This window comes from Luteirhabdus pelagi, from assembly GCF_016827595.1.
Lineage (GTDB): Bacteria > Bacteroidota > Bacteroidia > Flavobacteriales > Flavobacteriaceae > Luteirhabdus > Luteirhabdus pelagi.
Genome location: NZ_JAECMS010000005.1, coordinates 68,948 through 184,290, shown reverse-complemented (window position 1 = coordinate 184,290; position 115,343 = coordinate 68,948). Strand labels below are relative to the sequence as shown.

Here is a 115,343-nt window from a genome sequence, read left to right as displayed (position 1 = left end):
TAGAATAATTTCTGTTTGATGCCTGATAATTCAGCACCTTTCCCGTAAATTTTATCATATACTTTTTCCAACAGACGTGGAACTGCGGTCATTACCTCAGGCTTCACCTCTTTTAGGTTATCGCTGATGGTATCCAAACTTTCCGCAAAATGGATCTCCACACCGCAATATTGGTACATGTACAGAAGCATTCGTTCGTAAATATGACAAACAGGAAGGAAGCTGAGGGAAGTCGATTTCCCAGGATTAATAGGTAGTCGCTCCGCACTATGCTTCGCATTGCTGGCAATGTTCTTATGACTAAGCATCACGCCTTTCGGCTTACCGGTAGTTCCAGAGGTATAGATAATGGTTGCGAGATCGTCTTCAGAAATCGCCTCCATTCGCTTTTCAACCTCCTCCTGATTGCTATCATCTTTTCCTTGTTCAAGGACTTCCGACCAGTTTTTGGCACCTTCGACCTTGTCGAACGTGTACACCTCTTTTAGTGAAGGAACGTTCGTTTGAATCGCTTTCACTTTGTCGTATACCTCTTTACACGAAGCGAAACAATATTTAGATTCGCTATGGTTCAATACATATTCATATTCATCCTCAGAAATCGTAGGATAGATTGGAACATCCTGGGCGCCCGTCTGCATAATTCCGATATCGCAAATATTCCATTCGGTTCTATTGGTCATTGAAATAATAGCAATCTTATCATTCGGCTCGATTCCCATACGAAGTAGAGCACGGCTAATCATATTCGCCTTTTCGATATATTCTTCGGTAGAGGTAGCTTTCCATTCTCCGTCATACTTCGTAACAAGCGCTCTTTTTTGAGGATATTGTTGCAATTGATAATATGGAAAATCGAAAAGTCGCTTCGGATCGTTCATAATCTTTAGAGGATTGGTGTGTCTATGCAAAATAGAAAAAATAATTCAGTTTTCCCCTTAAAAAAAAGCAGCCATTACTGACTGCTTTTACCTTTTTATAGAAATTAAGGATTATTGCTTTAGCACCTTAAAGGTTTGCGAATTGGTTTCACCCGTAAGGCGAACCAAATATAACCCTGAGGCTAAGTTCGATACGTCTATGGAATTGCTGCCCGATAGACTTTTTTCCTCTTGAACCAATTGCCCTTGCACGTTGAAAATCGTCATCGAGTATTCCGACGTTTGTGTATTTATGTTTAGTATTCCTTTCGTAGGATTTGGATAAAGACTGAAGCTGTTTTCAGCTACTTCAGAAGCATCTAGCGTGCTTTCTTCCACTACATTGATCTTCAAATCGTCGAAATAAAAACCATCCTCACGTTCAAAATTATCGGAACGAAGTTGAAAGCGTACCAAAATCGTTTCACCCAAATAATCGCTCAAATCGATTTCTTCCAACACCCAATCGGTCTGAAAACCATCATATAATGGCTCACCAGTGGGCTGACCGTTATTCGTGCTTCCTTCATTGGTGTAGTTGCCACACTGAGGAATCCAATTAGCACCGTTATCGATAGATACTTCAAACTGTACATAATCCCAATTGTTTTCGATTTCCCATTTTGCGAAAAAGGAAGCGTTTGCTCCGATGGCCTCGGTTAAATCGACTGCATCGCTTAGCGTAATAGTTTCATTTGCATTGTTCGGATAATTACCGCTTGGCGAATCGGTAATAGAACTTGAAGGTGAAACGAATGTGCTCGTCGTCGTTCCCCATCCATTATTGTTGAAGTTGTCTGAAGTGCTATCGCCAGCATCTTCGAAAATAGCTGTTAATGCTCCAAATTTCTTGTTCACACGAGTACGACTTTCAAAACTTCCGTTATCCACTACCAAATCAAATACGATGTCGTCGCCCGCTTGGGTTCCACCGGCCAAGGTATATTGAATAATACCGTCGCCTTCCTCAAGAACGGCTAACGAGTTATAATTTACTGGACTACCTACCGAAGCGATGTTCGATGAAACCGGATCGAGACGTACGGTAAAGGAACCACTTCCCGAAACACCCAATCGCTGTACGTCGAAGGTTGTGTTTATAGCAGCCTCATCACCTACAAAAGTAGGAGCGGTGTCTTCCACTTTTAAATAGTTGTTCACCATCTTCGCTGCCGTAAGGTTGAAGTACATCATGCTTTTGGACAATGGAATAATTTGACTGGAAGGAGGCCAAAATTCTGGACCAATCTCAGGTGTCATCGCATAAATCTTATCGTGCGTATTCACCGTCCCATACATAAAATCGTCGCTATCTCCGGCTGCTGGATATAATTCTGAAGACAGAATGTTGTTCAGGCTATTTCTAGAAACTAATTCGGAAGAAATTCCGACAAATAAATCATTTTCTGCAGTGGTTTCATTTTCAGCATAGCCATACGGATACAGCAATAAATCGCCAAAGGTGTGATTGTTTAACGCTATTACGAAGTTATGGTTTTCAACAAACCACTTGATAGCTTGGTTCTCCACTTCCGAAAAGGGAGCAGGACCATGATAGGTTTCATCGTTTGGATTTCCAGAAGCACCGAGGCCACCCCATGTATTGTTGGAAGGATCACCATTTATGTAATAATCATAATTTCGGTTGTTATCGACCCCGTTTCCGTTCTTGCGATTCTTTCTCCAGAAACCGCCACCATTCGGATCGGTCTTTTCATTATATAAATACCCATCCGGGTTTACGACGGGCACAAAGTACAATTCGGTATTATCGACTATCCCTTGGATTTCAGGATTGCTATCATAATTCTCCAAAAGGTACCACATATAAAACACCAGTTGAGAAAGGGAAATCGGTTCTCGGGCATGGTGAATTGCCGTATATAGAATTTGCTGTTCGTCCTCCGAATCGCTATCGGGGTTATCGCTAATCTTCACCCATTGAATACCATTTCCACCAATGGACGGTGTAACGCTATTATCGGGCTGTCCTTCCGTTAAAAAATCATGAATATTAGCTCGTGTCGTAATAAGATTGGGATATGCTGCCTTCATCTCATCCAGTTCATCCAGCACTTCTTGATAGGTTAAATAGCCACCCATCGAGCCTAGTTCAAAATTCTCTGGGGTTGCATAGGTTTCTTCTGAAGTATCGCAGCTAGGATTTCTGAAAGGTGTTGGGTTTCTGTTTTGCTGAAGAAAATGAGCTTTGCTGTCCGCTATGAGAACTTCCACCTGAAAACCGGCTTGCCGTGCGATTTCCAATTCTGAAACAGAGAAGTCTGAAATCAGAAAATGGCCGTGTTTGTGCATGCCGTGTTCAACGGGAACACCGAGCGATTCCAGGGTAGCTAAATCTGCTGTTGAAGTATAGGAGATTTTCGCACGTTGATATTTTTGTTGAACATTTTGTGCCAATAGGGAAGTGGTTGCTATCAATAGCAACAGGCATACTAGTCTTTTCATAGAATGGTTTTGGGTATATAGTCTATTTGAATGCTATAAACTTACACATTCTAGGCCCTTTCCTCCAACCATTTGCGTGCATTTACGAAGGCTTCAAGCCATGGCGATACTTCATCTGTCCCACGGTCCTTCGGATAATGCGCCCAATTCCAAGGGAAGGTAGAACGCTCCAAGTGTGGCATCATCACCAAATGACGGCCCGTACTATCGGTCATAATCGCAGTGTTGAAGTCACTTCCATTCGGATTTGCAGGGAAAGTTTGGTAGCCGTATTTACCGACGATATGGTAATTATCTTCCGATTTTGGGAAACTAAATTTACCTTCACCATGCGCTGCCCAAATTCCAAGTGTACTTCCAGCCATACTTTTTAACATCACCGAATTGTTTTCCTGAATTTTCACCGAAGTGAAATTACATTCAAATTTTCCGGTATCGTTATGAAGCATTTTTGGTTTTTCGTCATGTTCTGGCGTCATAAGACCTAGTTCAATGAACAATTGGCACCCATTGCAAACACCTAATGATAAAGTGTCTTCACGGTTGAAAAAGTCCTTAATAGCCTTATTGGCCTTATCATTATATAAAATGGCACCGGCCCAACCTTTTGCACTGCCAAGCACGTCACTGTTACTGAAACCACCAACGGCGGCAATCATTTGGATGTCTTCCAAGGTTTCACGTCCCGTGATAAGGTCTGTCATGTGTACATCCTTCACATCAAAACCAGCCAGATATAAGGCATTCGCCATTTCGCGTTCGCTATTGCTTCCCTTTTCACGTAAGATGGCCGCTTTAGGTTTCGGTTTGTGGGTATCTAAGGAAGGTTTTTTTCCATTGAAGGTTGAAGGGAATGTATACTGAAGCGGTTGTTTTTTATAGTTGTGAAAACGCTCTTCAGCTTTTATTTTTCCGCTTTGTTTTTGGTCTAACAAATATGAAGTTTTGTACCAAATATCACGATACTTTGGAATGTTGAAGGATACCCCTTCTTTCTGAAGTCGAACTTCTAGCGTTTCTTCCGAAGTTACCGTCCCGATGTTGAAGAATTCCACACCGTTTTCGGTCAACGTTTTTTCAAGGGCAGTATCGTCCTTCGCTTGAAGCACAACGCCACAGTTTTCGGCAAATATGGTTTTGGCTAAATCGTTTCCTACCTCCGATAGGTCGATTTTTGCACCCAGTTCGGTATCGGCAAAGCACATCTCCAATAAAGTCGTGATAAGTCCACCAGAAGCGACATCATGACCAGCGGCTATCTCATTGTTTCGAATGGCGTGTTGCAATGCATTAAAAGCTTTTTCAACAAAAGCAGCATCGGTAACATTTGGAGCTTCAGTTCCCACTCGATTCAGGATTTGTGCAAAACTGGAACCACCGAGTTTAAAGTCATCTTGCGAAAAGTTGATATAATAAATACTACCACCATTCTTCTGAAGAACGGGTTCCACTACTTTTGAAATAGCATTGCAATGTCCAGCAGCTGAAATAATGACGGTGCCGGGAGAAATAACCTCTTCATTTTTATATTTCTGCTTCATGGAAAGCGAGTCCTTTCCGGTAGGAACGTTTATTCCCAAATCGATCGCAAAATCGGAAACGCCTTGAACGGCTTCATACAGTCGCGCGTCTTCACCTTCATTATTACAAGGCCACATCCAGTTGGCAGAAAGGGAAACACTTTTTAGTCCTTTTTCCAATGGAGCCCAAACGATGTTTGTCAATGCTTCGGTGATGGAATTTCGGGAACCAGCAAGGGGATCGATCAGGCCTGAAATAGGGGAGTGACCAATACTAGTGGAGATTCCGTTATTTCCTTGATAATCCAAGGCCATTACGCCACAGTTGTTTAACGGTAATTGTAACGGTCCTGCACATTGTTGTTTTGCAACACGTCCCGAAACACAACGGTCTACTTTGTTGGTAAGCCAATCTTTGCAGGCCACTGCTTCCAATTGTAAAAGTTGTTCCACGTATCCCTCGATGTCTACGGAAACGTAATCGGTTTCTTTGTAGTCACGTTTAATTTTTGTGTCATTCATCACCATTTTCGGTGAACTTCCGAACATATCGGCAAGGTCGAAATCCATCGGTGTGGCGCCTGTCGACTTACTCTTGAAGATAAAACGATTGTCGCCGGTTACGTCACCTACTTCATACATTGGGGAACGTTCACGATCTGCAATTCTATGTAGCGTTTCAATATCTTTTTTACCGATTACGAGTCCCATCCGCTCTTGCGATTCATTTCCAATCAGTTCCTTTGCTGAAAGTGTAGGATCGCCGACAGGTAGTTTGTCAAGGTCGATGTTTCCACCGGTCTCCTCGACCAATTCACTTAAACAGTTTAAATGCCCACCGGCACCATGATCATGGATGGAAACGATTGGGTTTTGCTCGCTTTCCACCATCCCACGAATGGCATTGGCAGCCCGTTTTTGCATTTCTGGGTTCGAGCGCTGTACTGCGTTCAATTCGATTCCGCTTTCAAATTCGCCGGTATCGGCAGAGGAAACGGCAGCGCCGCCCATTCCAATTCGGTAGTTTTCACCACCAAGGATTACAATTTTGTCACCTTTATTCGGAGTGTCTTTTAAGGCTTGTTCTTTTTTGCCGTAGCCTATACCTCCAGCTAGCATTATCACTTTGTCGAACCCTAGTTTTCGGGCATGCTCCTCATGTTCGAAAGTTAGGACGGATCCAGCGATAAGTGGCTGACCAAATTTATTGCCAAAGTCGGACGCACCGTTACTCGCTTTAATAAGAATATCCATCGGCGTTTGATAGAGCCAATCGCGTTCGTCCATGGCTTTTTCCCAAGGTCGGTTTTTTTCCAGTCGAGAATAAGAGGTCATGTATACCGCAGTTCCTGCCAACGGCAAAGAACCTTTTCCGCCCGCCAATCGATCGCGAATTTCACCACCGCTTCCCGTTGCGGCACCGTTGAATGGTTCTACGGTGGTAGGGAAGTTATGCGTTTCGGCTTTTAGGGAAATAACACTATTAAAGTCGGATTCCTGATACCAATCGGGCTTATCGGCTGTTTTTGGTGCAAATTGAACGGCTTTCGGTCCATTAATAAACGCTACGTTGTCTTTATAGGCCGAAACGATTTCATTTGGATGTTCCTGTGAGGTCTTTTTGATTAATTTGAAAAGAGAAGAAGGTTTTTCTTCGCCATCAATCACAAACGTTCCGTTAAAAATTTTATGGCGACAGTGTTCGCTGTTCACCTGACTAAAACCGAACACTTCACTATCGGTCAGTTTACGTTTAAGTTTTTCGGAGAGGTTGTTTAGATAGTCGATTTCATCATCGCTAAGCGCTAAACCTTCTTTCATATTATAGGCTGCGATATCATCAATTTCCTTAATGCCTTCTGGTTCGATATTTATATCAAAAATATGTTGGTCTAAGCCCTTGTATTTTTGCGAAAGCATGGGGTCATGGTCGTGGCTATCGCTTTCCACCTCCGTAAACATTTCGATGCGCTGGATCCCTTCGATTCCCATGTTTTGGGTGATTTCCACCGCATTGGTACTCCATGGGGTAATCATCGTTGCCCGTGGTCCGATGAACGTTCCACTTAGTGAGTCTGTTGGATTGCTTTTTGTTTCATCGGCAAAGAGCCATTGCAATTTTGAAAGATCTTCAGGGGAAAATTCGGTATTCGATTTTACTGCGTAAATAGTGGATGAAGGACCGGAAAAATAGCGAATCATTAGGCGTTTTTTGAGGTGTTTTTTAAAAACTACAAATTTACATCATTTCTATGGAACAATTTTGCTTGAATGCTTGTTTCGAAATGAAAATCATATTATAGTAAGTTAGGTTTCTTTCCATAGTTAAATAATAGTTATGAATGCGGGCCACCTTATTGGTAGACCTTATAGAAATCGTACCTTTGGCTTTCAATTTAAATCTCCCCTTATGAGGAAGCTTTTTACGCTTTTAGTACTGTTAAGCAGTAGTTTTTTTCTTCACGCACAAATCGTAATTAATGAGTTGGACACCGATACCGATGGTCAAGACTTTGAAGAGTTTGTAGAATTGAAATCGGATACGCCGAATGCAGCATTAGATGGTTATGTGCTGGTCTTTTTCAACGGATCGGAAAGTGGTGGCGATAGCAGCTATATGGCGTTCGACTTAGATGGTGCTAGCACAGATATTAATGGTATTCTAACTATTGGAAGTAGCAACGTTTCTCCCGTTCCTGAGTTTTTGATCGAACCCGCTATTATCCAAAATGGTGCGGATGGAATTGGTTTGTATTTGGGTGATGCGAGCGATTTTCCCGAAGGAACCTTGGCCACCACGATCAACTTGATCGATGCTTTGGTATACGATACCAACGATGCTGATGACACGGAGTTGATGGCTTTATTGGGTGTTTCAGAACAGATAAATGAAGGACAGGGCGGCGATCAGACCGTAAACTCCATTCAACGTAATAACGACGGAACCTATTTTGTCGGTTTGCCTACTCCAGGTGCTTTGAATGACGGAAGTGGTGTCGACTTAAACGGTGTTTCGTTTACGACCGATCAGCCTGACTATCAGGAAGGGGAAGAGATGGTCATCACGTTTACCACACAGCAACCTGTAACTGGCGATTTAATTTTTGATATTACCTTATCTAATGAAACGTTTGATACAGACGATTTTTCAGGTGATTTACAAGTGGTGATTTTGGATGGCACTTCGGAAACAGCAATAACGATTCAGCTTTTGGAAGATGGTATAAACGATGGCGATGAATTTGCTGAAATCGATATTCAAACCTTACCGGCAGAATACAATCGATTGGTAGATAATGTTGAAGTATTGGTTTTGGACATAGACGGTACCACGGCTATTTGGGGAAGCCCCTTAAATCCTACCTTTGGTTTGGTGGAAAGCACAGCTCCGGCTGGTTATTATAATAGTTTGGATGGATTGGCGGATGAAGCATTGCGCCAAGCCATTCAGGATATTATCGCCGATGAGGAAACCGTAGTAGCACATACATACGCTGATGTCGAGTTAATGTTGAAGCAGGCCGATCAGAGTCCCTCAAACAGTAACGATGTATGGTTATTATATACCGAACAGCCTAGAAAGAAAATCCTTTTTCAAGATCTTGGTGGAAGTAATGAAGGCTTATGGAACCGAGAGCATACCTATCCTCGATCGCGAGGTGGCTTCTTTGAAATTGAAGAAGACCAAATTCAAGACGGAATCAACATATTTGTGGAGTCCAGTGCAGACTCACTTCGGCATGGGATTAGCGATGGTCACGGACTTCGGGCGACCGACGGACCTGAAAACAGTTCCCGGGGCAACCAGGATTATGGTGAATACGACGGTCCGGTAGGAAACCAGGGAAGTTGGAAGGGAGATGCTGCCAGAGCGGTTCTCTTTATGGCGGTTCGCTATAATGGTTTGGATGTGGTTGAAGGTAATCCTCCAAATACGACGGTGGGTGAATTAGGCGACTTGTCCATATTATTGGATTGGCACGAGATGGACCCAGCAGACGATTTCGAAATGAATCGAAACAATGTGATATATACCTGGCAAAACAATCGAAATCCATTTATCGACCGTCCGATTTTGGTCGAACACCTTTGGGGCGACCTACAAGGCGTTCCCTATCAAGAACCTTTAGGTGTCGCTTCAGTTGATGAAGAAGAGGTTGTGCTGTACCCGAATCCAAATAAAGGAATCTTGAATATTCGAGGTATTCAAAATGAGGCTACTTTAACGGTCTTCACCTTATCGGGACAAGAAGTCTTAAAACAAGAGATTTTAGAGAACCAATCAATACAACTTTCCCTTAGCAGTGGCGTATATGTTGCGGTTTTAGTAAGTGATACCCATTCAATTGTAAAGCGATTGATCATGGAGTAAGAAAGATTTAAAACAAAAAAAAGGCGTTCGCAATGAACGCCTTTTTTATACCATATAGTTGTAAACTATTGAATAATTATTTGTTTCGTAAGGGTTTGCTGTTGTTCCGACAAAGTCAGGAAGTAAACGCCAGACTTCACTGTAGAAACATCGATGTTTTGTTTTTCTGAGGCTTCCAGCTTTCCATTTAAAATAACCCTACCAGCGACATCAATCAGTGAATATTCACTAGGCATCCACGCTGAAACCGTTTCCACCCAAATTGTAGTATCGCTTGGGTTTGGATAAATCGATACTACTGTAGTATCAAATTCGTCAGTATCGAAGAAATTCCATCGATCTTCTGCCGCTGGTCCGCCCCAAATTACTGTAGCTAGATAAGGATTGTCGATAAAAGGATTTCGGTTCCCATAAGCAGTTTCCAAATACGGATTACGCTGGTCTTCTAAAGCACTCACGGGATCTTCCACATTCCACTGAATAAAAAGCTGTAGCATATCCGTGCTGCCTTGTGTTCCACCAGTTCCCATTAACGAAGGCAAACAGCGATCGCCATAGCGTGTATACATATACATCATCATTCGTGCAACATCACCCTTCCATTCGTCGCCAGGATACCATTCGTCGCCGCCAATCTGTCCAGCATTTCCGCTCCCAGAGGTAAAAATACGGTTTCCTTTATCGTTATTCATTTGCTGGTCGCTCGGACGGAGGTTATGAGGGTCTGCCGTAATTCCTGTAGAGCCGCTACTAGCATCACCCATCTCCGGATTCGCCCGAGAGCGGGCAAAAACATGTTCCCGATTGTATTCGCAACCGCCGCCGCCGAAGTCACCTTTGTCTCGCGAACGATCTGTAGTACAGTTTCCATCCGAATCATTATGTCCGTATACCAACAAAACTTCCGTAGGGTTTGAAGGATTTTCGTCCATTAAAAAGAAGGCATCTTTCACATCATCGTACGTAAAGACATTGTTATCGATATCGATCTTGTTCTGTAATTCGAAGTAAAGATCCTGTCCTGTCAGCGTAAGGTTTACATCATCGTAATAGGCCTGTTGTGCCGTTGCGACAAGGGTTATTAAAGTGAAGGAGAGGTAAAGTACTTGTTTAAGCATTATTTGGATTCTTTTTGAAGCAATGCCATATAGAATCCGTCGAAGCCAGATTCACTTGGCAATACAATTTTTTGTTTTTTAAGTTGAAATTTTTTGCCGCTTTCATCTTCCAGGAAGGCTGCAACTTGCTGTTGGTTTTCCGATGGAAGGATGGAACAGGTGGCATAGACCATTTGGCCGCCCGGTTTCACCATACGTGAATAGGAGCGAAGCAATTCCTGTTGTGTCTTTTTGATCTCCTCCAAAAATTCCGGCTGCAGTTTCCATTTTGCATCGGGATTTCTTCGCAATACGCCCAAGCCGGTACAAGGCGCATCGATTAGAACCCTATCGGCACTATTGATCAGTTTTTTAACGACTTTAGTAGTATCGATTTCCCGGGTTTCAATATTGTGGGCACCGTTTCGCTTAGCACGGCGCTTTAGTTCTTTTAGCTTATTTCCGTAGATATCCAAGGCAATAATCTGACCCTTATTTTCCATTAAGGCAGCCATATGAAGGCTTTTACCACCTGCTCCAGCACAAGCGTCCACTACACGATCTCCAGGTTCTGGGGCCAGTAAGGCACCAACCAATTGAGAGGATGCATCCTGTACCTCGAACCAACCTTTCTGAAACGCTTCTGTAGTAAACACATTTGCACGTTCCTTCAAACGAAGTGCATGCGGATAGCCGTCGATGGTTTCGGTAACAATGTCTTCATCGAAAAGACTATTTTTTACTTGAGAAACCGTTGCTTGCAAGGTGTTTACGCGAAGAATAACATCGGCGAGTTCGTTCAGAGCACCGATTTCGGTTTCCCATTGGTTACCCAATTCCGATTGTCCTAGAACATCCAGCCAATCGGGAATAGATTCGCGGTATTTACGGATCTTGCTGAGTTCGTCGAAGCGTCCCTTAATACGTCGTACAGGGGTGTGCTCGAATTGAGGCCAATCGGGTATTTGAATGCCACGAAGCGTGGCCCAAACGGCAAAAAGTCGAAATAAATCCTTGCGTTGGAAAGGCTGTTTTACTTCGGCGATTTCAGCATAAAGTCGCTTCCATCGAACGATATCGTAGGTCGTTTCGGCAATAAAGCTTCTGTCGCGGGAGCCCCAGCGTTTATCACGCTTTAATGTATTTTTTAAGACCTTGTCTGCTTGCTTATTTTCATTGAATATAAGGTCGAGTGAATCGACAGTAGCAAACACTAAATTTCTGTGCAGGCGCATAGGTTTCAATTGGAGTGCAAAAGTACCATAATAAAAGCGTTTTGGTTACATTTGGCTCAAAATTTTCCGCTATGCGAAGTATTCCAATGTTACTATTTTTCTTGTTATTATTCTCCTGTGGAAAGGAGGATAACGAATTTACCGCTGTCCAGATCGATCGAATTTTTACAGATAGTTTGAGCATACGTGCAATTCACCCGGTTGATGAAAACCAAGTGTGGTTTGCTGCTAACAATGGAAAGGTTGGTTTGGTCTCTAAGGAGGCCCCAAAATTGGCTACGATTCAATATGAAGATACCTTACTTCATTTTAGAAGTATTGCCGCTACGAAGGAATCGGTGTTCGTATTGAGTGTTGCGAATCCGGCGGTTTTGTATAAAATCGATTTCGACGGTGAAAAGGCCACGAATATGCATGAGGTGTATACCGAAGTAGGAGAGAAGGTGTTTTATGATGCCATGGCTTTTTGGAATGAAGAAGAAGGTATTGCAATGGGCGATCCAACAGCCGATTGTTTAAGCATACTTATTACGAGAGATGGAGGAAATACATGGGAAAAATTAAGTTGTAACGTTTTACCGAAGACAGTTGCAGGGGAAGCGGCATTTGCGGCTAGCAACTCGAATATCGCTATTTATGGGGATCATGCGTGGGTTGTTTCTGGTGGAAAAAAGGCTAGGGTGTTCCACAGTGCCGATAAGGGTGAGACTTGGGAAGTATACGACACTCCAATGCTTCAGGGAAAAGCCATGACCGGAATTTATAGTGTCGACTTCTACAATGATAAGGTTGGGGTAATTATTGGCGGTAATTGGGAAGATAAGGATTTTAATGAAGGCAATAAGGCTATAACGACCGATGGAGGTAAAACGTGGAATTTAATGAGCAACGGGAAGGGACCAGGATATCGATCTTCCATCCGGTTTGTACCGGGCACGAAGGGACAAGGATTGGTAGCTGTTGGCTCCCCTGGGATATCCTACAGTCCCGATCAAGGCGAAAGCTGGGTAGAACTTTCATCGGCAGGATTCTATGCGATTGAATTTCTGAACGATTCCCTTGCGTACGCGAGCGGCCGAAATAAGATTGCCAAACTAACCTTTAAAAAAGGGAAAAGGGAATAGTTTTACAACCACTCCCTTTTTCACCAATAAACCAACACTAGATCAATTATTTTTTCTTCTTGCCTTTCCGTTCGCGATATCGCTTCAGCAACATCCGCTTGAAGTCTTCCTCGGCTTTGCGCAGTTTGATGATTTTCTGAGCTGGGATAACCCCTCGAAGGTCTTTTATCAACTTTTGGCGCAGTTCGAGTTCCTGACGTTGATACTTCAAGGATTCTTCAATAAAAGTGTTTGCTTCCGCATCGCTTAGATTTTCGGCACTATCCTTCATATTATGATAGGCCTCTTTCATCGATTTTCGCAGCTTCCAATTGTTTTTATCATATTCGTGATAAATAGGCCAGAATTTTTCAGCTTCTGATGCGGTTAGGTCAAGTTCACTTGTAATATGGGCTGTTTTCATAGCCTTAATTTTTTCATGCTTGGAATCTTGAGCGTAACCCAACATTCCCACGAAAAAGGCGATAAGAATTGCTATTTTTTTCATTGTTTTCAACGTTTAATTATTCTAGACTGAAATCTACTTCCTCTACATGTATGAGCAAATATTGCTGTAATTGGTCGGCTGGTAGGCTGGTTTCACTGAACGTGGTCGAAATTTCAGCTTCGGTAAGTTCGGTGGCAATTTCTGATATGTCGTAATCGATTAGTTCTTCTTCAAGATAGGATTCGATACTCGCTAACGGAACAGTATCCAAGCTTGTAGCATCTTCAGATGAATTCAACCAAAAGACAAGAGCAATAGCGGCAGCGGCGGAGGCTACGGTACTCCATACTGCAAAGTGGGAGAGTCTTCGAACCTTGGGAGATTTGGAGGGCACCTTTATACGATCTTCGACCGAATCGAAATAGCCGTCGGGAACCTCGAAACCATGAGCGGTCGGTAGCGCTGACTCGGTCAGCCTTTCCTGTAATCGTTCATCAAAGGATTCAAAATAATCCTTTGGAACTGAAAAGCCGTGAGTATGTTTTTTAGGTTTCATCTGTTTCTTTGACTTCAATTTTTGAAAAAGGTTTCATGCTCTTTAATAAATGCCGTAACTTTTTTTACCGCAATATGATAGCTGCTTTTAAGTCCGCCCACCGAGGTGTCCAGAATTTCGGAAAGTTCTTCATAGGTATGGTCCCCAAAATACTTCATGTTGAACACCAATTGCTGCTTTTCTGGTAACTGCGCTATCGCTTTCTGAAGCTGTATTTGAATCGCCTCACCTTCAAAATAGGGATCGGTGGTTAGGCCTTCAATGAGTTTTTCTTTCAATTCCTCTGAAGTGATATGATTCCGCTTTGCCTTTCTTTTAAGGAAGGTAAGCGCCTCGTTCGTAGCAATGCGATACATCCAGGTATACAATGCGCTATTTCCCTGAAATGAATCGATATTTCGGTATACCTTCACAAATGTATTCTGCAGCACATCATCGGCATCATCATGGTTTAGGACCATCTTCCGAATATGCCAATACAAGCGCTCCTTATAGGTATTGACAAGCTCCCGGAAGGCGGCATCGCTATCCGATCCATTTTGCAACCTAACCACTAAAGCCTGTTCTTTCTCCATTGTGGCATTTGTATTTTGACTACTCTTTTGACGTAAGGTTTAATTTAAATCAATAAGGCGACAACTTAAACGATGAAATGTTAAAAACATCGATGAAATACAAATTTTATTTTTTTGTAGGAAAATATTTACTAAATTTGACCTCATACTTCTTATGTATAGTTTCTGTTATCAAACCTAACTTTAGATTGGAATGGAAACAATTTTAAAACGGGTCGAAGCGGGGGCTGACCCGTTTTTTTATGATGTTGACATTCAGTTGTTTAGTTTATTTAAGAAAGAAAAATACTACAACTAATATTTTAAAACATCGATGAAATACACATAAAACTAGATAAAATGCATAAAAATTTGGCTAGTTTGAAAAAAGCATTTATATTTGAATCAGAATAACCTATTTATGAAACGCTGTCGTGTGCCCCAAATACGATAGCAACAGTCTAAGAGCGGAGCCCCAACCGCTCTTTTTCTTTTTATCCCAACGATTGCATTTCGACCAAGCCTTTATAAACACCACCTTTGGAGAGTAACTCATGGTGCTTCCCTTGTTCTACGATTTGTCCTTTTGAAAGTACAATTATTTGATCGGCATTCTGGATAGTACTCAATCTATGGGCAATTACAACCGAAGTACGATGTTTCATCATATTCTCCAATGCTTCCTGAACCAATCGCTCACTTTCTGTATCCAAAGCAGAAGTGGCTTCATCCAAGATCATAATGGGAGGATTTTTCAATACAGCGCGGGCAATGCTCAGACGTTGTTTTTGTCCACCACTCAGTTTATTTCCACTATCGCCAATATTGGTATGCAATCCTTGCGGTAAGTCTTTTACAAACTCCCAAGCATTGGCAACTTTAAGGGCATCTATAAGTTCTTTTTCCGTAGCATTTTCCTTAGCAACCCTCAGGTTACCTTCAACGGTATCGTTAAAAAGAATGGAATCCTGCGTTACCAAACCTAGAAGGCCACGTAACGATTTTTGGCTGATTTTTCGAATATCGGTGCCGTCTATCGCGATTTCACCTTTATCGACATCATAAAAGCGCGTAATCAAATTCGCCACCGTGCTTTTTCCGCTTCCGCTTTGTCCGACCAACGCAACGGTTTGTCCTTTAGGAACCGTTATCGAGAAATCCTTCAATACATATTCATCTTCATACTTGAAGAAAATATTCTTAATTGCAATTTCACGCTTAAATTCGTTCTTTTCAACCGCATCGGGAGCATCCTTGATAGTGGATGGCGTTTCCAGAATTTCAAGAACCCGTTCTGCAGCGGCATTTCCTTTCTTCACTCCATAACTGGCCTTGCTAATCGCTTTGGCAGGGGTAAGAATATTGTAAGCTAATCCCATATAGACGATAAATTCCTCAGGAGCCAATGTATTTTCAACCAACACCATGGAGCCACCATACCATAAAAGAATGGCAATAACTACAATACCAAGGAATTCACTTGCCGGTGAAGCTAAATTCTGACGATTCTTTAGGGAATTTGAATAGTGATAAAACCGACTGGTAGAATCCTCAAATTTTCTATTAAAGATAGGCTCAGCGTTAAAACCTTTTATGATTTTTAGTCCGCCCAGTGTTTCCTCCAGCAACGATAAAAAGTGACCTTGTTCTTCCTGAACGCGTGTTGACCGTTTCTTTAGGCTTTTTCCGATCCGTGAAATAATAAGGCCCGAAACGGGGATGAAAATGAACACGAAGATTGTCAGTTCGACGCTAATAGCCAGCATGGCAATTATGGTGAACAATATCATTAACGGTTCACGAACAATCAGTTCCAAAATGGATAAAAAGCTATGTTGAATTTCTAGCACATCGCTGGTAATTCGAGCAATGGTATCGCCTTTTCGTTTTTCTGAATAATGTGATACAGGCAAGTCGACCGATTTCTTATATAGGTCATTTCGCAAATCCTTCAACACGCCATTCCTAAGATAGGTGATGAAGTACATGGCCAAATACCCGAAGAAATTCTTCAACAGAAAGGTGGCGATAACCAAGGAAATCATGATAAGAAGGGTGTTCAGCTCACCATTGGCCTCAATCTGTCGGTTGATGTAGTAATTAGAATATTTTTCGAAATAATCGCCCAATTCGGTGATACCACCATATTCCGGCAATTGGGTTACCCGTTCCGAATTTCCGAACAATACCTTCAGCATTGGCATTAACGATACAAATGCCAAGGTGCCGAAAAGCGCATAGAAGACGTTCGATATGATGTTTCCGTAGGCATATCCTTTATAGGGATTGGCATATCGGAGTATTTTTTTGAAGTATTTCATTTAGCCTACGTTTAGATGCTTACGAATAGCGCTGAGTTTTTGGGCCAATATCTCGCTAGCCTCAGGACCGCTTCCCTTTGCATTTACGCTCATATAAAATTTTATTTTTGGCTCTGTTCCACTAGGTCGCGCCGCTACCTTACTACCATCTTCAGTATAATAGATTAATACGTTCGATTTTGGGATATCGATTTTCTCGGTTTTGTTCGAATGAAAATCGACAGCTTCCCGCTTTTGAAAATCCTCGATTCGTATCACTTTACTACCGGCAATTTCCATGAAAGGTTCGTCGCGAAGCTGTTTCATCATGGCCGCGATTTCCTCTGCACCTTTTTTGCCTTTTTTCACCAATGAGACCAATTCTTCTTGATAGGAACCGAATTCAGCATAAATTTTTTGAAGATATTCAAACATGCTGCTTCCATCTTGCTTTTCTTGGGCAGCGATTTCACAAGCGAGTAGAGTAGCGGTAACAGCATCCTTATCACGCACGAAATCACCTACCATATACCCGAAGCTTTCTTCACCACCACCAATAAATTCGAGTTCAGGAAAGTCTTTCACCATCTTTGCGATCCACTTAAAACCGGTAAGTCCTTCTTTATAGATAACGTTGAAGTCTTCAGCAATCTTGCGTACCATTGGAGTGGATACCACTGTTGAGGCCACAAATTGTTTTCCGTTCAATCGATTATCGGCTTCCCATTTCTTTAACAGAAAATGTGTCATAAGCACCATCGCTTGATTCCCATTAAGCAACACCATTTTACCGTTAGCATCTCGCACTGCAATTCCCAAGCGGTCACAGTCGGGATCGGTACCAATAACAATATCAGCGCCGATGGTTTCGGCTTTTTCAAGGGCCATTTTCAACGCTTCTGGTTCCTCTGGATTTGGCGATTTCACAGTAGGGAAGTCACCGTCTGGCTCTGATTGCTCTTCAACAATTGCAACATTGGTATATCCAGCTTGTTTCAATACTCTAGGAATCATGGTAACCGATGTTCCATGAAGTGGGGTAAAGACAATTTTAAGGTTTTCACGGGCCGTTTGGGAAACACCAAAGGTCCCATTTTTAACGGAAGCTTCAGCAAAGGCATCATCTACCTCGGTATCGATATACGTCAATAGTGATTTTTTTCCTTCAATTTGAATGTCTTGGTATTCCAGCTTATTTATTTCGGCGATAATCTCACCATCCTGGGGTGGTACTAATTGACCGCCATCCTTCCAGTACACTTTGTAACCATTGTATTCTGGTGGATTGTGTGAAGCGGTAAGAACGATGCCGCAATGGCAATTTAAATGGCGCACTGCGAACGATAATTCAGGTGTCGGACGAAGGTCCGAGAACAGGAACACTTCAATCCCATTGGCGGTAAAGACATCGGCGACCACTTTAGCCAATTCCTTACTATTATGCCGACAGTCATAGGCAATGGCTACTTTAAGGTCTTCACCTTGAAATTGTTGTTTTAGATAGTTTGAAATTCCCTGAGTATTTTTTCCCAAGGTATATTTATTGATACGATTGTCGCCAACGCCCATTATGCCACGCATTCCTCCCGTTCCAAAAGCTAAGTTTTTGTAGAAGCTATCTTCCAATCCCTCCGGATCGTGGGCAATCATTTCCTTGATAGTATGTTGGGTTTCGGTATCGAAGAATGGCGTTAGCCATTTGTTTACACGTTCCAATATCTCGGGCGCTACGTAAATCATAATTAGGTCGTATTTAGGAGCAAAAATAAAGAAAGTAGCCCGTTATTCGCGGATGTTTCGTTGTTCTTTAACGATGTAGTTGGGTGTTACTTTACGTGAACGACTGTTTCGTAAGAGGAGCTCGCCAATAAAACCTGCGAGGAAAAGTTGTGTTCCTAGAATCATGGCGGTCAGGGTAATATAAAACTCAGGTCGTTGGGTGATGAGTCTACCGGTAGGATTTAAGAACAGCTTGTCGATTCCTAAATAAATAGCCACCCCAAAACCAATCAAAAACATAAGTGCTCCCCAAGCGCCAAATAAATGCATCGGACGTTTTCCAAAGCTTGAGAGAAACCAAATGGTTATAAGGTCTAAAAATCCTCGAATAAAGCGTTCCGCTCCAAATTTGGTAGTACCGTACTTGCGTTTTTGATGTTGAACTTCTTTTTCGCCTATTTTTCCAAAGCCTGCATTTTTCGCTAATACTGGAATATAGCGGTGCATTTCGCCGGTGACCTCAATAGTTTTGATTACTTCGTTCTTATAGGCTTTCAATCCACAGTTGAAGTCGTGTAAGGAAACACCGGAGGTTTTGCGCGCAGCAAAATTAAAAAGCTTTGAGGGTAAGTTTTTGGCTATTACCGAATCGTAGCGCTTTCGCTTCCACCCCGACACCAGGTCATAGCCTTCATTCTTTACCATGGCATACAATTCAGGGATTTCCTCGGGATTATCCTGAAGATCGGCGTCCATCGTAATAACCACTTCGCCCAAAGCCACGGCAAAGCCAGCGTGAAGCGCTTGCGATTTCCCAAAATTCTTCAGGAAACGAATCGCTTTTACTTCATTGTGTTTTTCAGAAAGGTCGGAAATAATATCCCAAGAGCTGTCGGTACTTCCGTCGTCTATAAAAATGATTTCGTACAAAAAGCCATTGGATTGCAGGGTATCTGCAATCCAATGGTACAATTCGTGTAATGATTCCTCTTCGTTGAGGAGTGGGATGACGACGGATATATTCATTCAGTTATTCGTAGGTTGGTCGGTTTTGCTTCATAATGAGGCCAGCCACCAAAGATACGATGAAACCAAAGAATAGTGAAGCAATCAAGCCCATTGCAAACATAATCCATGGACTCATAAACTTGCCTGTCATATCCATAGCCATGTCCATTTGTTCCTGTGTCATATTTGGATTATCCTCGACCATCTTTTCTCTTGTGACCTCCAACATTTGTGACACAAATTCTGGCTCGATTACGGTTACGAAAATATAGGTGAAGATAGATCCTATGAGACCAGCGATAAGCGAAATAGCAAGTCCTGTCTTCAGCGCGTCGCCAAGGCTAAGAAATCCATCGCCTTCACGTTTAAATGCTTTTAGTCCCATTACGATACACGCAATCATAATAAGAAGATTGAGGACCGATTGCCACCAAGGCTGTTCCAAATGCATGCCTACGGCATAGACGATTACGGATACTGCAATAGTTCCGAGAGCTAAGATAAGCCCGTAATTCAGGGCAATTTTCTTAACAGATGCTTTTTGATTTTCCATGAGTTGAAGTTTAAGGTTGGTTATGATCCGTTAGTAAGCAAAAGTAAGAAATTGTTACATCCCTCAGATTTTAATTTAAATTTTTGAAGAAGTTATTGTAGAATTGCATTTAATGCTTACATTTGCACTCGCAAAATAAAGACCGAAGCAATGAAAAAAGGTATCCACCCAGAGAATTATAGAATTGTTGCCTTTAAGGACATGAGTAACGAAGATGTTTTTTTGGCAAAGTCAACTGCAGAGACCAGAGAAACCATTGAAGTGGATGGTACTGAGTACCCATTAGTGAAGTTGGAAATTTCCCGTACTTCGCATCCATACTATACAGGTAAGCAGAAGTTGGTAGATACGGCTGGACGTATCGACAAGTTTAAGAACAAGTACGCCAAGTTCAAGAAGCCTGCTAAGAAACAAGAAGAGAGCAAGGATAGCGAATAAGCCTATTCCTTCAAAATATATGAGCCTCCAATATCTTTTGGGGGCTTTTTTTATTTGTAACTTTGAATAGATGGTGGCTTCGATGCTTCGACTATGCTCAACACAGGCAGGCTCAGGGTGACATATGAGAATGAGAACCCAATTCACAGCTAATATCATTATAACCTATGAACTACATCCTATTCGACGGAACCGTTAGAAACCAATTATTACCGTTTACCTATACGCGTCCTGTGGCAGATATCCGTATCGGAATCCTGACCATACGTGAGAAATGGGAAAAATATCTTGGCTTCACTACTTCAACCGTAACAGAAGATTATTTAAGTGAAAAATACCCGATGGTGGAATTGGAAGTGAATATCATGATCAATGCTTCCTTTATTCCCACAGAAAATTTGGTCAATATTGTGAAAGGGTTGGAGGAAAACCAAGCGGTTTTTTATGACGATGAACCCATTGCCTTCTTTACCAAGGAAGATCAAGAGGTCGATTTCGATAGTTTCGATATCATTCAGTATACGCATGATGATGTCTTTAGAGTAGCACATACCTGGGATATCTTTTCCAAAAATCATAAGGCAATTGAACAGGATTTCGAACTGCTAACAAAGGATCGTACCTCACAGCCGATTCCAGAAACAACCGTTGCTTTCAACAAATCGCAAATCTTTATCGAGGAAGGGGCAACACTTCCATTGTGTTCTTTGAACGCTAACGATGGACCCATTTATATCGGTAAGGATGCTGAAATTATGGAGGGTGTCATGATTCGCGGTCCGTTCGCCCTTTGCGACCATGCTACGGTAAAAATGGGTGCTAAGATCTATACAGGTTGCACGATCGGTCCACATAGTAAAGTGGGTGGCGAAGTGAATAATAGTGTAATCTTTGGCTATTCTAATAAAGGACACGACGGTTTCTTAGGAAACTCAGTTTTGGGAGAATGGTGCAATATTGGCGCTGATAGCAATAATAGTAATTTGAAGAACAACTATGCCGAAGTTCGCTTATGGGATTATGAAACGGAGCGCTTTGCCAAAACAGGGCTTCAGTTTTGTGGATTGATGATGGGCGACCATAGTAAATGTGGCATTAATACCATGTTCAATACGGGAACGGTTGTGGGGGTAAGTGCGAATATCTTCGGAAGTGGCTTCCCTCGAAATTTCATTCCTAGCTTTAGCTGGGGTGGAAGTGGTGGCACCACTACTTATAAAACCGACAAAGCTTTCGAGGTGGCTAAAATTGTAATGGCTAGGCGACATATAGACTTTACAGATGAAGACGCCAAGATTTTAGAGTATGTTTTTGAAGAATCCTCAAAATTTCGACGTAGTTAATCAGGTTTAGTTAAAACCTTCTAAATAAATATCGATTTCATTCTTAAAAATTTTGCAATGCCTTTTGAAAGCCGTAGACTTCACCTTTCACAATAAACTATAAAAGCGAAACAATGAGTACAGTAAAGAAAATCAAGGTGTTATTCCTTTTGTTTGGGATCTTTGGAATGACTTCCATGTTTGCACAAACTGAAAACATGAAAGTGACCGATGCGGAATTGGAAAAGTTTGCAACAGCCTTCCAAAGCGTTCAGATGGAAAGTCAGAAAGCCCAACAACAAATGATGGGTGTCATTCAAGAAGAAGGTATGGACGTAGCACGCTTCAGTGAGATTCAGAAAGCGGAAGCAAATCCAAACCAAGAAGTTGAAGCTACAGAGGCTGAAATGAAGTCATACAAAACAATCATGGCGGACATTGAAAAAATGCAACCAATGATTGAGCAAAAAATGGAGGCGCATGTAACCGATGCAGGATTGGAAGTTGAGCGCTACCAAGCTATTGCCTCTAGATTGCAGTCGGACCAAGATCTGCAAAATCGATTGCGATCGTTGGTAACCCAGTAATTTGATAGCATATTAAAGTTGAAAGGAAGCGGTTTTTACCGCTTCTTTTTTTTGACCTTTTTTAATACTAAAAAGTTCTGCGGATTAATGCCCAGGCCGCTTACATCCTTATTTACAAATCGGATGGCCATATCGTAATACAACGGAACGATGGGAGCGTCTGCCATCACAATCGAATCCATTTTTTCATATAGGTGCTTGCGGTCTTCAATTCTGGAAAGTGATAAAGATGTCTCATAGAGACTATCAAAAACTTCACTTTTGTAGTGTGTATAATTGGGTCCGTTTGGGGTGAAGTTTTCACTATAGAATAGTGATAAATAATTTTCCGCATCGGGATAATCGGCAATCCAACTGGCTCGGAACAGGTCCAATTCACCAGTACTTTTCATCTGTCGTAGGGTTGAAGGCGGCATCACATCTATTTCAACATTCAACCCTAATTTTTCAAGTTCGCGTTGGATGTATTCACAAATATCCAGATACTGACTGTTCGTGCCAATCGTAATGGAAGGCTGCGTATCGCCGGTTTCTCTTATATACTGCTGAATAAGCTGCTTTGCCTTTTCAGGTTGGTAATCGTACCCTTCAATTTCAGCAAAACCCGGTAACCCTTTAGGAATAACACCATTTACGGCCGGAATGCCCATTCCATTTCGAAGATAGGTAACCATCTTTTCTCGATCGAAGCCATAGTTTACCGCCTTTCGAATTTCTTCACTTTCTATTTCAGAAGTGGTACTTCCCATGAAAAAACCAAGGTATTCGGTATTTAGATAGGGAGTCGTTATGAGTTTGATCTCTTCTTTATATTTGGGTTGAAGTTTTCCCGTAGTGGTAATGATTTCATCTTTATACGAATTATCCAATCCTGAAATGAAATCGAGCTTACCCTGCACAAATTGTAAAAACTCACTTTGTTTGTCCGGCAAAAATGTGATGGCAACAGCCTCTAAATAGGGAAGGGGAGTGCCATTTTCGTCGGTTTCGAAATATAGGTCGTTTTTGCGAAGCACCAATTTGACGTTCTCTTCCCATAATTTAAAATGAAATGGACCTGTGCCGATGGGATTACTGCGAAAATCGTTTCCATAATGGTCTACTGCTTCCATAGGAACCACCGAACAATAACGCATGCTCAACAAGCCCAAAAATGCTGGGAACGGTTGTTGTAATTGAATATGAAAGGTGGAATCATTTTCCGCCCAATACCTTTCTACATTGCTCATGACCCAACTTCCGGGAGAAGCGAGTTTCTCGTCGGTCAACCGATCGAAGCTATACACAAAATCATCTGCCGTAACCGTCCGAGTTGAATCCTGACCGAATAGTTCACTTTTGTGAAAATACACATCATCTCGTAGCTTGAAGGTATAGGTAAGGGTGCTGTCATTAATGGTCCAAGACTTTGCAATATCCGGTTTTACGTTTAGGTTATCATCCAATTGCACCAACCCGTTGAACAATTGATTGGTCGGCCAAATATTCTGCGGATTCCTGGCAAATGCAGGATCTAAGGAACTGATATTGCTGTGTTCGTTGTAGCGAAAGACAAGATGGTCGCGATCATTAGATGAAGTATCGTTACAGGATGTTAATGAAAAAAATAATACTACTATAAGTCCCAGGAAGGTGTATGACCGATACTGAAGAATATAAAATGGTGTAAGGCGCAACGTATTGTCTTTTTTCCAAAGATACAATTTCGATATTTCTGAGAACGGAATAATCAATAATCAAAATTCGTTGACTGAGCTTGCCTGTCCTGTCTGCCGACAGGCAGGCGGTAGGCAGGGCTCTCGAAGTCAACTTAGAGAAATAAGATAACTTACGTTTTATAACTTCTCACTTCTCACTTCTCACTTCTCACTTCTCACTTCTCACCACTCACCACTCACCATTCACCGTTCACCGTTCACCATTCACCGTTCACCGTTCACCGTTCACTAAAGAAAGACTAAAAATAATAGTATCTTTGCACCCCTTTTTAAATGAAACGCAAAAAAACATGTCTGCGACTCAAAAAGTAGCTTTTTATACTCTTGGATGTAAGCTGAACTTCAGTGAAACCTCGACCATCGCCCGTAATTTTGAGGATGAGGGCTTCCAGCGTGTCGATTTTTCGGAAGAGGCGGATATCTACGTTATTAATACTTGTAGTGTGACCGAAAATGCCGATAAGCGATTTAAGACCATCGTGAAGAAGGCGCAAAAGGTGAATGAAGATGCTTTCGTGGCAGCCGTAGGTTGCTATGCACAGTTGAAACCAGAGGAATTGGCAGATGTTGAAGGTGTCGATTTGGTGTTAGGGGCGACGGAAAAGTTCAAGTTAACCGATTACTTAAACGACTTAAGTAAGAATGATCAAGGGGAAGTTCATTCCTGCGAAATTGATGAAGCCGATTTTTATGTGGGTTCTTATTCCATCGGTGATCGCACCCGAGCTTTTTTAAAGGTGCAGGACGGTTGCGACTATAAATGTACGTATTGTACCATTCCATTGGCACGTGGAATTTCGCGTAGCGATACCTTAGAAAATGTGTTGAAGAATGCAGCCGAAATTGCCGCCCAAGATATCAAGGAAATCGTATTGACCGGTGTGAATATTGGCGACTACGGAAAAGGGGAGTTCGGAAACAAAAGGCACGAGCATACCTTTTTTGAGTTGTGTGAAGCCTTGGACGAAGTACCAGGAATTGATCGCCTTCGTATATCCTCAATCGAGCCAAACTTATTGAAGAATGAAACCATCGATTTTGTGGCACGGTCCAGAACGTTTGTACCGCATTTTCATATTCCACTACAAAGCGGTAGCAACGATTTGTTGAAATTGATGCGCCGTCGGTATATGCGGGAATTATATGAAGACCGTGTTGCGCGTATTCGTGAAGTCATGGCGCATGCCTGTATCGGAGTGGACGTTATCGTTGGTTTTCCTGGTGAAACAGAAGAGCGGTTTTTGGAAACCTATCATTTCCTAAACGAACTGGATATCTCGTATTTACATGTCTTCACCTATTCTGAACGAGACAATACACCGGCCGCAACCATGGAAGGTCGTGTGCCGAAACGTACTAGAAAAAAACGCAGCAAAATGCTACGCGGACTTTCAGCCAAAAAACGTCGCGCTTTCTACGAGCAGCAATTGGGAACCACACGGACTGTTTTGTTTGAAGGTGAAAATAAAAAAGGCTATATCCATGGTTTCACCGAAAACTACGTAAAGGTAAAAGCACCTTGGAATCCAAGCTTGGTCAATACGCTCCACAAAGTGAAACTCACCGAAATCGCAAAAGACGGCTTAGTCCGATTCGATTTTGTAGAAACACCAGTGTTGGCGTAGTGAAAGGTGATTGAGGCTCTCGAAATCACCTTGAGTATAGAATTTTAGCTAAGAACTTACAGACAAAAAATTTACGATTTAAAGCTTTTCGATTTCTTTTCTAATTCATTTAAAAAACCTTTTATCAATTAACTTTCCAGCCTACAGCCTACAGCCTACAGCCTACAGCCTACAGCCTACAGCCTACAGCCTACAGCCTACAGCCTACAGCCAACAGCCAACAGCCAACAGCCAGAAAATTCAAAAATCATTAGTAGAAAATAATTGCTTTGGGGCGTTCAGTTGAATACTTATAAATTCACCATTCACCATTCAGCGCTTATAGCTTATAGCATAAAGCCTACAGCTATTTAACTTTTCTGCTCCTTATTAAAATACACCAAATAATAATACATCTGTCGCTCTTCGTCCCAACCTTTTTCTACAAACTTTTCAGCGCTGTCGGGATTTATAAAGTCCATCTTAATCTGAATGTTCGTGTCTAAGTTGATCACGTTCTTGATCTTCTTCCGCGCAGCGGAAACCGCCGTATTCGAAATCGGAAAGTTGCTCAAATCTTCAATCTTGTACTTTGGTGCCTTTTCGGTTTTGTAGTGTTGAAACTCGGGGATAAGGGAAGGATTGTCGATCACTTCATTCATAAAGTTCGTTTCCTCAAAATTGTCATTTTTGGCGAAGTGGTTCACCGCACGATTCATAAACATCACCTCCTGTTGCTTGTCTTCCGCAGGTAACACCACATCTTTGGCGAAATCCTGACAGAATTTTAAGTATTTTTTGGTGAAGAAGTTTTCATCTTCAAAAGCATCAACCCCTAGAAATTGCTCTAACCAATAACGTGTGTCGTAACGATTGCTATCGACCGAAAGAATTTTGTATCCTTCTTCTTTTTTAGTGTTGAAAATCAAGCACCCCTTATCGAGTTTGTTCAGGTTTACCCCTTGTTGAAGTACGGCGTCCAGTTGGTTTTCCTTTTCTGAAAACTGAAGGAAATCCTGTTTTATTTCCGACTTGAAAATACCGACACCATCCACTTTTTCATTGTCAATTTGAAGGTTTTCCAAATAGGCTACATAGACCTCACCGCTTTTGATATGTGGATGCATACTCTGGTCGAAGAGGTATTTGGAGATCTTCTGACTTACCGCATGCACCTGTTCGGGTTGGTCAAAAATGGCAGTGACTAAATTGAACATTTCATGGAACTCCAAATCGGTGTCGTGACGAAACTGAAAGTAGTTTTCCTCCTTATCGCGAAACGGTTTAAAGAAATATTCCTTCAACAATGGCGTAAGCTCATCATCCAATTTATAGGGTTGGGCCGAAAGGAACATACCTTCATTTCTACTTTTGTTCCCCACCCGATGAATGGACAGGGAAGCGATATGGGTACCATATAGGTTTATCATGCTTAGGTTGTTTTTATAGGGGTATTTTTATCTTCTTAATATCGTTCACTGCTTGCCCGCCGAAGGAGGGTTCACCGTTCACAGCCTACTGCATACAGCATAAAGCTTACTGCGCGTAGCACTAATTCCAATTCTCGTCAAAATCCAAGGAGTCGTAATCGTCAGGATCTAAATCCATTACGTCTTCAGATTCGGAATCTTCATCCATATCCTCGATAATGAATTCGCGATCGGGTGCTTCAGCAGGAATCTGGCCATGCGCAAACATCAGGTTAGGGTAGCTCATACCGTCATCTGGTTCTACGATTTGGGCTAACTCCACCATAAACGTCCACATTTTCAGAAAATCATAAATATAAAGCAAGCGTGGCTGTTTTTCCCAAACGGTATCTTCTAATCGGGTATCACTCATGATGCGAATATCGCCCGGTTTGTCATCCATATCGAACAAGGCAATCTCCTCGCCCTGTTCCCATTTTTCATTACTGACGTAAAAGGAAGCCATTTCCTGTCCTTCGAATCCAAACGACTGAACGATAACGTTGTGCAGGTCTTCCAACGAATCGGAAGCCTCTATTTCGATATCGCGAAACACATCTTCATGGGTATCCAACAACACTCTAAATCGATAGATCATGACGTACAAATTTTAGGATGGCAAAGGTAGCGATTTCTTCACTATTTAGAAGCCATGAACAGTATTTTAGGAAGTGTGATTTTTCTTTTTTAGGCAACCCCTCCTTCGCTTATAATAAGCTCAGGAGGGCCGGGCTTCCTGCCTGCCGCCTGCCTGTCGGCAGACAGGGTAGGCAGGTTCGCTGTATCCCCGATATAACATCGGGGGATGCCGCTGCAATCCCTGTTGCGGGTTTGGGTAGACTCTGAGAAACATAGAAGGAATTCAGAATTCAGAATTAAGAATGTAGAATTCAGAGAAAATGGAGAATAGAAAAGAGGCTAGAATGCAAAATTTTTCATGTAAATGCTACGAGAAATGGCTAAAGGCTCACCGCTCACCGCCTGCCTGCCGGCTAGGCAGGCTCACCGCTCACTGCTAAAGACTAAAGACTAAAGACTTAAGTCTACTTACTAAACCGATGCAGCGTAAACGTCATTCCCGCTAACAGGAAGAATGCCACAACCTGATGAAGTACGCCCAGCCATACCGGAACTTGCAGTAATAATGTGAAAACACCTAGCGCAAATTGTACGAAAACCAATACTACTAATACCTGAACGGCTTTTTTCTGCAAGGCTGTTCTTACCAGCTTCCGAGAGCGATACCAGATAATTCCGATTAAGGCAACCACCACATAGGCTAAATATCGATGCACAAACTGTACACCGCTTTTCCCTTCCACAAAATTTTTCCACGTAGGTTCCTGTTCGATAAATACGGTTTCGTGCACCCATTCGCCATCGCTCATCTTAGGCCAATGGTTATGCAGCCAACCTGCATCCAATCCCGCTACAAAGGCTCCCCAAATAATCTGAATGATTAGAACCGCCATTCCAACTCTGACCAAATTTCGGAATTGGGTATCGATTTCCTTTTTTGTAGGGTACATGAGGTCTAATGCCACCCAAAGACAGTAGGCAAAGGTGATAAAGGCTGTGGTGAGGTGCATGGCCAATCGATAATGACTAACATCCGGTCGGTCTACCAAGCCACTTTTTACCATATACCACCCTAAAAACCCTTGGAAACCACCTAAAATCAGTAGTATGATACTTTTTTTGATAGTAGGTTTGCTCAGTTGTTTGGTGAATAGGAAATATAAAAATGGAATGATGAACACCACCCCGATAAAGCGACCGATAACACGGTGTAGCCATTCCCAAAAATAAATATCCTTGAACTCCTCCAATCCGAAATGGGAATTTAGCTTTTGATATTCCGGATACTGCTTATATAGGTCAAAGGCTTCCTGCCACTCCACGTCATTCATTGGAGGAATGGTTCCAGAAATCAATTTATAGTTAGAAATCGATAGCCCCGAATGGGTCAATCGTGTAATGCCGCCTACAATCACCATAATGAAAATAAGCGTACAGCCGGTTAACAGCCAGTAAATGACCTTTCTGTTGTCTTTCTTTTTCATTTTTTGCCTATTGCCTATTGCCTATTGCTACTCTGCCACCTTCTCCAACCCCAAACCTTCACCTTTCTCTAGCATAAACTTTCGGGCGGCGTCATAATCATTCGGAATGTCGCCCTCCAAAATCGCTTCCTTAATCGCATCCTTTATGATGCCGACTTCGCGGGAGGGTTTCAACCCAAAGGTTTTCATAATTTCTTCCCCACTTACCGGTGGCTGGAAGTTTCGAACATGGTCGCGCTCTTCAACTTCTTCAATCTTATCGCGTACTTTCTGAAAGTTGCGAAGGTATTTTTTAAACTTCTTTGGATTTTTAGTGGTGATATCCGCTTCACATAAAGTCATCAAATCCTCAATATCATCACCCGCATCGAAAATCAATCTACGGACAGCACTATCGGTAACGTCGCCTACTACTGCTATCGGACGAGAACTCATACGGACCAGCTTCTGCACATACTTCATCTTATCGTTCAACGGCATCTTCAACCGCTTGAACAATTTATACACCATCTTCGAGCCTTTAAATTCGTGCCCGTGAAAGGTCCAACCAATTTTTTTATCAAATCGCTTTGTAGGAGCTTTTCCAATATCATGTAACAACGCGGCCCAACGGAGCCATAGGTCGTTGGTGACCTCCGAAATGTTATCGACTACTTCGAGGGTATGCCAGAAATTATCCTTGTGACGTTGCCCTTCAATCTCTTCGATTCCCTTTAGCGCTACCAATTCTGGGAAGATAAATTTCAACAAACCAGTTTTGTTTAATAAAGCAAAGCCTTGTGAGGGTTGAAGTGTCAACATAATTTTGTTCACCTCATCCACAATCCGCTCATTCGAAATAATCTTGATGCGCGCTGCATTTCGACGAATGGCGTCTAATGATTCTTTTTCAATGGTGAAGTTCAATTGCGTTGCAAAGCGAATGGCGCGAAGCATCCGTAAGGGATCGTCGCTGTAGGTAATATCGGGATCCAAGGGTGTTCGAATTATTTTTTTCTCCAAGTCCTGAATACCATCAAACGGATCCAAAAGCTCTCCAAAAGATTTTTCATTCAGACTTAATGCTAGGGCATTGATGGTAAAATCGCGACGATTTTGGTCATCCTCCAATGTACCATCTTCAACGATGGGCTTGCGACTATCACTTCGATACGATTCCTTTCGAGCGCCTACGAATTCCAATTCTATCAAACCGCTCTTCAACATAGCGGTACCGAAATTCTTAAAGACAGAAACCTTCGGTTTTCCAGGAAGTAAACGAGCCACTTCATTTGCTAGCTCGATACCACTTCCAATAGTAACAATATCGATGTCCTTGGGTTCGCCGCGTTTCAACAGATAATCGCGAACAAATCCACCAATGACATAACTCTCCAATCCTAAATTAGAACTGGCTTTTGCAATGGTCTTGAAGATAGGTTGTGATAGGGCGTTCGTATAACTGGGCATCGTTTTCTGAAAATTTCAAAAGAAGGGTAAAAGCCCGCTTAGCTGCGAATTACCTGAACGGTACCATCATTTTTTAGCTTGATGATCGCCGAGGGTTTTCCTCCCTTTTTTTGCTGCTGCAAAGGTACGACATAGTCGACGCCCTCCAAAATGGAAGATGATATTTCAGCAAAGGAATTTGGCGTAGGTTCCCCACTGATATTGGCCGAAGTAGAAACGATCGGTTTTCTGAATTTCCGAACCAATTGCTTACAAAACGGATGTTTGGTCACTCGAATTCCCAACGAATTATCGGAAGCGATCAAATTTTCCGCTACGCGAATAGGATCGTCATAGATTACCGTGGTAGGTCGTTCGGCGTACTTTAAAATATCATAGGCAACCTCGGGTACATCTTCAACAAACTGATTCAGCATCTTAAAATCGGAAACCAAGCAGATAAGCGATTTACTGTCGGATCGTTTTTTGAGCTCAAATATCTTTTGAATGGCTTGTGGATTTGTAGCATCGCAGCCAATACCCCAAACCGTATCGGTAGGGTACAGGATAAGACCTCCTTTTTTTAGTAGATCTATTGCAATTTTTAATTCGTTCTCCATCGTTTACAAAACTACCTTAAATCTTCTAAATGAATATATGTATTTTTGATTCTGTAAATATTCCTATGAAAGTACTACATATCTCTTATGCCACAACGTGGGGAGGAGGGGAACAACAGATGATTGACTTGGTTCATGCTCTGAACGACTTGGGCATTGTCAACCCTTTACTTTGTTGTAAAGGGTCTGAACTGGCTTCCTACGCCGAGAAAAAAGGTTTGTTATATTTTCCAATAGATAAAAAATCGTTAAAAATAATTTCTGGAATCATTAAAAAGGAAGCGCCGGAATTGCTGCACATTCATACTGGTAGTTCTATAAAAGACTTTATCCTCTTTTACTTTATCCATGGAATTCGTATACCAACCGTTTATACTATCAACGGTATTATGCGAAAAAAAAGTTTCTTCAGTAGGTTAAAGTATAATTTCAAGGGTATTAAGGCAATTCATTTTGTTTCGCAAGCGGCACAGCAACATTTTGAAGAGGAAATTGCCTTTCGGTCTTCGTACGATAAACTATATACCATATATGATGGGATTCGGGAAGAAATGATTGTTTCGGAGGAATCGCTCAAATCTAAATTGGACCTCCCTTCTGAAGCCTTTTTGGTAGGAAATATTGCAAATCATACCCGAGCAAAGAACTTAAGTTCTCTGGTTAAGGTAGCTGAACTTATGGTGAAAAGGAACGGAAATTCAAACATTCATTTCATACAATTGGGAAGAAAAACCAAATCAACACCAGAACTGGAGGCTGAAGTGATTGAAAAAAACCTCGAAAAGAATATTCACTTTTTAGGGTTTACGGAAAATGCTGAAACATATTTGCCTCAGTTTGACTGTTTGTTAATGACTTCCAACCGCGAGGGTTTGCCACTGACCATTATGGAAGCATTTAAATATAAGGTTCCAGTGGTTACCACTAATGCTGGAGGTATACCAGAGGCTATTCAACATGGGGAAACTGGGCTGATGACTGAAATCGATAACAATGAAGAACTGGCACGATATGTTGAGTCGCTTTATAACGATTCCAAGATTTCCGAACGACTTGTTGCCAATGCGCATTCTTTCTTTGAAGAGCAATTTACTGCGCAACGTATGGGAACTGAAACCTTAAAACTCTATCAAAAAGTATTGGATGAAACCTAAAGTTGCATTATTGGTATCGACCTATAATTGGCCAGAAGCCTTGAACCTATTGTTTAAGAGTTTAGTGCGACAATCGGAACTCCCAGACGAGTTTTTGATTGCTGACGATGGTTCCAAGCCCGAAACAACAGAACTTATAAATGGCTTCAGAAAACAGACCGACATGGAAATCGTTCATGTCTGGCACGAAGATGAAGGTTTCAAAAGATCCGAAATTTTAAACAAAACCATCGCAAAATCGAAGGCCGACTATATCATTCAAACCGATGGCGATTGTATTCTTCATGAACACTTCATTAAGGATCATAAAGCCTTTGCGAAAAGAGGTCTGTATCTATTTGGCAGTCGCGTGAATATTCTTGAGGAATACAGGGATGAATTGTTCGAAACCGAAAACATCACCTTCAATATATTTTCAAAAGGAATTAAAAATCGAACCCGAACGCTTCATATTCCGCTGTTAAGCAATTTTTATGCACCGCAAACCGAACTATCGAAGAAACTACGAGGCTGTAATGTTTCCTTTTGGCGTGATGATTTTAAAAATGTGAATGGGTATAATGAAGCGATGACCGGCTGGGGACGTGAAGATTCAGAATTGATTACCCGTATGATGAATAACGGAGTAGTGGGAAGACGACTTCGTTACCGCGGAATTGTATACCATATTTGGCATAAAACCAGTTCGAAGAGCAATTTGAATATAAATGATGCTATTCAGGAAAAAGCTAAGAATGACAATTTAAGGTGGTGTCCTAACGGTATTGACAAATACCTTTAGCTTTCCGAAGAAAAGCAATTCTTTAAATAACTCGTTATGGCGTCTGCGGCTCTTTTTGAAGGTGTGGTTCCCTTTTCGGTATAATAGTTAACGGCGTTCAACTTTTTTTGTATTTTCTTATATTGATCAAATTCAGAGACGCTTTTCTTAAGAGCATTTGGTAGCTCTGTGACAGATTGAATTACTGGCCCACATTGCCAAAACCTGAAATGAAGGTCTTCGGAATAATCTACATTCTTGGCATTTACAAATACACAAGGTCTTGGTGAAGTTATGAACTCATACACCTGACTTGAAATATCACCCAAATAAATGTCAGCTAAACGCAAATACGACATGTCCACACTTTTTTGGCTTCCTAAATCGATATGAATATTTGGCGTGTTGAAAAAGTCTTTTGGAATTTCAGATGCCTCAGCACTTTTTTTAATTTTCTTAAAAAGGTTGATGTGCGGAGCAAATAGTAAGTTATACGTATCTTGGCTAGAGAAATACTCTAAGATTTTAACACCATGATCGTGCCATGAAGAAAGGGGATAGGCAAAATGAGGCGTATACAATACGATAGGCTTTTTATCCTTAAAGGGTGTATTTGGTTTATCCGAAGGGATTGCATCCAATTTAGGCAGCCCCATAATTGCATAATGATCTGCCAGAAGGTTTTTTTCAGCCAATTTCCGCTCGTGAAAAGAACCGTATATAAGCTGAAAATCAAAATCCTTTTGGTCTTCACGATAGCTATAGCTTCTACCTGGCAAGCCATGGGGGAGTTTTATAAACTTTGGTCTTTTAAGGCTTCCCCTTGCTTTTAATAGATAATGGTGATAATAGTCCGTAAAAATAACGGCGTCGAAGTTAGATAATATATAATTTTGGTTTTTCTTTATCCAAAAGCCTCTTCTAGGTTTTTCTCTTCCTTTTAAGGAATCTGTAATTGCTCGGAATAACATCGTCGGGCGTTCGATGATGTTTACATTTCCACCATCCAAACTATTTAACAAACTTCGTAGTAAGGTATGCTTGCCTGGATATGTGAGTATAGACACCTCATGATTTTTCGATAAAGCTAAAGCGATTGTTACAAAATGGTAAACCTGATGAATGGCTTCCAAATGAATTATCGCAATTGAAAAATTTCTCATTAACTAAGTTTGCTCCAAATATACCGTAAATGAATAATACTCCCTTGTTGCCTTAATATTTACGTGTTCAACTCTTATTTGATGGTGTATTATACCTATTTTTGGGAAATATTAGAAAGCCTATTATTTTGAAGAAATTTATTCCGGAAATCGAAACCCTTATTACATCGGAACAATTGCGGGAGAAAGGGAAAACACTTCAAGACCGACGAAACCTGATTACCCGCCACATACTTTTCGATGGGACTGAAATAGTGATAAAGTCGTTTAAAATTCCGAATCTCATCAATAAGATCGCGTATCGCTATTTTCGGAAAAGCAAGGCACGACGTTCGTACGAACATGCTCAAAAACTTCAAGAAGTTGGCATCGGGACGCCAAAGCCCATCTATTATAAGGAAGAATTTGATGTTGTCGGACTCGCCCATAGTTATTATGTCTGTAAGTTTATCAAGGCCGATTATACTTATCGCGATTTGGTGGAAGAGCAAGAGCTCCCAGATCATGAAAAGATATTGCGACAATTTGTTCATTTTACCCATAGCCTTCACGAAAACAATATTCTTTTTAAAGATCATTCCCCGGGAAATACATTGATAGAAAAGCAAGGTGACAACTACCATTTTTACTTGGTCGATATTAACCGCATGGAGTTTAAGACACTTTCCTTTGAAGAACGCATCAAGAATTTTAGTCGATTAACACCCCATGAAGATATGGTCGCCACCATGAGTGATGAGTATGCCAAGATTACCGGTGAACCGTATGAAAAGGTATTCGAATTGATGTGGAAACTGACTTCAAAATTTCAGGAGAAATACTACCGCAAGATTCGTTGGAAGAAGAAGTTGGGGTTGAAGAAATAATTACGATTTTCTATCGAAAAGCTTGTTGATTTTATACTTCCGAAATAGCGACAATCTTCTTTTTTCGGGAACGCCATGGTCTGAAATATACTGCTTAATGGTTGCTACCATGCGTTCGGCCGATTTTCCGTCGGAATACGGATGATATTCTGCAATTACCTCCGCGCGTTGCTCTGCAAAGGGATCCTTCGAAAGATTTTGCTGGACGGCTTCCACTAATTTTCCTTTTTCAGTGAGGTTCTGCCAGCGAATGTTCCCTGAAATATTGCCAAAGGTTATAACAGGTATATCGAGCAATAGAAATTCATAAATAACCGAAGAAGTATCGCTAATCAATAGATCGGCCATTACAAATTGCTTTATGATTCCACGTTCTTCCTTGAAGTACACATTTTGGTAGATTTCAGCTAGGTTTTTGTATTTTTTGATGAAGGCAGCATCCATCAAATCGTGAAATTTGATGTGGATCACATAATCGTTATTCTTTGCCAAAGCTTCAATTTCTGGAAATAATACTTCCGCCGATGTAAGTGAAGGAGAGAAGGTCGGTGCGTACAACAGTAACTGCTTCGCGCTATGTTTCGCTAAGAGTTGTTTTTTTTCTGAAAGAATAGCTTCTTCATTTTCAGTATAGGCGTCCAGTTTCGACCAACCCGTTTCAATGACCTCAAAATTCTTGAAACGTTCTTTCAGTTTGTTGAAGCCACGCGTAAAATACGGTCCCTGCGTAAGGTATAAGTCGAAATAATGCCGAATATGAAAATGTCCCTTTTTCTCACCTGCCAAGCCATGAAAGATCTGAACCTTCAATCCACGTAGGTAGTGGGGCACTTCATTTCCCGGACAGATGATCGCATCGGGTTTGTAGGCCTCAATCTCAGCGATGCTTTGCGTGACAGGGAAGCCTTCAAAAGGGAATAATTCCTGAAGTTTTGGTCGGATATACCACAAAAAATCATCACCTTCTTCTTTCAACACTTTCATAATGGGCTTCATAATCTCGAAGGCATAGGCATTTTGACAGAAGAGGACCGCTTTCATTTTCTATAAAAATTTATTCACGTTTTCTAGGTCTTCACGAAAATCGATTTCCATGCAATTGAAGTTGGAAATATCGACTGCCTTCACTTTTGCATTATCTTTTTCAATCATCAGTTCGATACCGCGCTCGAAATAATCCTGTTCTTCACATTCATCCAAACGAGCGATAAAGGCATCCAGGTCGTTCTTCGAAACAAAGTTAACACCAACTGCTTCACCCAAACCGTTTTCAACCGTTTTTGAAAGTTGATCGATGACACCTTCCTTCAAGGTATACTTTACTTCTTCTTCACCTACCTGATTGGTATTCACGGCAACAAAAGAGGTGTCTTCTTCTAGATGAGGCATAAGGTCTTCCAATAGTTTTCCATCGAAAACCACATCGCCATTAAACCATAGCACGCTTTCCCCTTTGCATTTCCGAAGGGCACGTACCAAGCTTTTGGAGGTATTGGTGGTGTCGAAATAGGGATTGTAGATATACGCCAATTGTGGAAAGCTTTCCATGATGCTATTTTTCTTAAAACCGACTACAACATAAATGTCATGTTCTGAAAAATAGGTGTCGATATTTTCCACCATCATCTGCATGATGCTCTTTCCGTTTTTAAGCGGAGTAAGGGGTTTAGGAAAGGGATTGCCGAGCCGAGACCCGATGCCTGCGGCGAGGATTACTATTTTCATGAAGCGTTTTTTCGTTGGTTTTTAATGTGTTCGCGTAACTTCAAATATTTTAGATACGTGGTATGGGCGCTAAAGGTACAAATTACCAAACCGTTTAGGCCGTCCAAAAAGCCCATTCGTAAAATATATGATTTAAAAAAGGTCCATGACGGTTTCACCAAAATATCGAAAATTGTGGAACGTCTCCCTAGCTTAAAATATTCTTTGGCGGCAATGGTCGAGAACTTCTGTACTTTTTGGGCATGCTCGCTATAATTCTGGTGTACCCAATGTAGGATGCTACCATCCAGTCGACCGGTTTTGCTGCCGGTTTCCATTTGTATGGTATCGTGTGGATTTATGCCACCCCAACGCGCCTTTCTTCTATCGAAGATGCGTAGTTTACGATCGGGATGCCAATCGGAATGGTAAATCCATTGCCCACAGTAATTATTGAAGCGTTTCGCATAATACCCATCTTTTTCCCAATGTTGTCGCAGTCTCGAAATAGAGGCCTGTAATTCCTTGCTCAGCGCTTCATCGGCATCTAAGGAAATGATACGATCATATTTTGCAGCGTCTACTGCTGCGTTTTTTTGTTGGATGTGACCCTCAAATTTCTGTTGCATAAACCGTACGGGATACCGTTTGCAGATTTCTTCGGTGGTGTCGGTGCTGAAAGAGTCCAGCACTACGATATCCTCTGCCACGGGTAATAAGGACTCGATACAACGCGCTATGTTTTTCTCCTCGTTGAAGGTGATGATCGTTGCTGAAAAACGCTCAGCTTCGGGAATTGAAATGGTTTCTGTTAAAAACTCATCCAGTGCTGGGTAAATCAATGTTGGCGTAAACTGCTCGTAATATTTTGCCGCTCTTTTTCGAACCGGTTTCTTATTTGAAAAGACGGGCTTGTAATCGATAAAGTCATATAAATGAACCGATGTATTCTTTTTGCGGTCTTCAAAAACGCTCCAAGCTTCCTTCTTTATCCATGGCGTGAAAATGGCAAATGTTTTTACATCTAATGCTTTTGCCATATTTACCGCGCCGCCTTCGTTCCCGATTAACGCATCGCAATGATGCGTTAGCGCCATAAACTCACGCAAGCTTTTGCCGTACAGTTCGAGATTGATATGTGATTGGGTTTCAGCGGAGCAGAGTTGATAGAGTTTTTCGACCTGTTCGCGTTGCGAGGGAATATAGTTGAAGAGCAATTGCCCATTGGTTTTCTTCACAATAAAATCCAATAAACCCGCCATGTAGGGAAGGGGATAGGTCTTGAATTCATTGCTGCCTAACACCGAAATCATGTACAGTGGTTTAGAAAGGTCGATGTTGGCATTCTTAATCTGGGTTGCCGCCAAGTCCTTTTCTGCGTCGGTAAGATATATTTTCGGTTTATGGTTGAAGTCGATGTCCGGCAAGAACGGCTGTAAGAGCATCAACCGATTTTCGATGGCCAATCCGGCGTTGGTTAAGGAAATAGTCCTTCTTGAAAAGGTATGTGTATAGGCAAATTGCGTATACCATTTTTTATAGGAAATTCGATACTTTGCCCCTGAACTTTTCGCAATCCATGCACTGCTTATTTTAGCGTAGACATCAATAACCACATCATAGCCTTCATTTTTGATGGTTTCCCGCAATGCTTTGAATTGGGCTTTCGATTGTTCGATGGCCTCGGTAAAGGGAATTATCTTATCGATTACAGGATTGTGTTCGATAACCGGGATGGTATGCGAATTGACCAAGTAATGCAATTCGGCTTTTGGGTAGTGCTTGCGAAGTACTTCAAATAGCACGGTAGACGTAAGTACGTCTCCAATCATTTTCTGCTGTATGATAAGTACCTTCATACCAAATTACACCGCTACATCGTATTCGCGAAGGGCATCGTTAAGCGATGTTTTTTTGTTGGTGCTTTCCTTTCGCTTCCCAATAATGAGGGCACAGGGCACTTGATATTCCCCTGCTGGGAACTTTTTGGTATAACTTCCGGGAATAACGACCGATCGCGCTGGTACCAATCCTTTGCTCTCTTTTGGTTCATCGCCCGTAACATCAATGATTTTTGTGGAGGCTGTAAGTACTACATTAGCTCCAAGCACTGCTTCTTTTTCAACCCGAACGCCTTCGACCACGATACAGCGTGAGCCGATAAAACAATTGTCTTCAATAATAACGGGTGCTGCCTGTAACGGTTCCAAAACGCCACCGATGCCTACACCACCACTGAGGTGAACATTCTTACCGATTTGGGCACAACTCCCGACGGTTGCCCAGGTGTCGACCATAGTTCCTTCGTCAACATAGGCACCAATATTTACATAGCTTGGCATCATGATAACGCCTTTCGAAATGTAGGCACCGTGACGCGCAACAGCGTGTGGTACCACGCGGATTCCTTTTTCTTGGTAGCCTTTTTTGAGTGGAATTTTATCATGGTATTCAAAAATTCCGGCTTCCATGGTTTCCATTTGTTGAATGGGGAAATACAGTACTACCGCTTTTTTCACCCATTCGTTTACCTGCCAACCGTTAGTAGTAGGTTCAGCACAGCGAAGCTCACCGCTATCGCATAATGAAACCACTTTTCGAATGGCAGCTATGGTATCTTGGTTTGAAAGTAGGGAACGGTCGTCCCATGCTTTTTCTATCGTTGTACGTAATTCGGTCATAAAGTAATTTTTGGTCGGTAACGATGCTTTTTAGAAGCACTCTCGCAAAGATAGTCACCAATTTGAAAACAGCCCACTAATTCGAATATTGTTCGGTAATGTGGTATTTTTGCTATATGGGAAGAATATTGGCCATCGATTTTGGGTTGAAGCGTACTGGATTAGCGGTTACCGATGAACTTCAGATGATCGCTTCGGGCCTGACAACAGTTGCGACAGTCGATTTGATGCAATATTTGAAGGATTATTTCGAGGAAGAAAAGGTAGACCTCACCTTAGTGGGTTATCCGACTCAAAAAGACGGCACGCCTAGCGATATAGAAGGAAACATTCAAGAGTTCTTAAAGGTGTTTGCTGAGGAATTTCCTCATATGCCTGTGCAACGGGAAGACGAGCGATACACGAGTAAAATGGCCTTCCAAACGATGATTGATAGTGGGTTAAAGAAAAAGAAGCGCCGAAACAAGGAGTTGTTAGATGAAATCAGTGCGACGATTATTTTACAGCAGTATCTCTATCGGCAGTGAGTAGTGAGCCTGCCTGTCGGCAGACAGGTAGTGAGTAGTGAGTAGTGGATATATTTAAGTTTCCAACACCCAACACCCAACACCCAACACCCAACACCCAACACCCAACACCCAACACCCAACACCCAACACCCAACACCCAACACCCAACATCCAGCATCCAAATTCCAAATCTCAAAATAGTCCTTGGTCATTAGTTTATAGTTTCGACATATTTCCAAGCTAATTGTTATATGTATTAAAAATTCTACATTCATAATTCTGAATTCTAGAAACATCAACAAATCTTCAGTTTCAACTTCAATTTCAATTTCAATTTCAATTTCATTTTCTCATTACCTACTTCCCTCACAATTCGCTACCTTTGCCGAAAATTGTTGAAAACCTATGATTTTACCCATCAGAGCCTATGGCGATACCGTTTTGCGGAAAAAGGGCAAAGAGATTTCAAAAGAGTATCCAAAATTGGATGTGTTAATTGAAAACATGTATGAAACAATGTATGCCGCTAAAGGCGTAGGATTAGCGGCACCGCAGATTGGCTTGCCTATCCGTTTGTTCTTGGTCGATGCTACGCCCTTTGCCGATGATGAGGATTTGAGTGAAGAGGAACGAAAGCAGCTCACCGATTTTCGCCAAACGTTTATCAATGCCGAGATCTTGGAAGAGGAAGGCGACGAATGGGCGTTTAATGAAGGTTGTTTAAGTATTCCTGAGGTTCGGGAGGATGTATTTCGGCAGCCAGACATAACCATCAAATTCCAGGATGAAGACTTCAACACGCACACGAAAAAGTATAGCGGCATTGCAGCACGTATCATTCAACATGAATACGATCATATCGAGGGAGTTTTGTTCACCGACAAACTGTCTCCGTTGAAAAAGCGATTGATTAAAAGCAAGTTGAAAAAGATTTCAACCGGTAAAATCAATATCGACTACAAAATGCGGTTTCCACTAGCCAAAAAGAAACGTTAAACCGTTGCACAACTGAGACAAACCCCGCATATTTGCACTCCGCGTAAAAAAAAATTGAAATAGCATAAGAAGTATCGTTTATGAGCTTAGAAAAAATCTTATCGATTTCCGGAAAACCCGGACTGTATAAATTAAAAGGTCAAACCCGTACTGGATTCTTAGCCGAATCGCTTCAGGACGGAAGAAAAGTAAACGTTAGCGGTCGTCATAACGTAAGTTTGCTGAGCGAGATCGCTATCTACACTTTAACGGAAGAAGTGCCGTTGCGCGAGGTATTTCAAAAAATGTCGGAAAAGGAAAATGGCGAAAAGGCGATTAGTCATAAGGAGCCAAAAATCAAATTAGAGGAATACTTTTTTGAAGTACTTCCTGAATATGACGAAGACCGCGTATATGCTAGTGATATTAAGAAAGTGATTCAGTGGTATAACCTTTTGGTTGAAAACGACCTAGCCGATTTCTCTGAAGGCAACGCTACCTCGGAAGAGGAGTAATAACTTTTAAGATAGTAAAAAAAAGTCGCCCTAAGCTTGTCGAAGGGTGGCTTTTTTATTTTAAGGAGCAAAGGAGCAAAGGAGCAAAGGAGCAAAGGAGCAAAGGAGCAAAGGAGCAAAGGAGCAAAGGAGCAAAGGTTTAGTTATTAGTCAATGGTCTGTAGTCGTTAGAAAACTAGAGAATGGCGGAGTGACATTCATATAGCCTCTATTCAAATTTTATTCGTCCGTTGCTATTAGCTCCTTCTAACTATCAACTTTCGACTTTCGACTACCGCCTACCGCCTACCGCCTACCGACTACCGACCACCAGCTACCAACTATCAACTATCAACTATCGACCACCGACTACCAACTATCGACTATAGACTAAAGACTAAAGACCAAAGACAGCAATAGGGATTGAGCGGCCTGTATAAGCTCTTCCCGCTTTTGCGGGAAAGCGAGTAGCGCCTGCCTGCCGGCAGGCAGGAAAGCCCGGCCCGAACGAGCCGATGGCGAGGAGGGATTGCCCAGAAAAATTACAAATCGCATACACCAAATTTAAGAATAGAGTAAGGCTTCGATACTAGAATGTTGATTGTTACTACTATTGGTTGAGGCATTTGAACTACATACCCTTTATTTAGAGCCTAAAGCCTAAAGCCTAAAGCTTACAGCATACAGCTGAAATCAGTACTTTTGAAACCATGAATTCACGAGCAGCACAACTTAAGGCGTACGATCGATTATTAACCATCATGGATGAGCTTCGGGAACAGTGTCCGTGGGACCGAAAGCAAACGATGCAGTCGCTTCGTCATTTAACCATCGAAGAAACCTACGAACTTGGCGATGCCATTTTGGATAACGATTTGGAAGAGGTGAAGAAAGAGTTAGGCGATTTACTATTGCATATTGTTTTCTATGGAAAAATCGGGAGTGAAACGAACGACTTCGATATGGCAGATGTAGCCAACGGCATCTGCGAAAAATTGATTGCGCGTCACCCGCACATTTACGGCGACATCGATGTAGAAGATGAAGAAGAAGTAAAGCGAAACTGGGAAAACCTAAAGTTGAAGGAGGGTAAGAAAAGCGTGTTGGAGGGCGTGCCGAATTCGCTACCGTCCTTGGTGAAGGCGAATCGCATTCAGGATAAGGTGGCCGGGGTTGGTTTTGATTGGGAAAAGCCCGAACAGGTGTTTGAAAAGTTGAAGGAAGAATTGGAGGAACTACAGCATGAGGTTACGGAGGGCAATTCCGATAAAATTGAAGCCGAGTTTGGCGATGTGCTGTTTTCGATGGTAAACTATGCACGTTTTTTAAAGGTAAATCCTGAAAACGCCCTGGAACGCACTAATAAAAAATTTATCAAGCGCTTTCAATATTTGGAGCAAAAGGCCAAGGAGCATGGTAAGACCTTAAAGGAAATGACCCTTGCTGAAATGGATGTTTATTGGGAAGAGGCGAAGTTGAAGCCATAAAACAGCATCCAGAAAAATTATATTTTATAACGGTTATACGTATAATTTTATCATTTTTGTGTGGTAAAACGAGATGGATGTCATTTTCTAGATATTTTCTATTATTCTTTTTTCTTCCAATATTCTTTCTTTCGAGTTGTTCAAAGGATTCAATTGAAGATGACTCGGCCGATGATGGCGAGAACCCAGAATTAGTAGAGTTTGTACTTACAATTCCAAAAGATGAGAGGAATATTCTGGAAAATACCTCAATCATTTACTTAAGTAATCACAGTGGGGAAATCCTTGATAGTGCTGAAATCGATTATAGTCAGGAGAACATTATTACGTTTATGGTCGAAGAATCTAATGGTTACGACATAACAATCCGCCAAATTGATGAACTTGTGCCACCATTTCCAGATATGTATACGTGGATAACATACACCAATATTGTACCTGGTGCGCACACTATTGGAGAGTTTTTTGAATATCCCGATCCTGTTGATGTTTCTGTGATAGTTAATAATGCTGCCGATTCATTAGGGAATATTCCATTTTCCTTTTTTTATTCTAATTCTAACGGAATTATTAATATAGGTTCTGATAGTGTGGAAATATCATGGACAGTAGCATTAAACGATGGTTTTTATTCTGCATTTAAGAAGGTTGGAGAACCGTATCCCCGCTTCTTTTGGCACGAAAACGTTACAGAGCCACTAGAAACAACAGTTGATTTTCAAGCGTTACCATTTGCAGACGATTTAATTACTTTTGAAGTTCCCTCTAACGACTATTTTTCAGTAAGAATACTAGGATCAAAAACAAATTCTTATTTTTCCTCAGATTTGATCCAGACGTATTCCGCTAGTGATGGAAGTACCTATTTTGAAGCATATACCAAAACTAGTTTATTTGATTATTTCACAACAACTATCAGTTATAGTAGAGGAGATAAGAATTACGCTATATCTAAGAAATCTGAGATAGCCTCAATGACTGTAGATGAAATTATTATGGACTTTGAAATAATTAATCCGACACCCTCTTCATTTGATGTGTCCACAAGTGGTAATTACGATGGTTATACATTATTATATAAAAATGAATTAGAGGGCGCTGATATTAATGTTAGCCACAATATTTTGGGAAATGCAGATGATCTAAATACTCTTGATTATCTAGACACATTGCAAAATGAGCTTATGGAAGAGTTTTCAATATCGTCATCTGATCTTAATTTTAAAGCCTTTAAAATGATTGACCTTGACTTAAACTCCTCTTCGGAAAATTATGTTCAATTTTATTTAGATGGCTCAGGTATAGGTGTAGGGGAAGCCGTAAGAGTCGTTAGTGAGTTCTATTAAAACCTTATTATTTATTGCAATTTAAAATGAGATTACATTTATTTATAATAGTGCTTTTGGGATGTGTTTTGTTTTTTCAAGGCTGTTCAAAAGATAGCACCATACATCAAGAAGACGGTGAACAGGTGGAACAAGTTCTCTTAACCTACGAATTTATAGTGCCTTATATAGAGTCTACTATCGTATCAACTTCCGGTGTTTTCGTAATTGATGATACAGGAAGTATATTGGGAGGTCAAGAATACGACCATACGGCGGAACAAACAATTAGTGTTACTTTCATGGGTGACCCCGATGCCAGATATCACGTCAATAAATATGATAGGATTGAAGATTATGATGAATATCACTTTGGTACATACTTAGACATCTCACCAGGGCAATATTATCTTGGGGAACACTCTGAATTTGCGGAATCCCACAACGTTGTTTTAAACATTGAAAACGCTGCTGTTGGTAACGACCCAATTCCGAATGATATAGTTTATACAAATTTTCATGGGGGATATTCGGTTCAAAATGGACTTATCGTGAATGGTATAGTTTCGAACGAGGAAGCTTTCTATATATCGTTTAAGAAAGCAAATGAAGAGTATCCGAGATATCATTTTATCGAATCAGTCACAAGCGATATTGAAGAAAATATTGACTACAATGAACTTCCTTTCGCTTATGATGTAATGAATATTACAATCCCAGAGAATAATCACGCTGATTTTCGTTTCGTGGGTACTATTGGTACAAATACAAGTATGATCCGAAGAGAATATTTTACAGAAGGAGCCTCTAGTTATTCTTGGGGCCTTTCGGGATCCGTTTTCGACCGCATGAGAACAGATGTTTCTTACAGAAATGGGAGTAGGGGATATACATATGTATATAACGGTAGCACGTTAAATCATGATATTACTATTCCCGATTTCGATTTTAATATTGATGAATATTCTGTAACTAATACTAAAATAAGTACTTCCGGAAACTATAGTGGCTATCTTTCGCATTATTATAACTTGAATTATGAAACGACAATAGACTTCGATTACTGGATTGTTGGTAAAGCCTCGGAAATAATTGAAATCGATGTTTCGCCCTATTTGGCTAATTTCATTGAACCATTACCATTTTCTATTAATGATATGGTCTTAAACATAGTTACACTTTATAAGGATAGTGATATTCAATCGAACCAATCTCTTCCTGAAGATTTGATTAATGGGCCGGAATATGAGAACGAAAGCTTAGTTGAAACTACTAGTTGGTATCGTGCTTACGAGTAATTTCGAATTACAACGCAGACAACCCAACCCCGCCATCTACAATAACATTCTGACCGGTTACATACGAAGATTTGTCCATTGCGAGAAAGGCAATCACATTGGCCATTTCTGATGCTTCCGCGACTCGAGCCAATGGTGTATGATCCAGTACGGGTTCCATGCGCTCTTTCTGTTGAAGCAATCCGTCGGTGAGAGGTGTTTTGGTGAACCAAGGCGAAACCGCATTTACGCGTATACCATCCTTCGCCCATTCTACCGCTAAGTTTTTGGTTTGCATGACCAAAGCAGCTTTACTCATAGCATAGGGCGAACCAGTGCCGACATCCAAAGTAGCGGCTACCGAAGCTACATTTATAATGGACGCATTTTCTGAAGCCTTTAAAAAGGAAAACAAATCGCGACTTAATAAAAAAGGAGCCGTTTGATTGATTGAAATGATTTTTTGATACTCCTCTTCGGAATAATCATGTGCCTTTTTTCGAATGTTGATACCAGCATTATTAACGAGAATATCCAGTTGGGTGAAACGTTTTTGTACTTCGGAAACAATTGCCTCCCTACCTTTTCGTGTTGAAACGTCACTTACTATTCCAAAGGCTTGGTGACCGTTCTTCTTGAGTTCACTTTCAAATTTTGCAACTTCTGAAGCATTTCGCGCCGAAAATATAATTTTTGCGCCCAACGCAAGTAATTCCAATACTGTTGCGCGACCGATTCCTTTTGTGCCTCCCGTGACGACAGCTGTTTTGTTCTCTAAGTTCCACATGGTATAAAAATACGAAATCCTGCTGCCAAAGCTTCCGGCAGCAGGATTTCTACGCTATATATTTTTAGACTACGGTTTCAGTACTACCCGAAAACGCGCTTCATTATTCATCATTTTGTTGAAGGCTTCTTCTACATCATCGAGAGAAAAAGTTTCAATCATCGGAGCAGTATTGGTCAAGGCGCTGAAATTCAATGTATCTTCACTATCAATTGCTGTTCCGCTAGGCCAGCCACTAATGGCTTTTCGTCCCATAATCAATTGCATGGGCGACACCTCAAGATTATCGGGTGTGGCTCCAATACAGACGATTTCACCATCAACACCTAATCCATCTATTACAGAAGATATCGCATCGGCATGGGGAGCAGTGGCAACAATCAGTTTGGCACCTCCGAGTTTTTGAAGCTTTTCAACAGCATCCTCTTCTTTGGTATTGATAAAATGATGCGCGCCAAGTTCTTCCGCTAACTTTTTCTTTTCACTGGAATGAGAAAGTGCTACGGTTTTCATGCCCATTCTGCAGGCATATTGTACGGCCAAGTGGCCTAACCCGCCAATTCCTTGTACGGCTACGACATCGCCAGCTTTAATGTTGCTATTCCGCATGGCGTTATACACGGTAATTCCAGCACATAAAAGTGGTGCTGCCTCTTCCGAGGTAAGTTCATCGGGAATACTTGCAATTGCTTCTTCTGGTGCTACCATATATTCTGAATAGCCTCCATCGTACGAAATACCACAAATTTTGGCATTTTCACAATTGATGAACTGTCCGCGTCTGCATGGATCGCAAGTAAAACAATGGCCACCGTGCCAGCCTACGCCAACGCGTTGGCCTTCCATCCATCGGGAAACTTCGGAACCTAATTTTTCGATAGTTCCCACTACCTCATGTCCGGGTACCCTTGGATATTCCAGACCGGGAAATGTTCCTTCCTTCACGAAATTGTCGCTGTGGCAAATTCCGCAGGCTTCCACCTTGATTAATACTTCGTGTTCGCTTGGCGAGGGAATGTCAAGATCAACTACTTTGAAGTCGCCCCCTGCCTCTTGTACTTGAACTGCTTTCATAAGAAATGTTTTGATTTCGAAAAAGTTACGAATAGTCAGAATGTAATTGTTTTAAGGGAACGTTAATTTAGTGGACGGCTATAAGCGATACGCAATATGCTTCAGGCTTTGAATATCTTTTATTTTCTCAAGGAGCAAAGGAGCAAAAGAGCAAAGAAGAGAAGAATCAATGATTATCGTCTCCCTACAATTCTCAGACTCTCGATACATTTTCAAATCTTCAAAATCTTTAAGTTTTTAAATGGAGAACACTGCCTAACCATAAACTCCATGTTGTACATCTAAAATCTAACATCTAAAAATGGAGCCTGGGTTTGTTTGCCAATATTCAAAAAACAACATGAGTCCAATGGCTACAGCATTGTTTAAAAAGTGAAGAAGAATCGGCCAGACCAAAACTCCCGTTCGAAGTTTTAAATAGCCGGCCGCGAAACCAATAAGTATTCTTGGTATGATGGCCACAACCAATGCGGCATTGAGAAGGAAGGAATCAACATAGTTATAAATATGTACCAATCCGAAAACTAGAGATGAGATCACCCACAGCATACCTGCATAACGGTGAAACCATTTTCGAAGGGATTCAGATGATTTTTTCGAAAACCAAAGCTGAAACAGATAATAGGAACTTACGAAGACCACCGCTAATCCTACCATTTTTAAATAGGGATAATCGAGTCCACCGGTCAACAGCATAAAGAAAAATCCCATCCAAGCGCTCATAAATAGCAATAACTCCGAATGGCTGGGACACAATAATCCCCTAAACATAATTTCTTCAAAAATAGGAGCGATGATTATCGCTGAGATGATAAGACGAAGAGGATCTTTTTTCAATAATTCTAAGATACCGTCTTGTTGGAATTCATTCGAAACCAATTCAGGAAACCAAGTGGAGAGTATTCCAATAAGGATAAAAAACACAAAATAACTTGCCCAAACGATAGCGTAGGTAATAAAAGTAGTTCGCGTGTTTTGTACTGCAGAAGCTGGTTGGAAAGCTGGAACAATCATGTAGTGCAAAAATAGCAAATAAGGGATTACGAGTTGAGAATTCAGAATTCAGAATTAAGAATAGTCTGATTAAATTCACTACTCACTACCTGTCTGCCGACAGGCAGGCTCACTACTCACTACTCACTACTCACTGCCTGCCCGCCGAAGGAGGGTTCACTGCCTGCCCGCCGAAGGAGGGTTCACTGCTTGCCCGCCGGAGGAGGGTTCACCGCCTGCGCGTCAAAGGAGGGTTCACCATCTATATCGTGCGGCATACTGCTTACAGCTAATCAAACTGACACCCTGTCAGCCAACTTCCGATGGCACGAACCTTGACTTATAGAGAGCGAAAACAATTTGAAAACACTAAATACACAATTATAACACTATGAGTAAGATTATTGGAATCGACTTAGGTACAACCAACTCCTGCGTTGCTGTAATGGAAGGTAGCGAGCCAACGGTAATACCTAATGCCGAAGGAAAACGTACGACTCCATCGGTAATCGCATTCGTAGAAGGTGGTGAAATTAAGGTAGGAGATCCTGCAAAGCGTCAGGCCGTAACCAACCCAAAGAAAACCATTTCTTCGATCAAGCGGTTTATGGGGAATAAGTTTTCCGAATCGAACAAAGAAGTTGATAACGTTGCCTATGATGTCGTAAAAGGTGATAACGATACACCTCGCGTAGTTGTAGACGACAGAAAATATACCCCTCAGGAATTGAGTGCGATGATTCTTCAGAAAATGAAGAAAACTGCCGAAGATTACCTAGGGCAAGATGTAGACCGTGCGGTTATTACCGTACCTGCCTATTTTAACGATAGTCAGCGTCAAGCAACAAAAGAAGCAGGTGAAATCGCTGGATTGAAAGTCGAGCGAATCATCAATGAGCCTACCGCTGCTGCCTTGGCCTACGGATTGGATAAAAAAGATACCGATCAGAAGATTGTGGTATTCGACTTTGGTGGCGGTACGCACGATGTTAGTATCCTAGAATTGGGTGATGGCGTATTTGAAGTATTGTCTACCGATGGTGATACGCATCTCGGTGGTGATGATGTGGATAGCAAAATCATCAACTGGTTGGCCGACGAGTTCCAGAAAGAAGAAGATATGGATCTTCGAAAGGACCCAATGGCGTTACAGCGGTTGAAGGAGGCTGCAGAGAAAGCAAAGATTGAATTATCTTCTTCATCTCAAACCGAAATCAATTTACCTTATGTTACGGCTACTTCCAGTGGACCAAAACACTTGGTGAAAACATTGACGCGCTCTAAGTTCGAGCAGTTAATCGACGATTTGGTGAAGCGAACTATCACGCCATGTGAAAAAGCATTGAAAGCTGCTGGACTTTCCAAAAGTGATATCGATGAAATCATCCTAGTAGGTGGTAGTACGCGTATCCCGGCAGTTCAGGAAGCCGTAAAGGATTTCTTCGGAAAAGCTGCCTCTAAAGGGGTAAATCCTGATGAAGTAGTAGCAATTGGTGCTGCCATTCAGGGTGGTGTATTGACCGGAGATGTAAAAGATGTATTGTTATTGGATGTTACGCCACTTTCACTTGGTATTGAAACCATGGGAGGTGTAAACACAAAGTTGATCGAAGCAAATACGACGATTCCTACGAAGAAAAGTCAGACCTTCTCAACAGCAGCCGACAATCAGCCTAGTGTAGAGATACACGTATTACAGGGTGAGCGTCCGATGGCCTCCGATAATAAGACGATTGGTCGTTTCCACTTAGAGGGAATTCCACCAGCACCTCGAGGAACGCCTCAAATTGAAGTTACCTTCGATATTGATGCCAATGGTATCATCAAGGTGAGCGCAGAGGATAAGGCAACCGGTAAGAAGCAGGATATTAGAATTGAGGCTTCTTCTGGATTGACAGAAGATGAAATCGAAAAAATGAAGCAAGAAGCAGAGGCGAATGCCGAGGCCGATAAGAAGGCTAAGGAAACTGTTGATAAAGTGAATGAAGCCGATGCGATGATTTTCCAGACCGAAAAGCAGTTGAAGGAATTTGGCGATAAATTATCTGACGATAAGAAAAAGCCAATCGAAGACGCGCTTGAGGAACTGAAGAAGGCATACGAGACCAAGGATGTAGATAAAATTCAACCAGCATTGGATAAGATCAATGAAGCTTGGAAGACTGCCTCTGAGGAAATGTATAAAGCCCAAGCCGAGCAGCAAGGTGGTGCCCCAGGTGGCGATGCCGGTGCACAGCAAGGCGCAACAGGCGGATCTTCAGAAGAAGGAAGCGACGTAGAAGACGTGGATTTCGAAGAAGTAAAGTAAATGAACCTGCAAATCTCCGATTTGTGTAGGTGAATTTATGCCGAACTGGTCCGTGCCTGCGGCAGGCAGGTTCGGCATCAGATAAGGTAAGGCCCGTATCTTTTGATATGGGCTTTTGTTTTCAATGTTACCACAGAACCTGCAAATCTCTGATTTGCGTAGGTGAATTTATGCCGAACTGGTTTCGGCATCAGATAAGGTAAGGCCCGTATCTTTTGATGCGGGCTTTTTTTGTGCTACTGGTTTTGGCCTCTAGGAGAGAGGAAGCCGTATCCGTTTGGATAGGACTTCTATATTATAATAAAGGTTGAAAGATATACTTGAAGTGCACCAAAGTTCTTTTGATTCTAAATGTCGTTTTGTAGAATTATTAAAACCTCAGGAGGGTGAACAATTCTTCAAGGAATTTGTAGTATATTCCAACTTCGTAAATAACTAGGTTTCGTGCGATTATGCCTTTGAATCAATACGACTATGGATAAAAGAAATATTTGGTTTTGGTTATTCTTGCTTGTGGCTTTCTCGCTTTCAGCTCAAGTTGAGGTTTTTATGGAAGCGATTACGCCAAGGGGATTACTGCTTAACGAAACCACATTGTACTATATCGAGACGACAGAAGACCGTATTGTTAAAGTGGATATAAATGACCCAGACCCTACTCCTGAAATCGTTATATCAGGTTTGGTAACCCCATTGGATTTGGTATTGAAGGATGATTATATCTACGTTTCCAATCGCTTGGAAGATAGAATTACACGTTTCAACATTAATGATCCAAATCCAGAATTGGAAGAAGTGGTTTCTGGAATTAATGAGCCACATGGCATGGCGTTTCGAGGGAATGAGCTTTTTATCGCGCTATATGCGGAAAATAAGGTAGTGAAAGTAGACATCACCGATTCTCCTATTGTCGTTTCCGATGTCGTTACTGATATTAGTTTGCCATGGTCCCTCGCGATTAGGGACGATGATTTGTATATCTCGGACCCGATAGGTTTTTATGATACATGGTATGTCGATCTATCGGAACCCATTCTAAACCCTGTTATTATATCGCCGGCCACTTACGGCGTTGCTGATCTAGTGTTGGATGGAACTTATTTATACTCAGGAAGCGCTCCTAGTGGCACGTTCTTTCATAGCAGTATGATTCGTATCGATTTGTCCACTTCACCACCTACTACCCAAGATATATATTCGAATATAATACCCTATAGTCAATTGCTCCATGAGGGAATTATGTACGTTGCAGATTTTTTCAATGATACCATTTACAAAGTAACGTTGGATGAACTTCCCATAACTCCCATTGATTTTCACTATATAGAGAATAGTAACATCCGTGGAATGACCATTAAGGAAAATGAACTCTATTTTGTGAAAGATTCCGAAATAGCCAAAGTTGATCTGACAGCAGGTGTTCCGGTGGAAGAAGTTGTAATTTCTAATCTCACGGATGGCAATGCAGTCGCTATCCGGGAAAATGAGATTTACTATTCAAGAGCGAACGGCATCAATCGTAAAAACCTTGATGATCCTGGCACAGTAGGAACATCATTCAAAAGTGTTCAAACCCCATACGGATTGGCCTTCAAGGATAATTATCTTTATATAAGCGACCTGAGCAATGGCAGAATTAAAAAGGTAGATGTTACACTTGCCGATCCGCCCTTGATAAATATAGTAGAAGGTTTGGAAAGCCCATGGGGCTTAAGTTTTCATGGGGATGACTTATACATAGCGGAATTTTCTGGGAATAGAATTTCAAAAATAGACGTTAGCCAAACCGCTCCTGTCGTGGAAGAAGTACTGTCAGGAGTATTGGATCCTGTGGCCGTTGAAGTACGGGAAGATATTTTATACTTCAATAAATACAACAACAACAAAACCTTTGCGATTAATTTGTCACAAAGCAACCCAGTAATCGAGGAGTATATTTCGGAAACTAGAATGGCGTATGATTATGCGTTTTATGAGGATGCCTTGTTTATTTCGGAGATGAATTCTGCTAAGATAACGATGTATGACCCAACACCATTATCCACATCCGACACTTCGGGGCAACAGATTTGGGGCATAGTATATCCAAATCCTACAACTGATTATATCCAAATTTCGGGAGTAAGGGAACCGCAGGAGTATACGATAACCTCTATGTTGGGAATACGTGTGGTGGAAAGTCGTATGAATCCCGATGAAAAAATTTCAATTAAGGGTTTGGCAAAAGGTATTTATTTCCTTAGGCTAGAAAACAAGCGTGTATTTAAGTTTGTAATTAAGTGATATAGCTTACTACGGTCGCGCTAAAGTATGCCCTTCGAAGCTAAAAACATTCTCATCGATCTCAGTACTGAGGTTTAGTATTCTGAGTCGTACATTTCCCTTTTCCTCTTTCGATTTCAAATAGATTTCTAATGGCAACGTTTCGACACCAAAAGTATCGAATAATTTTACTTCACCATCCTGTTCCCCTGCGCCAACCGTTTGATAAGCTATGACTTTGATAAACGATAAAGAAATATCGGATGCCCATATCTCGACATTATATTCTTCACTTTCTGCTAATATTTCTCGACATTGATACCCTAAAATTTCTTTTTGCATTCCCGAATAGTTAAGTTCGGTTCTAGGTCCCGTTCCATACGGTCGATGCGCAAAGGGCATTCCCGGCCAATAATCATTATTCATTGGTAAGATATAGCCTGACTTTCTACCATTCATTTCAAATAAACCTGTTATCGTAGTATCGGAAGGATTGAAGATCAAACGTAATTCATCTGGTTTTCCCCTAGCATAGATATGAAGTGCTACTTTTTCTTTTCCAAAGTGATAATCAGCACTATCGATTCGGGTATTTCCATTGGCATATACCTGCTCTGTAATAAGTCGGAAGCTTCCTATAAATTCCTGTGATACGCTTGTAGAAATGGAGAGGAGAAAGACGGAAAATGTAGCTAAATATTTCATATACAAAAGGTTATCGGAAATACTAAGATATGAAATAGTTAGCTGTGGGCATTTTACTACAGCTGCAAATAACGAACGGCTCCAAGCGGAGCCGTTCTAACCAAATAAATCAATTAGCAACTAAACTAATTTAACTTTGCAATAGTAGACAAATTTTCCTACGTAATAAATGATTTTAACGGTTAATTGGTGCTCTTTACCGATAAATACTAAAATTTTCTTAAATATTCGCAATCATAATTTGTCAGACTCTCTATTCGAGAGAGTTATGAAGTTTTTTAATTTCCTTCGTCTTCTGGACCTTCAATAGCCAGTACGGTATTATCTGCCGGAATAAAGTCTGGAGTTTCATTTAAATCGATCGTAGCACCCGAGTTTGCCAAGATAACTACTGAGAATCGTTGGGTATTACTGAAATTATTTTCGGCTACCATCAATTCCTGTAATTTAAAGTTTTGGGCCAATCCCTGTGGAAGCTCTCCATAAAGTTCATTATCGAAAACGTTGAACACTTCAAGATTTTGTAGTTCACTCACGCTGTTGGGTACTTGTCCAGTTAAGGTGTTGCTGCTTAAATGTAACTGACGTAAAGAGGTAAGGTTGCCGATTGTGGTCGGAATAATTCCCGTCAAATTATTACCGTTTAAAGCCAATACTTCCAACTTTGATAAATTGCCTAGCGCCGAAGGTAACGTCCCCTCAATCTTGTTGAAAGAAAGTTCAAGAATTTGAAGTTGCTCCAAATTTTCAAGCGAGGAAGGTAGGCTTCCTGTTAAATTGTTAAACATTAAACTTACCGCGGTAACATGACCATCGGTTATGGTTACACCATTCCATTCTGTAATCGGTTGATTTAATTCCCAGGCTTGTGTCCATTGCTCACCATTGGTAGCAGCATATAAATCTTCCAAGGCCTGCTTTTCTTTTGTTGGAATTTGTGCAAATAGCACTGCGCTTACGAATAGCGCAAATGAGGTTAGTAGTACTTTTTTCATAAGTATAGGGGCTTAAGGGTTTTCTTACAAAACAATGTAAACTAACGATTTAATTCCCTGAATAGCAAATAAAATCGATGAACTGCATAAAATCTTATAAGTTTTTAGCAATATGCTGTAAGAATTCGATGTCTACCTCATGTCTTCCCCTAAATGTTGAAACCGTTAAGCGATTACCGAAAAGGGCTGAACCCTTCAGTTTTTCTTCCGTTTTCCGTGCTTCGGTTATGTATTCATCTTCAAGCCCATAGTGATACAGAACGTCTGTTTCATCTTTTTGAAAACTAAAATCTTCAGGTACTAGTTCCTTAGGAATAGCCCCAGAATGAAGTAGCAGTACATCGCATTGCAACTTGCGGCTAGCAAGCCAACGTGTAGCAATCGATACGCCTTGTGAATAGCCCATTACGATAAAACGAAATTTTTGTTCTGGTTTCTCTACATTCCAAACGGCATCTATATAGCGCAGAACGTTTTCGGTTTCTGCCTCTGTGTTTTCCCTTGTTAACCAAGAGGCTCCTACGTGTTTAAATTCGTCTGTTTGATAATACTTGGAAGGTGCTTGGGGTGCGATAATATAATTTTCCTCAGCATTCAACTCCTTGAAATAGCGTATGAAATAGCGACTTAAATAGCCCATACCGTGGAAGACCAACCATATATTCTTCGTTTTCGGTGAAAGAGAGTGTAACGTATTATAGGTATTGGTTGCAGAATACGACACTTGATGTTCGTCGGCCATAGGGATTTTGTATTTTTACAAATGTAACCAGAAGCTATGAAGTATTCCAAAGAAGAAATCCTTGAAGGCTGCCGCAAAATGTGCCAGAACACCTTAATGGAAACCCTCGAAATCGAGTTTATAGATGTCGATGAACACACCTTAACCGCTAGGATGCCAATCACTCCAAAGGTTCATCAACCCGATGGAGTATTACACGGTGGTGCCTCGGTGGCACTTGCAGAAAGCGTTGGTAGTGCTGCTGCTTTCCTTTTTCTGGAAGATACCGATATCAGCATTCGAGGGATCGAGATAGCTGCCAACCATGTAAAGAGTATGAAGGAAGGATTTGTTTATGCTAAGGCTTCTATCCTTCATAAAGGACGAACCACGCAACTTTGGCAAATTCGAATTGTGAATGAAGTCGATGAATTGGTTTCTATGGTGAAACTGACAACCTTAACCCTTCGGAAGTCGTAATGAAGATGTCATCCTTCATTTCTGCATTAGAAAAACAGCATTACGCAAAGATTCCATTTGTTGTATATTCCTATCCCAATGCTGATGAATGTCATGCCTGGCTTCAACAGAAAGACTACAAACTCTCAAAGGAGCAGCGGAATGGATTTTTATTTGCACCTTTTGATAAAGAGGGAAAACGTTATTTCCAGTCTTTCAACAATGCTACTCAGCATAGGATTCAATTCCCACGACATTCATTTTCTGAAGAATATAGCTTAACTCCTAGTAATACTTCGGAAAAAGAAAACTATAGAGCCTTGGTAGAAAAGGCTAAAAGAACAATTCAACAGTCGGAAACACTTCAGAAAATTGTGGTTTCAAGGAAAAAAGGAATTGCTATTTCACAATTCGACTTAAAAGAAATCATGCCGCTTCTCTTCGGAGGATACCCATCTGCCTTTCGTTATCTTTGGTATCATCCCGACACCGGATTTTGGGCGGGCGCAACACCTGAAACCTTAGTCAACATTGAAAATGATCAGTACAAGACAATGGCCTTGGCAGGAACCAAGCCTAACAGGAATGGTAAAATACAATGGACTGAGAAGGAACGGGAAGAGCAGGCAATCGTGACTCGGACTATTATTTCGGAATTAAAATCTATCGGACTTTCACCTAGGGTTTCTGATGTTTACAATCAACAAGCAGGTTCGGTGGTGCACTTGAGAACCGATATTACAGGCGAAATAGGAGCTGTTGTTTCGTATCAGGATATAGCCGATGTATTACATCCAACACCAGCGGTTTGTGGGGAGCCTCGGAAGGAAGCCTTGCGGTTTTTAGGGGAAGAAGAAAGCTATAATCGTGAGTTTTATACCGGTTATTTGGGAATAATAGATTCTAAACTGAAACAAACGCAACTTTTTGTAAACCTTCGTTGTATGAAGTTGGAAGAAACTCAAATTTCCATCTACGTCGGAGGAGGCATTACCGCAGATTCTGATGCTAATGATGAATGGGAAGAAACCGAAAATAAATTACAAACCATGGCTCGGGTAATCGCTCCGCTTCTTTAACATTCGAAGCCTTGTTTGTATCTTTGTAAGAATGAATTTTTCCTCCAAAGCCCTATCCCAAACGGTGGTGCAACTTTGTCTTGCTAAGGGCATCGACCATATCGTTTTATCGCCTGGATCGCGAAACGCTCCGCTTACCATCGGATTTACGGAACATCCAAACAGCCATAATTTTAGCATCGTCGATGAACGCTGCGCTGCCTTTTTTGCAATGGGAATGGCACAACAACTCAAAAAACCAGTTGCCGTAGTTTGTACTTCGGGTTCTGCGCTGCTAAATTATTTTCCAGCCGTTGCGGAAGCCTTCTATAGCGATATTCCGTTAGTGGTGCTTTCGGCCGATCGTCCGCCGGAATTGTTGGAAATAGGCGATGGACAAACCATACAGCAAGTAAATGTGTACGGAAAGCATATTTTGTATAGCGCAAATTGTCAGGAAGGGGAAGAACATCAAACCGAAAATGAAATCAAAATCAATGCTGCTTTAAATACGGCCTTTGAAATGCAAGGGCCGGTGCATATTAACGTGCCTTTTTCGGAACCTTTGTATGAAAAAGTTTCAGAGGCTTCAGTAGTACCTCAAAATGTACCTCCAAGAACTCCAAACTATGAAATACCGGAGGACTGGTCACCCTTCCTCAGAAAATGGAATAGTAGTCCTAAAAAATTGGTACTCATCGGAACACTTCAGCCAAACACAATCGAAAAAAAATGGTTGGATATGTTGGCTGAAGATCCGTCGGTATTGGTGTTGACGGAAACAACGAGCAATCTTCACCATGAAAACTTCATTCCTGCCATCGACCAATTAATCTCTTCACTAGATGATGAAGGTAAGAAACGATTGCAACCTGAAATCCTTTTAACCTTCGGTGGAATGGTAGTGTCGAAACGGATCAAGAAATTGCTACGGACCTTTTCACCCAAAGAACATTGGCATGTGGATCGTAAAAAAGCCTACGACACCTATTTTTCACTGACGCAACATTTTAAAATTCCTATTCAAGAGTTTTGTAAGGAGTTTCTTTCCAAAACCACGGAAGCGGATAGCGATTATCAGACATACTGGCTTCAACAAAAAGCAGCTCGCCTCGGTCAGCACGAGACGTTCCTACAAAATATGCCTTTTTCAGATTTTAGTGTGTTTGAAAAAGTGTTCGAAACCATTCCTAATGGATGGCACGTGCAAATGGCCAATAGTGCTACCGTTCGGTATGCACAGTTATTCCCCATGAAACCAGATTGGGAAATCTATTGCAATCGTGGTACCAGTGGCATTGACGGTAGCACGAGTACTGCTGTTGGCGCAGCCTTTGCTTCACCAAAGCCAACGGTGTTATTAACGGGCGATCTGAGCTTCTTGTATGATAGTAATGCCTTGTGGAACGCGAATATTCCGAAAACGTTCAGAGTAATCGTAATCAATAATAGTGGTGGCGGAATCTTCAGAATATTACCGAAGGCGAAATCGGCCCAACATTTTGAGCACTATTTCGAAACCCAACATTCATTAACGGCAGAACATTTAGCGAAGATGTATGGTTTTGATTATACAACTGCTTCTGATAAGAAGTCTTTAGTAGAAGCCTTGCACGATTTCTTTTCACCGGAAAGTGAAGCGCCTGCGATTTTGGAGGTTTTCACCCCTAATACCGTGAACGATGACGTCTTACAGCAATACTTTAATCACTTAGTTTGAAGTGGTTTTGGAGAAAGAATCTCCTCAGCCCAAACGATAGCGTCATGAAGGGAGTTTGCCACTAAAAATGGTTTCTCGACAAATGCTTCTTCCAATTTTGCATTTTGTGCTTGGGTATCGGTGTGAACCGCTAGGCAAATTCCTTTAAGATTAGGAATTTTGTTCAAGTATTTATAATCGGTGGGTTTCACGGAATAGGAAGACACACGATGCGAGACATACACCCAGGGTTTGGTGCCAAGGTATTGCAGTCCCTTCAACAATAACGAAAAACCGTTTTTATAAGACAGGGTAATGCCTTCATTGATTTCAACAACCACGATTCGATCATAAAAATAAATAGTGCCGATTTCGGAAATTACTTTTTCCGTCAGCTTGAGGGAAGCAGGAATAGGATACCGTTCGTTGTGAAGGTTCATAGACTTCGTAAAATGCAGTGAAGATAGTAATAAAACCGCTACGATACTACTACTTTTTTCGTACGAATACATTGCTAAATAGTACCTTTGCAGCATGCTACATTTAGGACAATATCAAGACTTGATAATATTACGCGAAACCGATCCAGGGCTATACTTAGGAGATGGAGAAGAAAATGAGGTGTTACTACCTCATAAGTATAAACCGGAGGAATTTGAAATCGGCGATTCTATTCGTGTGTTTATATACCTCGACCATGAGGAGCGGCCTATTGCCACAACGTTGGAACCTTATATAACGCTAAACGATTTTGGTTTTTTAAGCTGTGTGGATGTGAATAAATTCGGCGCCTTTTTGGATTGGGGCTTAGAGAAGCAGCTTTTTGTGCCTTTTAAGGAGCAAGCTTGGCCGATGAAGGAGGGAAATTGGTATGTGGTGTATTTGTATCTGGATGAAGTGACCAACCGATTGGTGGCCAGTAGCCGAACGAATAAATTTACCGACAATAAGAGTCTGACCGTAGATAAATTTGATGAAGTTGAAATTATGGTAACCCATCTTTCAGACAAGGGTGCTAATGTAATCGTGAATGGCAAGCACTTAGGGCTTATCTACATCGATGATATTTTCGAAGATATTCGAGCTGGTGATCGAATGAAAGCTTTTGTGAAGAAAATTCGTGAGGATAATAAAATTGATATCGTATTACATTCACCAGGCTACAGAAGTATCGAGCCGAATGCTAACTACATTCTCGATGAGTTGAAAGCTGCGGGCGGATTTCTACCCCTTCACGATAAGAGCGACCCTGAAACCATTAAAAATGAGCTAGGGCTTAGCAAGAAAAGTTTTAAGAAAGCAATCGGAAGTCTGTATAAGGATCGGCAGATCGATATAAAGCCTGATGGAATCGAGCTTAAAAAAGATGCCTAAGCAAAGGCGATAGGGTATTTTTTTATTGATTCGGGTCTACTTGTACCGAAAAGTGAAACGGACTTCTTCTGTAGGGTCTAAAAGAGGAGCGCGTGCGCCAAGGATCGTATGGATTGTACAGAAATGGACTGCGCTGTTCTTCATATACCTTATTCCGAACTTTTGTCAGTTTATCGTCATTATACCCACTAAACCCTATAAATCCGTAGGTACGTGCGTTTAGAGGCGTAATTTCTATTTCCGAATCATTAACAAAGTCACTTTCCTCACCGGCAGCCATCATATTTACCGGCTGCCAATAATTGTCTTGGGTAATGCCGAATGACGCCAGTTTTTTCTTGAATGAAAATTCTTTTTCTAGCGATAAGAAGTCGGGATCTATTTCTTCCAATTCGGGAAGAGATTCTGCTGAAATGGTAAAGTAGCGCGTCTCAAAATCGCTTTGGGCGATTCCGATGAAGCTCACAAGCGTAATTGCTATTGTACTAAAAATTTTCATCCCAATTTTTTCAAAAGATAATCAAAAATTGCACCACTTTACAAATTCAGTTTTTTCGAAATTGTTTTCGGAAGTGCATCTTTATGAACCATCACACTAATGGTTTTTAATCGCATATACGGCTCACTGAAGTACACATACCCATCGTTGGTGGTTCTACTTTCATCGGTACCCCAACTGTTTTTCACCTTGTAGTAGGTGTTCCCGTTTTGGTCGCGTAGCAGTCCTGTAATGTGCATTAAATGATCGTCGGTCGTAGCATAGTTTTCAAACTGCTCTTGGCGATATTGTTGGGTAATATTCTTTTCTGGATAAACACCTTGCAGCGACTTCACCTTATTATCGTCGTCTTCAGGAATTACGGCAACGCCATCTTTAGAAGAAAAGGTCCGTTCGCTAACATCGCAGTCCAACTCTACCGTGTATCCATTCTGAAGCGCATGATCTACCGTCTGCATCATTTCGTCCAATGGCAGGTTGAAAAAGCTTCCATTGCTCCAGTTATCTGGAATATTCAAAATAAAGGTTGAATAAAACGGCTCGTGGGTGAAGGAAGTTAGCGTTATATAATCATCCGGATTCAATTTCGTCATTTTCAGAAAGGATTCAGGAGTGTACTGCCTTCCTTGATAGGTGAAGGCTTCAGGCTTTTCACCTAAATATACGTCCAACACAGCATTGACGGCTTCTTTCCACTTCGGACTTAAACTTCCGCCCGGTTTTTCGGTATAGGTATTCAGCATGGCACTCATAGTAGCGATAAGTTCTGAATGATTGTGATAGTCGCTTCCTTCCGTATAACCGCTATACACTTGCTGTGGAACCAATCCGTATTGTTTAACCGAAGTCATCACGTCATGTGCCAACCCGCCTTCGCTAAACTGTGCCTTTCCTTGTCGCATCACAAAATTTTCCGCTTTCTTCGGATAGATATTCCGAACTGTATACATTTCAGAAAGATCGATTTCGTTACCGGTCAACCGGATGATTTCAGATTCTAAAAATGAAGAAGTCGAAAAACTCCAACACGTACCGGTGCGTCCCTGACTGATAACTGGCGTAGCATCCAAGTCGATGATGGTTTCAAACTGATAAGGCTCCTGAGAGAATGCTACAATCCCGCAAAACAGAAAGACGAAGCAAAGGAAAAAGTTGCGCATGGCTGTCATGGTTTACTATCTTTACGGTAAAAATATAAAATATGAGCACACCCGATTGGAAAACCGCAAAGGAATATACCGATATCACCTATAAAAAGTCGAATGGCGTGGCCCGGATTGCCTTTAACCGACCGGAAGTCCGTAATGCATTTCGCCCAAAAACCACCAGTGAATTGCTCGATGCCTTTCACGATGCGCAGGAAGATACAAGTATCGGCGTGGTGTTGCTCTCGGCTGAAGGACCTTCACCTAAGGATGGCGTGTATAGTTTTTGTAGTGGTGGTGACCAAAAAGCTCGGGGACATCAAGGCTATGTAGGGGAAGATGGGTATCACCGCTTAAATATTCTTGAAGTACAGCGATTGATACGTTTTATGCCAAAGGCTGTTATTTGTGTAGTTCCCGGTTGGGCCGTGGGTGGCGGACATAGCTTGCATGTGGTGTGCGATATGACCTTAGCGAGCAAGGAACATGCTATCTTTAAACAAACCGATGCCGATGTTACCAGTTTTGATGGTGGCTATGGAAGTGCGTACTTGGCAAAGATGGTCGGACAAAAGAAAGCACGTGAGATTTTCTTTTTGGGAAGAAATTACAGCGCTCAGGAAGCCTTCGAAATGGGAATGGTGAATGCCGTTATTCCACATGCCGAATTGGAACAGACGGCGTATGAGTGGGCGCAGGAGGTGTTGGCGAAATCGCCTACCTCTATCAAGATGTTGAAGTTTGCTATGAACCTCACCGACGATGGTATGGTAGGGCAGCAGGTATTTGCTGGTGAAGCAACTCGATTAGCTTACATGACCGATGAGGCCAAGGAAGGACGCGATGCATTTTTGGAAAAGCGGAAACCTAATTTCGATAAGAAGTGGTTGCCGTAGGGAAGCTGTAGGCTGTAAGCTGTAAGCTTTAGGCTATATGCGGTAGGCTGTGAGCTTTGGCGGCGAACTTTTTTGCTCTTAGCTATTGGCCAATAGTAGTTGGTCTCTAGTCTTTTTTCTATTCTCTATTCTCTATTCTCTATATTCTTTACCTCTTCGAGTCTTTGAAACTTTGCCACTCTGCTTCTTTGCTTCTTTGAAACTAGTCGTTGCGTTGGTCGATAGTCTATAATCTTTCTTCCAAATAAAAAATCGGGAACAACCATTGCCATTCCCGATCTCGTTTTTAAAATGTTGGACAGTTTATTGCTTTACAACTTTATAGGTATGGGTTGCTTTTTCTGACTGCACCCTTAAAAAGTAGAGCGCAGCGGGCAGTTCTGACAAATCCAATCGAGTTTCTGTTCCTGAAAGTTGCTGTTCCGCAACCAAGCGGCCGTTTAAATCAAATAATTGGTAATTCAGTAACCCACTTTGTGCCTTTACAAACGAAAAATCCGTTGTGGGATTGGGATATAGTTGTAATGGCAGTGCTGTAAACGCTTCTGAGTTTAATAACTGATCACCATAAATAGCTAAATCGCCATCTGCATTGCTAACGGTAAGCGTTTTGTGCGAACCGTCATCTTCGATGGTGTAAGAGAAAGGATTTTTGGCAATTTCGCCTTCCAAATAAACCTGATAATGAAGTTGCATAAAAGCATTTACATCAGGATCACCACAGATTCCGATTAAGGCAACCCCACCATCGTCGATGGTAAAGATATCTTCACCCTCATATTCTATTAATGACTCGAAACCCTCTTCACAATATGGGTGAAAAACAACTAATGTTTCTGAACTGGCGTTAAAAAGAGCCTCAAAATCCGAATACGGCCTTTCATACTCCTCGGAAGCCATAATGATTTTTTCTAAGTACCATTCATTTTCCAGAAGGGTAGGATCTTGACCAAAAAGTCTTGGGCAGAAAAGGCCAATGGCTATCAGTAGTACTAAAGTTTTTTTCATCGTATTAGTTTTAAAAGTTATCCATGATTTTGGATAATTCTGTATCACAAGAATGATATTAAAATAACTTACGAATGTTAATAGGGAGTTGCCATTAAAGATATTAAAAAGTTTTAAACTATATCGTTATCGTATAAAAAAGTCGGTGAACGATTGGCGGCAAGGTAGAGGCTTAAGAAGCAGAATGTCTAAATCATAAATCTAAAATCTCATATCTAATATCTCGGCTCTTGACTCTTGACTCTTGACTCTTGGGTTTGGGATGTATGGTGTAAGATGTCGGATATAGGATGAAGGATATAATCTTTAGTCTCTTCTCTCTTCTCAATTTTCTGTAAGCTAAAGACTAAAGACTACCGACTCACCTCATCCACCACAAAAAAGCCATCATTTCCTTGGGGTTGGTATAATGGCATAAAGATGTAGGCATCCCATTCGCTTATTACCTCTTCTCCATTCTGGGTCGCTAAAACTTCGCCCTTTTTTATCGGTTGAAAGTTTTCATAGCCAGGTTCCATTTTGAAGTCGTCGGAATTCTTCAATCCGTGGCGATGGACGATTTCAAAGGTTTTTCTGTTTTCTTTCTTTTGAAGTGTTTTGGTCACCGCTTTGGGTGTTTCACTTAAATCATCGAAATCGAGTCCACACGCCTGTTGCAACGCTATCCAAATGGTTCCCTCGTGATAATCGACCGAATCCTTATCGGTATGCTGACCGGCTTCCAACACAAATCCGGTTATGTTATTTCTGCTGAAATAATGGTCGATGGTACCGGAAACAATATCTGAAAACCCACGTATAATATGGGTTGGGAAGTTATGTGCCCATTCATCGTTATCATTCACCACCTGAACCGAACTGTAGGGTTCACTGGCGGAAGAAGTGGTATGGCAATCTAAAAAGTAACAATCGTTAAATGTTTCCTTTGGATAATGCTTTAGCGCATCGATAATGTGAAACATCTCTCGCTTTTCAGAAGAATCGGTAATTACTTCTGTAATATTTTTGTCGGTCCAAACCCTGTTCAAGTCCTCGTCGATAAAGCGAACATTACGGTTATACGCCTTGGTATTGCATAAAAGACCCATAAAAGTTCCCTTTATGGAAGGTTGATCCTCCTTCAGTTTTCTGAAAACATTTCGCAAGGCTTTCACGCCGCTAGGCTCATTGCCATGTACCGCAGCAGTAACAAAAAGCAGCGGCCCCTCGGTGTCGGTTGAATAATATCCAATAATTCGTGAAGTATTCATAAAACTGTTTGGTTTTAGTTCATCGTCGCCAGTTCGCGATTGGTTAAATGATCATAATGCTTTTTATGTTCCATCTTACGCTCAATCGCTTTTACGATGGTTTCAGTGAAATCGGGCAAACCGATATCCTTGCAATATTCCAATCCGCCGGGACTTAGCACGTTGATTTCAATGAGTTTATCCTTCACAATATCTAGTCCTACGAAAAAGAGGCCATCGCGCTTCAGCTTCGGCGCCGTTATATCCACGATACGTTTCATTTCCTTGGTTAGCTTTGCTTTTTCAGCCTTGGCACCGAGTTGAAGGTTACTTCTAAATTCGGCATCGTCGTCATTCACCCTTCTAATTACTGCCATTTCACCATCTTCTTCTAAAATTTCACCATTCAACAACACGACGCGAACATCGCCTTTCGAAACTTCCGGTAAAAATTCCTGGGCAATAACATATCCCTGGGCGCTAATGGTTTCAATAATCTGGTTCAGGTTTTTCTTATCTTCATCAATCAGGTATACATTCTGGCCGCCGGAGCCTTCTAATGGTTTCAACACCATTTTCTTTCCCGAATCTTCCCAAAACTTCAATAAATCCTCTTTGTTTCGGGTGATGAGACTGTTGGGTTTAATCGCTGAAGGTAATTCTTCAAAATAAAGTTTATCGATAAAGGCATGCGACATGGCAAAGGCATCGTTCAATACCAAAACACCATACTGCTGAATCATTCTAGCAAAGGCAATCCCACTATGTTCCGCCCAATGACGGTCGTCGGTTTCCTCTGTCGGATTGTTTCGAAGGAATAATACATCCAATTCGGTGCTACTGATGTCTTCGTAGCCTAATTCATCATCCTGAACACGTTCCCAAAATTTCTCTCTGGTGCGCGATTTAGGCGATTCCGGTACTTTTTTACAACGAAGGCTAATGGGCTTATCGTGGTGAAAAACAAAATCGCCGACGCTCATCACATATAGTTCATGACCGCGATCGTGTACTTTCTTCATTATGGTAACGGAGGTACCCACCGCTTCCGATTTTATATCACTTATTACAAAACAAATTTTCATGTTATATCATTTTTGAAAGGGCGAGCCCTTGGGTTATTTTTTTCATTTTCTCTTCATAATCGTCTTCAAACAGATATCTTGGTTTCAATTTCGGAGGAATTAAAAGTTCCCGATCTGTTAAGTCTTTTATGACATCAAGGTGTTTTAAGGCGAATTTTCCTGCCAACAGCGGTTCCAGTTCTCCTCCTTCAATAAGATACTCACGTAAGTGTACCAATCCCTTGAGGTAAATAATATCCTTTATAAAACCGCCTCCCTGAAACATTCTTGAGGTAATGTTGAAGGCATATTCCTTCGAAAATCCATAGCGCGAATACAGCATATGGAAGACTTCTGTAAAATTTTGTCCTTCCAATAGCGCATGTCCAGCAACCACACGGCCTGCCAAGGTTCGTAATCGGTTACCACTTAATCCGCCAATGAGATATTCCGATAATACTGCAATTCCTTCCTGAAGCGCATCGTAATCGGCCAGTCCTATGGCCATTTGGTGCAATGGTTGCTGTCTTCCGTTGTAATAGGTCAGGGCATGGGTTCCTACCTCGTGTTGGATAAGTGCCTTGGCTTCTTTTCGAGACAACGTATAATCGCCAGGCAAATACAATTCACCATTAGAGACCATCATAATATTTACATCGTCCCTGATGTGCACTTTGGAAGTGAAGTTTGAATCCTGTTGTTTAAAAAAATCAAATTCTTTTCGAGCCATCGCTGCGAATTCATGCACGTCTATCATATCATCGCGTTCATCGGGTTCTTGATGATCGATAGCCTGAAGAATAAGTTCTGCCTCTGAAAGCACTTTCTTTTCCAATCCTTTGTACAGCCTAATACTGCTATAAAAGAAGTTTTCAGATCCACGCTCCTTTAGCATGGTTAATTGATGGTCGATTTCCTCCCGTTTTTCATCAAAGATGTAGGATAGGGCAGGATCGTCAATTTCATCGATTCGAAGGTTGTAAAGTCTTCGCTTTAAAATGTCAGGATCTACGGGTAACAGGCGATAGTGATAATAATCGATAGTTTTAAAATCGCTTTCGAAGAATTTTTCCCGTAGCTGTTGAATATTCACCGGTGCCAATAGCAACAAAAATTGATAGCTTGACTGAATTTCTGCCATTTGTCTATCAATTTTAAATACTTCTTTATGAATTTCCCGTTTTCCCAAGGCATTAAAATGCGCAAGGGGAGAGGACGTCTGTACTCGGATAAATTCAAAGATGGCGCGTTGTAAAGAGTCTGCAAACTGTTCCCGAAATTTTCTAAAATAGATTGGGTAAATGTCGCCATTCTCATTTCGATAAACGGGCGGAACTTCTAATCCAATTTGCGTCCCGCCGAGCTCCCGTAAGCTCTCTATAGTGAAAAGTTCTGTGGATTCAGGTTTTTGTCTTGTTTTGGTCTGCTCGATTCGGGCGGAAAGTTCCACTCCAAATTTCCTGCTTTCAATAGTTGCCAAGCTTTCTTTCAATACATCGAGCGAAACCGGCAATTTATGTGGAGGTCCTTTGATAACGAATTCGGTACTATCTTCTTCACCACTGTATAATTCAACCAAAATATAAGAACCGAAGCGATCGGCCATCCGTTCCGTAATTTCATGTAATAACGCTTGAAAAAAGCTGAAATCCGACTCACCAATTATTAAATAGGAAGCTCCAGTTCTTGCCAATCGAAGTGTTCCGGTATCGTTTTCCCTTTTTCGATAGATAAAAAGAGAGGGAACATCGTGCTCCAGAAAAAGGTGGCCATCGTGCGGTAACGGACAAACGGTTCTGCCCCCTGGCTCAAGGTCACGAAGAATTTTATCGATTTTTTTTGATTGTATGTTTTCTTCTGTGGAAACTTCCAAAGTCGGTTGTTATTGGTGGTAGTTTCAATATAAAAAAACGCTCCCCGAGCGGGAAGCGTTTTGATTATACTTTAACAGGGAAGCCCTGTCTTTTATGAAACTTTAAGAGACCTATTTCTGATAGGCGTCGGCATGCACTTTTGCCACTGCTCTTCCACTTGGGTCGTTCATGTTTTTGAAGCTTTCATCCCATTCCAAGGCTATCGGACTGCTACAGGCTACACTTGGCACCGATGGTACCGTTAGGGCAGCTGTATCGCTTGGGAAATGTTCTTCAAAAATGCTTCTATAATAGAACTCTTCCTTGCTCGTTGGCGTTTGGATTGAAAAACGATATTTTGCATTTTCCATCATTTCATCGCTTACCTTTTCATTCACCATTTCCTTTAGCGTATCGATCCAACTATAACCCACACCATCGCTAAACTGTTCTTTCTGACGCCATGCCACACTTTCGGGGAGCATATCCTCAAACGCCTTCCGCAACACCCATTTTTCGATGCGTTCGCCGGTTATCATTTTATCTTTTGGGTTTAAACGCATGGCAACATCCATAAATTCCTTATCTAGGAAGGGTACACGCCCCTCAATTCCCCAAGCTGCTAGCGATTTGTTAGCGCGCAAGCAGTCGTATTGATATAGTTTGTCCAATTTTCGGACGGTTTCCTTATGAAATTCCTCAGGATTCGGTGCTTTATGAAAATACAGATACCCGCCAAAAATCTCATCGCTTCCTTCGCCTGAAAGCACCATCTTAATCCCCATTGCTTTTATGGCACGCGCCATCAAGTACATTGGAGTAGAAGCACGAATGGTGGTAATGTCATATGTTTCTAAATGATAGATAACATCGCGTATAGCATCCAATCCTTCCTGTATGGTGAATATTATTTCATGGTGAACGGTATCCAAATGATCAGCAACCTTTTGAGCGGCTGCTAAATCGGGCGAACCTTCCAAACCAATGGCAAAGGAGTGAAGGCGAGGATACCAAGCGCCTTCCTTATTTCCGGTTTCAATACGTTTATCGGCATATTTTTTAGCCACAGCCGAAGTAATCGAACTATCCAATCCACCGCTCAATAAAACACCATAGGGTACGTCGCTCATCAACTGCCGTTGCACGGCCGCATCCAAAGCTTTGCGAAGGTCCTCAATGCTCGTTTCGTTATCCTTCACATTTTCATAGTCCATCCAATCGCGTTCGTACCAGCGCTTTACTTCACCATCCTTGCTATACAGATAATGTCCTGGAGGGAAGACTTCAATTTTGGTACAAACACCCTCCAACGCTTTCAGTTCTGAAGCCACATAAAAGGTTCCGTTTTGGTCCCAACCCATATAAAGTGGAATGATTCCCATATGATCGCGAGCGATTAAGTATTCATCTTCTTCAACATCATATACAGCAAAACCGAAGATTCCGTTCAGTTCATCCAAAAAGTCAGGCCCTTTTTCCTTGAAAAGGGGAAGAATAACTTCGCAATCCGATTTGGTCTGAAAATCGTACCGGTCTTCGTATTGTTTCCGAATGGATTGGTGGTTATAGATTTCACCATTCGCCGCTAAGACGAATTTTTTATCAGCTGAAAACAGCGGTTGCTTTCCTGAAGTAGGATCGACGATTGCCAGACGCTCGTGCGCCATAATCGTATTTTCGTTGGTAAAGATTCCGCTCCAGTCCGGTCCGCGGTGACGGATGCATTTAGACATCGATAGTACTTGAAGCCGAAGGGCTTCCGATTTTTCCTTTAGTTGAAAGGCACAAACAATTCCACACATAATTTTACATTTATTTGGTTAGTAGTTGGTTCAAAAAAAAGACCCGTCAAGTTTCAAAAACCTGACGGGCCCAATATCGCGACAAGTTTTTGCTACGGGTTTCCGTTATTATTATTGTTATTATTTAAGTTGAAACGTACCATGAAACTTGATTCTTGTTTTTTCAGTTCCTGTAAAGATTCAGTAAAATAATTGAGAAATCAAAATATTTATAAGAATTTTCTTCAAAATACTTTATTTATCGATGTTATTGTCGGGTGAATAGGATTAGTTCTGGCGGAAGGGTTCGTTCATCGATTGGCTGTGCATCGATGTCGAAGAATTTCTTTTTCACCTGTGTATCCTTTCGAAGCCAAACTTGATATACCTGTCTTTCCGGAGTATACAATGTGATAAGGTCTGCTGCGTACATTTCGAAATCATTATTGTTGTATTTCAATTTAATCATGATATTTTCAGGTAGATTCCGAGTATCCATGTACTTAGAGTGGAATATTGCCTGCCCTCCTGGTAAATAGGAGGCCGTGTACGATTGATTTTGCCCATCGTCGAACGAAACGATATAGCGTACTGCTGTATCTGCCGTATCGCTAAAGCCATCTTGCATTTTCCAAATAGTGTTGAAACTATTGGGGAAAAAGTAATTGTGATTATCGGTTACAGCTTCGGGGACTTCACTTTCGTCAATTCGTGAAGGTTCCGTTTTGCTAACTTGGCCGAAGGATGAAATACAAATGGTTAGGGAAAATAGGAATAGGAGGTATTGATTCTTCATAGTTTTCATATTGAATGAAACTATAAGATAGAAACTCTCCTTAAATAATCTGACTACTTTATGACTATCTTAACTTGGGAAAATCGCTCGGATTTGCCTCATGCATCATGGCATAGACCGTTTCAAAAACATCTTCCACTGATGGTTTGCTGAAATAGTCGCCATCGGTTCCATACGGAGGACGGTGTGCCTTTGCTGATAGTGTTTGCGGTTTGCTGTCTAAATAACGATAGCCATTTTGCTCATCAACGATATGTTGAAGAATATAGGCGGAAGCACCCCCTGGTACATCTTCATCGATAACCAACAATCTATTTGTCTTCTTCACGCTTTCCACCATATCATGATTGAGATCAAGTGGTAGAAGTGATTGCACATCGATTACTTCAGCATCGATTCCTACTTGCTGCAATTCCTTGGCTGCTTCTTGAACGATACGTAAAGTACTTCCATAGGAAACCAAGGTAATATCATTCCCTTCCTTTACCGTTTCCACCACACCGATAGGCGTCTTAAACTCCCCTAAATTGCTAGGCATTTTTTCTTTAAGGCGGTAACCGTTCAAACATTCAACAATTAATGCCGGTTCGTCGGTTTCGAGTAGGGTATTGTAGAAACCGGCCGCTTTTGTCATATCGCGCGGTACGAGTACATACATTCCGCGAAGCAAATGTACCAATCCGCCCATTGGCGAGCCACTATGCCAGATACCTTCTAGACGGTGACCACGGGTACGAACAATTAACGGTGCTTTTTGCTTTCCGTTAGTTCTATAACGAACGGTTACTAAGTCATCGCTCATAATCTGCAAGCAATACAAGACATAATCCAAGTATTGAATTTCAGCAATCGGACGTAAGCCGCGCATCGCCATTCCAATTCCTTGTCCGAGGATGGTCGCTTCACGAATACCTGCATCGGCAACGCGCAATGCACCATATTTTTCTTGCATACCCTCTAATCCTTGGTTCACGTCGCCAATTTCACCACTATCCTCACCGAAAATTAAGGTTTCAGGATGTTTATCGAAGATAGCATCGAAGTTATCCCGCAACACGACACGTCCATCAACATCTTTTGCATTACCGTCATACTTTGGCGCTACAGGTTCTATAGTAGTTGCTTTATTACTTGCTTCAGAGTACAGGTGCGCCGAATATTTCGGTTGAATTTTCTCGTAATAGGCATCGATCCACTGAAGCAATTGCTTCTTTTCTTGTGAATCTTCCGATACGAGATAGCGAAGTACTTTTCTAGCCGTTCCTAGGATATCCTTTCGAAGCGGTTCCTTATCGGATGCTAATTCATCTTTAAGCTTATTGATGAAATTTTTATTTTGGCTGTTTGCGGCTACTTTTTCGAGTAGACTAAGAAGTTCTCTTTGTTCCTCTTGTTGTGGTGCGATGAAAGCTTTCCAAGCTGCCTTCTTGCCATCGCGCACTTCCTTTTTAATGTTTTTCTCTATTTCCGAGAGCTCCTCGTCGGTTGCGATATTATTGGAAATCATCCATTCGCGCATCTTCACATTGCAATCGTGTTCCTGTTCCCAAGCCAAACGATTCTCACTTTTATACCGCTCATGGCTACCACTGGTAGAATGCCCTTGCGGCTGTGTGAGTTCCAATACGTGAATTAGAACGGGAACATGTTCATTTCGAGCGATTTTTGAAGCTTTTTGGTAAGCTTCCACCAATTCAGGATAGTTCCACCCATTAACGCGAATAATTTCATATCCTTCCTCGTCTTCGGTTCGTTGAAAACCTTTTAGAATTTCAGAAATATCCTCTTTGGTGGTTTGGTGGCGGGCATGTACGGAAATTCCGTATTCATCATCCCAAACACTCAAAACCATTGGTACCTGTAATACGCCAGCGGCATTGATGGTTTCCCAGAACAAGCCTTCACTTGTACTTGCATTCCCAATAGTTCCCCAGGCTACTTCATCGCCATTGATGGAAAAATTGGTCTTGTCTTTTATGCCCTTTACGTTTCTAAAGATTTTAGAAGCTTGTGCAAGTCCTAACAATCGTGGCATTTGACCCGCGGTAGGAGAGATGTCGGCACTACTATTCTTTTGTGCCGTTAAGTTTTTCCAACTGCCGTCATCATTCAAACTATGGGTTGCAAAATGTCCGCCCATCTGTCTACCACTGCTCATTGGATCGGCCTGTACATCGGTATGCGCATAGAGTCCAGCAAAGAATTGTTGGATATCCAGTTTCCCAATGGCCATCATAAAGGTTTGATCGCGGTAGTATCCACTTCGCCAATCGCCATTTTTGAACGCCTTGGCCCATGCAAGTTGTGGTACTTCCTTTCCATCTCCAAAAATTCCAAATTTCGCCTTCCCGGTAAGTACTTCTCTTCGACCTAACAAGCTACATTCACGGCTGGTGACCGCAATTTTATAATCGTTCATGACTTCTGCTTGGAAGTCCTCGAAAGATAAGTCGCTGTTCGTCTGAGGGTTTGTCTGCATGGTAGATGTTTTAAGCCCTGCAAAAGTAGCGAAAACAGGCCTATTTTGCAACGATAGAAGGTTGAAGAAATCGTTAGGAACGCTTTAGTCTAAGGACGATATAGCGAAGCAGGAGAAGAAACGGAAACCCATGAAGGAGTACATCAAACCAATCCATAAGTTGCATGCCCTCGGCACCACCCGCAATCCATCGCAGTTTTCCCCAGATATGTGGTTCGGGAAAAAAAGGAGCTAAGCCTAACGTTAGACAAAGCAGCAGAATAATTTTAATGTCGTTGAAGAAGTTCATCTTAGTACCATTTTCTGGTGAAAAGCCCTAGCAGGGTTTTTAATTCCAAGGTAACAATAAACCGAATGCGTTGGTCGTAGTTGTCTAAGCCTGGTTCCCAACCTAAATTTGAATAGAGTGGGAAATAGAGTTCAAAATAATCGGCGACCAAGCTAGCACGAACACCTGTGTCGAAAACACCTTGAGTTCCGCGATCTGTATTATGAACAAGCCCTGCATCGGCGTAGGCATAGATCCATTTCCAAATATTAGTGCTTACATTTACGGTGGTTATCCAACTATTGGCGTATTGGGGTTGCAGTTGTGACTTAAAGCCGCCTTCTGCCAGAATTAGCTGTTGACTAAACAGTCCGGAAGCTTCACTTCGGCCATAATAATTATGGTCGAACAGATAATCGGTAGGTCTATCCAGTGCAAAACTGAAGAAATCGTCTTCTTCTCTTGTATCGTTGAAGAGAAAGGCACCTGCAAAGAAACGTATGTTCAGTTGGCGATTGCTTAGAAAAAGCTTTCGATATTCCAATTCGGCTGAAAGCTTGCTAAATTTCGATGAAATTTGGTAATCCACAACCCCTCGGAAGTAGTTTATCAAATTTGGGTTCGAGTATACATACTGAAAGTTGAACACGCTATAATTGGGGTCCTGCTGCCGATCCAATGGGTTTTCATCCCTAAAAACATTCACGCTCCGTAAATTGATGAACTGTTTTTCATTATCACGAAGATCATCGTTTCTGAAGGCGAAGGTGATATACGGTGTAAACCGTTTATAAAATAAACCGCGATCATACGAAAAATAGCTTCCCCCAAAACCATATCGCATGGCATAGAGGTCACTATTATTGTCGATGTTTTGGGTATAGGCAATAGAGCCACTCCCTACAATAGTACCGGAACGAAGGCCAATCTGCGGTGATAATTTGTAGTGAATACCTTTCGGAAGTACTGTTTTGTTATATAATTGGGGTCCCACGATAAACCCATCGTATAGGTTATATTTGAACACGGGCATGATGAATACCTGATTGTATTTCGGATCTTCAACATCCTGAAACAATCGAAACTGAAGCGGACGGTTTAGCAATCCCTTTACCGCTTTATAGTTATTTCGTTGGTTGTATTCCGGAATTTTTGCCTCATAGTTCAAGGCCAATTTTCGAACGCTATCGGCAGCAACCGTAATCTCAGCTGTTTTATCGATAGGAGGAAGCCATTTTTTAAATAGCACTTCATCATTGTTTAGCCCATAAAGGGAAACCGGCATGGCACTCTTTCGCTTGTTCTTGACCGTTACTCGAAGCGAATCGCCGACTTCTTCAACCTTTGTTATTTTAAAGTCGATTGTGGTCCTGGAATCGATGTAATCGGAGAAAAACCAATCGACGGGAAGCGAGGTGTTTTCCATCAACAATGATTGAAAATCGGAGGGCGTCACCTCTTTATTTAAGCGGTTTCGTTCGTAAAATGAACGAATCGTGTTTTCTAACGGTTCTTGACCTAAATAATCCTTTAAGTAGCGAAGCCCGGCACCCCCGTAATAGTCGTTCGCGATTTCCTTATTAAACTTTATCAACGAATCCTTTGGTGTTGTTAATGACTGCTGAAGATTATTTCTGGCCATATTTAAATAAAGCACCGGATATTGATCGTTGAATTCCAAATCGGCCGCATGCGCCCATCGAATCACCCAAAAATCACTGAGTTTCCCAATTATTTTCATCTTCGGATAGTAGGTGTCTACATATTCCATCATCATGTAGATCTGTAAGGCTCCCGTTAGCCAATACTCCTCCCTAGGATGAAGGGGTAGTGACGACTCCAAGTACTCGCGTGTGATGGTTTTCAATTGTTCCATTTCATATTCAAAACCGTCGGGAAATGGACTGATAAAATCGGGTAACTGGTTTAGGCCGTACACCGGGTTGTTGCGATAATCGGTTTCGGTAGCCATAATCTTCTCGAAAGGATACGCACCAAGCTTATCATCCAAAAAATAGATAATCCTGTCTATAAAAAGTGCGCGCATCGGGTCCGGAACATTGGGGTCGATGATGTTTGTCAGAACGTCTACTTTATCCGTTTCAATCGTTTCAAAAGTAGATTGTCGCTCCAAAACCAAAGGCGCTTGGCTGCGCTGCATTGCTTCTAAGGTAACCGTTCGCGTACCATTTTCAGTTGTATTCGATACTTCACGAAACGGACTTGCAACATTGTAGGAGGATGGAAGGGTTAGTTGAATAGTAAAATCGGATGGGGAAAGATAAAGGTCATCTACATTCTTATTGCTGTACGCATGCCACTTTCCATCATAAACCGCAGGCGAAATATACCAATAACGTAACCTATAATCTTTCTGTGACGTTACGCCATACCGCGTAAACTTGGCGTCGGGAACCTTTACTTTATATAATAGTGAAATGTTGACCGTTTCTCCCGGCGGAAGTGGGTTTTTAAGTGAAACCTTTATAATATCGGCCGCCTCGCGCTTCCATTCTAATGGAATTCCATTGGTAGCGATACTGAAAAGATCGGTACGGCCTCGGTCTTCCTCTTTTTCAAAGTGAAACGAGCTGCTGAAGTTTTCCGCAAAGCGTTTTGCTAATTCTGACGTCTTAGTCGAAAAGCTATTCGGCCAATCGTTGAAGTAGATTTCAGAAAGTGCAGTCTCTGAAGTATTTTGAAAATCAACTTCTTGCGATATAGCGAAAGTGTCGTCCTCCGTATCAAGGGTCGCTTCAATGGCAATATGTTGCTGTGCCATCAGTGTTGTGATGGTCAGCAGTAAAAAACAGCATATTAGAAGCGATTGTTTCAAGAAGCTTTTAAAAATTTTATTGGATTTGAGTGGCCTTTAGCTTTGATGTAATACAGACCATTGGCAAGGTCTGAAACATTCAGTTCGAAAGTTCCTGTCTGAAACGATTGACTTTTTACCATCTGACCTAAAACATTATACACCTGGAGTGTTGTAGTTACCTTTTCAAAAGGAATAAAACCTTCGAGTGAATGGTTGACTACTGTTTTAAACACTTCAATCTGCGTTTTCCCTACTGCAAACTCTGTACCGCTGAGAACAATGTCCTTATTTGTTTCCAATTGCAAGAGCACTGGTAAGTGATCGCTCATGTTATAAAGATTGTTGCGAAGTTGCTGCGAATAACTACCTGAGCAATCAAAATCGTTTACACTATCGTTATAGCAATTTCCATTATTTCCAAAAGCTTTGTATGAATTTTCTACATAGCGAAGTGTTGGGTCCGTCAACATATTTTCGGAAACTAAAATGAAGTCGAAACGATCGTCCATTCCGCCACCGGCGCCAGCTCCGAACGTTCCAGAGCTCTCGCGGGTACTTTGGGTATGAATGTCCTGAAAGTTGAAGTTGCTGTTCCAATTGCCCGGCCTATCGATAGGGTCCTTCATAACAATGGCATTTGTGGGATCTAACAACTCCTGATAGGCAGGCTCGCCCGAGGAATACACGTTTAGATCGCCTGCAAAGATTACATACGCATTTGGATTCAACCCTTGTAAGCGACTGGTAAATGTTTCCACCATTTCCAATCGAAGCGCCTCGTTGGAAGGACCCTGACTCGCCTTTAAATGGGCAACGTATAGTTCGAGTAAGATAGGATCTTCACTTTGATCATCAGTGTTGAAGCGAAACACATAGCGATTAATATCGCGAATGGAAGTGGTAATTACTTCCGAAAACACCAGCGCCATCTTGTCGCTTCGGTAGTAAACCAATTGTTGGAGGTTGGACGGGCTGGATTGATTATAGAAGAAAGGAGCTTGGGCGTAGCGCTGTTCTTCATAATTCAGCGAATTGTTCAGAATCTGTTCGGCACCATCTTCATTTTGAAGCTCACACACCATAAAAATGTCGGGGCTTGCTTCATCTAAAATTTCACGCAAAATCAACGCGCGATCGTTTGGAAAAGCTTCTGGAAACTCCAATAAGTTATAAAACATGGTCGTGATGGTTTCCTGCGCCATACAGGGAACCGCCACCCATGCTAGAAGTGCAACCGCCAGGCTGCGAATATTTGGGGAAAAAGTGAGGTTCATTAAAAGTTCGGACTAAGATTAAATTCGCTGTAGAAGTCGTTCAGAATTTCGAGTACTTCATCTTCAGTGTCGACAACATGCACAAGCTCTAAATCTTCTGGGCTTACATTATTATTAGCTTCCAAAAGCGTACTCTTCACCCATTCCCACAGCCCAGTCCAAAATTTACTTCCAACCAGAATCAAGGGGAATTTGTCAATTTTATGCGTTTGAATAAGCGTCAAGGCTTCAAAAAACTCATCAAGGGTTCCAAAGCCACCTGGCATTACTACAAAACCCTGTGAATACTTCACAAACATTACTTTTCGAACAAAGAAATAATCGAAATCAATGCTCTTATCGCTATCGATATACGGATTATCGTGTTGTTCAAAGGGAAGTGTAATATTCAGTCCAACCGAGGTTCCACCGGCTAAATGCGCCCCTTTGTTACCCGCTTCCATAATTCCAGGTCCACCCCCCGTAATTACACCATAGCCGTTTTCGGTAATCTTTTTGGCAATGCGTTCTGCCAACTGATAGTATTTGTGGTCTGGCTTGGTACGGGCAGAACCGAAAATAGAAACACAAGGCCCAATTCGGCTCATTTTCTCATAGCCGTTCACAAACTCTCCCATAATCTTGAAGATTGCCCAAGAATCGTTTGTCTTTACCTCGTTCCAGTTTTTATGTTTAGCTTCGTTTCTCATGATGCTTTATTGTAGTAAATTCAGGATGTTCCCGCTCCCTAGCTTTCTATTTTATGCGGAAGCGAATGTAATTCTTTTTTTAGGAAATGGGCGGTATAGCTCTTTTTGTCTTTAATAATCTCCTCTGGAGTACCGGTTACCATCACGGTTCCGCCATCCTTTCCGCCTTCTGGTCCAATATCGATAATATGATCCACAGCCTTAATAACGTCCAGATTGTGTTCGATAATCAAGACGGTATTTCCTTTGTCGACCAATTTATTCAATACCTGCATTAACACACGGATGTCTTCAAAGTGAAGTCCAGTGGTCGGTTCATCTAAAATGTAAAAGGTATTTCCCGTGTCGCGTTTCGATAGTTCAGTAGCAAGTTTGATTCGCTGTGCTTCCCCTCCGGAAAGAGTGGTCGATTGCTGACCTAACGTAATATAACCCAAACCTACGTCACGGATAGTTTTCAGTTTGCGATATATCTTCGGAATGTGTTCAAAAAATTCGCAGGCCTCATTAATAGTCATTTCCAATACATCATAAATAGAATGACCTTTATATCGAATTTCCAAGGTTTCACGCGTAAAGCGCTTTCCTTGACAGGCTTCACATTCAACATAAACATCAGGCAGAAAGTTCATTTCAATTACTCTCAATCCTGCTCCTTTGCAAGTTTCGCAACGACCCGCCTTCACATTAAAACTAAAACGTCCCGGTTTATACCCGCGAATCTGTGCTTCCGGAATCTTTGCAAACAGACTTCGAATTTCTGAAAAGACACCCGTATATGTCGCCGGGTTCGATCGCGGTGTCCTACCGATAGGCGATTGGTTGATATCGATCACCTTATCGATATGCTTTAAGCCCTTAATCGTTTTGTACGGCATAGGTTTTTTCACCCCATTAAAGAAATGTGCATTTAAAATAGGGTAGAGGGTCTCATTGATCAAGGTCGATTTTCCGCTTCCGGAAACGCCTGTAACCCCAATCATTTTCCCCAAAGGGAATTTTGCGGTAACATTTTTTAAATTGTTCCCAGTAGCTCCTGTTAGCGTTAGCGTCTTACCGTTTCCTTCCCGTCTTTTTTCGGGGACTTCAATTTCTTTTGAACCGTTTAGGTAGGCAGCGGTAAGGGTATCATGATTCAGGATTTCGGTTGGTGTTCCTTCGGAAACGATCTGACCACCATGTTTTCCTGCGGCCGGACCAATATCGATAACATGGTCGGCACTTTCAATCATTTCCTTGTCGTGTTCCACCACAATTACAGAGTTTCCAATATCACGGAGTGAAACAAGGGAATGAATCAATTTCTGATTGTCTCTTTGGTGAAGCCCAATGCTGGGTTCATCCAAAATATAGAGCACACCTACCAACTGCGAACCGATCTGTGTTGCTAAACGAATTCGCTGTGCTTCACCACCTGAAAGCGACTTAGAGCTTCGATCGAGAGCGAGATACGTCAATCCAACATCGACTAAAAATCCGAGTCGGGTTTGGACTTCCTTGACGATTTCGGAAGCGATTTTCCATTGGGTTTCGTTTAGTTTTTTAGGCAACGATTGAAACCATTCATCCAGCTCCACAATATCCATCTGCGCCAGTTCGGCGATATTCTTTTCATTCACTTTGAAGTAAAGTGACTCCTTCCGAAGTCGGCTGCCTTCACATTCTGGACAGGTTACTTTATCCATGTATTCCTTTGCCCAGCGACGCAGTGACTTCGATTCGTTTTTGTCGTAGGTGTTTTTTAAAAAGGTAGCAACCCCTTCAAAATCGATTTTGTAGTTGCGCTTTATGCCCAAGGTTTTGGAATCGACATCAAACGATGAGTTTCCACCGTGAAAGATCAATTCCTTGGCTTCTTCGGGAATCGATTTCCAAGGGTCGGTTAACTCGAAACCGTATCGCTTTGCGATGAGGTCCAATTGTTTAAAGATCCAATTGCTTTTTTGAGGCCCGTGCGGTGCCAATGCTCCTTTTTTAATGGAAAGTGAAGGGTCGGGAACGATTTTATCAAGATTAACCTCATGTAGTTTCCCAAGACCTTTACAATTAGGACACATGCCTTTGGGCGAGTTGAAGGAAAAGTTGTTGGGTTCTGGTGTGGGATATGAAATTCCACTGGTTGGACACATGAGCGTTCTACTAAAATAACGAACCTCATTGGTGTCATTTTCCAACACCATCAACACATCATCGCCATGATACATGGCCGTTTGGATGCTCTCGTGAAGTCGTTTGTCGTTTTCTTCGGTATCGGTAATCTTCAACCGGTCGATCACCATTTCAATATCGTGTGTTTTATAACGATCGATCCGCATGCCCTTTACGATATCGATTACTTCACCATCGACGCGAACCTTCACAAAACCTTGCTTTGCAATCTGTTCGAATAATTCTCTATAATGACCTTTTCTGGAGCGAATGACTGGGGCAAGGATGGAAACTTTTTTCCCTTTGAACTCTTCCTTGATCAGACTTTGTATCTGCTCATCGTTATAGCTCACCATCTTTTCACCTGTCTTATAACTATAGGCGTCGCTAGCGCGCGCGTACAACAACCGAAGAAAGTCATAAATTTCGGTAATGGTCCCAACGGTAGAACGCGGACTTTTACTGGTGGTTTTTTGTTCGATGGCGATTACGGGGGAAAGCCCTTCGATTTTATCGACATCTGGACGTTCAAGATTCCCTAAAAATTGACGGGCATAGGCCGAAAAGGTTTCGATATAACGTCGCTGTCCCTCCGCATAAATAGTATCGAAGGCGAGGGATGATTTTCCACTTCCGGAAAGGCCGGTAATTACTACGAGTTTTTCACGGGGAATGGAAACGTCTATATCCTTTAAATTATGGACTCTAGCCCCTAAAACCTCAATAAACTCATCATTTTTCGCCATAGTTTGCAAAGGTACTTAATTGATTGGAAATTTTGTACCCCAGACGAACGCACAAATAGTTAAAAAGCAGGGTTAGGAAGAAACGTTTTTGGTAAGGAAGCGGAAGAAGGTCAAGGAGGTGAAAAACAGTAAACTAGCGGTAAAAGCGTAGCTAATGCAAAGTAATAGCGTCGGTAAATCCAATAGAATGGTTATCAAGGGAAGCAAGATTCCAATCCATGTCAGAGCAATGAAAATGCCATAAAACTGAAGGCTAAGTGCCGGCATTTTGCTTTGGTTCTGCTTTTGAAGCTGGAAGAGCTCTGGATAAATATTCTTATTCATGTACTCTCCTAGTTTAGAGAGAAAAACTTCATTAAAAGAGGAGTCCTCAAAAACATCGCTATCGATTGAGTTGGCCAACAACATGATCTTTTCTTGGTGGCGTTCAAAAACAGCTTCTAAATCGAGCGCATCCTTGTACGCTCCATATTTGTAGCCGAAATAATACCAGAGACCCGAGCCACATTTGTGTTCGAGCCATTTTTCGATAAGCGGAAGGGAAAATTCGCGTGGCGTGGCGATATTTTCGGGTAGTTTTTTTTGTTTCACTTCGGTGAAGAGCAACGATTTTAATTCGAGGTAAAGATTTTCCGTTCCGGCGTAGTTGTGGTTTTCCTGAAGGAATTCGATAGCAAGTTTCGATTTTCCTTTATAGAATTCTTTCACTTGAAAAAAGGTAAGGCCCGCAAATTCTTCATCAATATATTCTTTCAATCCAGGTAGCCACATTTTTGATCGAAGCAGTAGTGAAATAATCTCTCGGAAATCGTAGACTTTTTGAATCAGGTTTTTCCACTCGGTCTGTGCCTTGTCACGAAGATTTCTTTTTCGAAAGGCAACACTAGCGATGTATGCCAATAATAAGGCCGCAATGAAACCAGCCATTCCCATAAAGACACCGACCATATCTTCGAGTTGCGTTACAAACTCCGGAGTGTCCTCACTTTTCTGAAGTAGTAGAAATAATAATCCAATGAACAACATTCCGCTAAAAACGAGCGGAATGAGCACATACCAATCTCTAAAGAAGGATGTTTTCTTCATTGAATTTTACATTATATAAGCGTGTTGCGGGGGTGCAAAAGAAATTTACTTCAAAGGAAAAAATTAATCCCCTTCAAAGGCCTTAAAAGTTTTGAAATATAATTGGTTATGTTGTTTTGTCTCCCCAAACTTGCTTTGACTTTTTTTAAGGGTTTCATGTGTGATAACTCTTGATTGTCAGCCCTTCAAAAATACGTAAATCTCCTACAAATTGTAGTATTTTACCTACAATTCGATATAGTGCTTAAAATGTACGATTAACAGCTAGGTTTGTTTAATATCCAATTGCGGCATCGTCGCCACGAGGGTCTGCGCCGCCTTCCAAGGTTCCATCATCACGAACCAAAATAGCATCCACTTTTCCAATAATTGGGGTTTGTTTTGCCTGAATGATATAACCTTTTTTCTGAAGACTATCTATCAATGTTTGGGGAAAGCCTTCTGGTTCAAAAATGATTTCATCGGGAAGCCATTGGTGGTGAAAACGCGGAACATTCACCCCTTGTTGCATGTTCATATTAAATTCGTGCACGTTTAGGATGGTTTGAAGTACTGAAGTGATGATTGTACTTCCTCCGGGCGTTCCGAGGGTCATCCACAAGCTATCGCGCTTTTCGACCAAAGTGGGCGTCATACTCGATAGCATCCGCTTTTGGGGAGCGATGGCATTCGCTTCCCCACCGATTAGTCCGAACATATTCGGTTCACCAGGTTTCGCACTGAAGTCGTCCATTTCATTATTCAGAAAAAATCCGAGTTCCGAAACATACAATTTTGAACCATAAGCAGCATTTAAGGTGGTCGTGGCTGCTACCGCATTTCCGAGTGAATCGATTATAGAATAATGAGTGGTTTCGGTGCTTTCTATCCATTGAAGGCTTCCGGGTTGTATTTCTTCTGAAGGGGTAGCGGCATCGAAACTGAAATCTTCCATCCGTTTGGAAAGATAGCGTTCCGAAAGCAGACTGTCGATAGGTACTGAAACGAAATCGGAATCACCCAAAAACTTCGACCGGTCCGCATATGCCCGACGCTCCGCTTCCGTCAGTAGCTGAATGTACTTCGCAGAATTATGCCCATGTTTTGACAATGGATACGGTTCAATCATTTTCATAATTTGGCCCAAAACGACGCCACCGCTGGAGGGAGGTCCCATGCTAATAATCCGTAGGTCATCATATTCAAAAACCACCGGTTCGCGCCATTCAGCCTCGTAAGCCGCTAGATCATCCATGGTAATGATACTCCCGTTCTTTTTCAAAAAGGATACTAAGGCTTCTCCTACATCCCCTTCATAAAATGCGTACCGGCCTTGCAGCGCTATTTTTTCCAATGTGTTTGCAAGTTGAAGATTTCGAACGGTATCGCCTTTTTTGATCGTATTTCGATATAAAATTTGCGTACCATTCACCTTTGTAAAAATCGAATCATATTGTTGAAACCGTTCTGCTTGCGAGACAGTTACGACATAGCCATTTCTGGCAAGTTCAATCACGGGCTGTAGGATAACCTCCATCGGAAGCGATCCCAATTTTTGGTGTACTTCGAATATACCTGCAACCGTTCCTGGCACGCCAACTGCCAAACCACCGACCTTACTTCTGTCGGATTGATAGTCACCATCCTCATCCAAATACATATCGCGATGAGCCTTTAGCGGAGCTTTCTCCCGATAATCGAAGCTGCCAATTTCACCATATTGGGTACGATACACCATAAAACCGCCACCGCCAAGATTTCCAGCATATGGATAGACCACTGCCAACGCCATTTCGGTGGCAATCATGGCATCGAAGGCATTGCCACCTTTCTTTAAAATTTCCACCCCGATTTTTGAAGCCTCTTCCCGAGCCGAAACGACCATGGCATGATCAGCAATTAGTCCAATTTTCGGAGCTTCCGGAATTTCGGAATGTTGCTCCTGTTCAATGGTAGGAGCCTCCTTACAACTCCAAAACAGTATCAGTACAAAGAGATAAATCGAATATTTCATGAAAGTTCCGTCAGTTTGTTTTTTGCGTATTCCTCCAGTTCGGTGAAGAAAGCAGTGAATTCAGTTTCAAATTCTTCATAATAGGTTTCCAGTTCCATCACTGCAAAATTCATCTTCGACTTCCCTTTTGTTCGTATATTCATCTGTGCCAAAATGGTGCTAATACCAGTAACCGTAGCATAACTCAGTAGCCAATTGTCAGCAATCATATAAGGCATCATACGTTGGATTCGGGCAGGTAACATGGTGAAGTTTTTTCGCAACAATTCATAAAAATCATCTACAAAGCTGGCTAGCGGTTGTTCATGATAGCTGTTCCAATTCTTCGCTAAAAAATGATCGTACAAAATATCGACAATCACACCGCTATAGTGACCATAATTTTCATGTAATCTTGCCGTGCTCTGTCGAACGATGGGATGGCCATCGGTATAGCTATCGATGGCGCGATGCAACAAAATCCCTTTTTGAATATCGGCGGGGAATTTTTTGTATTTCTTCCCCTTAATGCCATCGGCGATAAAATTGCCGATGATAACGCCTTCATCTTCACCAGAAAGATAGATATGTGCGAGAAAATTCATTCCCCACAATTTACAAAATCCTAACGTTCAAAAGCTTTTTAAAAAACTATCTTTGCATAAAAATTTGCAGATGACATTAATCAAGTCAATATCAGGAATTAGAGGAACCATCGGCGGGAAGCAGGGCGACAACCTAACGCCAATCGATACGGTGATGTATGCTTCAGCGTATGGAACGTGGGTGAAGCAACAACGCGAGAAGGATGAATATAGAGTCGTTGTAGGTCGCGATGCGCGTATTTCAGGTGAAATGATACAGCAATTGGTGATGAATACATTGGTTGGAATGGGCATTCACGTTGTCGATTTAGGACTTTCTACCACCCCAACTGTTGAAATGGCCGTTATGATGGAACATGCCGATGGAGGGATTATCCTAACAGCCAGTCACAATCCGAAACAATGGAACGCTTTAAAACTGCTGAATAAAGATGGTGAATTCTTGAACGCCGAAGCAGGTCAGCAGATCCTCGATATCGCTGCAGCACAGAATACTTCTTTTGCTGAAGTAGACGACCTTGGTAAGGTTACGCGTCACGATGCCTATATTGACTTACACATCGCAGAAATTTTAAACCTTCCGTTGGTGAAGACAGACGCTATCAAGAAAGCCCGCTTTAAAGTTGTGGTCGATGGGGTAAACTCTACTGGTGGAATTGCCGTTCCTCTACTGCTGGAAGCCCTTGATGTGGAACCTGTAAAACTATACTGCGATCCTACAGGTCATTTTCCGCATAATCCAGAGCCTTTAAAAGAGCATTTGGGCGATCTGATGAAAGCGGTAGTTGATGAACATGCCGATTTCGGGATTGTGGTCGATCCCGATGTAGACCGACTGGCCTTTGTAGATGAAAAAGGAGAGATGTTTGGTGAAGAATACACCTTGGTAGCGGTAGCCGATTATGTGTTGCAGCAAACTCCAGGGAATACGGTAAGCAATATGTCATCTTCAAGAGCGCTTCGCGATGTTACCGAGAAGCATAATGGAAGTTATCAAGCCAGTGCTGTAGGTGAAGTAAATGTGGTTCAAAAAATGAAGGATACCGATGCAGTGATTGGTGGAGAAGGAAACGGCGGTATAATTTATCCTGAGTTGCATTACGGACGCGATAGTTTGGTAGGAATTGCCTTGTTCTTAAGTCATTTAGCCGAAGAGAAAATCGCTGTTAGCGAACTTCGGAAACGCTATCCTTCTTATTTTATGGCGAAGAAAAAAATAGAGCTTACACCGGGACTTGATGTTGATGGTATTTTGAAGAAAATGGAAGAAACCTATCCAAATGAACAGTTGACTACCATCGATGGCGTGAAAATTGATTTTGAAAACAATTGGGTTCATCTTCGGAAATCGAATACAGAACCAATTATCCGGATTTACACGGAAGCCCCTACTCAGAAAGAAGCCGACGAATTAGGAGAGCGATTTAAGAAAGAGCTTCAGGAGCTAGCTTCAAAATAATCTGTATTTTTATAGGGCTAAATCAACTAACATGGAAAAGCCCGCCGTGGTCGAAGAGACTTCATTAGAATCCTATTTCCAGTCCTTCCGTGAGAATATCGTTGGAATCGATCAGGAATTTGATAGTCCCTACGGAACCAAGAAAATCATCTATGCCGATTGGACCGCTAGCGGGCGACTCTATCGACCGATAGAGGAGAAATTATTATATCAATTTGGACCTTTTGTAGCCAATACCCATACCGAAACAACGGTAAGCGGAACTACGATGACCCATGCCTATAAAGAAGCTAGAAGTATCATCAAAAACCATGTAAATGCTGGTGACGATGATATCTTGATTACGACGGTTACGGGAATGACGGGTGCGATTAATAAGTTACAGCGTATTTTGGGCCTTCGTGTTCCAGAACAATTTACAGATCGTGTTAGCCTTCCGAAGGAAAAGCGGCCTGTGGTATTTGTTTCACATATGGAACATCATAGCAATCAGACGTCATGGTTGGAAACCTTGGCGGAGGTAAAGGTGGTTCCTTGTAATGAAGAAGGGCTCTTTTGCTTGCATAATTTGGAAGACCTATTAGAGGAATATAACGACCGACCCTTAAAAATAGTTTCCGTTACCGGCTGTTCGAACGTAACGGGTATTAAAACGCCCTATCATGAAATTGCGAAGCTTGCACATGCAAATAATGGTTTCTGTTTTGTCGATTTTGCCTGTTCGGCGCCCTATGTCGATATTGATATGAACCCTAATGACCCTTCCGAAAAATTGGATGCGGTCTTTTTTTCGCCCCATAAGTTTTTGGGCGGCCCAGGAAGTAGTGGGGTTTTGGTTTTTCACAAATCGCTGTATAAAAATTCGGTACCCGATTGTCCCGGCGGTGGAACTGTTGATTGGACCACGCCTTGGGGACTTCATAAGTATATGGATGATATCGAAGGTAGGGAAGATGGTGGAACTCCAGGTTTCTTACAAGTTATTCGAGCAGCACTCGCCATCCGATTAAAAGAGAAGATGGGTACCCATAATATTTTGAAACGGGAAGAGGAATTGTTGGCTCAGTTTTTTAAGCGGTTTCAACATCATGATTCGATTTCTATTTTAGCAGGAAACCATACGGAGCGCTTTGCGGTAGTTTCTTTTACAGTGAAAGGATTGTATCACGATTTAGCGGTTAAATTATTGAACGATCGGTTTGGAATTCAAACACGAGGCGGCTGCAGTTGCGCCGGAACGTATGGTCACCATCTTTTGGAAATAAATCGTGAAACCTCTGATGCGATTATCGAGAAAATTTCCTGCGGCATGAGCCATGAAAAACCGGGATGGATCCGGATTTCATTTCATCCTACTACGACAAATGCTGAAATGGAGTATATCTGCGATTCTTTGGATACTTTAGCGGAAAACCATGAAGATTGGGCTAAAGAGTACCGGTATGAAAACGGTCGCTATTTGCATAGTTCTGAAGCTTCAGAAACTATTACTCCTTTACAGAAAGATTGGTTCAGCTGTTAGACCCTGCGATGTTTCCAGCGTTTATGCGACCATAAGTAGTAGGCAGGTTCTTCCCTGATTTGCTTTTCAATTTCATCAAAAAAGCGGCGGGTCACTTCAAATTTTGAATGATCAGGATAATCGTCAGAAAGGGGAACCAGCGTAGCTTTATAATATCCTCTTTTAACCTTTTCAACCTTTAGGTAAACTGTGCTGAAATTTAGGCGTTCGGCCAATTCCTCAGTTCCGGTGAACATGGGTACATCGATGCCCATAAAGGTATCACGATATTTGTATGCGTTGCGTTTTGGGGTTTGATCGGAGAGAATAAGCGTTAAGGTATGTACCTTTTTCTTTACCTGACGATAAAGTAGGGGTACTATCTTTTTGTTGGTTACAATGCTGGCTCCAAACCGTTCCCGTGTTTTCCGAACCAAACGGTCGAAATATGGATTGTCCAATTTCTTATAGACGGCATAGGAGGTAAAGGCAACCTTTCGATTTAGAATTCCGCTCCATTCCCAGTTTGCATAGTGGCCACACATCAATAAAACACTTTTACCCTCTTCATAATAGGAATCTAGAAGCTCTGTATTTGTATAGACAAACCGTTTCTCGATGGTTTTTTCTGAAATGGTCAAGCTCTTGATTGTTTCAAAAATCATATCACAAAGATGCTTGTAGAATTTTTTGGCAATGATGTTTCGTTCTTGATCCGACTTTTCTGGGAAGACGAGTTTTAAGTTGTTTTTAACTGTTTTTTTTCGATAGCCAATTAAATAATAGGTAATTATGTACAGCGCGGTTGACTTTGCGTACAGCAACCAAAACGGTAGCACGGAGATGCACCAAAGAATTGGATAAAGAAGAATATAAAGGAATCGCTGCATACGCAAATTTACCGCAAAACTAATTAAATTTATGGCACTCTAACGATTGAACGAATATGCCAGAACTTCACATAGCGACCATCGTCATTATTGCAGCCAATGTACTGATTTCGATCAAAGGTTTTAACGATTTCTCATTTTTTGAAAAGTATAAGTTTAATGTAGCCGCCATCCGACGCGGCGAACAGATTCGGATGTTTAGTTCCGGATTTTTGCATGTTGATACTGCTCACCTTCTTTTCAATATGCTTACGCTCTACTTTTTTGCCAATGTGGTCATTGCTTCCGTAGGAGTGGTGAAGTTTGTAGCCTTATACCTGGCGAGTTTAATTGTTGGGAACCTGCTTTCCTATTACTTCCATCGCGATGAGTTTCACTACAGTGCTGTGGGAGCTAGTGGTGCAGTGACCGGAATTCTATATTCGGCCATTCTTTTTTATCCCGATATGGGCTTGTACTTATTTTTTATACCTATTGCGATTCCAGCTTGGATTTTCGGATTGGGATATTTGCTTTATTCCATCTACGGAATGAAACGCCGGTTGGGAAATATTGGTCACGACGCCCACTTCGGAGGTGCGATTGCAGGATATGTTATTACCCTCGCCTTTGCGCCAATTTTATTTGAAACACAGCTTTGGATCGTAATCGTATTGGCTATTCCCATTGGCCTCTTATTTGCATTGCATAAACTGGGAAAAATTTAAAAACAAACCGTATGAACAAAATAGTCACTTTCATCGCATTAGTCATCGTTATGAGCACCAACGCACAACAACAGCAACAAATGATACCAACAGTAGATGTTACCGGAGAAGGAACCGTTCGGGTCGTTCCCGATAAAGTCGAAATTCAGGTTCGGGTTGAAAATACTGGAAAGAACGCAACGCTTGTCAAGCAGCAGAACGATAAGACCGTTTCGGAGGTAATTAAATTTATCAAGAGCATGAATATTGCCGATAAGGATATCCAAACGCAATATATTCGCCTGAATAAAAATTATAACTACAACGAAAAGTCCTATTCGTATAGCGCCAATCAGTCGATAGCCATTACGCTACGGGATTTAAAAAAATATGAAGACTTGATGAATGGCTTGTTGCAAAGCGGTATCAACCGAATCGACGGCGTTTCCTTTGCTTCATCCAACCAGGAAGAAATGGAACGGGAAGCAAGAACCAAGGCGATTATGGATGCCAAGCAGCGCGCTACCGATTATGCTTCGGTATTGGACCAATCTATCGGGAAAGCGGTTTCCATCAGCGAGTTTTCATCTTCACCGAATTATCCACAACCGATGTACCGAGCCATGGCTGTAACCGAAAGCGATGCTAGTGGCGGTCAAGCGCCTATCGCTCCCGGTGAGTTGGAAATTAAGGTAAAAGTGAATGTTCGCTTCGAACTAAACTAAGACGTTTATTCGCTTCCCAATAAAGAAGCCATCTTGTTTTCCAACGCCTGTCCACGAAGGTTTTTATCGATGATCGTTCCGCTTTCATCCAAAAGGAAGGTTGCGGGGATCGAGCGCACGCTATATTGCTGCGCAATCGGATCTTGCCAAAACTGTAGGTTTGAAACATGGTACCAGTCCATGTTATCATCTTCAATGGCTTGAAGCCAACGTTCCTTTTGGCCAGGTCGGTCTAAGGAAACGCTGATAATGTTTAGTCCTTTGTCATGGTATTTTTCATACACACGCACCACATTAGGGTTTTCACGACGACAAGGCTTACACCAAGACGCCCAAAAATCGATGATGGTATATTTTCCGAGCACATCATTCAAGGCTAAGGTTTCGCCATCTGGTGTTGGGGCTGAAAAGTTCGGTGCTGTTGATCCTACATCAGCTTTTTTCAGATTTGCTAGAGACGTTCTCAAGTTATCGGTAAGGGGTGAAGCGGAAACTTTTGGTGAAAGGGTTTCAATGATTTCACCTGCTTCTTCCGTAGAAATTTCTTTTCTACCTAACATTTCAGATAATAGCATTACAGAGAACAATGAATTTTTATTGTTTTCGATGAAGTCACGCTTATACGCTTTCTCCTCTTCCAGTATCGCCATGTTTTCATTTCGAATAGTAGCAATTGTAGCGTTATCCTGTTCTTTCTGCGCTTGTCGGTATTTTTCAATATTCAATTGTTTCTTTTCGTTGAAGTCGCGCATGGCATTGGTGAAATCGCGAAAAGCATCGTTTTGCTTGCTGCCTTCAACATAGGAAGCGGAAATACTATCCTTATAAATAGTAGCTTTCAAATCTTCATTTTCTGGAAAGAAAACCACGCTACCTTTGGTGTTTTGAAACTGTAGGTAATGCACAGCAGCTTGGTCTAGCTTATCGAATTCACCTTCAAAGGTACCATTGGAAACGGTAAGGGTATCGATAATGGAAGGTTGACGACTTTCCATGATGCCATACACATATACTTCGGTATCGTTTTCAAACCCTTGGGCAGTACCGGAGAGCGTATAAGTATTGGTGTTTTCCTTACAAGCGGTAAGAAGTAAAAGAAATGTTAGAATAGAAAGCGCAACTGACTTCATTATGTAAAGTTTTGTTTATTTAAGCGACAAAAATAGACGATATTTTGGCCTATCAAAAAGAGAATTCCTCAAATATATGTTAATAATAGTAATATCAAGGCCTTGCGTATCTTTATTACGTACATTTATCCATAGGAATTGAAGCATTGGAACATGAATAAAAAAGAGTTTCCTTTTCACGTAAAAGTTGGATTTAAAAAGCTTTTCGACGCCTATCGAAAGCGAATCCCATCCCAAAATGGTGCAGCGAAGCATCATATGCAGGCTGTGCTGGATATGGCCGAATCGAATCCAATTCTTGAAGAAGGCTTTTCCGACTTGGACAAGCTTTCGGAACATCAAGAGCACATCGATTTTGTAATGTTGGAATTATTTCCAACCGCGCTGCAATCCAATGAAATTAAATTTGCGACGCTTCCCTTTTTGGATCTTGTGATTGAATCTACCGATCGTTTTAAGAATATCCTGAAGGCTGCGGGGGAAGATTACCTGCCTCAGTTGGCCGATTTCACCGACGATCAAAAATATATCATGGCCTGTAATATCATTCTGAAAGTATATTATGGGTATGAAACCGACTTTAGCCGACCATTATACTACAGAATTCCCAATGCAAAGGGTATGATGCGAACGTATCGTCTGTTATATAATGCCGATTTTGTTTCACTGAAACCTTCTGAAGAAGCACCCAAAATTACCGAGGAAGATATAGCCGAATTATTGGACAGTTATGACAATGTGGCGCTATGGAAGGAAAAGTTTCCACCACATAGTTGGGAACTGAACGGTTTTGTTATCGCCAATATGTTCAACGTAACGATGGATGCCTCTATATCCGATTTCAAAACGCATTTGTTGAAAGGAGAGGAGAGTAAGCTTACCATGCACAACGATTTTCAGGAAGTTTTCCAGTCTATTTTTCAGTTGAAGGAATTGGAGGTTGGTTTTGTTGATTATAACGCTGAAGACGATGTTTTTGAAACCCCTGCAAGTAAAAATTTTGAAAGTGTCTTGTTGGGTGACAAAAACAGCGAATCGAGTAAGAAGTCGTTATGCGACGCCTCGCATTATGCGCTTTTCAAGAAAAAAGGTTACTACACCATCAGCAATGTAGATCGCTACCATGAAATGTACCCTAAGAATGTGCTCTACAAAAAGCTGAAGGAAAAGGAAATCAAGAGTGCTATTTTCGTGGCAATCACCCAATACAATGCTGTATTAGGGGTCTTAGAGATTACTTCAGAAAAGGTGAATGCCCTAAACTCCATTAACGCGAATAAACTCGATGACGTTATGCCGTTTTTGGTCGATGCCGTTGTTCGCGCAAAACAGCAGCTTGACAATGACCTCGAACTGATTATTCAGGATGAATGTACTTCTATTCACCCGAGCGTTCACTGGAAATTTAGAAAAGAAGCGAAACGATATTTCAACCTTCGCGAGTCGGGAACGCCGGCGTACTATCGTGGGGTGGTTTTTGAAGATGTCTATCCATTATACGGACAAATCGACATTAAGGAATCTTCTTCTGCGAGAAATGAAGCGACCAAAAAGGATTTATTGCTTCAACTGAAGCATGTTCGGAAAATCATAAAGAAAATTTCTGATATTGAAGAATTGCCTGTGTATGAACAGGTCGATTTTCGAGTGACAAAGTTTTTGGAGGAATTGAAATCGGAACTGCAAGTAGATAGTGAACGTCGGGTGTATAATTTCCTTCGTACCGAAATCATTCCGATGTTCGGACATTTGGCGAAGAAAAACGAAGACCTTAAAAAGCAAATTGATAAGTATTACGAGTTAGTCGATCGCAACACAGGCCTTACTTACAAACACCGGAAAGATTACGATGAAACCGTGATGTTAGTAAACAAAAGGCTTGCCTCTATTTTGGACAAACAACAGGTAGCAGCTCAGCAAATGTATCCGCACTACTTCGAACGGTTTAAGACCGATGGGGTAGAGCACAATCTGTATATCGGTGAATCCATCACGAAACAGAAGAGCTTCCATAAGGTTTATTTGAATAACCTTCGCCTATGGCAGCTTCAGGTGATGTGCGAAATGGAAAATAGTTATTATCAATTGCGAAGTGGATTGCCGATTCAATTAGAGGTCGCTTCCATGATTTTGGTATTCAACGGTGCTTTATCGCTTCGTTTCAGAATGGACGAAAAGCGTTTCGACGTAGATGGTACGTATAATGCTCGTTATGAAGTTGTGAAAAAACGAGTCGATAAGGCAAATATCAAGGGCACTGAAGAACGCGTCACGCAACCTGGAAAAATTACGATTGTCTATTCCCAAAAAGAGGATGAAGAAGAATACCTTCAGTATATCGAATTCCTTCAGCACAAAAAACAGCTAAAGGATGATGTGGAAGTAGTTTCTTTGGAAGACCTTCAAGGTGTTACAGGGTTAAAAGCGATTCGCGTCAGTTTATTGTACAGCAAAGGTTCTTCAAAGAAAGAATACTATACGTATGATGAATTGCTAGAGGAGTTGGCCGATTAGGCTACCCTTCCACCACCGAAGTAAAAGGATACCGCAAACGCGATGATGGAAATCATCGTACCTAGTACGAAAATAGTGTACGTCCATCGTAAAATGCGATATTTCCGATCCAATACCTTTCCCAAGAAGTATAAATCCTTCGTAAGCGATTTATACACATAGTCACGGTCCTTCAATAACTCTTCAATAGCCCACATATATTGGTCGAGTTCCATACGGTGGAAGTTTCCAAAGAAAGCTAAGTTGACACTTTTATTATCAACATCCTCTTTGGTGAATTCACCCCTAGTTACATTCGGTCGGGTGGCAATTACCGAAAGAATCATTGTTATGGCACTAAACATCACAAAAATTGCGGTTGGAATAATCAGGTAATCGTTGGTAGGATTATCCAATTTTGAAAGCAGATTCGATAGTACCAATGAAATGATAATCGCATTCACCGAAAGCAATATATTCGCCTTGGTATCAGCAATATCACTAAGTTTGATGTGATTTCGAAGGGCGGTTCGGTAAAAGGTCTGAATTCCACGGTCGGCACTCTTGTCCTTGTACTTCACTTTCATTTGAGCCTTCATGCGCTCCTTATCAATCTTCTTCTTAAACTTTTTACGCTTTTTAACCAACGACGCTAGATTATCCTGCTTTTCGGGTTGCCAATTTTTAATAGCATAATCTGTATAAAATTTATGCTCGTTGATAAGCATATCGATATTCTCGTCGCGCCATTCCTGCGGGGTATAGTTCTTTAGATTTTGGGCGATCAGCTCCTGTCGAAGAAATTCGCTAGCTTCCTTAAAATAATCTTTTCCAAAGTGTGATGAATCGGCATCACGAATAATTTCTTCCAGTTCATCCTCCGGAGTGGTATCCTTAAATTTGGTAGCGCGAATACATTTATTGACCGTCTTGATGGTTTCTTGATCCACATCCTTACCTTCCAAAAACTCGGTAGCGATTTTTACGCTTTCCTCTTCATGGCCGTCATGCTTCACCGTATAGCCCGTATCATGTAGAAGTGCTGCTAACCTTAGTGCTTCCGCATCTTTAACAGAAATTTGGGAGTGTTCAATTATTTCGTTTATACTTTTATATACCCGCTTTGTGTGCGTGTAGTTATGATATACGAAACTCGAGGGAAGCTTCTCTTTAAACAGCTCCATTACAAATTTATCGGTCGCTTCAACTAGGTCGCTCATAAAGAATTTTTGTTGAATGAAAGTACGAAAAATATACGCTTTACTCTATTTATGAAAAAAATTAACATCACTATAACTTTTGTCGTAACGCTTCTATTTTCAGCCTGCGCCACTTATTCACCCCAATATTCAAATCAAACTTCCAACCCAAGTATTTCAACCGTTCAGGGTAAAAATGGAACAACTTTTTATCTCTTCGGAAATGGTATAAAGGAAGCAAACAATAGGCAATCAAAGGTTCGTGAAGCGTTCAATTCTTACCTTACTGAATATGCTACCGAAGATGATGTGGTATTGTATCTCGGAAATAATTTTGAGCCTAACAATTTAAGTGAAGCATTATTGCCAAAGGGCGATGCGCGTTTGTATGTGGTACCAGGTACTTCCGAATGGAACGGTGGTGTCGATGGGCTTGAGGATGTTGAAGATTTTCTCAAGGATCGATATGAAGATATATATGAAGACGACGATGTGTTGGAGCCAAACAATGGCTGTCCGTTGAAAAGTCTAGACTTCACTAAAGATATTCAGCTGCTGCTTATCGATACGCAATGGTACTTGGAGGATTGGGACGACAATCTTGAAATGAATGATAAGTGTGAAGAGATTACGACGCGTCACCAATTCTTTGTCGAGATTGAAGGGGAATTAAAAAAGAATAAGGAGAAAACGATCATCTTCGCTATGCAGCATCCGCTGTATACAAATGGCTATTATGGTGGAAAGTTTTCTGCATCCAGACAATTATTTCCTCCCTTTCCTGGAGCAGCAACCTTGTACACGCAAATCCAGTCGCAGGGCGCCATTTCACCTAAAGACCGCTATAACGAACGCTATAATGAGTTAATGGACCGGATTGAAGTGCTCTCAAAGGATCATGAACACTTGGTATTTGTTTCGGGACATGAGCAATCGCTCCAATATATAGAAAGCCCAATTGCAAAGCAGGTCATTAGCGGTGCAGTTGGGAAAACCACAGCAGCTGCTTTGGGTCGTTTTGGACAATTTAGCTATGGAAAAGAAGGATTCTCAAAGATATTTGTAGGCGATGACAAATCGGTTACCGTTACCTTTTTTGGGGTGAATGATGCCGGTGAAGCTGAAATCCTCTTCGAAAAACAAATTATCGAACCTGTTGAAGCATACGATGTTTCCAACTTACCGGATACCTTTCCACAAACCATGGAAGCTTCTGTCTATCCTGATAGCCTAGTAGATAGAACCGGTTTTTTCAAAACAGTCTGGGGACAGCATTATCGTAAGGTATACGGAACGAAAGTGACGGCTCCGGTAGTGGATTTGGATACTTTGTATGGTGGATTAGAGGTGAAACGCGCTGGTGGTGGTCACCAAACGGTTTCACTCCGATTAAAAGGAAGAGGTGGCCGCGACTACAACATGCGAGCTCTACGTAAAAGTGCAGTGCAGTTTCTGCAAACGGTAATCGTAAAGGATAAGGTAATTGAAAGCGATTTCCGAAATACCTTACCCGAAGATTTGATTTTAGACTTCTATACGGCTGCACATCCGTACGGTGCCTTTACCATTCCAGACCTAGCCGATGCGGCCGATGTTTTTCATACAAACCCCAAATTGTTTTATGTCCCCAAACAAAAAGCGCTTGGAAAATTTAATGAAACCTATGGCGATGAACTCTATATGATAGTAGAACGCCCTGACGAAGAGTACGATGGACCAACCTTCGCGTATGCCGAGGATATTATCAGTACCGACGATATGTTATACGATGTTCGCGCCGATGAAGAAAATAAAGTAGACCAGAAAGCCTATATCAGAGCGCGTATTTTCGATATGCTTATTGGCGATTGGGACCGTCATAACGACCAATGGCGCTGGGCACTTCAGGAGGATGAAAATGGTGACAAAATCTATAAGCCAATTCCAAGAGACCGCGATCAGGTATATGCGAATTTCGATGGCGGACTGTTAGATGCCGTACGAACGATATTTAGCACCGCACGCCAGTTTCAGGTGTATGGTGAAGAACTAGAGCACACGAAATGGTTCAATACCGCTGGAATAAAACTGGATAAGGCTTTTATTGAAAACTATGGACGAGAAGAATGGATCGCACAAGCTGAATTCATCAAAAACAACGTTACGAATGAAGTCATTGAAGAAGCCTTCAGCAAACTTCCAAAAGAGGTTCAGGATGAAACCGCTGCCGATATAAAGGAAAAATTGCGTGGTCGACGCGATAATATTGTGAAGATTGCAGAAGAATACTATGACTATTTCTCAAAGCAACAAACCATCACCGGAACCGATAAGGACGACCATTTTACCGTTACCAGAATGCCTAATGGGGAAACGCGTATTCAAGGATGGCGTATCAAGGATGGCGAAAAAGGTGAGGTGTTAATCGATAGAGTGTATACCAGTGAAGATACAGATGAAATCTGGCTATATGGATTAGACGACGATGATGTATTTGAAGTAGAAGGGGAAGGCGATAACCTTATTTTTATTCGAATTATCGGTGGCCTGAACAACGATATATATCGTATTAAAAACGGTAGAAAAATAAAGGTTTACGATCAGAAATCGAAAGACAACACAATCGAGGAAAAAGGCGGTGCAGCTTTTAGGATTACCGATAACCATTCATTTAATCGGTACGATTACCTGAAGCAAAACTTAACGACGAATTTATTGTTGCCTGCCGTAGGTTTCAATCCAGACGATGGCTTTTTAATTGGAGTTACCGATGTATTAACGATTAACGGTTTTCAAGAGAATCCATTTAAGCAGCAGCACCGTTTCAATTTTGGATATTATTTTGCGACGCAGAGTTTTAATGTGAACTACCAAGGAGAATTTGCCAATATCTTTGGCCATTGGAACTTTTTAATCGGTGGTAACTTCCGAAATCCGAATTTTGCAGAGAACTTCTTTGGTTTTGGAAATGAAACCATCAATGTAGATGATGAAGACGGCTTCGATCGTGACTTCAACCGTGTACGAATTGGTGGGTATGGCGGAAGTTTCGGAATTAAGAAAGATGGTAACTATGGAAGCACCTTCAAATTTATGCTAGGCTATCAAGCATATGAAGTAGAGGATACCGAAGGACGCTTCATTTCACAAAACCCACCCATCGAATTGGATGAAACCAAATCCTTTGCTACGGCAACGGGAACCTATATCTATGATAGTTTCGACAGTAAAGCCAATCCAACACGCGGAATGGAATTCAATTTGGAAGCAAATGCGACCCAGAATATCACCGATGAAGAACCTTTTGCCTATGTGAAGCCACAGTTCACCTTATACAATGCTATTTCACAAAATAGAAAGTTGGTTTTGCGAACCACCGCCTTGGGACAGTTTAACTTTGGTGATGGCTATGAGTTTTATCAGGCGGCGCAATTAGGTCGCGACTACGGTTTGCGCGGCTATAGACGAGATCGTTTTACGGGCGAAAGTGCGCTGGCGGGTCAAGCCGATCTTCGCTATAGTTTCCCGAGTTTCAGAACTGCCTTAACGCCTATTCAGATCGGCGTATTGGGAGGCTACGATGTGGGTCGCGTTTGGGTGCCTAACGATATGTCCGACGAATGGCACTCTTCCTATGGTGGCGGAATATGGATTAATGCTGCGAACTTGGCCAGCGGAACGGTAAATGTCTTTACCTCCGATGAAGGTATCCAATTTTCGTTTCGTGTAGCCGTTTCATTATAGAAGAATTCAACATGTCTATGAAGTCCTTTTGGTCAATTTGTTGTCTGCTAATATTGGTAGGCTGTGCTACCTATGAGCCACAATATCGAACGGAGGAAGGAAGTATTATTTCTGAAGATGGGTTCGATAAATTTTCCAAAGGGAAGCAACTCGAAAAAACATTTTATTTGATTGGAGATGCTGGTATTTCGCCTATGGATGGTATGAGTACTGGATTAATTCTCTTTCGGGAGTATTTGAAGGATGAGGATACCAAGGATGACTATGCGATTTTTTTGGGCGACAATATTTATGATAATGGGATGCCGCCAGAAGGCGATCCAGAACGACCCTTTAGCGAGCATTATATGGATGCCCAATTTCAATCGCTCGAAAATTTCGATGGGACAAGTTATATCATTCCTGGCAACCATGATTGGTATTGGAATGGATTGGAGGGTTTGTATCGTGAGCAGCAGTATATTGCCAAACACCTTTCAGAAGAAGGACTTCAGCCACAGGACGGATGTCCATTAGTGAGCTACTCGGTTTCACCAAATGTCCAATTAATTATCATCGACTCCCAATGGTACTTGGAGGATTGGAACCTTCACCCAGAAATAAACGATGGCTGCGAGATAAAGTCGCGCGATAAATTCTTTATTGAATTGGAAAATGAATTCGAAAAGAATAAAAACAAAACAATCGTTTTCGCCATGCATCACCCGATGTTTACGAATGGTAGTCATGGCGGTTACTTCAGTTTAGAAAAACACTTATACCCAACACAATCAAAATTTCCCTTACCGATTTTAGCATCATTGGTTGCTCAAATTCGTGCTCAGGGAGGCGTTTCGGTACAGGACAGATATAACGAGCTTACGAATAAGCTGATGAACCGTTTGGCACCATTGGCAGAAAAACACGGAAAGGTAGTTATTGCTTCTGGTCATGAACATACGCTTCAATATCATGAAACGGATGCTGGACTTATACAGATCGTTTCGGGAAGTGGCGCCAAGGATTCCTTTGCCGCATTGGGACAGCATGGATTGTTTAGTTACGGCGGACAAGGATTTGCAGTACTCGATTTATTCGATGATGGCTCTTCCTACGTTCGTTTTTATGGTGATGATGGTCAGAAGAAACCGAAACTGTTATATGAGAAACCTGTTTTCGAGAAACCTGAACCCTTCGCACTTGAGGTTGATCCCGACACCTTCCCTGTAACCGAAAAAGCTGCGGTGTATCGTCCCGACTCCTTACGTCAGTCGCTCTTTTTTACCACTGTTTGGGGAAGGAAATACCAAAGCGATTATACAACACCCGTAACTGCAAAAGTTGCATTGTTAGATACCCTTTATGGTGGGTTGGAAGTAGTTCGTAAGACAGGAAATGAACAATACAATGTGTTGTTGTTGAAGGATTCGGAAGGAAATCAATATAGAATGCGGTCTTTGAAGAAGGGCGTACTCGATATTTCACAACCAAAGGTTTTTGAAGAAGAAGGAAAGGAAGAGGAAACTACTAGCGACGATTCGAATACAATTCCGAAAGGAAGTTTCGATGTAGATTTCTACACGGCAACACACCCGTATGCGGCGCTTGCCTTGCCGACCCTAGCCGAAGCGGTAGATATTTTTCACAATGAATCGGAACTTTTCTACATTCCGAAACAATCGCGATTGGGTGGTTACAACGAAAACTTTGGCGATGAGCTTTATATGCTTTCCAAAGCACCTTCTGAAAGTGGCAAAGATGAGCCGTTATTTGAATATCCAGACCTTATTGAAACCACAGACGATATTCTGACCAAATTGAAAAAGGGTCGGGAGGTATTGGTTGACGAGCAAAATTATATCCGGTCTCGACTATTCGATATGTTGGTTGGCGATTGGGACCGTGAAAAAGACCATTGGCGTTGGGCTGAATATGCGAATAGCGATGAAACGCTTTACTTGGTGCCCATTCCGTTACATCGCGACGATGCCTTTTCTAGTTTCGAGGGCTCTATTTTTGATGTAGCCCGTAGTATTTTTGGTAGAAGTTACCAGCGTCAGGTGTATAGTGAAAATTTCAACAATTTGCGTTGGTTTAATGAAGAAGGAGTGGTGTTAGACCGAGCCTTATTGGAACAATCTGTTAGAAGCGATTGGAAACAAGGAGCCGAATTCATTCAAATGCAACTGAGTGATAGCATAATTGAAGCAGCGTTCACCAAGGTGCCTACGGAAGTGCAAAGTGAATCCCTGCAAAATTTAATTTCAACATTGAAACAGCGTAGGGATAAGTTGGTTGAAGCAGCCGATAGTTATTATGATTTTCTATCGAGTTTGCAAATTGTTATGGGGACAGAAAAGGCTGATTTTTTTGTCATTACCCGTTTTAGTGACGGGAAAACGAATGTGAAAAATTATACGTTTCCAGCCGACGACAAAGGAATGTTGGTCAGCGACCGTACTTTCTTGAGCAAGGATACCAAGGAAATTTGGGTGTATGGACTCGACGGGGAAGACATTTTTGAAGTCACTGGCGACGCTGGGCAACCCATTTTTACAAGAATTATTGGTGGTCTGGGGAATGATATCTATCGTCTGAAGAATGGCGATCGAGTGAAGGTGTACGACCATGAGTCGTTACCGAATACCATTGAAGAGCGCGATGGAGGAAATCTTCGATTAACCGATGTCTATAATTTGAACACCTTCGATTATAGAAAGCAAATTGAACGCGTTCACGCCTATGCCGGAGCTTTGGGATACAATCCTGATGACGGTTTTAGAACGGGTGCACAGTATATTTACCAGATCAATAGTTTTCAACGAAATCCTTTCTCTCAAAAACATGTGCTGAATGCTGCGTATTATTGGGATACTGAAAGTTTTGATGTCAATTATGAGGGTGAAATTGCTAATATCGTAAACGATAAAAATCTTTCGTATGGGGTTCGGTTTACCAGTCCTAATTATACCGTGAATTACTTTGGATACGGAAATGAATCGCCAAACCTGGAAGATGAAGGTGGTATGGACGCCAACCGCGTTCAGGTGCAAACCATCAGTGCTAAAGGCGGATTATTGAAGAATTCAAATTTTGGTTCCTTTTATAAATTACAGGGTGTTTTTGAAGCCATCACGCTTCAAAGTCCGATGCCCGCATCGGTAAACCCAAAAGCCACTGTTGAACTTGACGAGACCGATTATTTTGGAACCTTGGAGGGTATTTACAACTACCGCAGTTTCGATGATTCCCGTAATCCGACCATCGGGATGATGTTCGATTTAAACCTTGGTGCGACTGGAAATTTTGACGACTTACAAAGAACCTTTGGTTATTTAAAGACACGATTAGGGTTTTATAATAGCTTAACCACTAACAAGAAATGGATTTTGAAAACCCAAATTCGCGGTCAGTTTAATTTTGGCAACCGATTTGAATTTTATCAAGCGGTTGTGTTGGATGCTAATACAGGCTTACGTGCTTTTCGTGAAGAACGTTTTAGTGGAAAATCGATGTTGGTAGGAAGTGCCGATGTTCGTTATAGTTTCGACGATTTTAATATTGGTGTCAAACCGATTCAGATAGGTTTATATGCCGGAACCGATTTAGGCCGTGTGTGGATACCAGCTCGGAATTCCGATGTATGGCACAGTGATGTTGGCGGTGGACTTTGGATTCACGGTAGTGGTGGCTTTACAACAACTGCCAGTGCGTTTTGGTCGCCAGAGGAAACACGTATTACAGTAGGGGTAGGGTTCGACTTTTAGAAATAAAAAAAGCCCGTCGATAACGACAGGCCTTGGCTGTTTATGTCTAGTACCTATTAGGTTGTTGGGTGCGTATCGGATGGTTTCATGGTCCATGCATCAAGCATCCAACTTATTTTTTCGATATCGCCGATGTATGCGCCAATCATATCGATGGTACCTTCATCGCCTGCCGCTTCAGCTTTTTCGATAACTTTTCGCATTTGGATTAAAATCTTACCGTGGTCTTCCAATAAAATTTTCACCATTTCCTCGTCTTTTGTCCGAGAGGGTGATTCGCTAAGATTCGATTGCTTTAAATAATCCGAATAATTACTAATGGGCTGATAGCGAAGGGTTAGAATACGCTCTGCGATTTCATCAACTTTCAATTTTGCATCATCGTACATTTCTTCAAACTTTTCGTGAAGGTCGAAGAAATTTCTACCTACGATGTTCCAATGAAAGTTACGTAGCTTTTGGTAATACAAATGATAATCTGCCAAGAGGATATTAAGTTCACTGGCAGTATCATTTATTTTTGCCTTATCTAGATTTAAATAGCTCATGTTGTATGTTTTAACACAAAGATAGCGGGGAGGACGAGTGAATGCAATGAAAAGTGATAGTTTAGTTTTATTTTAACGTAGAAGTCCTCAATCGTATGAGATACTCTTAGGATTTAGTCTTGATTCCTATTACTAACTATACTATAATTGGTTATCTTTGCGCAATTATTACACCACCGTTGTCGATATAGAGTATCGCTCCGGTAAAGCAAATAGAACAACCTAATGAAGTTATTTTTTAAAAAACTAACAAACATAAGTTTGCTGGTTTTACTGATGATTGGAAGTGTAGCATTTGCACAGGTTCCCTCGAACTTGATGAATACTGAAGTTGACGATCTCTCAGATGCACAGATCATGCAATACTGGGAGCAAGCAAAGGCCGAGGGATATACGTTGGAACAGCTAAAGACCATTGCTGTTGCAAAAGGTGTTTCCGCTTCGAAAATAGCGAAGTTCGAACGACGATTGCGAAGGATTCAAACTGATAGTTCTGTTGGTGAAAACGTTACGGTAACGCAAGATGAATTGGCAATCGACTCGACCAATGAAATGGGGCAGGAGCCAGTATTAGTCCAAAAGAAAGAAAAAACAGATACCGCCGCATTGTTCGGTTACGATTTTTTTAATAATCCCAATATAAGTTTTTCTCCGAATCAGAATCTGGCTACCCCTGCCAATTACGAGCTTGGCCCTGGCGATGAGCTTGTTGTAAATATTTGGGGTGCTGCGGAAAATAACTATACACTTCAGGTAAACCGAGAAGGAGCCATCCGTATCCCGACTGTAGGACCAGTATTTGTTAGTGGTTTTACGATGAAAGAAGCGAGAGAAGTAGTTCGATCGCGATTAAAGCAAATCTATGCGGGAATCAATGCCTCCGACAACAGTCCTTACAAGGTTTTTGTAAACGTAGCGCTTTCTAGCGTTAGGACTGTCCAAGTAAATATTATCGGACAGGTAGAAGTTCCTGGTACCTATAATCTTAGTGCGCTTTCTACGGTTTTAAATGCTTTATATGCGTCAGGAGGTCCCACTAAACAGGGAACCATGAGAAAGGTGAAATTGGTTAGAAATGGTGAAGAGATAGTTTTCTTCGATATATATGATTATTTAGTGAATGGCTCACAGGAAGGTAATAAAACCCTTCAAGATCAAGATATCATTATCGTGCAGCCTTATGTATCGAGAGTAACCATTACAGGTGCAGTAAAACGACCAGGCATTTTTGAATTACTGCCCGATGAAAGCTTTTCAGATTTGCTGAAATTTACCAGTGGCTTTACGTCTAATGCATATAAGGAGCGTGTTGTTTTGGAGCGCATTCAGGGCGACCGTAAAGTGATCCGTGAAATAATTGTAGAGAACGCCAATACTATTCCGTTACAGGATGGTGATATTATTAATGTCCGGCAAATAATCGACAAGTTTGAAAATAGAATCAGAATTGAAGGTGCTGTTTATCGGCCTGGCACATACGAATATACGGAGGGACTTACAGTTGAAGATTTAATTGAAAAAGCCGCGGGGGTTAAAGATGATGCCTTTCTGGAAAGAGGATTGCTGTACAGTACAGAGGATGGTGTTACCGAAAGTGTTACCGCGTTTTCCATTAGAGATGTTATAAGCGGTAATATGAATTTACCCCTTAAGCCAGATGACCGTGTAAAGATTTTTAATAAATACGATTTACAAGAGGAACGGATGGTTAGCATCAACGGGGCGGTTAATAGCCCTGGTAGTTTTCCTTATATTGAAAGCCTGTCTATAGAAGATCTGGTTATTATGGCGGGAGGTTTTCAAGAAGGAGCAAATGTTAACCAAATCGATGTTTTCCGAAAAGTTACCGACAATGAGTTCGAAACCCTTTCCCAGAGCTTCAATATTAGTGCTAATGGTACACTGGAACTAGAGGGCGGCGAAAGCTTTATATTAGGGCCTGGCGATAGGGTTTCCGTACGCTATTTGAGAGGAGTCTCCGATGAAAAAAATGTGATGGTGAACGGCGAGGTTAATTATCCTGGTGCTTATGTCGTTGAAAATAAAAACGCCAAAATTTCTGATTTGGTTGAACTCGCTGGTGGACTGTCGCCATATGCTTTCGTACAAGGCGCTACATTGGTACGACTAAATCCATTTTATAAAGCCGAAGGTCAGGAAGTTACGTTTAACAATTTAAACGATGATACTGAACTAGAGGAAGAAGACATTAGGAATAAGCGTGAGTTCAGGGTTGGAATTGACTTAAAAAAAATTCTGGAGGAACCAAGTTCAAAATACAACATGGTTTTGAAAAATGGTGACCGACTCATTATTCCTTCCCTTAAAGAAACGGTTAAGGTAGAAGGCGAAGTATTGGCACCTTCCTTGGTTCGGTTCGACAAATCCTACAGCCTTCGCGATTATATCGATAAATCTGGTGGCTTTGCAACCGATGCTAAAAAGAATAAAACCTATGTGGTGTATGCCAATGGCGATATTGCATCTACTAAACAGTTTTTATTTTTCAGAAGTTATCCAAAGCTTAGACCTGGAGCTGTAATATTGGTTCCTCAAAAGCCGGAGGATCGAAACAAGATTTCTGCTCAAGAAGTTGTCGGTATTAGTACCGGTCTGACCACCCTAGGCTTATTAATTGATAGATTACTGCAATAATGAGTAAAAATCAGCTTCAATCAATTGAAACCAAAGAGATCTTATCTCTTTTATATTCCAAAAGAAAGAAGATTATAGTCTTTGTGCTTGTATTCTTAGTGTTGGGAATTATTTTCGCAATGTTAAGTCCGAAACAATACAGCTCCTCAACCTATTTTATTTCCCAAATCTCTTCCGAGAAAAAAATTGGAAAAAAAATTAGTGGAATCGCGGCTTTAGTAGGTTTGGATATTGGTGGTTCAAATGAAAACCTAATATACCCTGTTCAATATCCAATCATTATAAAAAGTGCCCCTTTTCAGAAAGAGTTGCTGAAAATGCCAATCACTCTTAAGGAAAAAGACAGTGTGCCGCTTTCCTATTATATTGAAGAGGTAGAATCGAAATCGACACTCCAGGCTATTAAGAAATACACAATTGGCTTGCCAGGGACATTGAGTAAAAGTTTTTCTTCCGAGAAGAAAGCCACGGTCCCAAAAGTTAAAAATGATTCTGCCATTTATAGTATTGATTCTTCGGAGAAAAAATTGCTGGAATGCTTATACGATAGATTGTTCATTGCAATTAACGAAGATGAAGGTTACATCGAAATTTCTTCTACCATGCGCGACCCTTACGTTTCTGCACAGATAACGCAGAAAACAAAAGAGCTGTTGCAAGAGTTTGTACTAAACTACAATATTCAGAAAGCCAAACAAGAACTGGAATATATTCAGGAGCGCTATGAAGAGGCGGAAGAGAGCTATTTCAGTAAGAGAGGCCAACTAGCGGCATTTAATGATCGCAATAAGAATATTATTACTGCCATTTCACAGAATAGAGCTAAGCAATTGGAAGATGAATATGACTTGGCGTACAATCTTTATATTCAATTATCCGGGGAATTGGAAAACGCTAAGTTAAAAGTTAAACAAGATACCCCTGTCTTTACGACCTTAAAGCCTGTTACACTTCCAAATGAACCTAGTGCACCCAACAAAATCCTTATAATATTCGTATTTATAGTAATAGGATTTGTGATGGGCTTGACATTTATACTTTTCAAACAATTTTATCCAGAGGTTAAAGCCTATTTGAAGAAATAAGTATTTACATGGATATATCCTTTTTAAAACTTGCGGTAAAATCAGCAATTTCGGCTGGAGATGATATCATGGAGGTCTATGGTAAAGACGATTTTACGATAGTTGAAAAAGACGACAATTCACCGCTTACAATAGCCGATAAGATGGCAAACGATCGTATCGTTTCTTTTCTAAGTGAAACGGGAATTCCAATTATTAGTGAAGAGAGCAAGCAAACTTCATACAAAGAAAGAAAGGGTTGGACAAAGTGCTGGATTGTAGATCCCTTAGACGGAACAAAGGAATTCATAAAACGCAATGGGGAATTTACGGTCAACATTGCGCTTATTGAAAATGGCCAGCCAAAACTGGGGGTGATTTTTGTTCCCGTTAGCAAAATACTATACTTCACCGATCATAATAGTTCCGCATCTTATAAGGTTGAAGTGAAAGATGCCAAAGAAACTGTTTCTAGTATTATCGAGCGCGCTGAGGCCATTCGTCCAAAAAGATCGCAAACAACAACTACTAAGATTGTGGGAAGCAGGTCGCATTTGAATGAAGAGACTAAAGCATTTGTAAATGATATGGCTGAGAAGAGGGCAGTAGAGATGGTTTCGATTGGAAGCTCCTTAAAGTTTTGTCTAGTTGCGGAAGGAGCGGCAGACATATATCCTCGATTTGCTCCTACTATGGAATGGGACACTGCTGCGGGACAAGCAATTTGCGAAGCTGTAGGTGTTTTGGTAAATACAGTTCCGAAAAATGTTCCGTTACAGTATAATAAGGAAAATTTACTGAATCCACACTTCTTGGTAACCGTTAGAAATTAGCCTCTTGACAGCTTACAAAAGCGAATCGCATTACCGCAGTATTTTGAAGGGCGTATCATGGCGAATTGTAGCCACCATAGATACCATACTTATAGTACTTCTTATAACATGCTTAGCTGGAAGATGTAGTGTTGATAATGCCATGAAAATTGGTGTTGCCGAATTCCTGATTAAATTAGGAATCTATTATGTTCACGAAAGGGCGTGGCAGGGAGCTTTGAAGGGAAAAAACACCGAATCCAGGACCGTATTGTATAAAACGATAGTATGGCGCATAATTGCGACTACAGGAACCTTTATAATTTCTGGAGCGATCTTAGAAAACTTCGACGAAATTGCGTTACTTATAGCACTTTCAGAGCTTTTAACTAAGTTTATATTGTATTATTTTCATGAGCGATTTTGGTTAAAAATCCCATTGGGGAAGATTAGGGGTTTTCTTTTTAGAAAAAAATAAGGATATGGAAGAAAACATCATAAAGCACAATTTTAGCGTAAACAGAACTATGAGAGCCGAGCTAATGGGGCATAAGGGCATGTTATTGTGGTTTACCGGCTTATCGGGATCTGGAAAGTCGACAATCGCTAATGCATTGGAACAAACACTTCAGAAAAAAGGAATTCACACCTACACTTTAGATGGCGATAATGTTCGGAAAGGACTGAACAGTGACTTGACATTCTCTCCAGAGGATCGCTCCGAGAATATTAGACGGATCGCTGAGGTATCAAATTTGATGGTAGACGCTGGTTTAGTGGTGCTTTCAGCATTCGTGTCTCCCTATAAAAAGGATCGCGAAAAGGTCAAAAAGACGGTTAAAGATGTTAACTTTGTCGAAATTTTTGTAGATACCCCTTTAGAGGAATGCGAAAGAAGGGATGTAAAAGGGCTTTATGCAAAAGCAAGAAAAGGTCTGATTAAAGATTTTACGGGTGTTAATGCCCCGTATGAACCACCGTTAAATCCCGATGTACGTATCGATACTTCTGAAACCTCTGTAGAGGAATCGGTTGCTATGATATGGAGGCATATTGAAACGAAGCTATCAGAAAAGTAAAAAAATGAGTAAGTATTATCTGAACTATTTGGATGAATTGGAGTCTGAAGCCATCTACATATTGCGTGAAGTTTGGTCGCAATTCGAGAATCCAGTAATTTTATTTTCCGGTGGAAAAGACTCTATAATCGTAACGCATCTCGCTAAAAAAGCATTTTACCCTGCTAAAATACCTTTTCCATTAATGCACGTGGACACAGGGCATAATTTTCCAGAAACCATAGCTTTCAGGGATGATTTAGTCGATAAACTCGGTGTGCAATTAATTGTAGGGTCCGTTCAGAAATCTATAGATCAGGGTAGGGTTGCAGAGGAGAAAGGAAAAAATGCAACCCGAAACGCCTTGCAAATTACAACATTACTGGATGCCATTGCAGACAATAACGTAGATTGTGCGATTGGTGGAGGACGTCGGGATGAAGAGAAATCACGCGCTAAAGAACGATTCTTTTCGCATCGTGACGACTTCGGACAATGGGACCCCAAGAACCAACGCCCAGAACTATGGAATATATTGAATGGAAAGCACTTCGAAGGCGAGCATTTCCGGGCATTTCCCATTAGTAATTGGACCGAAATGGATGTTTGGAACTATATCCAACGGGAACAAATTGAAATTCCCTCACTTTACTTTGCTCATGAACGCGAGGTCGTTTGGCGCAATAACTCTTGGATTCCGGTTTCAGAGTTTTTGAAATTGGAAGAAGGCGAGGAAATTGTTAAGAAGAAAATTCGATTCAGAACCTTAGGCGATATTACCATCACTGGCGGAATTGAATCTGAGGCAGACAATGTTGCAAAAATAGCTCTGGAAGTTTCTGCGATGAAGCAAACGGAACGTGGCAACCGTACCGACGATAAGCGAAGCGAAACCGCTATGGAGGATAGAAAACGACAAGGATACTTTTAAAAATAGACAAGGCAGTATGGAAATTACTAATAATCAATTATTGCGATTTTCAACGGCAGGTAGTGTCGACGATGGCAAAAGCACCCTTATCGGGCGGTTGCTATATGATAGCAAAGCTATTTTTGAAGATCAGCTGGAAGCGGTATCATCAACAAGCCAGAAAAAAGGACATGAAGGTATCGACCTTGCCTTATTTACCGATGGATTAAGGGATGAGCGCGAACAAGGTATTACAATCGATGTGGCCTACCGTTATTTTACAACTCCTAAACGAAAATTCATCATCGCGGATTCACCGGGACATATTCAATATACCAGAAACATGGTAACGGGAGCTTCAACTGCCAATGCTGCCTTAATTCTTATTGATGCGCGTCACGGGGTGATCGAACAGACCAAACGCCATTCCTTCATCGCTTCCTTATTACAAATTCCACATATTATCGTATGTATCAATAAAATGGACTTGGTTGATTTCAGTGAAGAAGTGTACGATAAAATCGTTGCCGATTTCGAAGAGTTTTCTTCGAAACTATATGTAAAGGATATCCGCTTTCTGCCTATCAGTGCCTTGAAGGGTGATAATGTGGTGAATCGTTCTGAAAACATGGATTGGTACCAGGGAGCGCCGCTGTTACATACCTTGGAAAACCTTCATATTAGTAGCGACATCAATAAAATTGATGCACGGTTTCCAGTACAGACCGTTATTCGTCCGCAAAGTGAAGAACATCGCGATTATAGAGGATATGCTGGCCGAGTGGCTAGTGGAATTTTCAGAAAAAATGATGAAATAGCAGTAATGCCATCAGGCTTTACTTCAACCATAGAAAGCATCGATACAGCCTCTGGCGAATTAGAAGAAGCCTATGCTCCAATGTCGGTTACCATAACCTTAAAAGATGATCTCGATGTGTCGCGTGGCGATATGTTGGTAAAAGTGAATAACAGGCCGAAGGCCGAGCAGGAATTTAGTGCAATGGTTTGTTGGTTGGGCAATACGGCAGCAAAGCCTCGAGCAAAATATACGATCCTTCATACTTCCAATGAACAACAGGCTATGATTAAGGACGTGTTATACAAAATTGATATCAATACATATAATAGAGACGAAGAGGACAACTCGCTAAACATGAACGACATTGCTCGAATTACCATTCGTACCACCCGTCGGTTGATGTTGGACGAATATCGTGATAATCGAATTACAGGTAGTTTTATTTTGATTGACCCTGCCACCCACGACACAGTAGCGGCAGGAATGGTAGTGTAAAGGTAGCCCTTACTATTAGACGACTTATAATCAATACTTCCAATTCCAATAAAGTTATAAAGAAATGGGTTTTTTAAGCGATTTTTACTCCAGAAGCGTAAAAAGCCCTTTAGTGAGGCAATCGGCACTTGGTATGCTGTTCAATGCATTGGGGGTATTATTCTCGATTGTAACTATTTCATTCTTACTTCAGTATCTGGGGAAGGATGATTATGGTATTTGGCTAACGATATTTTCTATTTGTAGCTGGATAAATTTTTTGGATGGTGGGCTAGGAAATGGTTTGCGTAATGAGCTTACAAAAAAATTAGTTGGCGAAGAACACCATCAGGCTAGAGCAATAATTTCAACGGGGTATATAACGATATTCCTATTCTTATTAGCTTTATACGGAATTCTCTTACTAGTACACCAATTTTTTGATTGGAATACTATTCTTTCTTCGCATAAATTGAATTATAACATATTAGCATTATTTGTATTTGGTTTTTTTCTTATACAAATGGTTCTTAAGCTTATCAGTAAAATCTATTATTCCTTTAAAATGGCATCTATGAGTTTTTTGATGCCTATGGTCATTAACTTTTTTATAATGGTAGGGGTAATTTGTTTTAAGGTGTTCAACTTACCTGTTAATCTTTGGTATGTAGGAATGCTTTACTCCTTTATTCCATTTTTGATTTTAATTGGATTTAGCATTCATTTTTTCGGCTTTATAAGACCTGACTATTTACCGAATATTAGGCTCTTCGACAAGAAATATGTTAAGGTTATACTTAAAAATGGCACGTTCTTTTTTTTGATCCAAATGAGCTCTGGAATATTACAGGCTACCACACCATTTTTTATAGCGCTATGGTTTACGGCATCCTTAAATGCGGATTATCAAATATCGGTGAGATATTACAGCTTCATATTATTAGCTTTAAATATTTTCCTTCAGACCATTTGGACCCCTTTAACCACAAGCTATCTTAAAAAAAATGTTTCGCAACTTAAGAAGATGTTGAAACAGAAAGTAATGTTCGGAATGTTATTAATTGTAGGATTGGTTTTTCTTTACTTTATTTCGGATTTTGCCTATAGAATATGGTTAGGTAAGGAGTTTAGTATTTCCAACACCATTAACTTAGCATCTCTGCTATTTGTAATTTCTGTTGTGGTATCAAAAGTTTTTGTAAACTTCTTAAATGCTACGGATAATATTAAGCTTCAGTCGATTATCTCCGCTTGCATTGTTGTATTATATGTGCCAGTTGCCTACCTACTTGTTAAGATTTTCAATCTTGGTATAATTAGCCTCATTTTGGCCCCCGCCATTTTTTATATCGGCCAAATGATATTTGCACTATTTGAAATACGTAAAATCTTTGTAAAATTTAGCAGATGAAATTGATAAAATACTCTAGAACATCTAAGATAAACATGGGAGATTTTGCTATCTCGGAATGTATTGAATATTTGGAAAACGAAAGAACGGGAGGTTCCATACAAAGCTATGATTTGCTTCATGAGGATTTCAATATTTCGGACCGAATTTCAACGACTACTGCCGAAACTCCGTTCTATAAGGTAAAAAGGCGAGGAAAGCTTAAGAGTTATCTAGTACTATCAGCGAAAAAGCTACTGTTTTTTGTGAAAGAAAAGCGTGCGTTTAAAAATCAAATCGAAAAATCGGAGGCGGTAATTTTGGGTGGAGGCAATATTTTTTCCGAATACAATGGGTCTGATTTATTTTTCAGGTCTTATCAGATTTTCAAATTGGCCAAGAGCTTGGGTAAGAAGGTATATGTATATGGTGTGGGGATCGGACTTTTCGAGTTTGAATATAAAAAGCGACTGAAAGACATGATCGATGGCTCATCCGGGTTCTATGTTAGAGATATTACTTCTAGTGAATATTGCTCGAAGGCAGTAGGAACGATAAAAGGTGGGGTAAAAGTATCATTGGATCCGGCATTTGTAGTTTCCGACATGTATCCAAAAAAAAAAGCTGATCAAAAATATATAGGAGCTAACTTTATGAATTTTTCCACAATTGTGGATGGCTCTAATTTTCAATTAACCAAGGTAGCTGAAAACCTGAAAAAATTGAGTGCCCAATTCGAGCTCCCTATAAAGATAATAAACACATCTTACGGGGAAGATCTATCGATAAGTTTAGAAATGTCTAGAATCCTGGACTCGAAAAAGGTAAGCCATACAATCTGCAATATTCAGAGTTTAGATCAATTGCCAGAAATATTTAGCGACCTATCTTTTTTCATTGCTTCCAGAATGCATTCGTCAATCTTCGCCATGTCGTACGAAGTCCCTACTTTGATTTATCCATGGCACCATAAGGTTATAGGATTGGCAACATATCTTTTTGAAGAAAAGGGAACAGATATACTGTTGGATGATGAGAATTTCAATGTAGATGAGGTTTTAGACAAGATACGGAATTATAGGAAAGACATTGATTTGAAACCAATTATTCTGAAGCACAAAAAACAGATTTACGCAGATTATGCTGAGCTTTTTCAAAAATAATATTACCACAAACATATTTTTTCTCTTGTTGCTGTTTCTGCCTAACAATCTAGTGGGAACTACAGCACAAATTATCATAATGGTGACCTTGTTTATTGCGACCTTTCAACAAGGAGCGTTCCGTATAAAGCAGTTAACATTAATAAAGCTGATATTCTGTGTGTGGATTGTGATAGTGGCAATGTATACATTGCTGGCTCATTATCCTTTTTATTTTCAATCTGTTATCAAGTTGGTTTCAATCACGCTACTTATCGTGTTTTTTCCACTAGCTATAAAAAATAGAATAAATACCAATGCCTTACTAATAGCATCAGTTTTCATTTTTTTTACTCAACTTTCCTATATATTCGGAGTTACCTTCATCGTCGATTTTATTAATTCTTATTATACTGCTGAAGATTATTTTAATAGCTCAGAAGTCGTAGCGGTATCAACCGAACTTCGAGATATATTCAACTTAAGATTTGGAGGCATCTTTAGAAATTCAAACCAAGCAGGCCGCATTTACAATCTATTGTATGCAATGCTGTTGTTGAATACTACCTATGGTGATAAAAAGAAGAAAATCATTTTTTTTACCAGCGGGGTCATATTTTTGGGTATTGTACTTACCGGAAGTAGAACGGCATTTTCCATATTTTCCTTGTTATCCCTCTTTTATTTCTTGTTCTTTTTAAGAAAATATAGAAAAACTATTCTCGTTGCGTCCTTATTATTGTTAATACCGTTTTTTTTATTTGTTGGCACTAGCAACAGAATTCTTAATTTCTCCGAATTAAGGGGTAATTCTAATAGTGGTAGCCTAATAACTAAGATAGATTTTTTGAAAACATATTTGGACTATGCTAACCGAAAATCACCGACTGACATTTATTTTGGCACTTTCAACATCGACAATATCAAGTATTACTTTGGAGAGCGTATCAATAAGTTTGATTCGGAAATTGGATATATGATCCATAGTATTGGGATCGTAGGGTTAATGCTGATTTTTATCTTCTACATTCTATTATTTAGCAAAGGAGACCTACGGACAAAATTTGTGATGATATTGTTAATTTGGACGATAACGAGTACTGTTCTTACTAATTTTAGGTTTTCTTTGCTTTATTTTTTTGTTTTAAGTAGCTACTTTGGAATAAAGAAGGAATCGATTTCAAAAGGCAATTTCTTATGAAATATTTTATCTTCGATATTAAAAAGGACTTCGACCTTATTGACAGTTTTCTGGAAACATGTGCTTTAGCCCACAAGGAGCCAAAAAAAACGGTGGATTGGTTTAAATGGAAATTTTTTGCAAACCCTTTTGGCCCCTCAATAATGGCTTGTGCCAAGGATGAGCAGAAAATCGTAGGCTGTGTGGCCTATGGCAGGCAAGACTTTGCGTTAAGCAATAGTACCCTTAAAGGCGCAATTTCGTTTGAAACATTTGTGGCACCATCGCATCAGGGGAAAGGAATATTTGGAACCTTGCTCCTAAAAGCAGAAGAGGAAGTTCAGAAAAGGGGAATTGAACTTTTGCTGAATTTTCCGAACAGCAATAGCCTTCCAGGGTTCTTAAAAAAGGGCTGGACACAGATCAATGTCTCAGAATACTGGGTTAAAATTGCGAAACCAGTAAACCTTATTAAAATAGCCAAAAACATCCGGAAACCGTTTCGCCCTAATCCTTCGAACCATTCGACGTTATACGGCCGGGATATCGTACACATAGAACAGACAGCCCATTCGAATATTCAACCTATCGTTACTTCCGAGTACCTTAAATGGCGATTTTATGCTTTCCCTGTTTCAGAATACTGTATAGTAGATGAAGATGGCTATTATGCGGTTGCTAGAAAAGGTAAACGTGGCACTGTTGATGAACTTCAGGTACTCTTTGCGCTACTGCCGAACCATACAAAATCAGACTTCAATCGTCTACTTAAAAAAATCAAGACTACGAACAGCTCAGATATTATAAGTTTTCCGATCTCCAATGGTTATGGTCTCAAAGGCTTTATAAAACAATCGTTTTTTATAAAAGTGCCAAATAATACCAATGTATGTTATAAAATTTTAGATGCTTCGGTAAACGTAACTATGGAAGATATCTCCTATTCCGCAATCAACTATCACACCTATTAAGAATGAGGACGCTATTACGAGATATCTACTTAGAGATTTTTGGTAACCTGAAAAGGCCTGCGCCAGGACTTCATATTGTTAACAGCCATTATGTTACGGCGTCGAAACCCCAGCCTAACGATGTAAAAACATTTGAAACTTTTCTGAAATACCTATCAAAATTTGGCACCTTGATTTCCATGGAAACGGCACTATCTTATCTGGAAGAGGGTTCTATGCCAACCGATGAAGTATTGATTACCTTAACGTTTGATGATGGTTTTGAAGAATGCCACAGTATTATCGCTCCCTTACTGGAGCAATATAACGCCAAAGGCACTTTCTTCATCAATTCAAATTATATCGAAGCTACACCGTCCTATCAGAAAGAGTTCCATGATCGCCTTAAGATACATACGAAAAGCCCAATGGAGTGGCAACAAGTAATCGATTTGCACAAAAGAGGACATACGATTGGATCGCATACTCGCGACCATTATAATATGGCAGCCTTGACAGATGA

General features: G+C 41.2%; 91 protein-coding genes (2 of these 91 running past the window's edge). 40 read left to right on the top strand and 51 right to left on the bottom strand.

The window, feature by feature from the left end; translation table 11 throughout:
* The 3 genes from I4Q58_RS13275 to purL all read right to left on the bottom strand — a co-directional run.
* Positions 1-881: the start of an AMP-dependent synthetase/ligase gene (locus I4Q58_RS13275; protein WP_203296379.1), read on the bottom strand. The gene continues 904 nt to the left of window position 1, outside the view; 881 of the gene's 1,785 nt are visible here — the first part of the coding sequence; its start codon is at positions 879-881; its stop codon lies beyond the left edge, outside the window.
* Positions 882-992: 111 nt separating this feature from the next.
* Positions 993-3,386 (bottom strand): M14 family zinc carboxypeptidase, encoded by a 2,394-nt coding sequence (locus I4Q58_RS13270; protein WP_203296378.1) that lies wholly within the window; start codon positions 3,384-3,386, stop codon positions 993-995.
* Between the two features lie 50 nt (positions 3,387-3,436).
* Positions 3,437-7,108, bottom strand: coding sequence for a phosphoribosylformylglycinamidine synthase (gene purL, locus I4Q58_RS13265; RefSeq protein ID WP_203296377.1), 3,672 nt, complete (start codon positions 7,106-7,108; stop codon positions 3,437-3,439).
* A 208-nt stretch (positions 7,109-7,316) separates the two neighbouring features.
* On the opposite strand from purL, the gene I4Q58_RS13260 reads away from it, so the two are divergent.
* Positions 7,317-9,278, top strand: coding sequence for an endonuclease (locus tag I4Q58_RS13260; protein ID WP_203296376.1), 1,962 nt, complete (start codon positions 7,317-7,319; stop codon positions 9,276-9,278).
* 65 nt (positions 9,279-9,343) lie between these two features.
* On the opposite strand, the gene I4Q58_RS13255 is transcribed toward I4Q58_RS13260, so the two are convergent.
* Positions 9,344-10,396 carry an endonuclease gene (locus I4Q58_RS13255; protein ID WP_203296375.1) on the bottom strand — a complete coding sequence of 351 codons (1,053 nt, stop codon included), beginning with the start codon at positions 10,394-10,396 and terminating at the stop codon, positions 9,344-9,346.
* Positions 10,396-11,610, bottom strand: coding sequence for an RsmB/NOP family class I SAM-dependent RNA methyltransferase (locus I4Q58_RS13250; protein WP_203296374.1), 1,215 nt, complete (start codon positions 11,608-11,610; stop codon positions 10,396-10,398). The genes I4Q58_RS13255 and I4Q58_RS13250 overlap by 1 nt, the downstream gene beginning before the upstream one ends.
* Before the next feature lie 71 nt (positions 11,611-11,681).
* Between I4Q58_RS13250 and I4Q58_RS13245 the strand changes: the two genes are divergently transcribed.
* Positions 11,682-12,734, top strand: coding sequence for a WD40/YVTN/BNR-like repeat-containing protein (locus tag I4Q58_RS13245; protein WP_203296373.1), 1,053 nt, complete (start codon positions 11,682-11,684; stop codon positions 12,732-12,734).
* 46 nt (positions 12,735-12,780) lie between these two features.
* Here the strand turns inward: I4Q58_RS13245 and I4Q58_RS13240 are convergent, their stop codons facing one another.
* The 7 genes from I4Q58_RS13240 to I4Q58_RS13210 all read right to left on the bottom strand — a co-directional run bounded on the left by I4Q58_RS13240 (position 12,781) and on the right by I4Q58_RS13210 (position 19,851).
* The gene (locus I4Q58_RS13240) at positions 12,781-13,221 is read right to left on the bottom strand and encodes a sensor of ECF-type sigma factor (protein WP_203296372.1); all 441 of its coding nucleotides are present in this window, start codon (positions 13,219-13,221) and stop codon (positions 12,781-12,783) included.
* A gap of 16 nt (positions 13,222-13,237) precedes the next feature.
* Positions 13,238-13,717 carry a hypothetical protein gene (locus I4Q58_RS13235; protein ID WP_203296371.1) on the bottom strand — a complete coding sequence of 160 codons (480 nt, stop codon included), beginning with the start codon at positions 13,715-13,717 and terminating at the stop codon, positions 13,238-13,240.
* 14 nt (positions 13,718-13,731) lie between these two features.
* Entirely contained in the window at positions 13,732-14,292 is a 561-nt protein-coding gene (locus I4Q58_RS13230; protein WP_203296370.1) for an RNA polymerase sigma factor, read from the bottom strand.
* A 473-nt stretch (positions 14,293-14,765) separates the two neighbouring features.
* Positions 14,766-16,592 carry an ABC transporter ATP-binding protein gene (locus tag I4Q58_RS13225; RefSeq protein ID WP_203296369.1) on the bottom strand — a complete coding sequence of 609 codons (1,827 nt, stop codon included), beginning with the start codon at positions 16,590-16,592 and terminating at the stop codon, positions 14,766-14,768.
* Positions 16,593-18,311 carry a phospho-sugar mutase gene (locus I4Q58_RS13220; protein WP_203296368.1) on the bottom strand — a complete coding sequence of 573 codons (1,719 nt, stop codon included), beginning with the start codon at positions 18,309-18,311 and terminating at the stop codon, positions 16,593-16,595. It abuts the gene before it with no gap.
* Between the two features lie 42 nt (positions 18,312-18,353).
* Complete coding sequence (locus tag I4Q58_RS13215; RefSeq protein WP_203296367.1) at positions 18,354-19,316, bottom strand: glycosyltransferase family 2 protein; 963 nt, start codon at positions 19,314-19,316, stop codon at positions 18,354-18,356.
* Positions 19,317-19,320: 4 nt separating this feature from the next.
* Positions 19,321-19,851: a DUF4199 domain-containing protein gene (locus I4Q58_RS13210; RefSeq protein WP_203296366.1), complete on the bottom strand. Its 531-nt coding sequence runs from the start codon at positions 19,849-19,851 to the stop codon at positions 19,321-19,323.
* Positions 19,852-20,001: 150 nt separating this feature from the next.
* Between I4Q58_RS13210 and I4Q58_RS13205 the strand changes: the two genes are divergently transcribed.
* The 3 genes from I4Q58_RS13205 (at position 20,002) to I4Q58_RS13195 (ending at position 22,198) form a co-directional block, all read left to right on the top strand.
* A complete protein-coding gene (locus I4Q58_RS13205; protein WP_203296365.1) occupies positions 20,002-20,289 on the top strand; it encodes a type B 50S ribosomal protein L31 in 288 nt (95 codons plus the stop codon).
* A gap of 167 nt (positions 20,290-20,456) precedes the next feature.
* A complete protein-coding gene (locus I4Q58_RS13200; RefSeq protein ID WP_203296364.1) occupies positions 20,457-21,632 on the top strand; it encodes a GlmU family protein in 1,176 nt (391 codons plus the stop codon).
* 113 nt (positions 21,633-21,745) lie between these two features.
* Positions 21,746-22,198, top strand: a complete 453-nt coding sequence (locus tag I4Q58_RS13195; protein ID WP_203296363.1) for a DUF4168 domain-containing protein — start codon at positions 21,746-21,748, stop codon at positions 22,196-22,198.
* A 35-nt stretch (positions 22,199-22,233) separates the two neighbouring features.
* Here I4Q58_RS13195 and I4Q58_RS13190 read toward each other — a convergent pair whose 3' ends face one another.
* Complete coding sequence (locus tag I4Q58_RS13190; protein WP_236002939.1) at positions 22,234-23,826, bottom strand: ABC transporter substrate-binding protein; 1,593 nt, start codon at positions 23,824-23,826, stop codon at positions 22,234-22,236.
* Between the two features lie 380 nt (positions 23,827-24,206).
* Here I4Q58_RS13190 and mtaB point away from each other — a divergent pair, with 380 nt between their 5' ends.
* Positions 24,207-25,541, top strand: coding sequence for a tRNA (N(6)-L-threonylcarbamoyladenosine(37)-C(2))-methylthiotransferase MtaB (gene mtaB / locus I4Q58_RS13185; RefSeq protein ID WP_203296362.1), 1,335 nt, complete (start codon positions 24,207-24,209; stop codon positions 25,539-25,541).
* Positions 25,542-25,891: 350 nt separating this feature from the next.
* On the opposite strand, the gene I4Q58_RS13180 is transcribed toward mtaB, so the two are convergent.
* The 5 genes from I4Q58_RS13180 to I4Q58_RS13160 all read right to left on the bottom strand — a co-directional run bounded on the left by I4Q58_RS13180 (position 25,892) and on the right by I4Q58_RS13160 (position 31,100).
* Positions 25,892-26,950, bottom strand: a complete 1,059-nt coding sequence (locus tag I4Q58_RS13180) for a nucleoid-associated protein (RefSeq protein WP_203296361.1) — start codon at positions 26,948-26,950, stop codon at positions 25,892-25,894.
* A gap of 121 nt (positions 26,951-27,071) precedes the next feature.
* Complete coding sequence (locus I4Q58_RS13175; RefSeq protein ID WP_203296360.1) at positions 27,072-27,587, bottom strand: IS1096 element passenger TnpR family protein; 516 nt, start codon at positions 27,585-27,587, stop codon at positions 27,072-27,074.
* Between the two features lie 445 nt (positions 27,588-28,032).
* Entirely contained in the window at positions 28,033-29,052 is a 1,020-nt protein-coding gene (locus I4Q58_RS13170; RefSeq protein WP_203296359.1) for a COX15/CtaA family protein, read from the bottom strand.
* 27 nt (positions 29,053-29,079) lie between these two features.
* Positions 29,080-30,501 carry a CCA tRNA nucleotidyltransferase gene (locus I4Q58_RS13165; protein ID WP_203296358.1) on the bottom strand — a complete coding sequence of 474 codons (1,422 nt, stop codon included), beginning with the start codon at positions 30,499-30,501 and terminating at the stop codon, positions 29,080-29,082.
* A 38-nt stretch (positions 30,502-30,539) separates the two neighbouring features.
* Positions 30,540-31,100 carry an L-threonylcarbamoyladenylate synthase gene (locus tag I4Q58_RS13160; RefSeq protein ID WP_203296357.1) on the bottom strand — a complete coding sequence of 187 codons (561 nt, stop codon included), beginning with the start codon at positions 31,098-31,100 and terminating at the stop codon, positions 30,540-30,542.
* Positions 31,101-31,165: 65 nt separating this feature from the next.
* Between I4Q58_RS13160 and I4Q58_RS13155 the strand changes: the two genes are divergently transcribed.
* A complete protein-coding gene (locus I4Q58_RS13155; protein ID WP_203296356.1) occupies positions 31,166-32,254 on the top strand; it encodes a glycosyltransferase family 4 protein in 1,089 nt (362 codons plus the stop codon).
* Positions 32,244-33,035 (top strand): glycosyltransferase family 2 protein, encoded by a 792-nt coding sequence (locus tag I4Q58_RS13150; protein ID WP_203296355.1) that lies wholly within the window; start codon positions 32,244-32,246, stop codon positions 33,033-33,035. The genes I4Q58_RS13155 and I4Q58_RS13150 overlap by 11 nt, the downstream gene beginning before the upstream one ends.
* Here the strand turns inward: I4Q58_RS13150 and I4Q58_RS13145 are convergent.
* Positions 33,032-34,177, bottom strand: coding sequence for a CDP-glycerol glycerophosphotransferase family protein (locus I4Q58_RS13145; protein WP_203296354.1), 1,146 nt, complete (start codon positions 34,175-34,177; stop codon positions 33,032-33,034). The genes I4Q58_RS13150 and I4Q58_RS13145 overlap by 4 nt on opposite strands.
* Positions 34,178-34,305: 128 nt before the next feature.
* Here I4Q58_RS13145 and I4Q58_RS13140 point away from each other — a divergent pair, with 128 nt between their 5' ends.
* Entirely contained in the window at positions 34,306-35,043 is a 738-nt protein-coding gene (locus tag I4Q58_RS13140; RefSeq protein ID WP_236002932.1) for a lipopolysaccharide kinase InaA family protein, read from the top strand.
* Here I4Q58_RS13140 and I4Q58_RS13135 read toward each other — a convergent pair whose 3' ends face one another.
* Genes I4Q58_RS13135 through I4Q58_RS13115 form a run of 4 tightly spaced genes read right to left on the bottom strand, consistent with a single transcriptional unit; the run spans position 35,044 to position 39,428 of the window.
* Complete coding sequence (locus I4Q58_RS13135) at positions 35,044-36,084, bottom strand: CDP-glycerol glycerophosphotransferase family protein (protein ID WP_203296353.1); 1,041 nt, start codon at positions 36,082-36,084, stop codon at positions 35,044-35,046.
* A 3-nt stretch (positions 36,085-36,087) separates the two neighbouring features.
* Positions 36,088-36,768 (bottom strand): phosphocholine cytidylyltransferase family protein, encoded by a 681-nt coding sequence (locus I4Q58_RS13130; protein ID WP_203296352.1) that lies wholly within the window; start codon positions 36,766-36,768, stop codon positions 36,088-36,090.
* Complete coding sequence (locus I4Q58_RS15655; protein ID WP_236002931.1) at positions 36,765-38,606, bottom strand: glycosyltransferase; 1,842 nt, start codon at positions 38,604-38,606, stop codon at positions 36,765-36,767. Before I4Q58_RS15655 ends, I4Q58_RS13130 begins: the two co-directional genes overlap by 4 nt.
* Before the next feature lie 6 nt (positions 38,607-38,612).
* Entirely contained in the window at positions 38,613-39,428 is an 816-nt protein-coding gene (locus I4Q58_RS13115) for a 2,3,4,5-tetrahydropyridine-2,6-dicarboxylate N-succinyltransferase (protein WP_203296351.1), read from the bottom strand.
* Positions 39,429-39,544: 116 nt separating this feature from the next.
* Here I4Q58_RS13115 and ruvX point away from each other — a divergent pair, with 116 nt between their 5' ends.
* The 6 genes from ruvX to I4Q58_RS13085 all read left to right on the top strand — a co-directional run bounded on the left by ruvX (position 39,545) and on the right by I4Q58_RS13085 (position 45,516).
* The gene (ruvX, locus tag I4Q58_RS13110) at positions 39,545-39,955 is read left to right on the top strand and encodes a Holliday junction resolvase RuvX (RefSeq protein ID WP_203296350.1); all 411 of its coding nucleotides are present in this window, start codon (positions 39,545-39,547) and stop codon (positions 39,953-39,955) included.
* Between the two features lie 387 nt (positions 39,956-40,342).
* Positions 40,343-40,933 carry a peptide deformylase gene (def, locus tag I4Q58_RS13105; protein WP_203296349.1) on the top strand — a complete coding sequence of 197 codons (591 nt, stop codon included), beginning with the start codon at positions 40,343-40,345 and terminating at the stop codon, positions 40,931-40,933.
* 80 nt (positions 40,934-41,013) lie between these two features.
* Positions 41,014-41,427: a DUF5606 family protein gene (locus tag I4Q58_RS13100; protein WP_203296348.1), complete on the top strand. Its 414-nt coding sequence runs from the start codon at positions 41,014-41,016 to the stop codon at positions 41,425-41,427.
* Between the two features lie 689 nt (positions 41,428-42,116).
* On the top strand, positions 42,117-42,893 hold the full coding sequence (gene mazG / locus I4Q58_RS13095; protein ID WP_203296347.1) for a nucleoside triphosphate pyrophosphohydrolase: 777 nt from the start codon (positions 42,117-42,119) through the stop codon (positions 42,891-42,893).
* The gene (locus tag I4Q58_RS13090; RefSeq protein WP_203296346.1) at positions 42,866-44,239 is read left to right on the top strand and encodes a hypothetical protein; all 1,374 of its coding nucleotides are present in this window, start codon (positions 42,866-42,868) and stop codon (positions 44,237-44,239) included. The genes mazG and I4Q58_RS13090 overlap by 28 nt, the downstream gene beginning before the upstream one ends.
* Positions 44,240-44,265: 26 nt before the next feature.
* Positions 44,266-45,516, top strand: coding sequence for a hypothetical protein (locus tag I4Q58_RS13085; protein WP_203296345.1), 1,251 nt, complete (start codon positions 44,266-44,268; stop codon positions 45,514-45,516).
* A gap of 7 nt (positions 45,517-45,523) precedes the next feature.
* Here the strand turns inward: I4Q58_RS13085 and I4Q58_RS13080 are convergent, their stop codons facing one another.
* The 3 genes from I4Q58_RS13080 to I4Q58_RS13070 all read right to left on the bottom strand — a co-directional run bounded on the left by I4Q58_RS13080 (position 45,524) and on the right by I4Q58_RS13070 (position 48,370).
* On the bottom strand, positions 45,524-46,282 hold the full coding sequence (locus I4Q58_RS13080) for an SDR family oxidoreductase (protein ID WP_203296344.1): 759 nt from the start codon (positions 46,280-46,282) through the stop codon (positions 45,524-45,526).
* A 69-nt stretch (positions 46,283-46,351) separates the two neighbouring features.
* The gene (locus I4Q58_RS13075; RefSeq protein ID WP_203296343.1) at positions 46,352-47,356 is read right to left on the bottom strand and encodes an alcohol dehydrogenase; all 1,005 of its coding nucleotides are present in this window, start codon (positions 47,354-47,356) and stop codon (positions 46,352-46,354) included.
* Positions 47,357-47,644: 288 nt separating this feature from the next.
* Positions 47,645-48,370 (bottom strand): CPBP family intramembrane glutamic endopeptidase, encoded by a 726-nt coding sequence (locus I4Q58_RS13070; RefSeq protein WP_203296342.1) that lies wholly within the window; start codon positions 48,368-48,370, stop codon positions 47,645-47,647.
* A 370-nt stretch (positions 48,371-48,740) separates the two neighbouring features.
* Between I4Q58_RS13070 and dnaK the strand changes: the two genes are divergently transcribed.
* Positions 48,741-50,657 carry a molecular chaperone DnaK gene (gene dnaK, locus I4Q58_RS13065; RefSeq protein ID WP_203296341.1) on the top strand — a complete coding sequence of 639 codons (1,917 nt, stop codon included), beginning with the start codon at positions 48,741-48,743 and terminating at the stop codon, positions 50,655-50,657.
* A gap of 474 nt (positions 50,658-51,131) precedes the next feature.
* Positions 51,132-52,940 carry a T9SS type A sorting domain-containing protein gene (locus I4Q58_RS13060; RefSeq protein ID WP_203296340.1) on the top strand — a complete coding sequence of 603 codons (1,809 nt, stop codon included), beginning with the start codon at positions 51,132-51,134 and terminating at the stop codon, positions 52,938-52,940.
* A 9-nt stretch (positions 52,941-52,949) separates the two neighbouring features.
* On the opposite strand, the gene I4Q58_RS13055 is transcribed toward I4Q58_RS13060, so the two are convergent.
* From I4Q58_RS13055 to I4Q58_RS13045, 3 genes are all read right to left on the bottom strand, one after another.
* Positions 52,950-53,624: a hypothetical protein gene (locus tag I4Q58_RS13055; RefSeq protein WP_203296339.1), complete on the bottom strand. Its 675-nt coding sequence runs from the start codon at positions 53,622-53,624 to the stop codon at positions 52,950-52,952.
* A 278-nt stretch (positions 53,625-53,902) separates the two neighbouring features.
* Positions 53,903-54,619 (bottom strand): leucine-rich repeat domain-containing protein, encoded by a 717-nt coding sequence (locus tag I4Q58_RS13050; protein ID WP_203296338.1) that lies wholly within the window; start codon positions 54,617-54,619, stop codon positions 53,903-53,905.
* Between the two features lie 94 nt (positions 54,620-54,713).
* A complete protein-coding gene (locus tag I4Q58_RS13045; RefSeq protein WP_203296337.1) occupies positions 54,714-55,361 on the bottom strand; it encodes an alpha/beta hydrolase in 648 nt (215 codons plus the stop codon).
* Between the two features lie 36 nt (positions 55,362-55,397).
* Here I4Q58_RS13045 and I4Q58_RS13040 point away from each other — a divergent pair, with 36 nt between their 5' ends.
* From I4Q58_RS13040 to menD, 3 genes are read left to right on the top strand one after another with little or no spacing between them, the layout of a single operon-like run.
* Positions 55,398-55,820: a PaaI family thioesterase gene (locus tag I4Q58_RS13040; protein WP_203296336.1), complete on the top strand. Its 423-nt coding sequence runs from the start codon at positions 55,398-55,400 to the stop codon at positions 55,818-55,820.
* On the top strand, positions 55,820-56,878 hold the full coding sequence (locus tag I4Q58_RS13035) for an isochorismate synthase (protein ID WP_203296335.1): 1,059 nt from the start codon (positions 55,820-55,822) through the stop codon (positions 56,876-56,878). Before I4Q58_RS13040 ends, I4Q58_RS13035 begins: the two co-directional genes overlap by 1 nt.
* 31 nt (positions 56,879-56,909) lie before the next feature.
* Positions 56,910-58,577, top strand: coding sequence for a 2-succinyl-5-enolpyruvyl-6-hydroxy-3-cyclohexene-1-carboxylic-acid synthase (gene menD, locus I4Q58_RS13030; RefSeq protein ID WP_203296334.1), 1,668 nt, complete (start codon positions 56,910-56,912; stop codon positions 58,575-58,577).
* Here menD and I4Q58_RS13025 read toward each other — a convergent pair.
* On the bottom strand, positions 58,565-59,068 hold the full coding sequence (locus tag I4Q58_RS13025) for a hypothetical protein (protein ID WP_203296333.1): 504 nt from the start codon (positions 59,066-59,068) through the stop codon (positions 58,565-58,567). The two genes, menD and I4Q58_RS13025, sit on opposite strands and share 13 nt — an antisense overlap.
* Before the next feature lie 22 nt (positions 59,069-59,090).
* Between I4Q58_RS13025 and I4Q58_RS13020 the strand changes: the two genes are divergently transcribed.
* On the top strand, positions 59,091-59,930 hold the full coding sequence (locus tag I4Q58_RS13020; RefSeq protein WP_203296332.1) for a CvfB family protein: 840 nt from the start codon (positions 59,091-59,093) through the stop codon (positions 59,928-59,930).
* Positions 59,931-59,952: 22 nt separating this feature from the next.
* Here I4Q58_RS13020 and I4Q58_RS13015 read toward each other — a convergent pair whose 3' ends face one another.
* Together I4Q58_RS13015 and I4Q58_RS13010 are read right to left on the bottom strand one after the other, a co-directional pair.
* Entirely contained in the window at positions 59,953-60,429 is a 477-nt protein-coding gene (locus tag I4Q58_RS13015; protein ID WP_203296331.1) for a hypothetical protein, read from the bottom strand.
* Between the two features lie 38 nt (positions 60,430-60,467).
* On the bottom strand, positions 60,468-61,589 hold the full coding sequence (locus tag I4Q58_RS13010) for a C1 family peptidase (protein ID WP_203296330.1): 1,122 nt from the start codon (positions 61,587-61,589) through the stop codon (positions 60,468-60,470).
* A gap of 41 nt (positions 61,590-61,630) precedes the next feature.
* Here I4Q58_RS13010 and I4Q58_RS13005 point away from each other — a divergent pair, with 41 nt between their 5' ends.
* Positions 61,631-62,470, top strand: a complete 840-nt coding sequence (locus tag I4Q58_RS13005) for a 1,4-dihydroxy-2-naphthoyl-CoA synthase (RefSeq protein WP_203296329.1) — start codon at positions 61,631-61,633, stop codon at positions 62,468-62,470.
* Between the two features lie 303 nt (positions 62,471-62,773).
* Here the strand turns inward: I4Q58_RS13005 and I4Q58_RS13000 are convergent, their stop codons facing one another.
* The 15 genes from I4Q58_RS13000 to I4Q58_RS12930 form a co-directional block, all read right to left on the bottom strand.
* Complete coding sequence (locus I4Q58_RS13000; RefSeq protein WP_203296328.1) at positions 62,774-63,478, bottom strand: T9SS type A sorting domain-containing protein; 705 nt, start codon at positions 63,476-63,478, stop codon at positions 62,774-62,776.
* A gap of 353 nt (positions 63,479-63,831) precedes the next feature.
* Entirely contained in the window at positions 63,832-64,728 is an 897-nt protein-coding gene (locus I4Q58_RS12995) for a succinylglutamate desuccinylase/aspartoacylase family protein (protein WP_203296327.1), read from the bottom strand.
* Between the two features lie 14 nt (positions 64,729-64,742).
* A complete protein-coding gene (locus tag I4Q58_RS12990) occupies positions 64,743-65,792 on the bottom strand; it encodes an ATP-grasp domain-containing protein (protein WP_203296326.1) in 1,050 nt (349 codons plus the stop codon).
* A gap of 1 nt (position 65,793) precedes the next feature.
* On the bottom strand, positions 65,794-67,644 hold the full coding sequence (locus I4Q58_RS12985) for a flavohemoglobin expression-modulating QEGLA motif protein (protein ID WP_236002930.1): 1,851 nt from the start codon (positions 67,642-67,644) through the stop codon (positions 65,794-65,796).
* 111 nt (positions 67,645-67,755) lie between these two features.
* A complete protein-coding gene (gene asnB / locus I4Q58_RS12980; protein WP_203296325.1) occupies positions 67,756-69,426 on the bottom strand; it encodes an asparagine synthase B in 1,671 nt (556 codons plus the stop codon).
* Positions 69,427-69,673: 247 nt separating this feature from the next.
* On the bottom strand, positions 69,674-70,201 hold the full coding sequence (locus I4Q58_RS12975) for a hypothetical protein (protein WP_203296324.1): 528 nt from the start codon (positions 70,199-70,201) through the stop codon (positions 69,674-69,676).
* 64 nt (positions 70,202-70,265) lie between these two features.
* Positions 70,266-72,680, bottom strand: coding sequence for an alpha-ketoacid dehydrogenase subunit alpha/beta (locus tag I4Q58_RS12970; RefSeq protein WP_203296323.1), 2,415 nt, complete (start codon positions 72,678-72,680; stop codon positions 70,266-70,268).
* A 73-nt stretch (positions 72,681-72,753) separates the two neighbouring features.
* A complete protein-coding gene (locus I4Q58_RS12965; protein ID WP_203296322.1) occupies positions 72,754-72,969 on the bottom strand; it encodes a hypothetical protein in 216 nt (71 codons plus the stop codon).
* Position 72,970: 1 nt separating this feature from the next.
* Positions 72,971-75,784: a gluzincin family metallopeptidase gene (locus I4Q58_RS12960; RefSeq protein ID WP_236002929.1), complete on the bottom strand. Its 2,814-nt coding sequence runs from the start codon at positions 75,782-75,784 to the stop codon at positions 72,971-72,973.
* A complete protein-coding gene (locus tag I4Q58_RS12955) occupies positions 75,781-77,040 on the bottom strand; it encodes a T9SS type A sorting domain-containing protein (RefSeq protein WP_203296321.1) in 1,260 nt (419 codons plus the stop codon). The genes I4Q58_RS12960 and I4Q58_RS12955 overlap by 4 nt, the downstream gene beginning before the upstream one ends.
* Positions 77,040-77,729 (bottom strand): LOG family protein, encoded by a 690-nt coding sequence (locus tag I4Q58_RS12950; RefSeq protein WP_203296320.1) that lies wholly within the window; start codon positions 77,727-77,729, stop codon positions 77,040-77,042. The genes I4Q58_RS12955 and I4Q58_RS12950 overlap by 1 nt, the downstream gene beginning before the upstream one ends.
* 38 nt (positions 77,730-77,767) lie before the next feature.
* Entirely contained in the window at positions 77,768-80,623 is a 2,856-nt protein-coding gene (gene uvrA / locus I4Q58_RS12945; RefSeq protein ID WP_203296319.1) for an excinuclease ABC subunit UvrA, read from the bottom strand.
* 72 nt (positions 80,624-80,695) lie between these two features.
* Entirely contained in the window at positions 80,696-81,709 is a 1,014-nt protein-coding gene (locus tag I4Q58_RS12940; protein WP_203296318.1) for a hypothetical protein, read from the bottom strand.
* A 274-nt stretch (positions 81,710-81,983) separates the two neighbouring features.
* Positions 81,984-83,702 carry a gamma-glutamyltransferase gene (ggt, locus tag I4Q58_RS12935; protein ID WP_203296317.1) on the bottom strand — a complete coding sequence of 573 codons (1,719 nt, stop codon included), beginning with the start codon at positions 83,700-83,702 and terminating at the stop codon, positions 81,984-81,986.
* Positions 83,699-84,286 carry an acyl carrier protein phosphodiesterase gene (locus tag I4Q58_RS12930; RefSeq protein ID WP_203296316.1) on the bottom strand — a complete coding sequence of 196 codons (588 nt, stop codon included), beginning with the start codon at positions 84,284-84,286 and terminating at the stop codon, positions 83,699-83,701. Before I4Q58_RS12930 ends, ggt begins: the two co-directional genes overlap by 4 nt.
* A gap of 70 nt (positions 84,287-84,356) precedes the next feature.
* Here I4Q58_RS12930 and glmM point away from each other — a divergent pair, with 70 nt between their 5' ends.
* Together glmM and I4Q58_RS12920 are read left to right on the top strand one after the other, a co-directional pair.
* Entirely contained in the window at positions 84,357-85,745 is a 1,389-nt protein-coding gene (gene glmM, locus I4Q58_RS12925; protein WP_203296315.1) for a phosphoglucosamine mutase, read from the top strand.
* 31 nt (positions 85,746-85,776) lie between these two features.
* On the top strand, positions 85,777-87,267 hold the full coding sequence (locus I4Q58_RS12920; protein ID WP_203296314.1) for an aminotransferase class V-fold PLP-dependent enzyme: 1,491 nt from the start codon (positions 85,777-85,779) through the stop codon (positions 87,265-87,267).
* On the opposite strand, the gene I4Q58_RS12915 is transcribed toward I4Q58_RS12920, so the two are convergent.
* Positions 87,264-88,136 (bottom strand): lysophospholipid acyltransferase family protein, encoded by an 873-nt coding sequence (locus I4Q58_RS12915; RefSeq protein WP_203296313.1) that lies wholly within the window; start codon positions 88,134-88,136, stop codon positions 87,264-87,266. The two genes, I4Q58_RS12920 and I4Q58_RS12915, sit on opposite strands and share 4 nt — an antisense overlap.
* A gap of 56 nt (positions 88,137-88,192) precedes the next feature.
* Here I4Q58_RS12915 and I4Q58_RS12910 point away from each other — a divergent pair, with 56 nt between their 5' ends.
* On the top strand, positions 88,193-88,843 hold the full coding sequence (locus tag I4Q58_RS12910; protein WP_203296312.1) for a rhomboid family intramembrane serine protease: 651 nt from the start codon (positions 88,193-88,195) through the stop codon (positions 88,841-88,843).
* An 11-nt stretch (positions 88,844-88,854) separates the two neighbouring features.
* Positions 88,855-89,547 (top strand): SIMPL domain-containing protein, encoded by a 693-nt coding sequence (locus tag I4Q58_RS12905; RefSeq protein WP_203296311.1) that lies wholly within the window; start codon positions 88,855-88,857, stop codon positions 89,545-89,547.
* Positions 89,548-89,552: 5 nt separating this feature from the next.
* Here the strand turns inward: I4Q58_RS12905 and I4Q58_RS12900 are convergent, their stop codons facing one another.
* Positions 89,553-90,677 (bottom strand): TlpA disulfide reductase family protein, encoded by a 1,125-nt coding sequence (locus tag I4Q58_RS12900; protein WP_203296310.1) that lies wholly within the window; start codon positions 90,675-90,677, stop codon positions 89,553-89,555.
* Between the two features lie 153 nt (positions 90,678-90,830).
* On the opposite strand from I4Q58_RS12900, the gene I4Q58_RS12895 reads away from it, so the two are divergent.
* Positions 90,831-93,191 (top strand): GAF domain-containing protein, encoded by a 2,361-nt coding sequence (locus I4Q58_RS12895; RefSeq protein WP_203296309.1) that lies wholly within the window; start codon positions 90,831-90,833, stop codon positions 93,189-93,191.
* Here I4Q58_RS12895 and I4Q58_RS12890 read toward each other — a convergent pair.
* Positions 93,188-94,390 carry a Pycsar system effector family protein gene (locus I4Q58_RS12890; protein ID WP_203296308.1) on the bottom strand — a complete coding sequence of 401 codons (1,203 nt, stop codon included), beginning with the start codon at positions 94,388-94,390 and terminating at the stop codon, positions 93,188-93,190. The genes I4Q58_RS12895 and I4Q58_RS12890 overlap by 4 nt on opposite strands.
* A 51-nt stretch (positions 94,391-94,441) precedes the next feature.
* Here I4Q58_RS12890 and I4Q58_RS12885 point away from each other — a divergent pair, with 51 nt between their 5' ends.
* Both I4Q58_RS12885 and I4Q58_RS12880 read left to right on the top strand, forming a co-directional pair.
* Complete coding sequence (locus I4Q58_RS12885; protein WP_203296307.1) at positions 94,442-98,092, top strand: BamA/TamA family outer membrane protein; 3,651 nt, start codon at positions 94,442-94,444, stop codon at positions 98,090-98,092.
* 17 nt (positions 98,093-98,109) lie between these two features.
* Positions 98,110-101,838: a metallophosphoesterase gene (locus tag I4Q58_RS12880; RefSeq protein ID WP_203296306.1), complete on the top strand. Its 3,729-nt coding sequence runs from the start codon at positions 98,110-98,112 to the stop codon at positions 101,836-101,838.
* 56 nt (positions 101,839-101,894) lie between these two features.
* Here I4Q58_RS12880 and I4Q58_RS12875 read toward each other — a convergent pair whose 3' ends face one another.
* Positions 101,895-102,386 (bottom strand): Dps family protein, encoded by a 492-nt coding sequence (locus tag I4Q58_RS12875; RefSeq protein ID WP_203296305.1) that lies wholly within the window; start codon positions 102,384-102,386, stop codon positions 101,895-101,897.
* Between the two features lie 225 nt (positions 102,387-102,611).
* Here I4Q58_RS12875 and I4Q58_RS12870 point away from each other — a divergent pair, with 225 nt between their 5' ends.
* From I4Q58_RS12870 to I4Q58_RS12820, 11 genes are all read left to right on the top strand, one after another.
* Positions 102,612-105,041, top strand: a complete 2,430-nt coding sequence (locus I4Q58_RS12870; RefSeq protein ID WP_203296304.1) for an SLBB domain-containing protein — start codon at positions 102,612-102,614, stop codon at positions 105,039-105,041.
* On the top strand, positions 105,041-106,126 hold the full coding sequence (locus I4Q58_RS12865) for a Wzz/FepE/Etk N-terminal domain-containing protein (RefSeq protein WP_203296303.1): 1,086 nt from the start codon (positions 105,041-105,043) through the stop codon (positions 106,124-106,126). The genes I4Q58_RS12870 and I4Q58_RS12865 overlap by 1 nt, the downstream gene beginning before the upstream one ends.
* 8 nt (positions 106,127-106,134) lie before the next feature.
* Positions 106,135-106,938 (top strand): 3'(2'),5'-bisphosphate nucleotidase CysQ, encoded by an 804-nt coding sequence (gene cysQ / locus I4Q58_RS12860; protein WP_203296302.1) that lies wholly within the window; start codon positions 106,135-106,137, stop codon positions 106,936-106,938.
* Positions 106,939-106,942: 4 nt separating this feature from the next.
* Positions 106,943-107,395 (top strand): DUF2061 domain-containing protein, encoded by a 453-nt coding sequence (locus I4Q58_RS12855; protein ID WP_203296301.1) that lies wholly within the window; start codon positions 106,943-106,945, stop codon positions 107,393-107,395.
* 4 nt (positions 107,396-107,399) lie between these two features.
* Positions 107,400-107,996, top strand: a complete 597-nt coding sequence (gene cysC, locus I4Q58_RS12850; protein ID WP_203296300.1) for an adenylyl-sulfate kinase — start codon at positions 107,400-107,402, stop codon at positions 107,994-107,996.
* A 4-nt stretch (positions 107,997-108,000) separates the two neighbouring features.
* On the top strand, positions 108,001-108,906 hold the full coding sequence (cysD, locus tag I4Q58_RS12845) for a sulfate adenylyltransferase subunit CysD (RefSeq protein ID WP_203296299.1): 906 nt from the start codon (positions 108,001-108,003) through the stop codon (positions 108,904-108,906).
* Between the two features lie 16 nt (positions 108,907-108,922).
* Positions 108,923-110,179, top strand: a complete 1,257-nt coding sequence (locus tag I4Q58_RS12840; RefSeq protein ID WP_203296298.1) for a sulfate adenylyltransferase subunit 1 — start codon at positions 108,923-108,925, stop codon at positions 110,177-110,179.
* 64 nt (positions 110,180-110,243) lie between these two features.
* Complete coding sequence (locus tag I4Q58_RS12835; protein ID WP_203296297.1) at positions 110,244-111,569, top strand: lipopolysaccharide biosynthesis protein; 1,326 nt, start codon at positions 110,244-110,246, stop codon at positions 111,567-111,569.
* Entirely contained in the window at positions 111,566-112,711 is a 1,146-nt protein-coding gene (locus I4Q58_RS12830) for a polysaccharide pyruvyl transferase family protein (RefSeq protein WP_203296296.1), read from the top strand. The genes I4Q58_RS12835 and I4Q58_RS12830 overlap by 4 nt, the downstream gene beginning before the upstream one ends.
* 1,176 nt (positions 112,712-113,887) lie before the next feature.
* Positions 113,888-114,841 (top strand): GNAT family N-acetyltransferase, encoded by a 954-nt coding sequence (locus I4Q58_RS12825; protein WP_203296295.1) that lies wholly within the window; start codon positions 113,888-113,890, stop codon positions 114,839-114,841.
* 2 nt (positions 114,842-114,843) lie between these two features.
* Positions 114,844-115,343, top strand: partial view of a polysaccharide deacetylase family protein gene (locus tag I4Q58_RS12820; protein ID WP_203296294.1) — the 5' portion only. 271 nt of this gene lie beyond the right edge of the window; 500 of the gene's 771 nt are visible here — the first part of the coding sequence; its start codon is at positions 114,844-114,846; its stop codon lies beyond the right edge, outside the window.

Bases quoted from the DNA above. Each gene is read 5' to 3' on its own strand.
- I4Q58_RS12870 (WP_203296304.1), top strand. From the start codon at position 102,612: ATGAAGTTATTTTTTAAAAAACTAACAAACATAAGTTTGCTGGTTTTA.
- I4Q58_RS12830 (WP_203296296.1), top strand. From the start codon at position 111,566: ATGAAATTGATAAAATACTCTAGAACATCTAAGATAAACATGGGAGAT.
- I4Q58_RS12890 (WP_203296308.1), bottom strand. From the start codon at position 94,390: ATGAGCGACCTAGTTGAAGCGACCGATAAATTTGTAATGGAGCTGTTT.
- cysQ (WP_203296302.1), top strand. From the start codon at position 106,135: ATGGATATATCCTTTTTAAAACTTGCGGTAAAATCAGCAATTTCGGCT.
- I4Q58_RS12955 (WP_203296321.1), bottom strand. From the start codon at position 77,040: ATGAACCTCACTTTTTCCCCAAATATTCGCAGCCTGGCGGTTGCACTT.
- I4Q58_RS12930 (WP_203296316.1), bottom strand. From the start codon at position 84,286: ATGAATTTTCTCGCACATATCTATCTTTCTGGTGAAGATGAAGGCGTT.
- I4Q58_RS12950 (WP_203296320.1), bottom strand. From the start codon at position 77,729: ATGAGAAACGAAGCTAAACATAAAAACTGGAACGAGGTAAAGACAAAC.
- asnB (WP_203296325.1), bottom strand. From the start codon at position 69,426: ATGTGTGGAATTGTTTGTGCCTTTCAACTAAAGGAAAAATCGGAAGCC.
- I4Q58_RS13180 (WP_203296361.1), bottom strand. From the start codon at position 26,950: ATGATAAACCTATATGGTACCCATATCGCTTCCCTGTCCATTCATCGG.
- menD (WP_203296334.1), top strand. From the start codon at position 56,910: ATGAATTTTTCCTCCAAAGCCCTATCCCAAACGGTGGTGCAACTTTGT.
- I4Q58_RS13220 (WP_203296368.1), bottom strand. From the start codon at position 18,311: ATGATTTACGTAGCGCCCGAGATATTGGAACGTGTAAACAAATGGCTA.
- I4Q58_RS13135 (WP_203296353.1), bottom strand. From the start codon at position 36,084: ATGAAAGCGGTCCTCTTCTGTCAAAATGCCTATGCCTTCGAGATTATG.
- I4Q58_RS15655 (WP_236002931.1), bottom strand. From the start codon at position 38,606: ATGAAGGTACTTATCATACAGCAGAAAATGATTGGAGACGTACTTACG.
- I4Q58_RS13040 (WP_203296336.1), top strand. From the start codon at position 55,398: ATGAAGTATTCCAAAGAAGAAATCCTTGAAGGCTGCCGCAAAATGTGC.
- I4Q58_RS12970 (WP_203296323.1), bottom strand. From the start codon at position 72,680: ATGCAGACAAACCCTCAGACGAACAGCGACTTATCTTTCGAGGACTTC.
- I4Q58_RS13215 (WP_203296367.1), bottom strand. From the start codon at position 19,316: ATGAATATATCCGTCGTCATCCCACTCCTCAACGAAGAGGAATCATTA.
- I4Q58_RS13240 (WP_203296372.1), bottom strand. From the start codon at position 13,221: ATGAAAAAAATAGCAATTCTTATCGCCTTTTTCGTGGGAATGTTGGGT.
- I4Q58_RS12995 (WP_203296327.1), bottom strand. From the start codon at position 64,728: ATGAATACTTCACGAATTATTGGATATTATTCAACCGACACCGAGGGG.
- I4Q58_RS12885 (WP_203296307.1), top strand. From the start codon at position 94,442: ATGAAAAAAATTAACATCACTATAACTTTTGTCGTAACGCTTCTATTT.
- I4Q58_RS13115 (WP_203296351.1), bottom strand. From the start codon at position 39,428: ATGACCGAATTACGTACAACGATAGAAAAAGCATGGGACGACCGTTCC.
- I4Q58_RS13015 (WP_203296331.1), bottom strand. From the start codon at position 60,429: ATGAAAATTTTTAGTACAATAGCAATTACGCTTGTGAGCTTCATCGGA.
- I4Q58_RS12905 (WP_203296311.1), top strand. From the start codon at position 88,855: ATGAACAAAATAGTCACTTTCATCGCATTAGTCATCGTTATGAGCACC.
- I4Q58_RS13100 (WP_203296348.1), top strand. From the start codon at position 41,014: ATGAGCTTAGAAAAAATCTTATCGATTTCCGGAAAACCCGGACTGTAT.
- I4Q58_RS12835 (WP_203296297.1), top strand. From the start codon at position 110,244: ATGGGTTTTTTAAGCGATTTTTACTCCAGAAGCGTAAAAAGCCCTTTA.
- glmM (WP_203296315.1), top strand. From the start codon at position 84,357: ATGACATTAATCAAGTCAATATCAGGAATTAGAGGAACCATCGGCGGG.
- I4Q58_RS13055 (WP_203296339.1), bottom strand. From the start codon at position 53,624: ATGAAATATTTAGCTACATTTTCCGTCTTTCTCCTCTCCATTTCTACA.
- I4Q58_RS13035 (WP_203296335.1), top strand. From the start codon at position 55,820: ATGAAGATGTCATCCTTCATTTCTGCATTAGAAAAACAGCATTACGCA.
- dnaK (WP_203296341.1), top strand. From the start codon at position 48,741: ATGAGTAAGATTATTGGAATCGACTTAGGTACAACCAACTCCTGCGTT.
- I4Q58_RS12865 (WP_203296303.1), top strand. From the start codon at position 105,041: ATGAGTAAAAATCAGCTTCAATCAATTGAAACCAAAGAGATCTTATCT.
- I4Q58_RS13155 (WP_203296356.1), top strand. From the start codon at position 31,166: ATGAAAGTACTACATATCTCTTATGCCACAACGTGGGGAGGAGGGGAA.
- ruvX (WP_203296350.1), top strand. From the start codon at position 39,545: ATGGGAAGAATATTGGCCATCGATTTTGGGTTGAAGCGTACTGGATTA.
- I4Q58_RS13205 (WP_203296365.1), top strand. From the start codon at position 20,002: ATGAAAAAAGGTATCCACCCAGAGAATTATAGAATTGTTGCCTTTAAG.
- I4Q58_RS13270 (WP_203296378.1), bottom strand. From the start codon at position 3,386: ATGAAAAGACTAGTATGCCTGTTGCTATTGATAGCAACCACTTCCCTA.
- I4Q58_RS13070 (WP_203296342.1), bottom strand. From the start codon at position 48,370: ATGATTGTTCCAGCTTTCCAACCAGCTTCTGCAGTACAAAACACGCGA.
- I4Q58_RS13045 (WP_203296337.1), bottom strand. From the start codon at position 55,361: ATGGCCGACGAACATCAAGTGTCGTATTCTGCAACCAATACCTATAAT.
- ggt (WP_203296317.1), bottom strand. From the start codon at position 83,702: ATGAAATATTCGATTTATCTCTTTGTACTGATACTGTTTTGGAGTTGT.
- I4Q58_RS13235 (WP_203296371.1), bottom strand. From the start codon at position 13,717: ATGAAACCTAAAAAACATACTCACGGCTTTTCAGTTCCAAAGGATTAT.
- I4Q58_RS12875 (WP_203296305.1), bottom strand. From the start codon at position 102,386: ATGAGCTATTTAAATCTAGATAAGGCAAAAATAAATGATACTGCCAGT.
- I4Q58_RS13175 (WP_203296360.1), bottom strand. From the start codon at position 27,587: ATGATCTATCGATTTAGAGTGTTGTTGGATACCCATGAAGATGTGTTT.
- I4Q58_RS12920 (WP_203296314.1), top strand. From the start codon at position 85,777: ATGGAAAAGCCCGCCGTGGTCGAAGAGACTTCATTAGAATCCTATTTC.
- I4Q58_RS13020 (WP_203296332.1), top strand. From the start codon at position 59,091: ATGCTACATTTAGGACAATATCAAGACTTGATAATATTACGCGAAACC.
- I4Q58_RS13130 (WP_203296352.1), bottom strand. From the start codon at position 36,768: ATGAAAATAGTAATCCTCGCCGCAGGCATCGGGTCTCGGCTCGGCAAT.
- I4Q58_RS13060 (WP_203296340.1), top strand. From the start codon at position 51,132: ATGGATAAAAGAAATATTTGGTTTTGGTTATTCTTGCTTGTGGCTTTC.
- I4Q58_RS13170 (WP_203296359.1), bottom strand. From the start codon at position 29,052: ATGAAAAAGAAAGACAACAGAAAGGTCATTTACTGGCTGTTAACCGGC.
- I4Q58_RS13255 (WP_203296375.1), bottom strand. From the start codon at position 10,396: ATGCTTAAACAAGTACTTTACCTCTCCTTCACTTTAATAACCCTTGTC.
- I4Q58_RS12990 (WP_203296326.1), bottom strand. From the start codon at position 65,792: ATGAAAATTTGTTTTGTAATAAGTGATATAAAATCGGAAGCGGTGGGT.
- cysD (WP_203296299.1), top strand. From the start codon at position 108,001: ATGAGTAAGTATTATCTGAACTATTTGGATGAATTGGAGTCTGAAGCC.
- I4Q58_RS13145 (WP_203296354.1), bottom strand. From the start codon at position 34,177: ATGAGAAATTTTTCAATTGCGATAATTCATTTGGAAGCCATTCATCAG.
- I4Q58_RS12965 (WP_203296322.1), bottom strand. From the start codon at position 72,969: ATGAACTTCTTCAACGACATTAAAATTATTCTGCTGCTTTGTCTAACG.
- uvrA (WP_203296319.1), bottom strand. From the start codon at position 80,623: ATGGCGAAAAATGATGAGTTTATTGAGGTTTTAGGGGCTAGAGTCCAT.
- I4Q58_RS13245 (WP_203296373.1), top strand. From the start codon at position 11,682: ATGCGAAGTATTCCAATGTTACTATTTTTCTTGTTATTATTCTCCTGT.
- I4Q58_RS13210 (WP_203296366.1), bottom strand. From the start codon at position 19,851: ATGGAAAATCAAAAAGCATCTGTTAAGAAAATTGCCCTGAATTACGGG.
- I4Q58_RS13250 (WP_203296374.1), bottom strand. From the start codon at position 11,610: ATGCGCCTGCACAGAAATTTAGTGTTTGCTACTGTCGATTCACTCGAC.
- I4Q58_RS13260 (WP_203296376.1), top strand. From the start codon at position 7,317: ATGAGGAAGCTTTTTACGCTTTTAGTACTGTTAAGCAGTAGTTTTTTT.
- I4Q58_RS13150 (WP_203296355.1), top strand. From the start codon at position 32,244: ATGAAACCTAAAGTTGCATTATTGGTATCGACCTATAATTGGCCAGAA.
- I4Q58_RS12895 (WP_203296309.1), top strand. From the start codon at position 90,831: ATGAATAAAAAAGAGTTTCCTTTTCACGTAAAAGTTGGATTTAAAAAG.
- I4Q58_RS12915 (WP_203296313.1), bottom strand. From the start codon at position 88,136: ATGCAGCGATTCCTTTATATTCTTCTTTATCCAATTCTTTGGTGCATC.
- I4Q58_RS12900 (WP_203296310.1), bottom strand. From the start codon at position 90,677: ATGAAGTCAGTTGCGCTTTCTATTCTAACATTTCTTTTACTTCTTACC.
- cysC (WP_203296300.1), top strand. From the start codon at position 107,400: ATGGAAGAAAACATCATAAAGCACAATTTTAGCGTAAACAGAACTATG.
- I4Q58_RS12880 (WP_203296306.1), top strand. From the start codon at position 98,110: ATGAAGTCCTTTTGGTCAATTTGTTGTCTGCTAATATTGGTAGGCTGT.
- I4Q58_RS12825 (WP_203296295.1), top strand. From the start codon at position 113,888: ATGAAATATTTTATCTTCGATATTAAAAAGGACTTCGACCTTATTGAC.
- I4Q58_RS13010 (WP_203296330.1), bottom strand. From the start codon at position 61,589: ATGCGCAACTTTTTCCTTTGCTTCGTCTTTCTGTTTTGCGGGATTGTA.
- I4Q58_RS13075 (WP_203296343.1), bottom strand. From the start codon at position 47,356: ATGAAAGCAGTTCAAGTACAAGAGGCAGGGGGCGACTTCAAAGTAGTT.
- mazG (WP_203296347.1), top strand. From the start codon at position 42,117: ATGAATTCACGAGCAGCACAACTTAAGGCGTACGATCGATTATTAACC.
- I4Q58_RS13000 (WP_203296328.1), bottom strand. From the start codon at position 63,478: ATGAAAAAAACTTTAGTACTACTGATAGCCATTGGCCTTTTCTGCCCA.
- I4Q58_RS13230 (WP_203296370.1), bottom strand. From the start codon at position 14,292: ATGGAGAAAGAACAGGCTTTAGTGGTTAGGTTGCAAAATGGATCGGAT.
- I4Q58_RS13225 (WP_203296369.1), bottom strand. From the start codon at position 16,592: ATGAAATACTTCAAAAAAATACTCCGATATGCCAATCCCTATAAAGGA.
- purL (WP_203296377.1), bottom strand. From the start codon at position 7,108: ATGATTCGCTATTTTTCCGGTCCTTCATCCACTATTTACGCAGTAAAA.
- I4Q58_RS13200 (WP_203296364.1), top strand. From the start codon at position 20,457: ATGAACTACATCCTATTCGACGGAACCGTTAGAAACCAATTATTACCG.
- def (WP_203296349.1), top strand. From the start codon at position 40,343: ATGATTTTACCCATCAGAGCCTATGGCGATACCGTTTTGCGGAAAAAG.
- I4Q58_RS12910 (WP_203296312.1), top strand. From the start codon at position 88,193: ATGCCAGAACTTCACATAGCGACCATCGTCATTATTGCAGCCAATGTA.
- I4Q58_RS13195 (WP_203296363.1), top strand. From the start codon at position 21,746: ATGAGTACAGTAAAGAAAATCAAGGTGTTATTCCTTTTGTTTGGGATC.
- I4Q58_RS13165 (WP_203296358.1), bottom strand. From the start codon at position 30,501: ATGCCCAGTTATACGAACGCCCTATCACAACCTATCTTCAAGACCATT.
- I4Q58_RS13025 (WP_203296333.1), bottom strand. From the start codon at position 59,068: ATGTATTCGTACGAAAAAAGTAGTAGTATCGTAGCGGTTTTATTACTA.
- I4Q58_RS13080 (WP_203296344.1), bottom strand. From the start codon at position 46,282: ATGTGGAACTTAGAGAACAAAACAGCTGTCGTCACGGGAGGCACAAAA.
- I4Q58_RS13085 (WP_203296345.1), top strand. From the start codon at position 44,266: ATGAGATTACATTTATTTATAATAGTGCTTTTGGGATGTGTTTTGTTT.
- I4Q58_RS13160 (WP_203296357.1), bottom strand. From the start codon at position 31,100: ATGGAGAACGAATTAAAAATTGCAATAGATCTACTAAAAAAAGGAGGT.
- I4Q58_RS13050 (WP_203296338.1), bottom strand. From the start codon at position 54,619: ATGAAAAAAGTACTACTAACCTCATTTGCGCTATTCGTAAGCGCAGTG.
- I4Q58_RS12840 (WP_203296298.1), top strand. From the start codon at position 108,923: ATGGAAATTACTAATAATCAATTATTGCGATTTTCAACGGCAGGTAGT.
- I4Q58_RS13005 (WP_203296329.1), top strand. From the start codon at position 61,631: ATGAGCACACCCGATTGGAAAACCGCAAAGGAATATACCGATATCACC.
- mtaB (WP_203296362.1), top strand. From the start codon at position 24,207: ATGTCTGCGACTCAAAAAGTAGCTTTTTATACTCTTGGATGTAAGCTG.
- I4Q58_RS12940 (WP_203296318.1), bottom strand. From the start codon at position 81,709: ATGAAGAAAACATCCTTCTTTAGAGATTGGTATGTGCTCATTCCGCTC.
- I4Q58_RS12975 (WP_203296324.1), bottom strand. From the start codon at position 70,201: ATGAAGAATCAATACCTCCTATTCCTATTTTCCCTAACCATTTGTATT.